Raw genomic sequence first — 115343 nt, 5'->3', positions numbered from 1 at the left:
TCGAACTAAATGATATTGAAATTGTAGAATCTGCTTCTCATACTGTTGAAGCAGTTGAAGCAGTTGAAGCAGTTGAAGCAGTTGAAGCAGTTGAAGCAGTTGAAGCAGTTGAAGCAGTTGAAGCAGTTGAAGCAGTTGAAGCAGTTGAAGCAGTTGAAGCAGTTGAGCCCCTTCCTGATTATGGGAATGTCCTTTATGACGAAAGTGACGTCTCCGACCATTACCAAGATTACGCTGAATCCACCGCAAACGCCTTAGGCTCTTCACTGGAATCACAGCCACCGGAACAGCAATCAACAAATGGAGCGTTATCGAGTGAGTTTGATGCTATTGAATATACTTCCAGCGAGTCTGCATTAAACGGCACTACATCAAGCGAGACTGCATCAAGTGACTCAGCAACGGCATTTACGCCAAATATAGACTTTCCAGATGATGCTGAACAAAACCCTGTTATGGCGATACTAGCCAGTCGTGGAATAAATTACTCAAGCAAAGGCTCAGCGTCATCGGATAACAACAATTCGCAGTCTGAATCAAAAAACGGGCAATTAGAAACTAGCCAATTAGGAAATAGCTCAGCGCAAGCTCATAAGCCTGCACCTAAGCCAGACATTAAGTTAGCGCCTAAAGCGCAGCTGGAGTCGGGGGCAGAATCGGAGCATGAACCTCAAGCTGAATCTCAAGATGACCTTCAAGAAGAACCTCAAACACAAGCAAATTTAGGTGGAGGGCATGCAAAACCCGGTGATACGCCTAATGTTGTTGAAGTTGAACTGCAAGATGTGGATAGTGAAGAAGTCCGTTATGCCCACGAAGTTGACCGCTGGGCTGCCATGATTGAGCAGTCTCATTTAATGGGGCTTGGCCGACAGTTAGCGTTAAATAGTGAAGTTAAAATTGACGGTAGTCGTATTGAGCTTATTGTTCGACAAGAGTTTGCGCACCTTTTAAATGAAAATTCAGAGCAAGAACTAACGGCCGTGGTTGCACAACTGGCACCGGCTTCAGAGTTTATTATTAATAAGAGTGCAATTACCACAACAGCACCTGCGGATATTCAGCAAAATATAAATTTAAATAGACAACAAAGAGCGGAAGATAGCATTCATCAAGACCCTGTTATAAATACACTGGTGAATGAGTTTGGCGCAAAATTAATCGAGAATTCAATTAAACCTTTATAACAAGACAGAAAGCCTTGTTTTAACCAAATTAGACCGCATAATTAGCGGATAGAATTGAGAGGAAAATATTATGTTTAAAGGCGGAATGGGCAACATCATGAAACAAGCCCAGCAAATGCAAGAAAAAATGCAGAAGATGCAGGAAGACTTAGCAAAAATGGAAGTTGTTGGTGAAGCAGGCGCAGGCCTTGTTAAAGTAACAATGCTAGGCAGTCATAACGTAAAACGCGTTGAGCTTGACGAGTCTTTGATGGAAGACGACAAAGACATGATTGAAGATCTTCTAGCAGCTGCTGTTAACGACGCAGTTCGTCGTGTTGAAGAAATGAACAAAGAACAAATGGGCAAAGTAACTGGTGGTATGGGAATGCCTCCAGGCATGAAAATGCCGTTCTAAGTTTTAGCGTTACTCCAAGGTTAAGCATACAGATAATATGTGTTTTAAAATCTTGGGTAGAATCAAAAGCCGATCTTAGTATCGGCTTTTTTGTATCCAAATATGTATTTTTAAATGACGTGTTTTTTTATACAGTCATTGAATGCTGGCAAGCTTTATATATCCTATTGTTTTAAACAGCTTACGCATCTGCATCTGAGAACCCACAAAAGGCGTTTATGAAATTTCTACATACATCTGACTGGCACATTGGTCGTCAATTTCACAATGTATCTTTGCTCGAAGATCAGCAACATGTGCTTAATCAGATTATTGATTACATAAAAGATGAAGCGGTTGATGCCGTTGTTATTGCCGGTGATATTTATGATCGCTCATTGCCGCCAGCCTATGCAGTTGAAGTATTAGACAACGTATTGTCTTTGATTTGTAGCGAGCTAAATGTGCCGGTGATTATGATCCCTGGGAATCATGACAGTGCAGAACGAGTTCGTTTTGGTGCAAAACAAATGAAGTCGTCGGGATTGCACATTTTAGGCAGCTTAAAGGATGTGGCTGAACCTGTTGTTATTAAAACCAGTGATGCCGAAGTGGCTTTTTACGGTATTCCCTATTGCGAACCTCTTATGGTAAGAGATGTATTTAAGTCAGACGTAAAAACTTATGACGAGGCCCACACTTTTTTAGTCAACGAAATCAAGCAAGTCACCCAGCAAACAAACAGCCAACACCAAGTGAATGTGCTGTTAAGTCATTGTTTTATAGATGGCGCTGAAGAGTCTGACTCGGAAAGACCATTGCAAATAGGCGGCGCAGACAGAGTAAGTTATCAGCCATGTGCCGACTTTGATTACGTTGCATTAGGACATTTGCATAGCCCACAATATAAAGGCGAACAGCATATACGCTATTCAGGTTCGATTATGAAATATAGCTTCTCAGAGCAGAACCAAAAAAAGGGCGTGACGTTAGTAGAGGTAAATGAAACCGGACTTGTATCGCAAAAGCACTTGCCTCTGATCCCATTAAGAGACATGCGTATTCTTGAGGGTGAGTTAGCGACCATTTTAGAAAACGGCAAAGTTGACCCAAACAGCGATGACTATTTACTTGTGCGCTTAACGGACAAACACGCCATTTTAGATCCAATGGGCAAGCTGCGAAGTGTGTATCCCAATGTCCTTCATCTTGAAAAAATAGGCATTCAAGAGTCAAGTAATACAAAACTAAAAAAAGAGTCACTTAAACGAGGCGAGCTTGAAATGTTTAAAGACTTTTATTCCCAAGTGGCCGGCGAGCCTATGTCTGACGAGCAACATGAACTTGTTGCAGACTTGGTGTCAGGTTTGGTTTCAGGGGCAGAGCCCGGTTTAGTTTCAGGAACAGCGCAGCAGCCAACAGCTAAAAGCCAATCAGGGAAGGAATAAGCATGAAGCCACTTAAATTAACGGTTCAGGCGTTTGGGCCATTTTCTGGTACTGAATTTGTCGATTTTGAAAAGCTAGGGTCAAACCCTTTGTTTTTGATTAATGGCGCCACTGGTGCTGGTAAAAGCTCAATATTAGATGCGATTTGTTTTGCTTTATACGGGCACACAACTGGCGCTGAGCGCTCTGCATCACAAATGCGTTGCGACTTTGCCGATATGAAATTGCTTACGGAAGTGACGTTAGACTTTAGCTTAAACGACAAACGCTACCGTATTACTCGAATTCCTATGCAGGAACGTGCAAAAAGCGTAGGTGAAGGCACAACTACTCAGCAATCAAAAGCCTCAATGTGGGAGCTAGATGGTTCTGCCGAAAATAGGCTGATGGTATCGACTAGCGTTAAAGACGCCGATAAAGAAGTGCAAAATTTAATTGGCCTTAATGTTGATCAATTTAGACAAGTGATGGTTTTGCCTCAGGGTAAATTTAGAGAGCTATTATTAGCTGACTCAAAAGATAGAGAAAAAATATTTAGTCAGCTGTTTCAAACATCCGTATACAAAAAAATAGAAGAAGCACTAAAAGTAAAGGCTTCGGATATTACTAAAAAAGTAGACGAGCACAAAAACCAAATCAAAGGTATTTTGCAGAGTGCGGACTTAAATAGCGAAGATGAAATTACGAGTGAATTAAAACAATTAGCTCCGTCTTTGGAACAAGCTTTAAATTTAAAGAAAACTGCAGAAAGCCAAGTTAAAAATGCAGAAAAGTCATTAGAAAATGCAAAGCAATTAGACGCTAAATTTATAGCGCAAGCTGCTAAAGAAAAAGAGTTGTTGGCGCATAAAACAAACGAATCGCTAAACGAGCAAACAAAAAAGACCATACAGCTAGCAAATGTGGCCCAAAAGTTAACACCTAAATTTGAAGCGCAACAAAACACAGAAATTAAACTGAAAACAATCAAAGTTTCATTAGACATTAGTTCTAAGCAAAGAGATGAGGCAAAGACAAAGCTAACAAATGCAGTGACGCAGTTAACGGTTGCTGAACGTGATCACCAAAACGTAGCCTTGCTACAAAAACAGCACAATGATTTACAGCAGTATTTAAAACTAGCCAACGATTTAGTTGCGGCTAAAAATAACCTGAATGTCTCTGCGCTTAAAGCGAAAAAAAGTAAACAAAGCTTAACGTCTGCTTTAACAAATATAACCACTGTAAAATCGAATATAGACAAAAAAGACTCACAGGTAATTTTACTATCGAATGAAGTTGAGTTATTGCCACAGGAGCGAGTCAAACTAGAAAAGCTTTTAAAGTCTGTTAAGGATAGGGAAACGTTAAAGAAGCTGGTTACTGATTTAAACCAGTTAACGTTGAATACCTTATTGCTTGAAGGTAAGTTAAATGACAGCAACGTAAACCTGACCGCTTTAACTAAAAAAGCAAAAGAAGTTGAATATTCTTGGCATGCAAATCAAGCGGCTATATTGGCACAAGAGCTTAATGACGGCTCACCATGTCCCGTTTGTGGCAGTTTAGCGCATCCACAGCCTGCTAAAGCTGTAACTGCAGGAAGCGCAGAGGGTGAAGACCCTACGATGGTTAGCAAAGCGGATGTTGATGCAGCTAGAGAGCAGGTTGTTTTGCAAACTCAGGCTCGAGACAAGGTAAAAGCAGAGTTTGACGATGCTTTAAACAAACAAAAAGTGAAAGGCAGTCTAGTTGAAGAGCTGACGAAAGAGCTGACCACAGAGCAAAACATGGCTCACAGCTCACTCAATAACTCAGACCAAAACTCAGTCAATGGCTCAGATCAAAACCCAGACCCAAGCCTAGTCTCAGCCAACTCAGTTGATCTGAACGTAGAAACCGCTCAAGTTAAATATCAAGCTCAACTGAAATTCGTAAATACGCTACTAGCTACTAAACAAAGCTTGGAAAAGCTTAAGTTAGAATTACTTAACGACAAGCAAACATTAACTCAGCTAGAAACTTCTATCGTTGAGCTTGAAACTCAAGCTAACCACGACAATGAACAGCTTGTGATAGCAACGTCAACGGTACACCAATTAGAACAGCAACTGCCTGAAGAGCACCGCGACGCTCATAAAATTCAAGCAGAGATGGCAAACAGAGTTCAGACTATTTCTGCATTGGAGTCTGGATTAGCCGCTGCGCGAACAAACAAAGAAAGTGCACAAAGTACCGTCGATCAACTTGAAGCAAGTACTCAGGCCTTAATAAATCAGTTAACAGTACAACAACAAGAATATGAAGTTGCTATTAACGCTTGGCAAAACGCGATTCAGGAAAGTACTTTTGATGATGAAATTAGCTTTAAAAATGCTTGGCTTAGTGAGGTAGATTTATCGTTATTGAGTCAGCAAGTAGAGCAATACAAAAGTCACTTAGACACATTAAAGGGCGCAATGGCCCAATTAAATACAGAGCTTAAAGACGCAACAAAACCTGAACTTCAAAACTTAACTGAAGCGGTGACTGAACTTAAGCAAGCTTTTCATCAAAAAGATAATGAATGGCGAGCGCTAGAAGAGCGTAACAATCAATTATTGTCAGTACAGAAAAAGCTAAAGGTTGCTCATCAAACCAATGAAGCGTTAGAAAAACAATATCAAGTTGTAGGTACGCTTTATCGAATATCAAATGGATTAGACGGCGATAAAATCAGTTTGCAACGTTTTGTCTTGAGTGTATTGCTTGATGATGTGCTTATTCAGGCTTCGCAGCGATTGTCATTAATGAGTAAAGGTCGTTATCAGTTAATTCGTAAAGAAGAAAAAGCCAAGGGAAATAAAGCGTCAGGGTTAGAACTAGAAGTTGATGATGCCTACACAGGAAAGTCGCGTCCTGTGGCAACGCTTTCTGGTGGTGAATCATTTTTAGCTGCATTATCTTTAGCGCTAGGTTTGTCTGATGTGGTTCAATCCTATTCGGGTGGCATAAAGCTGGATACATTATTTATCGATGAAGGTTTTGGCAGCTTAGATCCAGAGTCTTTAGAGCTTGCTGTTCGAACGCTAATAGATCTTCAATCTTCGGGCCGAATGATAGGCATTATTTCCCATGTTTCGGAATTAAAAAGCCAAATGGGCCTTCGAGTAGATGTTAAATCTGGTCCAGCGGGCAGTGAAATATCGACAGTCGCGGTGTAAATAATTAAAACAGATTAGATTACTTTTATCTGTGCTTTTGGTATCGTACCGGAAATTACGTAATGCGTTAAAAGGTTAGTTTGTGCAAACATCTCTGCTTCAAAAAATGATAGAACAATTACAGTGTTTACCAGGTGTTGGTCCAAAGACCGCGCAGCGTATGGCTTATCATTTGTTGCAGCATAAACGCCAGGCCGGTACTGAATTAGCGAATACGTTAGCAACGGGCTTAGCGGAAATCGGTCAATGTAAACAGTGCCGAAATTACACAGAGCTTGAGCTTTGCGATATTTGTACAAACTCACGCCGTACGCAAAATACATTACTGTGCATTGTTGAGTCGGTTTCTGACTTAGCCGCTGTTGAACAAAGTGGTCATTTTTCAGGACGTTATTTTGTTTTACACGGTTGCCTATCTCCAATCGATGGCGTTGGTCCACAAGAGCTTGGTTTATCACAACTTGAAGAAGTGCTTGCAAGTGACGGCTCTGATCCTTCTAAGCCGCTGGTGGAAGAAGTTATTCTAGCTTTAAATCCAAGTGTAGAAGGTGAAGCAACGTCTCATTATATTGCTGACATCTGTAAATCCAACAATGTTGCAATTACTCGTATTGCGCATGGTATTCCGGTTGGTGGCGAACTTGAAATGGTTGATACTTCAACAATGAGCCATGCATTAATGGGCCGTAAACAGTTTTAGTTGTGACTCTTTCTTAAGCAATCACACATTTTTTTACGGAATTAAAATTCCCCCCTTGAAAAGCGTTAAAAGCACACTTATTTACTTGTCATCAAACGATTAAATAATTAACGTAAATCATTAAAGGAGACCCTGACAATGGCAGAAGCAGCCACTCAAGGTAAACAAACTCACGGCTTTCAAACCGAAGTAAAACAACTACTACAACTTATGATCCATTCTTTGTACTCAAACAAAGAGATCTTTTTACGTGAATTAATTTCAAACGCAGCGGATGCCGCAGACAAATTGCGCTTTGAAGGACTATCAAATAATGACTTATATGAAAACGACGCAAATCTACGTGTTTCGTGTAAGCTTTGACGCCGACAAAAATACCGTAACGATTGACGATAACGGTGTTGGTATGGACGCGGAAGACGCGGCTAATCATTTAGGTACCATTGCAAAGTCAGGTACAGCCGACTTCTTTAAAAACCTAACGGGCGACAAAGCTCAAGACTCTCAACTAATTGGACAGTTTGGTGTTGGTTTTTACTCGGCATTTATCGTTGCAGATAAAGTAATTGTTCGTTCTCGTAAAGCAGGCGATAGCAAAGACAACGGCGTTGAGTGGACAAGTGAAGGCGAAGGCGAGTACACAATTGAGACAATTGAAAAGTCGACTCGTGGTACAGAAATTACTTTATTCTTAAAAGAAGATGAAAAAGAATTTGCTGATGACTACAAGCTTCGTCAAGTAATCAAAAAATACTCTGACCATATCTCTACACCAGTAGAAATGTGGAAAGATGGCACTCCAGAGTCAGAAGGCGAAGACGGCGAAAAAATTGCTGCCACTGACGGTGAGTGGGAAGTTATCAACAAAGCCGATGCGCTTTGGACTTTAGACAAGTCTGAACTTGAAGACAAAGATTACCAAGAATTTTACAAGCACATTAGCCATGACTTTGAAGATCCATTAACGTGGGCACACAATAAAGTTGAAGGTAGCAGTGAATATACGTCGTTATTATATATTCCTAAAAAAGCACCATTCGACATGTGGAATCGCGATAAGCAACGTGGTTTAAAACTATATGTACAGCGTGTTTTCATTATGGACGACGCTGAACAGTTTATGCCAACGTACCTTCGTTTTGTAAAAGGCTTAATTGACTCAAACGACTTACCTTTAAACGTATCTCGTGAAATTTTACAAGACAACAAAGTGACTCAAGCGTTACGTAAAGCATGTACATCACGTGTTATTAAAATGCTTGACCGTATGGGTAAAAACAAGAAAGAAGACTATCAAGTATTCTGGAACGAGTTTGGCCAAGTTCTAAAAGAAGGTCCAGCAGAAGACTTCGCTAACAAAGAAGCGATTGCTAAGTTATTAAGATTCACATCAACACACAATGATGACGCGACTCAATCTGTGTCTTTCCCTGACTATGTTGAGCGTATGAAAGAAGGCCAAGATAAGATTTATTACTTGGTAGCAGATTCATATGAAGCAGCGGCAAACAACCCAGCACTAGAGATATTCCGCAAGAAAGGTATTGAAGTTGTGCTAATGGTTGACCGTATTGATGAGTGGTTGATGTCACACTTAACTGAATTCGACGGCAAGCAGCTTGTATCTGTTACTCGTGGTGATTTAGACCTAGGTGACCTAGAAGACGAAGAGTCTAAAAAAGCACAAGAAGAAGCGGACAAAGAGTTTGCATCTAGCATCGAACGTTTCCAAACAGCGCTTGACGGAAAAGTTAAAGAAGTGAAAGTATCTCACCGTTTAACTGATTCGCCAGCATGTATTGTTACAGGCAACAGCGACATGAGCCCGCAAATGATTGACCTGATGAAACAAATGGGTCAAGAAGTGCCAGACGTTAAGCCGGTATTTGAATTGAACATGGAACACGAGTTAGTTAAGCACGTAGATCAAGTTCAAGACGAAGCGCAATATAAGCAATGGGTAGAAGTATTGTTAGACCAAGCTACTCTAGCTGAGCGTGGCACCATTAAAGATCCTGGTGCGTTTGTGAAACGTTTAAACACACTAATGATGTCATTAACTAAGTAAAATAATAGTTAAAGGTCAGTCATAGCTAGATTATTGTTTTAATTAAAATAGCTAAAATGAAAGGGTAAGCAATAGCTTGCCCTTTTTTATGTCTAAAATTTAGTCATGCAAAGTTAAATTAACAATTCTGTTAATGAATCCTTACCCTAGCGGCTTGTTATCACTGGGTTATTGTGCCAAGATTCTGAGTATAATTTTTTTACTTTCACTTGGATTTGCAGAGGATCATTTCATGCGGATTATTTTACTTGGCGCACCAGGTGCCGGAAAAGGTACACAAGCCCAATTTTTAATGAACAAATTTGGCATTCCACAAATCTCTACTGGTGACATGTTGCGTGCTGCTATTAAAGAAGGCACGCCATTAGGTTTAGAAGCTAAAAAAGTAATGGACGCAGGACAGCTAGTATCTGACGATCTTATTATTGGTTTAGTTAAAGAACGTATCAAAAAGGCTGATTGCGAAAATGGCTTTTTGTTAGACGGTTTCCCTCGTACCATTCCTCAAGCTGATGCTATGAAAGAAAACGGTATTTCAGTGGATTATTGTTTAGAGTTTGATGTTCCTGATGAAGTTATCGTAGACAGAATGTCTGGACGACGAGTCCACCCAGCGTCAGGTCGTGTATATCACGTTGTTTACAACCCACCTAAGGTTGAAGGCAAAGACAATGAGACTGGCGATGATTTAATGGTTCGTGATGATGACCAGCCTGAAACAGTTCGCAAACGTTTAGGTGTTTATCATGAGCAAACTCAGCCACTTGTTGCTTATTACAAAGCAGAAGCAGATGCAGGTAATACTAAGTTTGCTACTATTGATGGCACACAAGCTGTTGAAAGTGTAAGCGCTAAGCTTGCTGAAGTATTAGCGTAAAACTTAACGCTAATGACTAAGAAAAACGCCGCATATGTGGCGTTTTTTTGTTTTAGAAGAAAACTGGTAAGTTGACTATCAATAGCAGTTCTATTTTTTGATATGTTTGATACTCACTAGAATATATAAAATATTGGCTATAAATATCCTAATAAATATAAATAATAAAAAAAGGGAACAATAATGATAATTAAATACACAGCATTTTATGCCGGCATGTTAGCCGTTTTTTATGTTGCACTGTCGTTTCGCATTATAAAGTTACGACTGGTACACAAAGTTGGTATTGGCCATGGTGAATCTAATACATTACATCGTGCGATTAGAGTACACGCTAACTTTGCTGAGTACGTGCCATTAGCTTTATTGTTATTGGCCTTTCTAGAGCTTAACAAGGCGGAGGTTTGGGTACTCAATATTTTAGGAACGGCACTACTGATTGGACGTTTATTTCATGCAATGGGTTTAGGTAAAAGCGCTGGTACGTCAATTGCTCGCACTATTGGTGGGATATTAACTTACTTGATGATGTTAGCGGCAGCGTTGTTAAATATTCTAGCGGTTTATTAAGTTTTTGATATTTACTAAAGCCTAAAGCAAAGCCAAATTTTAGATATAAAAAAACCGGAACAAGTTCCGGTTTTTTAAAAAGTATAATTACAAAAATTATAGCGCGTTAATTTGAGCGTTTAAACGACTCTTATGACGTGCTGCTTTGTTTTTGTGAATTAGACCTTTAGTTGCATAACGGTCAAGAACTGGTACAAGTGCAGTAAATGCTTCTTGTGCAGTTTCTTTTTGACCAGCTTCGATAGCTGTTACAACTTTTTTCATGAAAGTACGCATCATAGAACGACGGCTTGCATTGTGACGACGAGCCTTCTCAGAAGTTATAACGCGTTTCTTAGCAGACTTAATGTTAGCCAAGGCTGACTCCTAAACTTTTTAATTCAAATAACCGGTTTTTTAAGGCCGAGGAGTTTGCCTTTTTATACTGCTTTTGTCAAATCATTTTAAATGGAAAAGCTAATTTATAAATGACTAAAAGTCTGGCAAGCTATGCATGTTTTATTCTGCGGCGGTTAAAGGAAATATTTTGGCGTTATTAAAGTCGAGTCTGATCGTTTCGTTCATGACTCTTATATCAAGGGTATTAGGTTTAGTCAGGGATGTTGTCATTGCTACCTTTGTAGGTGCAGGGGTCAACGCTGATGTTTATTTATTTGCTAATCGCATTCCTAACTTTTTAAGGCGCTTGTTTGCCGAAGGCGCATTTGCGCAGGCTTTTGTCCCCGTTTTATCAGAAGTAAAAGAAAAACATGGAGACGACGCGGTTTCGTGAGTTGGTCGCCAAAGTTTCTGGCACGTTAGGTGTCATTGTTCTGGGTTTGACTGCTTTTGCTATTGTTGCGTCTCCGCTGATTGTCATGGTTTTTGGTACTGGTTGGTTTATTGATTGGTGGCAAGGCGGTGAAGATGCCGCTAAGTTTGATATGGCCTCTGCATTATTAAAAATTACATTTCCTTATTTATTCTTTATTACTTTTGTCGCCTTATCTGGGGCGGTTTTAAATGTTTATAACAAATTTGCAGTTGCAGCATTTACACCAGTATTCCTAAATATTTCGATTATTGCCTGTGCCATTCTGTTTAAAGACACTTTTAGTGATACCGCTTATGCACTTGCTCTCGGTGTGTTTGTTGGCGGGTTAGTTCAATTTTTTTTCCAGTGGCCGTTTTTAGCTAAGGCTGGTTTATTAGTCAGGCCCAAATGGGGCTGGAACGATGAACATGTAAAGCGCATTCGTCTTCTTATGTTACCTGCGATATTAGGTGTGTCAGTTCATCAATTAAATGCATTAGTTGATACGGTTATCGCTTCTTTTTTAATGACGGGCTCTATTAGTTGGTTGTATTACGCGGATCGATTAATTGAGTTTCCTTTAGGGCTTTTTGGAATCGGTATCGCCACGGTAATTTTGCCAAGCCTGTCAAAGCTTCATAGCACTAATAACCCAGCGAAGTTTCAAGAAACCATGGATTGGGCGTTAAAAATGGTGTTGTTAATGGCATTCCCTGCGTTAGCAGGTCTAATTGTTTTAGGCCCTTTAATTATTAAGATTTTGTATACACATGGTGAATTTACCGCAACGGATGGTCAGCAAGTTTATTTTGCGCTTATTGGTTATGCATCTGGGTTAGTTAGTTATATGACCGTTAAAGTATTAGCCCCTGGTTACTTTGCAAGACAGGACACCAAAACACCGGTGCGCTTAGGTATTATCGCGATGTTATCCAATATAGTGTTCAATTTTATGTTAGCGCCATTTTATGGTTTTGTAGGCTTAGCGATTGCTACGGCCATGTCAGCAACGTTAAATGCCGGCATGTTATATTGGGGATTGCATCAGCAAGGCGTTTACAGGCTTTCTAAGGCCACCATTGGTTGGATTGTGCGCCTAGTTGCTGCGACAACTGCTATGGTATTTATACTTGAATACATTAAACGCTCAGGTTGGTTTGCAACGGAGTCGTTTTGGCAAGAATCAGTGATGTTGTTTTCATTAATTGGCGTTGCTGTAGTGGTTTATTTTGTAAGTTTAATTTTATTTGGTACACGCAAACGGCATTTTAGACAGGGCGCTTAATTTAATCTCAATTTATATTACATAATTGTTGCTTTATCGAACGCTCTGGGTAGTAATTAGCCTAGCTTTGCCGTTATAATTCTTGGGTTTTTTTTAACAGTTTATGAAGGTCCGATGGAGTTAGTTCGAGGTTTAGTCAATTTATCCGAAAAACACAAAAATTGTGTTCTGACGATAGGTAATTTTGACGGTGTACACATGGGCCATCAACATGTGTTGAACAAGCTGAAAACTGAGTCTAAAAAGCATGGTGTTCCATCTGCCGTGATGATTTTTGAACCTCAACCGCAGGAAGTATTTTTAGGCGATAAAGCCGCTGCGCGAGTGTTGACCTTCAGAGACAAATTTAAAAAATTAGAGAAACTCGGTATTGACCGACTGATATGTGTTCGTTTTAACAAAGAGTTTGCAGGAATGGCAGCAGACGAATTTATAGAATCTTTGTTAGTAGACAAATTAGGCGTAAAGCACTTAATTGTTGGTGATGATTTTAAGTTTGGTGTGAAACGTAGTGGCGACTTTGCATTATTGCAAAAAGAGTCAGAAATTTGTGGCTTCAGTGTTGAAGATACAAAAACGTTTAAATACTCGGACCAAAGAGCGAGCAGCACGGCAATTCGAAAATATTTACAAGACGCTGATTTTAAAGCAGCCGAAGATTTATTAGGTGAACCATTTGTTATGCAGGGCCGAGTTATTCACGGTCAAAAAAACGGTCGTAAATTTGGTTTTCCTACAGCGAATATAGCTGTGAAAAGGAAAGTATTACCTATCAAAGGTGTGTTTGTTGTTGAAGTTGAATTGAACAATCAGACCTTTTATGGCGTTGCAAATATTGGCAATAAGCCAACGTTAAATGGCGTAAAGCCTGTGTTAGAAGTAAATATATTTAACTTTGACCAACAAGTGTATGGGCAAAGGTTATCGATCAAACCTCTGAGTAAAATTAGAGATGAACAAAAATTCGAGTCGATAGAACAACTCATTTCTCAAATTAAACTGGATGTAGCAACGGCTAAATCCAAACTAAGTCAATATGGAATCAAATAACCATGAGTGATTATAAACATACTCTTAATTTACCTGAAACTGCGTTCCCTATGCGCGGTAACTTGGCACAACGCGAGCCAAAAATGTTAGACGAATGGACCAACAAAGATTTGTACGGTCAAATTCGTGCAGCAAAAAAAGGTAAAAAGAGCTTCATTTTGCATGACGGCCCTCCTTATGCAAACGGTGATATTCACCTAGGTCACTCGGTTAACAAAATTTTAAAAGACATTATTGTAAAGTCTAAAACGTTATCTGATTTTAATTCGCCATACGTACCTGGTTGGGACTGTCACGGTCTTCCAATTGAGCTAATGGTTGAGAAAAAAGTTGGCAAGCCTGGTAAGAAGGTTGACGCTGCAACATTCCGTCAGAAGTGCCGTGAATATGCACAAAAGCAAATCGACGGTCAGCTAGCTAGTTTTGTTCGTTTAGGTGTTTTAGGCGATTGGAACAATCCATACAAAACAATGGATTTCAGTTCTGAAGCTAATATCATTCGTGCGTTAAGCAAAATCATTGATAATGATCATTTACAAAAAGGTGCTAAGCCTGTTCATTGGTGTACAGATTGTGGTTCAGCACTTGCTGAAGCAGAAGTTGAATACCAAGACAAAGTATCTCCTGCTATCGATGTTATGTTTACTGCGGTAGACAGTGACGGTGTTGCTGGCAAATTTTCAGAACTAGACGCTGGAAAAGGCGAGGGTGATGTTTCTTTTGTAATCTGGACAACCACTCCTTGGACTCTTCCTGCTAACCGTGCCATCTCTTTAGGCGCAGACGTCGAGTATTCTCTAATTCAAGTTAAGTCTGCTGAAGGATTTGATAAGCCATTTAGATTAGTACTAGCAACTGACTTAGTTGCTGACTGTATGACACGTTTTGATATTACTGACTTTACTGTTTTAGGTCACTGTAAAGGTGCTGACTTAGAATTAGTTCAAGCTAACCACCCATTCTATGACTTCTCTATCCCAATGATCTTAGGTGATCACGTAACAACTGACGCTGGTACAGGTTGTGTACATACAGCTCCAGGGCACGGTCAGGAAGATTTCACGGTTGGTTTACAGTACAACATTGAAGTAGCAAACCCAGTTGGACCAAACGGGGTTTACGTACCAGGTACTGAATTCTTTGAAGGTCAACACGTATTCAAAGCAAACGATAACGTTGTTGCGTTACTTCAAGAAAAAGGCAAGTTACTTAAACATGTGGCGTTTGAACACAGCTACCCTCATTGCTGGAGACACAAAACACCAATCATTTTCCGTGCAACACCTCAGTGGTTTATCAGTATGGATAAAGCTGGTCTTCGTCAGCAATCTATTGAACAGATTAAAGACGTAGAATGGCTGCCGGAATGGGGTGAAGGCCGTATTAAAGGTATGGTTGAAGGTCGCCCAGACTGGTGTATTTCACGTCAACGTACTTGGGGCGTGCCAATTACTCTATTCATTCATAATGAAACAGATGAGTTACACCCAAATAGCATAGAGCTAATGGAACAAGTAGCTCAACGAGTTGAAAAAGAAGGTATTCAAGCTTGGTGGGATCTTGATTCGGCTGAGTTGCTTGGTGAAGAAGCAAGTCAATATCGCAAAGTAGAAGATACGCTAGACGTTTGGTTTGATTCAGGTGTGACGCATCACTTTGTTGTAGATGCTCGTGAAGAGTTTGATAAAGCCCCTGATTTATACCTAGAAGGTTCAGATCAACACCGTGGTTGGTTTATGTCGTCGTTAATGACTGGCACAGCGATGAATGGCAAAGCGCCATACAACCAAGTACTAACCCATGGTTTTACCGTTGATAAAAACGGCCACAAAATGTCTAAATCATTGGGTAACATCATTGCACCTAAAGAAATTACAGGTGTATACGGTGCTGACATTCTTCGTTTATGGGTAGCCTCAACTGACTACACTGGCGAAATGACCGTTGATAAAGAAATATTCAAACGTTCTGCCGATACTTATCGTCGTATTCGTAACACCTCTCGTTTCTTATTAGCTAACTTAAATGGCTTTAATCCAGAAACAGACTTAGTTGCTGAACAAGATATGGTGGCACTTGATCGCTGGATTGTAAGCAAGGCTGCTCGTTTACAAAACGAAATCGTAACGGCTTATGACAAGTACCAATTCCATAACGTAATGCAAAAGCTAATGAACTTCTGTTCAGTAGACTTAGGTAGCTTCTACTTAGATGTAATTAAAGACCGTCAATACACAGCTAAAGCAGACTCTACGGCTCGTCGTTCATGTCAAACTGCGCTTTACTACATTGCCGAAGCAATGACGCGTTGGATGGCTCCGGTATTGTCATTTACTGCACAGGAAATTTGGCAAGAGCTTCCTGGTGAGCGTGAAGAATTTGTATTCACAGGCGTTTGGTATGAAGGAATTGAGAAATTTGCTTCTGATGGCGAATTAGGTGACGACTACTGGTCTCAAGTATTAGCAGTTAAAGAGCAAGTAAACCGTGCTTTAGAAATTGCTAAAAAAGACAAACTAGTGGGCGCTTCTTTAGCGGCTGACGTTACACTTTATGTAAGTGATGAGATTAAAGATGTACTGCTAACGTTAGAAGACGAACTTAGATTTGTTCTAATTACTTCAACCGTATCTATCGCGCCGCTGGCAGAAAAAACAGACGATGCGTTTGATTCAGAAGTAGATGGGTTATTTGTTAGCGTTGCTGCCAGTTCAGCTGAAAAGTGTGAGCGTTGTTGGCACCACGTTGAATCAGTAGGCCAAAATGAAGAACATAAAGATTTATGTGGTCGTTGTATTGAAAACGTAGAAGGCGCTGGTGAAGCAAGGAAGTTTGCGTAATGTCGTTTAAGGATTTAAAAGCCAACGGATTATGGTTTATCGCACTAGGTGTGCTGGTGGTGATCTTAGATCAAGCCAGCAAACTTTGGATTTTAGCCAACGTACCACTTTATTATGACATTAATATCTTACCTATATTCGATATTACTTATGTCAGGAATTACGGTGCTGCGTTCAGTTTCTTGAGCAATCAAGATGGTTGGCAACGATGGTTTTTTACGGCGATAGCCTTTGGCATTAGTGCGTTACTTATTTATTGGATGGCAAAAACGCCATGGCGTGAACAGCGCCAATTATGGTCATACGGACTTATTTTAGGCGGCGCTATTGGTAATGTTACTGATCGTTTAGCCTATGGCTACGTAGTAGATTTCTTACATTTCTATTATGAAAATTGGCATTTCCCTGCATTTAACGTAGCGGATATGGCGATTAGTTGTGGTGCAGCGTTATTAATTTTAGACGCCATCCTAGAAGCCAAAAACGAAAAATTATCTAAAGGTATTAATTAGTGAGTACAAAAAGTATCCAATCTGGAAGTGAAGTTGTTTTTCACTTTACTATTAAGTTATCAGACGACTCTGTTGCGGATAGTACAAAAGTAAGTAACAAACCAGCTAAACTTGTAATTGGCGACGGTAGTTTAACAAAAGGTTTTGAGGACTGTTTATTAGGTCTTGAAGCAGGAGCTGAAGCTTCTTTTACGTTACCGCCAGAACAAGCATTTGGACAGCCAAATCCAGATAATATTTATTATGTAGACCGAACTAAGTTTAGTGAAGTAACACCTGAAGTAGGCACTATTGTTGCCTTTACACAACCAGATGGTAATGACTTGCCAGGGTTAATTAGGGAAGTTGCTGGACAGTCTGTAACGGTAGATTTTAATCACCCGTTAGCTGGACAAACATTGACTTTTGAAGTTGAAATTCAAGAAGTAAATCACGCTTAAGTGAATAGATAGAGAGAAAATCTGATGGATATTTTATTAGCAAACCCACGAGGTTTTTGTGCCGGAGTTGACAGAGCTATCTCCATTGTAGAGCGTGCACTAGAAATCTTTCAGCCACCTATCTATGTTCGCCATGAAGTAGTTCATAACAAGTTTGTTGTTAATGGTCTTAAAGATCGCGGCGCAGTATTTGTTGATGAGCTAAATGAAGTGCCAGATGACAGCATTGTGATTTTCTCTGCTCACGGTGTTTCTCAAGCAGTACGTCAAGAAGCTAAAAACAGAGGCCTGAAGGTATTTGATGCTACTTGTCCGTTAGTGACTAAAGTACATATGGAAGTAACACGAGCGTCAAGAAAAGGCATTGAATGCATTCTTATTGGGCACCAAGGTCACCCTGAAGTCGAAGGTACTATGGGCCAATATAGTAGTGATGAGGGCGGGATTTACCTAGTTGAGTCGCCAGATGATGTTGCTACGCTTGAAGTTAAAAATCCAGACGCACTTTATTACTGCAGCCAAACTACCTTATCTGTTGATGACACGGCTGATGTTATTGATGCTTTAAGAGCTAAATTTCCTAAAATTGAAGGACCTCGTAAAGACGATATTTGTTATGCAACACAAAATCGCCAAGATGCAGTTCGTCAATTAGCCAGAAAAGTAGATTTAATGCTGGTGGTTGGTGCCGCTAATAGTTCTAACTCAAATAGACTTCGTGAACTTGCAGAAAAAGTAGGTACTAAAGCTTACCTTATAGATGATGCCAGTGACATTGAGCTAGACTGGTTAGCTGAGCAACCTGCAATTGGTGTGACAGCTGGTGCGTCGGCACCAGATGTATTAGTGCAAGGCGTTATTAATCGACTTAAAGAGTTAGGCGCCAATAACGTACACGAGAATCCAGGCAAAGAAGAAGACATTGTTTTTGCTGTGCCAGCTGAATTGAGATAGCAAAACTCTTAATTAAAAAGTACAGAATCTTCATTACAAGGACAGTAAATTTCGCTAAGTATGATTTTTCATTAATAATTTTATATAGTACGATGAAAAATCATACAGCTGGACACTTAAAAGGAACTAACTTAATCTGATAGTATGCGGTCGATTAAGCGGTAGGGCGGATGATGAGAAAAATCAACGGATATAGCCAACAAAAACACCAGAAACCTGGTAACTCAATACATATAACATCAAAACCTTCTAAACAAATGGGTGTTGGGTTGATAGAAATATTGATCTCTCTATTTGTCATCTCTATTGGCTTATTAGGCTTAGTTGGCCTTCAGTTCACCGTTTCAACGTCTAACCAAGACGCTTATGTTAAGTCTCAAGCAACTATTATCAATGAAAGCTTAGCGGATAGAATTCGCATAAACAGGCAGTACCAAAACCGAGGTGATAACACCTTGCCACCAATTGATGGTACAGATAACGCGTATACAACATTAGACAATTATAATTTTAGAAACAATGGCGACTGCAGTAAAACAGAGTTTGAGTGTTTTTGTGAAAATGTCCCACAAAATATCGTAAATTGCCGCGATGAGGGAGGAGCCGATGCGCAACTTTGTACACCAGTTCAAAGCGCTGTATTTGACGCATATGAAGTGAGTTGCATGGCTGCCGCTGTGATGGATGATATGGAAGTTGGCGCAGTCGCATTAAATGCGATACCTGCAGCAAACGGAGATGTTGTCCCACCTAATACAACATTAACCGTTTATGTAGCGTGGCCTGCAACAATTTGGAAAAACTTAGACAAAGCCGTAAATGAGATGTGCTCTGACATACTTGATGAGCAAGGTATTGTTGGTGACTATGAATGCGTTTATATGGACGTCATTGTTGGAGATCTAATGTTATGAGTAGCCTAGCGCACTTTAATAGAAGAGCCTCAAAAAACAAATATCAAAAAGGCTTCACTCTGGTTGAGCTACTGGTATCTTTGACTTTAGGCCTAATTATTACTTCTGCATTAGTTCGGGTTTATCAAAGTAACAATAATCTTCAACGCTATAACTACGCTCTATCAAATATTCAACAAGACGGTCGTTATATCATTTCAACTCTAAGAACGAGTCTGATGGAAGTTGGGCGCTACAATGAGTTCTCAGCAGACTTAGATAGAAGCGTTGACGTAGAGATAGAAAAAGCCTTCATTAAAGATAATCCTGTGGTAATCGAGGGTGATTATGCAGTAGACGTAGCGGTTGGTTCAAAAGATGGTGCCGCTGCAGGTCCTGATACGTTAGTTGTAAACATAATGACGGTAGATAGTTGTACTGGCTCTAATTTTGACTTTGTTGAAGGGCAGGAATTTCATACGGTGGATGAGTATTACTTAGATGGCAATACCTTTAAGTGTCGAGGTCATGATGGTAGATACTTGCGTGGTGAAAAAGGAAATGGCTCGTCGAATCAAGCAGTATCATTGTTAGAGAATGTTTATGACTTTCAAGTTTTGTACGGGATTAGTTTACCTATAGGGGCAATGGAAACCGGTTCAGTTACCTCATGGGTAACAGCAGATCGTGTAAACGCCTTTGATAGACCTGACGGCAGTACGTCCGTTGTGGCAATTAAGTTAGCACTTCTTATAAAAAATGATGATGATATTTTTGTTGAGAATCAGCGTAAATTAAAAGTGCTGGGAAACAATGCATTTAATCAGCCGGATGATGGTCTTTACCGTGTTTTTGAGACGGTTATTTTATTTCGAAATGCCTGGGCGCATTTAACAGTAGGTGGTTAATAGGTGAAATTAAAAATCAGTAAACAGAAAGGCATCGTCTTAATCATTGCACTTGTCATTTTAACCTCTATGACGGTGGTCGGCGTGAGTTCTATATCATCAGGTGTAATGCAAACAAAAATGGCCAGCAATCAGAACACCGTTTCCTTGGCTTTTGATGCCGCTGAAGTAGCCGTTGAGGGGATTGTTCACGAAGGGAGTTCGGCAAATCTGCGCGCTGGAATTGTTATGGGCGGTGCAGGAGTGCCTGAAGTTGATGTGCTAACTGCGGCGAGAAACGCAGGGGCGATAACAAATAATAATCAAGTGGACATGGCGCAATTGCCAACGTGTGATCAAATAGCTAATGCACTGTGGTCACAAAGAAGAGTTAATGCCGCTGGCTTACAAGATAACGCCGTTCATAATGGTGGTGGAGCTATGATGAATGTGCCAGAAATAAATGCCTGGTCAAAGTCTGCGTTTGTTGGACTGAAAAACATTACTGACCCAACGTCAGGGCTTGTATCAAGCATTGTAGATACAGACGGTGCAAGGAATAGAACGGTATTTGAAGTATTTATGTTAAAAGGCTGTGGACATGTTAACGGGACAGTAATAAATGCGGCTAATACAGTTGTTGTGTCTAGGCAATCTGTTGAGCTAGGAGAAAATTAATATGGACATTCATATATTCAAAAAAATAAAGCTGTTAAGTGCTTCTATTTTCTACTCAATGTTAATTGGGTTTTCAGCTTTTGGCGATGATATTGAGATTTATTATGGTATTTCAGACCAAAATAAAACCGTTAACCCAAACGTAATTTTTGTTTTTGATACCTCTGGCAGTATGGCTCGAACTGACGGTACCCAAACGAGTCGTATGTTCAAGTCTAGAGAAGCACTTAAGCAGGCAATTAATAATATTAGCGACGTCAATGTTTCGCTTATGCGCTTTTCGTCCAAGGGTGGACCTGTGTTAATGAAAGCCGAAGACATTGATAAAAGCTCTGATGAAAATGTGATCGTAAGAACAATTTTTGGCAATAACGATTTCGCAGTGACGGCTCAAAACCAAGATATTATCAGCCAATTTTCTGTGGCTGGGTTAACAGCACCTAATCAAAATAGACGACATGCCATGAGATTTGTTGATATGAAAATTCCTCGATACGCGATAATTGAGAGTGCCCATATTACCTATTTCTCGGCAGGAAACGAAAATATAAATAACTCACTGACGTTCAAATATGTAGGCTCTACCGCTAATAATCCCGGCCCATTTGAGAACGGAGAGGACTTCAGTGATTTATTTTATAATAATTACGATGACGATGATGGTTTAGCTTTGACAGCAACCAGTTGTAATAATAACGGAGCGGTATGCTGGAATCAGCCTGAATGGGATGACTCACTATTGCCAGTAAATAGCATTGATATATCTGAAGTAGTACAAAAAATTGTAGACCAAAGCAATTGGAATGCAGGCGATCCAATGGTTATATTTGGTGAGGCTTCAATAGCAACCAATGATTTAGCGTACAGAGTGCGAAGCCATTCTGTGGCAGCAAATGACTCGACAAGAAGAATGTCGCCTCAACTGCGAGTTCGTTACTCCATGCCATTTTTATCTGTATTTCCAAATAATTATACGATAAGAGATAAATTTGTCAGTTTGTTGGAGGAGTTTGTGGCAGAAGGTGGAACTCCTGTTGTAGACACAATGTTTGAAGCCTTTCTTTATATCAACGGCAAAGGTGTGGATTTAGGGGCAACACGTGGCGGAACTACTGGTTTAGTGTCACTTTTAACTCGCACAAGCCACCCAGATACTTATTCAGGCTCTACTAGAACCATACCTAACGGTTGCGATCCAGAAAAACTGACGGATAGGGATTGTCGTTTTATGTCTTTAGACTCGCCAGGTAGCGCAATTTATAATACGCCCGTTGATCCAGATATTGGGCAATGCCAAGCAAACTATATAGTATTGTTTAGTGATGGTGCGGCCAATGCCACTACGCAAGCATCTTCAATTTCAACGGCGATAGGCAGTAATTGTAATGGTGAAGCTTGTGCTGAAGCACTTGCCACTTATATGGCAACTAAACCGAGTGACAGAGGCGTTAATAATAACGACGCACAAATATTTACCTATACAGTTGGTTTTGAGTCGTCAGGCTTTAACAGTACTTATCTTGAAAATCTAGCTCAAGCCGGCTCAGGAACGTTTTACTCGGGTAATACTATCAATGAATTGGCTGACGCTTTTAGCTCTATTTTAATTGAAGCTAAAAAAGGCGCTAGTACCTTTGTTGCACCAGGTATTTCTGTTAACCAATTTAATCGATTAACGCATTCCAATGATATTTATTACGCGTTATTTGATCCTAAAAGCACAGAATACTGGCCAGGAAATCTAAAAAAATACAAGCTAATTGATAGTGTTGTTCTCGACAATACAAGTACAGCCGCAATTGCCAGTGATGGCTTTTTCAAAGACTCAGCGCATGACTGGTGGGCGACATCAGCAAGCTTAACTGGTCCTTTTGTAGGTAGGGGCGGAGCAGCATCCCGTCAAGCTACTCCTAGAAAGGTCTACAGTAATATGGCTAATTCAACATCGCCTTTTGTGGACGGTGATACTCGCTTAACTAAATCAAAATTAGCTATTACCGGCAAGCCAAACTCCAATGACCTTCGATTGTCTATGGTTGACTGGATAAGGGGTTACGATGCCACTGACAGAGATGGTGACGGAGTGACAAATGAGCCTCGTCATCAAATGGCGGATCCGTTGCACTCAGAGCCGCTATTTTTCCAGTACGAAAATGAGTCTTCTGTTTTTATCGGTACCAATGAGGGTTATTTGCTTTCAATTGATGCTGATAGCGGAGAAGAAAACTGGGCATTTATACCAGAAGACCTGTTGCCAAATTTATATAACTATTACGAAGATGATAACGTTTTTAATTCACGAACCTACGGTATGGATGGGGCGATCAATGCTTGGACGGAAGACGGTAAGAATTACATTATCGTTGGTCAACGCCGAGGCGGTCGAAATTATTATGTGTTAGATGTTACATCTCGTACCCAGCCTGTATTCAAATATATGATTGAGGGTGGCGAAGGCGACTATGAAGACCTTGGCCAATCGTGGTCAAAACCAACCATCACTAAAATCAAAGTAAACGGAACTGAAAAGCGTGTGTTTGTTATTGGTGGTGGTTACGATACAAACCAAGATAGCAATATCTTTAGAGACCAAGATGATGTTGGTACATCAGTTTTTATTGTCGACGTATCGGACGGCTCTTTGATCGCAGAGATAAAAGAGGGTGGCAATCATGATGTTAATGGAATGGATTATAGTATTCCTTCTCGTGTAGCGGTGATAGACAGAGATTTTGATGGGTTTATGGACCACATGTATTTTGCTGATATGGGTGGAAATTTATTCAGAGTTGATGTTTATAATGACGAGTCATTAAGCAATATGTTTAAGGGTGAAAAGATATATACCACCTCTTTAAATCTTTCTAGAAGTAAAAATAGACGTTTTTATTACGCACCTGATGTTGCAGAAATTGTACATCAGCAAGAGCATTATTATGCTGTTAGTATTGGCTCTGGTTATCGAGCTCATCCTTTAAATGAGGATATAGATGATTCTGTACTTATGATTAAAGACAAAGGTGTTTTCGCTCCTGATGAAGATGGTGAGTATACGTTCCCCAATATTGGCAATATAGCCCAGTTAAGTGCGAGTACGCCTTCTGTGGATGATATTTCATCTTATGATGGATATGAATTTAACTTAACTCGAGGTGAAAAGGTAATCACGGGCGTAACCGTTATTAACAGTAAGCTTATTTTCACAACGTACGACCCTAGCACAGCCGGTTTAATAGAAAACAGCTGTTCTGCGGCACAGGGTGGCGGTCGACTTTATATTATCGACTTACTAGATGGTAGTGCGATTCAAGATAATGATGGTGATGGTGACGTTGATTACGAAGATACATTTATAACATTAGATAAATCAGGTATTCCAGCTGAGCCAAGACTCATAATCACCGATCCTGAAGCTCCTACAATTTGTATCGGTACAGAGTGTGCTGATACCGTTATTTCTGACGATGATCAAAATGACGAGTTCAAACGATTTACTTCTTCAATTTCCGGCTTACGCAGTCGTTTAAATCAAGTATTTACCAACTCATGGTCAACTGACATTGAACCGACTACCAAGGACGATAACTAAACATGTCTTGTAATAAAAATCGCGGGTTTACCCTTATTGAAATGCTAGTCACGCTGGCTATTATTGGTATTCTAGCTTCGGTTATATACCCGAGTTATACACGTTACGTTGTGAGCTCTTATAGGGCTCAAGCGCAAGCAGATATGTTAGAGTTTGCTACGGCAATGGAAAAGCACAAAGCAACAACTTTTAGCTATAAAGGGGCTGCTGGCAGTAAAAGCTCACCATCAGACACAGGAGAGCCGTGGGTATTTGTTGGACATTCGCCAGCGGATGGAGCTGCTGCTGACAGGAGGTACACCCTGACAATTGAAGCGGTAGCAAACAATGGGCGTTCTTATGAAATTAAAGCAACACCAAAGCATACAGGCTCAAGTGACCCAATGGCTGACGGTATGATGAGTATCTTTTCTGATGGGCGCAAAGCCTATGATGCCGACAAAGATGGTGCTTATGCCGCTGATGAATATTGTTGGAGCTGTTAGTAAATGAAGGCGAGTAATGTAAAAGGTTTTACGTTAATCGAAGCTTTAGTGACGTTAGCTTTATTTGCGATAATTACAACTTCTGTTGCACCTTCAGTAAGCAACTTCTTTACTCGCAATAAAGTGGCTGCAATTGTTAATAATCATAGTTCAGCGCTTCAGCTAGCTAGGCACACCGCCATATCACAGAATGTGTTTGTTGTTCTTTGCCCCACCAAAGACATGCAAACTTGTGACGCCGATTGGAATCAAACAAAAATGATTTTTGTAGATGAAAACGCTGATAATAGTTTGGATGCGAATGAAGAGATTATTGGCAGTGCGGATATGGTAAAAGGTTTTACGATTAAATCGACTCAAAATTTAATCAGGTTTGCGCCTGTTAGCACCGCTCAAACGGTAAATACAACAATTAGGATTTGCCCAACAGAAGACTCTAGTTTGCATTCAAGAGCACTCGTCCTATCAAATGTTGGCCGAGTCAGGATTGTTCGTGACCCGGCACAAATAGACTGCTCTGCCTAACGTGTTAAAACGTTAACAGAGCCTCTATCGACTAATCATATATTGTTGGTATTGCTTTACGCTTGTGCTGTGTTGAATTAAAGATAGAGACTAGCTTACTTTCTACATCCTGATCAATTTCCTTACCCTCTAGAAAATCATCAATGTTGTCGTAGCTCAAACCTAACGCATCTTCGTCTTTTTTACCTGGTGCTAGTTCTTCCAAATCAGCAGTTGGTGCTTTTTCAACTAATACCTTAGGCGCACCTAAATAGGCAGCAAGGCTTCGCACTTGACGCTTACACAAACCAAATAATGGAATTAAGTCGCAAGCTCCATCGCCCCATTTAGTATAAAACCCCGTGATATTTTCAGCAGAATGATCGGTTCCTAATACTAAACCACCCAACAAACCGGCGATTTCATATTGAGCAACCATTCGAGCTCTAGCTTTAACATTCCCTTTTACAAAATCTACTTTAGCTGTCGTTAAATCAGAGCGGAGGCTTTCCGGCAATACCGACATAACCTCGTTATGAATGCCATCAACGCCGTCCTTTACGTTTACCGTTACAATTTCACTTGGTTTTATGAAATTTAAGGCAAGCTGTGCTTCATCTTCATCGGCTTGAACATCATAAGGCAGGCGAACGGCAATAAATTTATGAACTAAACCGGTTTCCTCAGTTAAAGATTCAACAGCTAACTGCGCTAAGCGCCCTAGAGTTGAAGAGTCAACGCCGCCACTAATACCGAGTACTAAGGTTTTTGATCCTGACGATTTTAATGTGCTTTTAATAAAATTGACTCGTCTTGCAACTTCAAAGGAAGGGTCAATATCAGGCAGTACCTTCATTTCTTCACGAATTTCATTGGCATTCATAGATTTAAAACTTCTCATGTTTGTCTGGTACTAGTATTCTATGATAATTGAAGTTAAGCCACTAGTTGAAAACTTAAAATTGCGAGTAAGATATGAAAAAAGTCACAGCCATCATTAAACCTTTTAAATTAGATGATGTAAGAGAAGCTTTATCTGACCTTGGTGTAAATGGTATGACAGTGTCGGAAGTTAAAGGATTTGGCCGTCAAAAGGGTCACACTGAATTATATCGTGGTGCCGAATATATGGTGGATTTCCTGCCAAAAATGAAAATTGAGATAGTAGTGTCGGAAGATATGCTAGATCAAGTCGTTGATTCAATTTTAGAAACCGCGCAAACTGGCAAAATAGGTGATGGCAAAATATTTGTCGAACCAGTAGAAAGAGTTATTCGAATTAGAACCGGTGAAGAAAACGACGCCGCAATCTAATACAGTGTAATTTTATACACTAGAATTTAAGACAGTCTAAACTAATACACTAGAATTTAAGACAGTCTAATTTTGATTGCTTGATTTAGATAGAAGCGCTTAATAATGTCACTTAAATCGCTTTCAAAAAAACAAAAAGCCCAGCTATAAACTGGGCTTCGCTATATTTAAACAATACAATCTAGGGAGGAAATTCTACTGTTCAATTAGCTTGTTTTGGCCAATGCTGATTTTTCTTGGCTTTAATGCTTCTGGTACTTCACGCTCTAAGTTTACGTGCAGTAAACCATGTTCCATGGAGGCATCGATTACTTTAATATAATCGCCCAACTGAAATCTACGTTCAAAATTTCGCTCAGCAATGCCTTGATACAGGTAATTCTTATTTTCTTTTTCTTCGGCTTTTACACCTTTAACAATAAGACTATTGTTCTCAGATTCTATTTCTAATTCTGACTCAACAAATCCGGCAACAGCCATTGTAATTCTATATTTGTCGTCTGAAATAGATTCAATATTGTATGGAGGGTATCCGCTATTTTTGTCGCCACGATTAGCAGCATCTAATTTAGAAGCTAGTTGGTCAAACCCAATAAATGAACGGTATAGTGGTGATAGATCGATATTTCTCATGTGTCTTATCCTTTCTTATTAAGCAATAAGTAAATTAATGAAAACGACTTTTCAAAATGAACAAGTCGGTGAGCTTGGTGACCCAAATGGCGTCTATTTCAAGCTCACTACATATGTAAGGACGGACTGGTTTTTTTCAAGTAAATAAATTAAAAATAATAATAAGTGTTTGTTTTACAATTATTAAATAATTTAAATATCGTTTTATAAATTGTCGCTCTTCTTAGCTTGTTCTTCTGTAACACCCGCTAGTGACTCTTCAGAGTCATCCATTTGCTGTTCAGAGATACTCCTTAAAGCTTCAAGCGCGGCATCGTAATTTGGTTGTTCAGATAATTCACTCACAACCTCTTTATAGACGATTTTGTCATCAGGACTAATAACAAAGATAGCTCTAGCTAACAGCCCCATGTCTTTAATTAATAAACCGTAATTCATGCCAAAGTCGCGCCAGACAGAATCTGACAATGTCATTAACTTATCAATTTTCTCTGCTTGGCAAAATCGCTTTTGAGCAAAAGGTAAATCTGCGCTTATGGTTAACATCACCACGTCTTGCGGTAAGTTTTCGACCTCATCGTTAAAACGTTTTGTTTGGATACTACATACACCTGTATCTAAACTTGGTACAGTGCTAATTAATAAAGGCTTTCCTGCAAAATCAGCTTTAGTTTTGAGAGAGAACTTGTCATTCACTACTCTAAAGTCTGGGGCTGTATCGCCTAGTTCAATTTGGTTACCTAGCAAAGCAACAGATTTTCCATTTGCTTTTACTATGTCGTAATTAACAGGCAGGTTTTTTTGGATGTCATACGCTAAGCTTAATGTAGACATGAATAACAATGAAGTGACTAACACTTTCTTCATAAAAATTTACCAACTTAATGAGAAATAAAATAATTTACTAGATACTATTGTTAACTAACTGCTATAGTTTTTCTAGAAACATTTTATGATTATTTATCGGTACTTATAATTGTTAGATAACGGATAGAAATATAACTATGAAAACGTCGGTAGTCATATGTGACGACTCAAATCTTGCCAGGAAACAAATGGCACGTTCTTTACCAGATGATTGGGAAGTAGAAATTACTTTTGCAGTCAACGGTGAAGACGCACTGGACAAGCTAAGAAAGGGCATAGGTAATGTGCTTTTTCTAGATTTGAATATGCCTATACTAGATGGTTACGGTGTACTAGAAGCTATTAAAGCTGAAAGTTTACCTGTACTTACAATAGTTGTATCGGGCGACATTCAAGCTGAAGCTCACGAGCGAGTTAAGGCATTAGGTGCGCTAGATTTCATAAAGAAACCGATAGATAAAGAAAAGTTACAAGACCTGTTAACCAAATATGGCGTTAATAGCGAGTCTGACCTGACAAAACGTGGTGAGTCTCTAGATACCATGTTAGATGAAGAAATGAGAGACGTTCTTCAAGAAGTAACCAACGTTGCCATGGGTCAAGCCGGTAGTTTGTTAGCAGAGGTTCTTAAGGTTTTTGTCCGTTTACCTATCCCCAATGTAAATGTGCTGGAAGTGAGTGAACTGTCCATGGCTTTGCAGTCAGTGGAGTCAAACTCTACCACCTCAGGTGTTTGCCAAGGTTTTATCAGCGGCGGAGTTGCGGGTGAAGCGCTTCTTATTTTAGGTGATTCAGGCTTCCAAGATATTGCGAAGTTAATGAACTACGAAGGTCAAATTAACGAACGCATAGAACTTGAGCTGTTAATGGATATCGCTAATATTCTTATAGGTTCGGTTTTAAAAGGCTTGTCAGAGCAACTCGACTTAAACTTTAGTCAAGGGCATCCCGTTGTTCTAGGTCAACATTGCAATGTGTCCGAGCTTATTTATACCAATTCAACACATTGGAAAAAAACATTAACGGTAGAAATTAGTTACGGTTTAGAAGGGTTAGACGTTACTTGCGACTTGCTACTTCTGTTTACCGAAGACTCAATTCCTACTTTACGTAATAAACTCAACTTTTTATTTGACGATTAATCATGAGTGATCAAAGCCAAGCTGCACAAATCGAAGTATCAGAAATTCATTGGTTAATGGACATGTTCCAGTCGGTGGATGTTGGATTGGTCGTACTAGATGATCAATATCGCATTCAAGTATGGAACGGCTTTATGGAGAACCACAGCGGTCGTTCGCCATACGATGTTCGTAATCAGTCATTGTTCCAAACCTTTCCTGAGTTGGATGAAACTTGGTTAAGACAGAAGACGGATCCGGTTTTTGTATTAAAAAATCGAGCGTTTACTATTTGGGAACAAACACCACATATTTTTAAATTTAAAAATTATCGTCCTATTACCAGTGTTGCGCATTTTATGTATCAAAATGCCACGTTTATACCGTTAACAAATACAATGGGCGCAGTAACGCATATTTGTATCATCATTTATGATGTGACCGATGTTGCGGTATCAAAACTAGAACTCGAAGAAGTAAATACTGAACTCAAACGTTTAAGCCAAACCGACAGATTGACGAACTTGAACAACCGCGGTTTCTGGGAAGAGTGTTTAAAAAAAGAGTTCCAGCGCCAACGACGTACTAAAAATACTAGCTCGTTATTAATATTCGACATTGATCACTTTAAACATGTAAATGACAATTATGGTCATGCGGCGGGTGATGAAGCAATACTGCATTTAGCTAAGTTGCTCAAACAAAACCTTCGTGAAACTGATATTGGCGGTCGATACGGTGGTGAAGAGTTTGCAGTAATATTGCCAGAGACAGACGCTCGCCACGCGGCTATTTTTGCAGAACGCGTTAGACGCTCAGTAGAAGCTGCATCAGTAATGTTTAATGAAGTTGAAATTAAGTTCACTGTTAGTTTAGGTATTGCAGAGTTTCATCACGACTTTAACTCTCACCAGAAGTGGATAGAAGCGGCCGATAGCGCACTTTATGTCGCTAAAAGTAATGGCAGAAATCAGGTGCGAGCGTACCGGCACCAAGCATAACTTTATAGTTATACTAAGCAAAAAAAAGGTCACGTTAAGTGACCTTTTTTGTTTATATGACCGTTACGTAAATAACCTATTGTTCATTTATTAACGGTCAGCACTTTGAAATAACTACTTCTGGTGACGTTTCTTCAATACATCAATAACGTCATTCAGTGACAAGTCACTCGCTTGCAGCAATACCAACAAGTGATATAACAAGTCAGCACTTTCGTTTTTCAATTCTTCTAAGTCTTTTACTGTTGCCGCTAGCGCTGTCTCAACACCTTCTTCACCAACTTTTTGCGCTATGCGTTTAATACCGCTAGCGTACAATGAAGCTGTATAAGAGGAGTCTGCATCCGCACCTTTACGACTTGCAATAACGCGCTCTAAGTCAGCAATAAAGCTAACCGATGATGCAGCGTCAGGCGTGCTCCAACAGCTCTCTGTGCCAGTGTGGCAGGTTGGGCCATTAGCATTAGCAAGAACAATAATACTGTCGAAATCACAATCTATATGAACGCTAACTAGCGATAATGTATTATTTGAGGTTTCACCTTTAGTCCAAAGGCGCTCTTTACTGCGACTATAAAAGGTAACTAGCCCTTTTTCGAAAGTTGCCTCTAATGCAGCTTGGTTCATATAACCCTGCATCAGTATTTTACCGCTGGTGGCGTCTTGAACAATCGCTGGTACTAAGTTGTCCATTTTTTGCCAAGCAACCTTGGCGATATTTTCCATTGTAATTTTCATACTACTTACCTAAGTCTTATGCGTTGATTTGTTTAAGTACAAAATCAACCGCTTCGTCTACCATTAGCAACTCTTTGTCACCAGTATGACGATTTTTATATTCAATTTGATTGTTGTCTAAGTTACGTTCGCCAATAACAATTTGATGAGGGATGCCCATTAGCTCCATGTCGTTAAACATAACACCAGGACGCTCTTTACGATCATCAAATAATACTTCTACACCAGCAGTTTTCAGCTTTTCATAAACAGCTTCTGCAATTGGTGGAATGCGATGTGACTTGTGCATGTTCATAGGCACAATAGCAACGCTAAATGGTGCTAAAGCCGCTGGCCACTTAATGCCATACTTGTCATGGTTTTGCTCAATGGCAGCGGCAACAATACGAGTAATACCAATGCCGTAACAACCCATTTCTAACACTTGATGTTTACCAGTCTCAGTTAACACACCTGCATTCATAGCTGTTGAATACTTTGAGCCCAATTGGAATATATGACCTACTTCAATGCCACGTTTAATGGTTAGCGTTCCATTTCCACAAGGACTCTTATCGCCTTCAACAACGTTACGTATATCAGCAACATCAGCTAACTCAACATCACGATTCCAGTTAACACCAAAGTAATGTTTGTCTTCTTGGTTTGCGCCTACTGCGAAGTCAGAGGTAACAGCTGCGGTTTTATCTGCAATTACTGGAATAGGACTGTTTACCGGACCTAAAGAGCCTGGACCTGCACCCATAACGCTTAGGATTTGTTCTTCAGTAGCCATTGTTAACGGCTCAGCAACTTGCGGTAAGTTCTCAGCTTTAATTTCGTTTAACTCATGATCACCACGAATAACCAAAGCAACAAACTCACTGTCCACTTCATCAGAAGCTTTTACAATGAGCGTTTTAAGGGTGTTTTCAATAGCAACGTCAAAACCTTCAACAAGCGCAGCGATGGTTTTTGTATTTGGCGTATCTACTAATGTCATTTCTTTAGTAGGAGCATCAGCAGACTCTTTGTCTACTAAAGCCTCGGCTTTTTCTATGTTAGCGGCATATTGGCTGCCCGTTGAAAACGCAATAGCGTCTTCACCTGATTCAGCTAAAACATGAAACTCATGTGACGCGTCACCACCGATACTGCCAGTGTCAGCGAGAACCGGACGATAATCTAAACCTAAGCGCTCAAAGATATTACAATATGCTTTGTGCATACGGTCGTAAGTCTGTTGTAAACAGTCTTGGCTTAGGTGAAATGAATATGCATCTTTCATGATGAATTCACGAGAACGCATCACACCAAAACGAGGGCGAACTTCGTCACGGAATTTTGTTTGAATTTGGTATAGGTTTAGAGGCAGCTGTTTGTAGCTGTTAATTTCTTTGCGAACAAATTCAGTGATAACTTCTTCGTGAGTTGGACCCAGAGCAAAGTCTCTATTATGACGGTCTTTAATGCGAAGCAGTTCTGGACCATACTCTTGCCAGCGACCAGACTCTTCCCATAAGTCAGCAGGCTGAACAACAGGCATTAGCATTTCAATTGCGCCAGCGCTTTCAAGCTCTTCACGTACTACTTGTTCTACTTTTCTAACCACTTTTAAGCCAGTTGGTAACCAAGTATACAATCCAGATGCTAACTTGCGGATCATGCCGGCGCGTAGCATCAACTGATGGCTGATAACTTCTGCGTCTGACGGCGTTTCTTTTAATGTTGCGATAATATAATCACTAGTGCGCATTGGATTTTGCTCTCGTATTAAATTTACTTATTTAGTTGCCACAAAAATGGGCTAGAATGGCCAAGGATTCTAGCAATCAAATGCATTTGATTAAATAAGAAATACAAAATAAAAGGTGAATTAATGGTTGTATGCGAGCTTAAGTTTATTTGTCAGCAAGATTTGCCACTTGAGCAAGCTCAAATTGTGATCACGGAGTTGCTAGATGAGCTCAGATACAACGGTCAAATTATAGGACGTGAATTTGCTTTAACATTAAATAATGACGAATTTGTTTGTCATTTAGTTTGCCCAGAAACAGACTCAATGGACTCAAAGTATTACACGGTGGATATTGTTGAGATTTTACAAGAGCTCCAAGAGATAGGAATTGCTGGTCCATTTACCGAAGTTAAAGGACTAGAAAGCCAATCAGACTTTACCGATCAATGCTCAAAGCCAAAAGGCTACATTCTATATTCAACCTTTGTTCAGTCTTGCTCGCCTATCAGGTGCAGTGAACACTTTATGCCAATTCCATTATACAAATTACCAGAGGTTGTTAGACGCCCTTTAATTAAGTGGCAAGAGAGCCAAGCAGCGTGCGATCAGTTGCAAATGAATGAGATGACTGAGATAGAAGCCATGATGGTTGAACAGCTTTCTAACCCAAGCAGTCAACTTTTAACGCAAGGCCGGTCAATACTTGACGATATCCAAACGGTAACTGGGCAGCCAGCGTATCAATATCTTTATCGTGTAGGCGGTGAAAGTTTAGAAAGTGAAAAAAACAGACGTTGCCCAAGCTGTGGTGATGCTTGGGCGATAGGTGAATCTTGGCAAGAAAATAAACCTAGCTCGGAAAACAATTCGTGGTCGGAAAGCAAAACGCCGCTATTTGGTTTGTTCGATTTTAAATGTGATAACTGCCAAGTCTTATCCAACATTAGTTGGGATTGGCAGTAGCAGTAGCCAAAAGGACTATTAAACTAACTGTGTATTAGTTTTGCTAATTGTGTGACAGAACTCGATTTGTAATACCTGTTTTGTCACGCCCACCAATGGTTATTAGTGAATTATTCACTTTAATAATCGTTTTCAAATCGGCAATAGCATTACTGCTTTCTTTAATGCTCCAGCTTCGTTTATTGGCATGATAAACCCAGATTTCACTATTTGGTTCAACAAGTTTTCCGTTACTAGTCTTACCATTCACATCATATTGTTGCTCTGCTCCACCTACAAAAGTGATTGAGGCTTGGTCAACGTCGCTAAAAGCCGCCATTCTAAATTTACCTTTTTCACCTGGGTGCACCCAGTCTACCCAGCTTATTTTAGTTGGGTCAAAAGGACTAATCTCGCCTAAAATACAAGACTGCTTTATTTTCATAACGGCGGAACTTGCAATCTGAGCAACTCTCTCCATGCCATCGCATACTAAAATTTGATTATCAATGATGCCGCCAGCATGGCCAAAGCGACCGTTGCCCAATAAAGGACTCGCTTGAAACCACTCATTCTTTAAAGTATCAAATACTTGTACTAAATTAACGGCGCCGTCTTTATGCCAACCTGAAATAACGTAAATGTAGCGGTCTTGATAAGCGAGCATCAATGTATCGTCAACCGGTACAGGCATGTCAGCTAACTGTTGATATGTATCTGACGTAATATCATAATTGTAAAAGTCAGTTATATTTTGTCTATTAGGGTTAAGCTTTGGCTGAGCAACGGTATTAGTGCTATAGCCACCTAATATATAAACTTTATTTTCCAAAACAACAGAGCTAGAAGCAAAGCGACCTTTTTGTTTTTGTTCTGTAGGCACTGCGGTTATTTCTTGCCAAAACTCTTCGCTACTTTTCTCTTTTGGAGAGTTGCCGTCTATTAATTCGTTTTTAGTCAAATCAGTGTTAGTTAAATCATTCTTAGTTAAATCCGTATTAGCTGAATCAGCACTATGGTCATTTGAACTGTCTTTATCACTGGTTAATGAGTTACTGCTTTTATTGCCGAGGATTGTCACTTCTGCTATTGGAATTCTGGTCTTGGGTGCTGCTTTTTCTATTTCTAATGTGGACTTATTTATTTTGAGTTTCCAAGCTTGACTAGAAACATCTAATTTATTGTCTAATTGCGTTAAGCCCATAAAGGTTAGTATGTTCAGGTACTCACCATCATCTATAACAGCGGTAGTATTGGCGCTCGTTGCAATAGGGAGACTAGGTAATATTAATTTGTTTGGCTTTGTTATCTGACTTTTAGCATTTTCAACGGCAAAAACGCTTAATGAAAACAATCCAAACAGCAGACCTAAAACAATGGTTCGAGCAGAAGATTGGCTATTAAATTGGTTCAACATTAAGTACCTCACACTTTTTATCTGTTACTTGCCACGTAATATTAAACTCTTCTAAAGCAATACCATACACTTTTGTATCCGGTTTATTTTGTTTATAAGATGGCCTTGGATCCTGCTTCAAAACATCACCTATCAATGTGATGAACTCTACGCCAATATTTAAACATTCAATTGAGTTATTAGCGGTCTTACTAAAAAAGACGTCAAGTTGAGCTTCTGGGGCGTCATTTGCCATTTCTGATGTGGCATTAACGACAGAGTCGGAGTAGGGAATGTAAGGCTTTATATCAATAATAGGTGTGTTGTTAACCAGATCAACCCCTTCCACTTCAATAACAATCTGGTTATCTACTTGTTTGACAGATATAAGATTGACCACGGACATACCAATGCCATTAGGCCTAAAAGTGGAACGGGTAGCAAAAACGCCAACTTTCTCATTTCCGCCCAACCTAGGTGGGCGAACGCTAGGCTTCCAGCCTTTATCTAAATTTTGATCAAATAAGAACAGTAGCCAAATGTGCGAATGTCTCTCAAGACCTTTCACTGCCTGCATTGAATTAAAATTAGTAGTTAAAGTGACAACCCCTTTTGCTTTGCACAAATTAGGCTGACGAGGGATGCCAAACTTTTCATTAAAAGGCGTTTTAATATGCGCAATAGGTTCAATTGTGTGATTACTGTTCAAGTACACCCCCAATATCTGTAAATACAACTAAAACTAACAATAAGTTGGTTTAATGTGGTTAAATGTTAAAGAAATCGGTAATAACTCCGATAATAAAGAAGTGTTTTACGCAATAATGTTACTTAGACGTTCCGTAATATAACTTCTATATTCATAATAACAAAAAGAAAGAATACGAGTCTTATGTTTAAAATTTTATTTAGACCTGCCACATCGTTTATGAATCAGTTGCGCTTTGGGCATAAGTTTACCCTGATCGTGATCCTGTTTTTATTCCCCTTATTATTTTGGCAAACAAATATGTCAGTTTGGTTAAAGCAGAAATTGTTCATGGTGAAAGTGAACTTCAGGCCGTAGATTATATAAAGCAAATTGATCTTCAGCAAAAAGAGTTAATCAAAGTTATCGCCAGTGATCTGCATTGGCGTTCGGGGCAAACAATACCTCGCGCTCAAACCAGTCGAATTCAAGAGTATGTTGATCAACTTGATAAGTTGCTTGTTGCGGACATGTTTAATGAAGATAGTTTTGACCAAGTTAAAGCTCTGGTAAAAGAGACAAAAAATACTATTCTTGAGAAGACCGGCACTATAGGTTCTGCAGTGTGGCGATCGCCTACGGATAAAATGACTCACTTGATGTCAATTTTGGACCAGTTTAATAATTTATATCCTTTGGTGGCAAACCTAAAAGGGCTGACTAACGATCCTGATATAGATACAGTTTTATTAACTCGTCTTATTATTGAAAAAAGACAAAATGCGTTGAAGCAATTGTTGTCGGGTTATGGCATGGCAATGTACGCAATTGGTGAGCCTCAAGTTTCATCAGCAACCTTTGACAGCTTAAGCCTGGCGTCAGATGAACTCGCCGCGGAACTCTCAAAAATAGCGGAACTAAATAGTTTAGTTAGTGGCCAAGACGAGATGCTTCGCTCATTAGTAGCTAAAGATACAGAAGCTATGACTGTCGTTCTTGACGATGCACTTATGTACCTTGAAGAGCAATTTTTGATTGCAGATGAAATTACCTTAACGAAGGCTGACTTTGAAAATCATTTAGACGCTGAACTGTCTAAAATCTATAAAAGCAAAACGGGCTTATTTACAGAATTTGAATCAAGACTGAATGCTCGCGTAGATAAAAATACTCAAGATTTCTATATTTTAGTAGCGCTTGTAGTTGTTGCATTGTTATTGGTTGTTTATCTGTTTGTGGGTATGAGTTTATCTATATCAAATACCACAAGAAGTTTAACAAGAGTAGCTACAAAGTTAGCTGAGGGCGATACTACTGTTTCAGCTAAAGTCCGTACTAAAGACGAATTAGCAGAAGCTATAACAGCCTTTAACAAAATGGCTAAAAATGTACATCAGCTAGTAGATGCAGTGCAAGAGGCGTCGTTTGGTGTTACTAATCAAGCTCAATCAGTTGAAGAGTTAGCGCACCAAACCGGGCAGGCTGTTGCTTCTCAGTTAGGTGATACAGAGTCAATTACTTCTTCTATTGAGTCTTTGATAGCAGCGGTTTCAGTGGTTTCAGAAAACAGTCAAACTGTTGTTCACTCGTTAAACAGTGCTACAGAACAAACGGAACAAGGCCGTTCAACGTTGGCTGATGCACGACATGCGACAGATGAGCTTGGTCGAGAAATTAAACACTCAGTGCAAGTCATTAACCAGTTATCACAACAAAGTGAAAGCATTAATGACGTATTAGCCGTTATCAAAGGCATTGCCGAGCAAACTAACTTACTAGCCTTAAACGCAGCGATAGAGGCGGCAAGAGCGGGTGAGCAGGGTAGAGGCTTTGCAGTTGTTGCTGATGAAGTTCGTGGTTTAGCGAAACGTACGCAAGATTCAACGGAAGAAATTCAAAGTACAATTCACAGCTTGCAAAGCGGCGTTCAAAACGCAGTACAAGCAATGACTCGCTCAGATGAGCAGGCATTAAAAACCATTGAAGAGTCAGCAAAACTAGAGACTGCACTTGATCATATTAGCTTGTCGGTTAAGCAAATTAGTGAGCAAAACGTTGCAACGGAAGAAGCGACACAGACTCAGCAAGTTATCGCTAAAGAAATTGAACAAAGCTTGTCGTCTATTAGTGAGATATCTAAGGTGACAGACCAAAACGTGAAAGACTCAATAGCTGCAACAAATAGCTTAGGGAAGTTTGTCGCGAAATTGGAATCAATGCTAGAGAAGTTTAAGACTTAAAGAATTAGTTAAAGATTAAAGTCGAGAATTGATAGGCCAGTGAATTGATAGGCCAGTGAATTGATAGGTCAGTAAATTAGTTGCTTAAAAATGGTAACTCAATGAGCTGGCCTTTTTCTTTTGTCAGTAATAGCGCTGAACCCTGTTCATACCAATCACCCACAACCATGCGTTTTTTGCTATTTTCTAGGTTATGAATTTTTGGACGATGTGTGTGTCCATGAACTAACCATTCACAGCCGTATTCATTTACAACACGATCTACTTCACGTTGTGCAACATCCATTATTTCTAATGACTTGTGCTTTTGGCTTTCTTTGCTTTTTTCACGGATATCTTCCGCTAGTTTTTTGCGCCTTTTAAGAGGCATGAGCAAAATCAATTTTTGCCACCACCAACTGCGACTGCGCTTTCTAAATGCTTGATAGTCTATGTCGTCTAAACATAACTGATCACCATGCATAAGTAGCACGGAGTGGCCGTAAAGCGTTGTTTTATAGTTCTCAGGAAGTATCGTCATACCACTTTGGAAAGCGAACTTCTTACCAACCAAAAAATCTCTATTACCATGACAAAAATAAACAGGCGTAGATGTGCTGAAGTGTTTAATAGCTTGGCTAATAGATAAATTAAAAGCACTCTTGTCATCGTCACCCACCCAAGTTTCAAAAAGATCACCTAAGATGTACAAGGCATCATGTTGACCTGAGTTGCTTTCCAAAAATGAAAAAAAACATTGAGTAATATCTGGACGAGACGGACATAAATGTAAATCCGCGATAACAAGAGTACTAGACATAATAATTTAGTTAGCTAAGCCGTTAAGCTACGCTATTAAGCAACCGTTGCTTTTTCAATGATGATGTCTTCACGAGGAACGTCTTGGTGCATACCGTAACGGCCTGTAGATACCGCAGAGATTTTATCAACCACGTCCATGCCTTCAACAACTTTAGCAAATACACAATATCCCCAACCTTGAGAGCTTTCGCTTGTGAAGTTAAGGAAACCGTTGTCAGCACTGTTGATGAAAAACTGAGAAGACGCTGAATGCGGGTCCATCGTTCTTGCCATTGCTAATGTACCGCGGTCGTTTTTAACACCGTTGTTTGCTTCGTTTTGAATAGGAGCGTTGCCGTCTTTTTCTTCCATGCCAGGTTCCATACCGCCGCCTTGAACCATGAAGCCAGGAATAACACGGTGAAAAATAACACCGTCATAAAAACCTGATTTAACGTAATTTAAAAAGTTTTCTGTTGTCACTGGCGCTTCTTCAGTGAAAAGTTCGATTTTGATTTCGCCAAAATTAGTAGTTAAAACAACCATGTTGAATCCTATAGTGTAGTTAAATAAGAAGGCAGTTATTACACTGCCCATTTGCCGCGCATTGTATCGAATTTTTGACTTGAAGACCTTAAATTATTCATACAAGTCTTCAGGACAAGGTTTACCAAGGCAGTTGTTCGCCATTGCTGTGCCAGAACCCGCCCGTATTCTCTAAGTTAAGCTCATCAATACGCGCCAATAAACCTTCCGCAGCTTCTTCTGGTGTTATATGACCACCAAAGTTAACCATACGAGTTTGCACATAACCAGGGTGTAATAGAGCAACGGCAATACCATCGTCTTTTAAATCTAATGATAGTGACTTACCAAAGGCGTTAAGTGCCGCTTTTGATGCTCGGTAGCCATAACGTCCGCCGGATTCATTATCGGCAATAGAACCCATTCGGCTGGTAATTAATGCTACTTTACTACCTTCAGACATGTTTGGTAGTAAGGCTTCTGTTACCATTAACGGTGCCAATGTGTTTATTTCAAACTGATCACGAATAGAGTCATAGTCAATTTCACCGAGCTTTTCATCTTGCAAAAGGCCAGCGTTGTTAATCAATAAATCAACTTTTGTATCGCCGAGTATTTTTTTAACTTGCTGTAGGTGCTCTGGCTCAGTCACATCTATGCCACTAATAACCATACCTGCGATAGCTTCAAGTTCGTCCGAGTCTGAACGACAAACGCCAATAATCTCCCAACCCTGCTGAGATAGTTGGGTTGCCATTGCTAAACCAATTCCACGATTTGCACCAGTAATCACTGCTGTTTTCATAATATGTCCTTTAACAAGTTAAATTGAACTGCATAATTTTAAATTACTGTTAATTGTGGGTGCTCTATCCTTGTTTTTCAACGAGGTAACTCAAATTAAGGCAGTGAAAAAATAAGTCGTTTATACTAACTTCGCAAACGGGTAGAATATGCGCCCGATATTAAGACACAATTATTTAACGGAGTTGCTCGTGGCAATAAACTGGTTCCCTGGACACATGCATAAAGCTCGCAAAGAAATTGCCGAGATCATGCCTCAGGTAGACGTAATTATCGAAATTCTAGATGCCCGAATTCCGTTTTCGAGTGAAAACCCTTTAGTGCCTGCATTACGTGGCGACACACCGGTACTTAAAGTTCTCAATAAATCAGATTTAGCAGATCCTGCGCAAACTGAAATTTGGTTACAACATTTTAAAGCTCAGCGTGGCATCGATGCCATTGCCGTGACTCAACATGACCCGAAGTCTGTTAAAGACTTACTTAATGTTATCTCGGACATGGTGCCGCACAGAGTAAGTCAAGATAAGCTACTTAGAGCATTAATCTGCGGTATCCCTAATGTTGGCAAATCAACCACAATTAATATATTGGCTGATCGAATCATTGCTAAAACAGGTAATGAAGCCGGTGTAACTAAAGCTCAACAACGTATACGCTTAGATAACAATATTGTTTTACATGATACTCCTGGGTTCTTGTGGCCAAAACTAGAACCAGAAGATTGTGGTTACCGACTGGCTATTACTGGCGGTATAAAAGACACAGTGACGGAAAAAGAAGACATTGCTTATTACGCCGTTGAGTACTTGCTAGAACATTACCCAGAGTTGCTGGTGGAACGTTATCAATTAAAAGACTTACCAGAGCAGCCTATCGACGTGATGGATGCTATTGCTCGCCAAAGGGCATGTATAAGAAAAGGTGGCATAGCCGACTTATACAAGGTGTCAGAAATAATACTGAATGAATACCGTTCAGGCACGCTTGGCCGTATTACTTTAGAAACAGTTGAACAAGCTGAAGAAGCAAAAATCATTATTGCTGAAAAAGAAGCCGAACGAGCTGCTAAAGCGGAAGAAGAAGACGGTAAGAAAAAGAAACGTCGTCGCAGAAAGTAATTTGTAAATACAGGGTAGTAAAGGAAGCAACATGAACAAAACAAGTTTAATTAAAGTACGCGGGTTTCACTTAGACATTTATCAGCATGTGAATAATGCTCGTTACCTAGAGTTTTTAGAAGAAGCTCGTTGGCAGTATCTAGAAGACAGCGGCGACATTGAGTACTTTACTTCTCTAGGTTATGCCTGGGCTATTGTGAATATCAATATTAACTATCGCGCTAGTGCTTATATGGGCGACACATTAGAGCTAACGACTGCGTTGTCGAAGATTGGCAATAAAAGTGCAGTGTTCCATCAAGTGATCACCAAAGCAGGCACTGACAAAGTTGTAGTAGATGCAGACATTACGTTTGTTGTGATGGATCAAAAAACAGGTAAAGCAGTAGAAATCACAGGCGACCTTTTAGAAAGAATGAAGTTACATACTCAAGACTAAAATTATAATTATAGAGTGAAAGGGGATTTTTATGGCGGCTGTAAAATTAACAAATGAGCAGTTAGAGCAAGAATTAACAGATATCAATGCGCCATTAGAAGCTGAAAAGCAATGGCAAATTGTTGATGGCAAGCTACATAAAGAGTTTGTATTTAAAAACTTTATTCAAGCTTTTGGTTTTATGACTCAAGTCGCTATTCATGCTGAGAAGTTGATTCACCACCCAGAATGGTCAAACGTTTGGAACAAAGTGGTAATTGACTTAGTCACTCACGATGTAGACGGCATTAGTGATTTAGATATTAAAATGATCAAGCGCATGGAGAAGCTTGTTTAATAGAACTTAGTGAGCTTGGTTAATTAAGCCAGATCAATTAGCAAAAAAAAGCCCGAGTACATGATGCCCGGGCTTTTTGTTGAATACGGCAAATTTAATACGGCAACTTTAATACGGCTACAACCCAGCAAAAAAGGCCACTAAGCCTATAGCACCGCCAAATACACCACCCCAAACAACTAACCAGCCTAGGTGACTTTTAATCATCTCTTGAACTAAATCTTTAACCATTTTAGGTGTCAGCTCGTTTAGGCGTTGTTGAACAATGTTATCTACTTTTGTTCTAATATCTTCAACATTCGCAGAGCTACTAAGCTGTGATTTTAACTTTTCAGAAAACTCATCAGACGCCGCTATTTCTGAAATAGACTGTTTAAGGTTTTCTTCAAATGGGGCTTTTAATGGTGCTAATGCGTCAGTGCCACCAAACATGCTTAACATGCCACCAAAGGAGCTTTGCTGGATAGTCTGAACTAGGGAATCAAAGGCCGATGACATATCTGTCTCTTTGATTAGAGGCTCTAAATCAAAATGGTGAGCGTCGCCTGTTGGTTCAGTTAGAAATTTGTCTAAATTTTCTTGAGTAAAAAACTGAGACATAATTAGGTGGTGAATAGCAGACTTAAATTCTACAAACTTTAATTGAACAATACCGGTCCCATATAAACCCGGTACCTTTTCAAATAGCATGTGAACGGCAATCCAGTTAGTTAATGCGCCAGATAACGCAAACAACGACATATAAAAAAGCCAATCAATATTGAGGCCAAACCCTGCAATACAGCCTAGTGCCGCAATAACATTAGTAACCAAACTCTTGTTCAAAATAATTCTCCTATAAAAGTGACGCGTCATTATATGACAAGTCACCGTTATATGGATAAATTAAATGACTTCAAGCGGCATCATCTTTTTCAATAACAAAATCGACCAAATTGTCCTCTGATTCGTCTGAGTGAGATTCGGACTGCAACTCACTCTTCAGCTTTTTTGAGTCACCAGCTTCATCAACTAAATCAGTTTGGTTTTCAGCATTAGCGCTTGCTTTAGGCTTTGGCTTTTTTGCTGCTGGTTTCTTTTTAGCTTGAAGGGCGATAAGCACCTCTTCACGTTGTTTAGCTAAGTAGATACTTAGTTCTTCGGCTTGTTGATCGTCAACTTTTACACCGCTTTGCTGCAATAGTTCAAACATGTCATCTGCCATGTCTAACATTTTGTCATATTCATCAGCAGCACGTTTGTCGGTAAAAGTCATGACGTCTTGTTCCTTATTGCTTTTGTCGGTTCGTATAACGACATACCTAGTTTCAACAGCCATTGCTATCTCCTGTAAATCTAGCCTATGGAAAATTAATAATCACTTACTGTTTAAATATACAGTAAAGATTCGATCTGTAAAGTATAAAAATAAAAAAAGCCAATAGACGTCTATTGGCTCGTTTAAATATCAAGGACAAATTTAAAATCAATGAAGCAATCTAGTCTTCACTGTGCCTTCAATAAGCTTTAATTCGTCAAATGCGGTATTACTGTCATCGGTTTCGACATCAATGACCACATAACCAATTTTTTCATCGGTTTGTAAATACTGTGCAGCAATGTTGATATTGTGTTTAGCAAAAGCTTCATTGATCTTAGTTAACACACCAGGTTGGTTTTTATGAATATGTAATATTCGGCTGCGACCCGTGTGCTCTGGAAGTGAAACCTCAGGTACATTTACTGCGCTCAGTGTTGAGCCGTTGTCTGAGTATTTTGCTAATTTTCCAGCCACTTCAATGCCAATGTTTTCTTGTGCTTCTTGAGTCGAACCACCCACATGAGGCGTAAGTATTACGTTATCTAAACCTCTTAACGGTGAGATAAACTCTTCATCATTGGATTTTGGCTCAACAGGGAAAACATCAATAGCCGCGCCGCCAATATGCTTGCTTTTTAATGCGTCGGTTAACGCATTTAAATCAACAACCGTTCCGCGAGAGGCATTTATTAATATTGCGCCTTGCTTCATTTTGCTAAGTTGTTTTTCACCCATCATATTTTGCGTTGATGCGGTTTCAGGTACATGCAAACTAATGACGTCAGAAGTACTAAGTAGCTTGTCTAAGCTGGCTACTTGGCTAGCGTTCCCTAAGGTTAGTTTATTTTCTATGTCAAAGAACTGAACGCGCATACCAATGTTTTCAGCCATGATGCCTAATTGCGTACCAATATGACCATAACCAATGATACCTAGTGTTTTGCCTCGAGCTTCAAAAGAGCCAATAGCCGACTTTTGCCAAACGCCTCGATGAGCATTTGCGCTTTTTTCAGGTATGCCACGAATAAGAAGTAGTATTTCACCAAGCACTAACTCGGCCACTGAGCGAGTATTGGAAAAAGGGGCGTTAAATACCGCGATGCCTTTTTCTTTCGCCGCAACCAAGTCAACTTGATTGGTCCCAATGCAGAAGCAACCCACAGCAATGAGTTTTTGCGCATGCTTAAGTACGTTGGCATTTAAGTCTGTACGAGAGCGGATACCAATGAAGTGAACGTCTTTAATTTTTTCAATTAACTCGTTTTCAGGCAATGACGTTTTTAGTGTTTCAATATTGTTATAACCCTGCGCTTTTAACGTCTCGACAGAGCTAGGGTGAAGACCTTCTAACAACAAAATTTTGATTTTATGCTTGGCCAGCGAAATATTTTCCATTCTAGGAATCCAATTTTTAGAGGTTCAAATTACAGTTGATGCGCTTTAATTAGAATTAATACTCTATTTTTTAGCGTTTCTCAACCCCATTCTTCCCACCGATAACTACATGGTCTGCGCCTCGATGTGCGAAACAGGCCGTTAGTGACCACACCAACGATATTATTAAGTTGTTCTTCTAGTTTTCTAGGCTCAGCAATTTTCATATCAAAAACATCAAGAATGACGTTGCCGTTATCCGTGATAACACCTTCACGGTAAACTGGGCTGCCACCTAGTTTTACTATTTCACGGGCAACATAGCTGCGGGCCATTGGAATAACTTCAACGGGTAATGGAAACTCACCTAAATGTCGAACCAACTTAGACTCATCAACAATACAGACGAACTTTTTAGCAACCGCTGCAACAATTTTTTCACGAGTTAAGGCTGCGCCACCACCTTTAATCATGGCGTTATCGGCATTAATTTCATCAGCGCCATCAACATACAAATCAAAATCAGCAACGTTATTTAAATCAAACACTTCAATGCCATGTTGTTTTAAGCGTTCAGTTGACGCTTCAGAACTAGAAACCGCACCAATAATGTTGTGTTTTATTGTTGCTAAGCCGTCAATAAAGTAATTAACAGTAGAGCCCGTACCAACACCAACTACGGTATCAGCTTGTACATAATCTAAAGCAGCAAGCGCTGCGGCTTTTTTCATTTCATCTTGATTCATGGCTTTCTCGTTATTGTTTTATATTCTAATAATTCGGGTAGGTGTCACTATCATGTTAATGGGGATGTCCCATTGCTCACTGTTTAAATGCTCAACTTCTTGGCAGTCATGAGCAAGTCCAACTAAGGTTGGCTTTTTCGATAGCTGATTTATATTTGCTAATGTTCTGTCGTAATATCCGCCGCCCATTCCAAGTCTATTGCCATTAGTATCAAAGGCAACTAATGGCATAAAAATGATGTCGATATTGGATAAATGAGCGGTAGTCAGCGCATTCGGAGCTGGTTCAGTAATACCGTATTTGTTTGTTGTCCAATTGGTTTGTCTATTTACGTATTGGAAATTTAAGTAACCAGAACAAAAGGAGTGTAGTACTGGAAATAGTAGTGGCGTGTCTAATTCTCGTAAGTGCTCAATGAGTGGTGCGGTATTTACTTCACCGTCATTGGTTAAGTACAACGCGATAGATTGCCCTGACTGAATAAGCTTTAAAGCATTATTCTTTAAAAGTTCAGCAGCCTCAGTTTGTTGTTCCGCAGTCAACAGATTACGGCGTTTTCGAATAGAGGCTCGTAATTGTTGACGGCTTTCCATCTTTACCTCTACTCAACAACAGTAAAGCTTTTGATAACTAAGTCGTACTGCTCTACGCCTTTTTTCATTCGCCATAGTCTGGCCAGCGTAAAGTTTAACTCTGGAATAAACCAGGCGTGCTGCGCATAAAACTTCTTGTCTTCATATACGCGTGCCACTTTAATTGCCTTAAAGCGACCAAAACCAGTACTAATCAACTCTTCGCCGATAACTTCAAACATGTATTCACGCAGCTTGCCGCTATTAGAAACAACCGTATAGTTGAATGTTGACTTGTTGTTTATTAGATCAAGCTGAATTTGAGCATGTAAAGACATCTCATCTTGCCACCCTTGCTGCCACTCATCAGGGGCTGCGTCTTTTTTAGCTTTAGGGTTAACAATTAATGATTGGTCTGAGTTAAAGGAGATCTTAACTTCTTCGTCACTGCCTGTACCTGAGCGGTCGAACGTATACAAGTTAGGAGTGATGTTTTCCCCGTCACTAACGGTAAACACGCTAACTTCCTTTCGTTTGTCAGAAAAAATGAGCCATTTTAGCTCACTTTTCAAAGACAAAGAATATTGGTTGTCTGTAATCTTCTTTAGAGCTCTCTCACCTTGGCCTAGCTTATCGCCCTGACGATACATATCGTAAATGGCACTAAAAGGTTTAATGGCATCATTTGCTTTTTCGATTGTTGCAGAGGCTCCAAATGAGCCAATAGCAAAAACACTTAACAAAATAGAGAAGACAGCAGTACGACCTTTATTCATCATTTGCATAACCTTGTTCCGGTAAAAGAGAGTTGTCTAGATATACGCCATCTGATTGTAAACGCAATCTTTTTTCACACAACCACTTTACCACTAGTGGATATATTAAATGTTCTTGAACATGAACTCTATCCGCAAGGGAGTCTGCGTCATCGTCACCAAATACTGGCACTTTCGCTTGCAGAATCACCGGTCCACCATCAAGTTGTTCATTTACAAAATGAACACTACAACCATGCTCTTCATCACCAGCATCTAATGCTCGTTGATGAGTGTTTAACCCTTGATATTTAGGCAGAAGAGAAGGGTGGATATTGATTAACTTCCCTTCAAACTGCTCTACAAAGTCAGCGGTTAAAATTCTCATGAAGCCTGCTAATACAACAACATCAGGGTTTAACGCCGCAATTGAAGATGCAAGAACTTGATCATACTGTTCTCTTGTTTCATAGTTTTTATGATCAATAACCTGAGCATGAATGTTATGTTCATTTGCTCGCTCTAAGCCAAATACATCAGGTCGATTAGAAATAACGCCAACCACCGAGCCTGGAATTCTTCCAGACTCAGTAGCATCGATAATGGCTTGTAGATTAGAACCATTGCCGGAAATTAATACGACAATTTTTGCGTTGTTAGCACTCACTTATTAAGCCTTAATAATTTCTACTTGCTCTTCAGATGCATCTGCATCTTTGATTTCACCAATATGCCATGCGTTTTCGCCAGCATCTTTTAAAATAGCTAAGCTGCGGTCAAGATCTTCAGCTGCAACCGCAATCACCATGCCTACGCCGCAGTTAAATGTGCGGTACATTTCATGGCGCTCAATATTGCCATTCTCTTGCAACCAGTTAAATACTTCTGGCCACTGCCATGACGCTTCGTTTACAACTGCTTTAGTTGCTTCAGGAAGTACTCGTGGAATGTTCTCCCAGAAACCACCGCCAGTAATATGTGATAAAGCATGGACATCAACTTGCTTTAATAGTTCCAATACAGGCTTAACGTAAATTTGAGTTGGAGCCATTAAGTGGTCAGCTAAAGGCTTGCCATGGAAGTCTGCGGTAAGATCCGCGCCTGAAACTTCAATCACTTTTCTCACTAATGAGTAGCCGTTTGAATGCGGGCCAGAAGAGCCAAGAGCTATAAGTTGATCGCCGTCTTTAACTTTTGTGCCGTCGATAACTTTAGACTTTTCAACAACACCAACACAAAAACCAGCCATGTCATAGTCGTCGCCTTCGTACATACCAGGCATTTCAGCAGTTTCACCACCGATTAATGAACAACCTGATAATTCACAACCATCAGCAATGCCACTAACTACATCAGCTGCAACGTCTACGTTAAGTTTACCGGTAGCATAATAGTCTAAGAAAAATAGTGGTTCTGCACCTTGAACAATAAGATCGTTAACGCACATAGCAACAAGATCAATACCAACGGTATCGTGCTTCTTTAGATCAATCGCTAATCTTAACTTTGTACCAACACCGTCAGTACCAGCAACTAAAAGCGGTTCTTTATAGCCCGTTGGAAGTTGGCATAGTGCGCCAAATCCACCTAGTCCGCCCATAACTTCTGGACGTCGAGTGCGTTTAACAGCACCTTTAATTCGTTCTACTAGGGCATTACCTGCATCTATGTCTACACCAGCGTCTTTGTAGCTTAAAGATTGATTGTTGCTCAATGTCATATCCTCAAAAGTGGGGTGGTTGTGGCTCGTGAATCAAATTTTAACGTAAATAGGTTCACTTGTAAGCCGTCATTATTTGTATTGCTTTAAAATTAAATTTTTCAGTAGCGTCGCACCAGGGCCTAACTGATTTGGCGTTGGTGTGACTAAATGTGTCATCACTGTTTTTTCACCAAGTGACGTTAGCTTTACCGGTACGATATTCCCATCTTGAACTTCTTGATGGGTTAAATGTTTGGGTATCCAACAAAATCCTGTACCACGTTTTAAAATGGCAATGGCTTGATAAAAGTTACTGACTGTCCATCGCTGTTCCGCTTTTAACCAACCCTGACTTTCTTCAGGGTGTTTACTAGAGTCGCTGATAACAATTTGAAGTTCGTGCGTCAGCTCTTCAATATCGACAGTGTCAAATTGAGCCAGTGGGTGATTTGCGCCGCAATATGCGACAAAGGTAACGGTTTCGAGCTTCTCGCCTGAATAACCCTTTGGAATAGTGCCACCGACCACAACAAGGTCGGCAGTATGCTCTAAAATTCGCTCTTTTGTGCCCGTAAGAACTTCGTCTGCAATTCGCACTCGAGTGCCTCTTGCTTGAGGGTAAAACTCTTCAAGTGCGGAATATAATTTTTCTTTTGGATGAATGGTTTCGCAGGCGATAGTAATTTCTGGTTCCCAGCCTGCCGTCATATTTTCAGCGAGCTGTTCTAGTTCTTCAACATTTTGGGTCAAGAGACGAGAGCGGCGCAGCATCACTTCGCCTTCTTTAGTTAAATAAGCTTTTCGCCCTTTAACTTCTAGAAGTTGAACGCCGAGTGTGTGTTGCAGTTTAGATACTGCATGATTTAGGCTAGATTGGCTTTTATTTAATGCCTCGCCTGCTTGGGCATACCCTCCGAAGTCAACTACCGCTTGTAATATTCGCCATTGTTCGATAGTTGATTTAGGACGGTAAAGAGGCATTGGTTTTCCTTAAGCGTTCGCGACAAAAATAGCGCGAAGAGGAGCGGGATAACCCTCTATAGTTTTATTGGGGTCATTTGGATCTAGGAAATCTTCTAATGATTCGGTATCTATCCAGTCGGTTTTTCGTTGCTCATCTAACGTCGTTTGGTCTATGTTAACGAGGCGAATATTGCTAAAACCTACTTTCTTAAGCCAACCCTCTAACGCTTTTGCACTTGGAATAAACCAAACATTGCGCATTTTAGCGTAACGGTCATCAGGCACTAAAACTGTGTTCTCATCACCTTCAATAATTAAGGTTTCAAGTATGAGCTCACCACCCTTAACTAATTGCGCTTTAAGTTGCTGTAAAAAGTCCATTGGTGATTTTCTGTGGTACAAAACGCCCATGGAAAATACCGTATCAAAAGACTTTAATGGTGGAAGGTCATCAATACCTAGCGGTAATAAGTTAACGCTAGGCTCTTGCATAAAGTGCTGTACAGCCATGAATTGAGCGAAAAATAACTGGGTAGGATCAATTCCTACAACAAACTTAGCACCGGCTCCTTTCATTCTCCATAAATGGTAGCCACTGCCACAACCAACATCTAAAACGTATCGGTCAGTTAAATCGGAAATATGAGGGGCTAGGCGATCCCATTTGAAGTCAGAACGCCATTCAGTATCAACATCAATACCATGCAGGTGATAAGGACCTTTTCGCCATGGTTTTAACTGCATTAAATGATGAGTGGTTTTTTTATCAAAACCAGGAGGTAACGATTGAGTCGTTGAAACTGAAACACTAGTGGATAAATTTAAAGTTTCAGGCTCAACTGGCGGAAGAAGGTCAATGTTTTTCATCCATTGCTTATATTCGCCGTGGAGATTTGAACTATGCCAGTGGTTTAATTGCTTAGGAAGAGACTCTAGCCAATGGGAGAGTTTATTCTGAGCAATTTGAGCGTAGAAATTATTAAAAATATCAGTCATGCGTGTTGTGATTCACTTTTAATTACACATCATTTTTTTATGGCGATGAAAGAACCAAAGTTAAAACATTGATACCAACTTGAAACATGGCTAAAGCCAACATTTCCTAATCTTTCAATATGAGCCTGAAAAGAATCAATTTTCATTACGTTTTCAATTGCACTTCGTTTTTGACTAATCTCTAATTCGCTATAGCCATTTGCTCGTTTAAAATCGAGGTGCAAATCTGTCAATGCGTCATTTATCGTCTCATCATCAAAAACAAACTTTTCTGAGAGAATAAATACACCACCAGGTTTGAGCCCAGCGTAAATTTTATCCAGTAGAAATCGTCGTTTTTCAGGCGGGATGAATTGTAAGGTAAAATTCATCACAACAACAGATGCATTTTCAATTTCTATGTCATTTATATCCGCGCACTGAATTTCGGCGGGCACTGAAGATTTGAACGCATTTATATGGAGCCGGCAACGTTCCACCATCGCTTCACTATTATCAACACCGATAATTTTACAATTAGGGGCATCCACAAATTTTCTCATTGCTATGGTCGCGGCTCCAAGGGAGCAACCTAAGTCATAGATATTCGAATTTTCTTGCTGAAATTGTTTTGCTAACTTACCAATTGAGCTAACAATAGTTGAATAACCGGGAACGCTACGTTGAATCATGTCTGGAAAAACTTCGACAACGGAACGATCAAAGGTAAAGTCTTTTACTTCTGAATGAGGATTTGCATAAATGTTGTCGCGCATATTTAACTCAATGATTTTTAAGATTAATGTTATTAATTAAGGGTGGCGCTAGTAACGGGTTGATGAAAAAATAAACTTGGTTTGTTTGTAAAAATTTGTTACAACTATGCCGTTCATGGACCATTATAATAATAACTTAATAAGATTCCTATCACCAATGAAGTCGTTTTTAGTCAGGATGCTACGCTTTACTTGTTTGTTTGCCTGTTTTTTAACATTTGGCAACAATGCTTTCGCATTTTCAAGCACTAATTCGACAATGTCCCCTAGTGCAAACGCAACAAAGCAGTTTAAGTCGCAAAAGCAGCCACAGTATGATGTGATTAAGATAGCCGTTGCGAATGATCTCTTGCCATACCAATATGTTGATAAAGGTAAACCAACCGGATTAGTTGTTGATTTGTGGGAGCTTTGGTCAAAGAAGAATAACCAGAAAATCGAGTTTGTGACTTCTAACTGGTCTGAGACTGAATTAAATCTTGTAAATCAAACTGTGGATGTCCACTCAGCTATAGCAATTAGAGAGGAGCGGGTAGATCTATTTGACTTCGGTCATGACATCTACTCAACTCCAATTAATATATATGTCCATAAAGATTTACAAATGGTTTCCGGATTAGAAGAGCTGGAACCGTTCCTTATGGGAGCAATAAGACCTACAAACCTTAGTCAATTAATTACAAACAAGAATGCTAATATTTCGTTTAGGTACTACGAAAATTGGTCAGACTTGCTCGATGGTATTTATAACGGCGAAGTAAAAAGTTTTGTATCATATGACTTTTTTGCCTTTAGATATGAAGACTATCAGCGCATTAATGATCTTTTTCCTGCATTTAAAAGTGTAAATATTGGTGAAATAAAGACTCAAATCGCCGTAAAAAAAGGGGATATACGCTTATTAAACCGGCTTAACGCTGGCTTTGACATTATAACGCTGGAAGAACGCCAAGAGATCTATAACAAGTGGTTTGCCAAAAGAGAATCGGAAGGCGCCTTACTGCTAAGTTTATCCGTTGGCGCAAAACCGTTTATGGGTGTAAATGCCGATGGTACACCCGTTGGTTTATTTGTTGATATGTGGAAGTTATGGTCGAATAAAACGAAAACAAAAATAAAATTTGTTCCGAACACTGCTAATTTATCAATGAAGTCATTAAAAGAGGGAGCTACCAATGTTCATATTGGTTACCCTGAGAGTATGGCTACCAACTCTGGTTTGCCACGAGCCAAACATCTCTATTCTACTTTCTCTCATTTATTTATTTACGATAAGTACGATTTTGAAAAGTCCGTTGAGCAATTAAATGGGGAAACCATCGGGCTCTACAAAGATTCGCCATATCAGCAGCAATTTAAAGCTAGTTATCCAAATATTAATATTCAGTTTTTTGATAGTTTGGACGATGCTATAAATGCGGCCATTCAAGGTAAAATAGCCGGTTTTGTTGTAGCTAGCCAAATGGCAAACAAACGCCTTGAAGAAAATAGTATTTCCGACCGCTTCCACCAAGTTAAAGATGTTGAATATGAGTCAAAAATATACTCGCTAGTATCAAATCAAGATAAATCACTAATTAGAAAGATAAATGATGGATTTGATCTGATATCAGAGCAAGAATTAGTTGAAATAGAAAACCGTTGGATAACTGAAATTCCTGATCGTTATTTTGGAACTAAAAAAAGCAAGTTCAATTTAACAACGGACGAAAAAGCTTGGTTAGTTGAAAACCCTAATATGACCGTCGCAATTGTTGAAGATTGGAAACCTTATGAGTTTGTTGACGATGACGGTGAGGTTTCAGGTATAAGTCGAGATATGTTTGACTTAGCGACCCGTTTAACGGGACAAACCTATGAATTTAAGATCTACCCGACCTGGGAAGAGTTATATCAAGACTTTAAAGATGAAAAAGTAGATATTGTTGCCAATATTACGGCGTCAGATGACCGCAGGGCCTTTGCACATTTTACCACTGCCTATTGGCGTACTCCTTGGTCAGTGATTACTCACAAGTCAATTGATAATGTTGGAAGTATTAAAAAGTTTTATGGTAAGCGTCTTGCAATTATTCAAGGCTATCAAATAATTAAAGACATTCATGACAAATATCCTCAAATTATCATCCATGTTGTGAAGGATTTTGATGAAGCTCAAGAGCTATTAAAAGCTGGTCTGATTGATGGCATATTAGACTTAATGCCTGTATCGGCTCAATACTTACAAGATAACTCCTTACAACAGTTTAAAATTCATGTTTTTGATGATTTAGGTAGTGATAATGCTCACATAGGTGTTAAAAAATCACTAAGTGTGCAAGGCCGTATTATGGAAAAAGTAGTCCAGGCCATGTCAAAGGAAGATATTGAAAATATCCTTAAACGTTGGCACAAGGTCGATGTTGTAGCAGGTATAAAATCAGAAGTGTACTGGCGAAATATCAGTATTTTTGTAGGTATAGCGTCAATTATTATTTTAGCGATTTTGATTTGGAATCGACGCTTAAAAAGTGAAATTTTACTGAGAGAAAAAGCGGAGCAAAAGCTTCGACATCTAGCCTCACACGATCCAATGACGGGCTTGCCTAACCGCTCACTGCTTATTGATAGGCTGAAACAAGCGATGTCACATCACTCAAGGAATAACAAAAATATTGCTATCTTATTTTTGGATTTAGATGGTTTTAAAGAAGTTAATGACACCTTTGGACATGATGTTGGTGATGAACTGCTAATTCAAATAAGTGAGCGCCTGCTATCTCTCAGCCGAAACTCCGACACAGTCGCACGATTTGGCGGTGACGAGTTTGTTATGTTGGCAACTAATCTAAATGAGAGTAATCAAGCCGCTAAAGTAGCCGAAAAAATTATTGCTGACTTAAGCGATCCATTTGTACTTTCACGGGCAACGGTTAATGTGGGTGTGTCTATTGGCATTGCCAAGTATCCTCAGAACGGTCACGATGCCACGGTTTTAATTAAAGCTGCCGATGACGCCATGTACGCAGTTAAGGCGAATGGTAAAAATAGTTATCAATTTGCCGACACCAGCTCTATATCTAGTTAATTTAAATAAAGGCAATTTCAATCGGTGACATTGCCTTTCAAATCCTTATAATAATCGCCAATTTCTATTCATATTAATATTGCTCTAATTCTACTAGAGCGATGTTTAATTCAGACTCCAATAGGTTATATATGCGTTCTCATTATTGTGGTCAACTTAACAAGAGTTTAGTTGATCAAGAAGTTACTTTATGTGGTTGGGTTAACAAGCGTCGTGACTTAGGCGGCCTAATATTTATTGATATGCGTGATCGTGAAGGTGTTGTTCAAGCCGTTATTGATCCAGACGAAACTGCAATTTTTGATGCAGCCAATAAACTAAGAAATGAATTCTGTATTTCTATTACTGGTATCGTTCGCGCTCGTCCTGATAGCCAAGTTAATAAAGACATGGCAACGGGTGAAGTTGAATTATACGTTAAAGACTTAACTATTCTAAATGCATCTGCACCACTTCCGCTTGACTTCAACCAAGAAAACTCTGAAGAAGCTCGTTTACGCTACCGTTATTTAGACCTACGTCGTCCTGTAATGAACCAACGTCTTCAGTTCCGTTCAAAGGTGACAAGTGCCGTTCGTCGTTTCTTAGATGACAATGCATTTTTAGATATCGAAACACCAATTCTAACTAAAGCGACACCAGAAGGTGCTCGTGATTACTTAGTACCAAGTCGTACTCACAAAGGTCAATTTTTTGCACTTCCTCAATCGCCACAGTTGTTTAAACAATTGTTGATGGTTGCTGGTTTTGACCGTTATTACCAAATTGTTAAGTGTTTCCGAGATGAAGATTTACGTGCTGACCGTCAGCCAGAATTTACTCAAATAGATATCGAAACTACGTTTATGTCTGGTAAAGATGTTATGTCTTTAACTGAAAAAATGGTTCGTTCAGTATTCAACGAGTTGTTATCTGTAGATCTTGGCGAGTTCCCGTCGATGACTTATGCAGAAGCGATGCGTCGTTTTGGTTCAGATAAACCTGACCTTCGTAACCCATTAGAGTTAGTTGACGTAGCGGATATCCTAAAAGACGTAGACTTTAAAGTATTCAGCGGACCTGCGAACGATGAAAAAGGTCGTGTTGCAGTTATAAATGTACCAGGTGGTGCATCTATGACTCGTAAGAACATTGATGGTTATACTGAGTTTGTTGGAAAGTATGGCGCTAAAGGTATGGCGTGGATCAAAGTAAACGACGTAGCTGCTGGCCTTGAAGGTTTGCAGTCACCAATCGTTAAATTCCTAAATGCAGAAGTAGCAGCACAAATCCTTGAGCGTACAAACGCTAAAGATGGTGACATTTTATTATTCGGTTCTGATACTTACAACACAGTAACAGACGCGTTAGGTGCATTAAGACTTAAGCTAGGCGAAGACTTTGGCTTAGTTGAAGACAAGTGGGCGCCGTTATGGGTTGTTGACTTCCCAATGTTTGAAGAATTAGAAAGCGGTGCGCTTACACCACTGCATCACCCATTTACTGCACCAAGCAATATGACACCAGCAGAATTAGCTGCAAACCCAGTTAATGCGATTTCAGATGCTTATGATATGGTACTTAATGGTTGTGAGTTAGGCGGTGGTTCAGTTCGTATCCACAACCAAGACATGCAAGCCGAAGTATTTAAGTTATTAGGTATTAGTGATGAAGAAGCTAAAGAGAAGTTTGGCTTCTTATTGGACGCATTACAATATGGTGCTCCACCGCATGCAGGATTAGCATTTGGTTTAGACCGTATGGTTATGCTGATGGTTGGTGCTGACTCAATCAGAGACGTGATGGCATTCCCTAAAACGTCGACGGCTGCTTGTCCTCTTACTTCAGCACCAGGTTTTGCGAACGAAGAACAGCTGGCTGACTTAGGTATTCAAGTTGTGGCAAAAGAAGTGCCTGCAGCTGAGTAACTAATATAGTTAGCTTAAAGGTGTACTTACTTTATTAGGCTCCTCTAGTAAGTAAGCAAACCATAAGTAAATTAAAGATTAGGCACTTCTTTGTAAGTGCCTATTTTTTTAAAGGAAATATAAATGTCAGTGATCCTTGGTATTGACCCTGGCTCACGAATAACCGGTTACGGTATCGTGCAGCAACAAGGTGCTAAGTTTGCCTATTTAGGTAGCGGTTGTATCCGCACACCTGACGCCGATCTTTCTATTAAACTAAATACTATTTTTAATGGTCTTGCTGAAATCATTCAACAATATCAACCTACCACCTTTGCCATTGAACAAGTATTTTTAGCTCACAACCCAGATTCAGCATTAAAGCTAGGCCAAGCTCGAGGCGCCGCTATCGTTGCTGCAACACAAGCTGATCTGCCCGTGTTTGAATACTCAGCTCGCCAAATCAAACAAGCTGTAGTGGGAACCGGAGCCGCTGATAAATCTCAAGTTCAGCATATGGTTCAACAAATCCTAAAGTTATCTGGCAAACCTCAAGCTGATGCTGCAGATGGCTTAGCCGTTGCTATTTGTCACGGAAATACAAATCAAAGTTTGATTAATATGGCCGGCGTTGCGAAAAAAACTGTCCGCGGGCGTTTACGCAGATAAAATAACTGGGTATATTTACAGTTATTATAAATTGAAGTGTAAAGATTATGATTGGTCGACTTTTAGGAACTGTTGTTGATAAACAAGCCCCAGATTTACTTATTGATGTAAATGGTGTGGGTTACGAAGTACAACTTCCCCTTACAAGCTTTTATGAATTACCAGAAGTAGGTCAAACTGCAACCGTATTTACCCATTTTGTTGTTCGTGAAGATGCTCAGCTTTTATATGGTTTTAATTCAAAGCAAGAACGCGCACTGTTTAGACTGTTAATAAAAGCTAATGGCGTAGGTCCTAAACTAGCTTTAACCATTTTGTCAGGTTTAACAGCTGAACAGTTTGTTCAATGTGTTGAGCATGATGACGTAACAACGTTGGTAAAATTACCGGGTGTAGGTAAGAAGACAGCAGAACGATTATTAATTGAAATGCGAGACCGCATTAAAGAATTAAATATGGCGCCTAGTGCATTGCCAGCTAATGTTGCAGGTACAGCGTCGCCGCTCATAAAGTCAAATGGCATGGACGACGCAGTTTCAGCCTTAGTGTCTTTAGGTTATTCGCCACAACAAGCTCAAAAGTCTGTTAAAGCGGTGTATTCAGATGGCGACGATAGCGAAGTGGTTATTAGAAATGCACTTAAAAGCATGCTTTAAGAAAAAGGATAGGAAATGATAGAAGCAGATCGATTAGTAGGCGCTGAATCCTTTGGTGAAGACGAGGTTATTGACCGCGCTATTCGACCTAAAATGTTGTCTGATTATCAAGGTCAGCCAACAGTTAAAAACCAAATGGAAATCTTCATACAGGCCGCTAGAAACCGAAACGAAGCACTTGATCATTTACTAATATTTGGCCCTCCAGGATTAGGTAAAACAACATTGGCTAATATTGTTGCTAATGAAATGGACGTAAGTATAAAAACAACGTCAGGTCCTGTATTAGAAAAAGCAGGGGACTTAGCTGCACTGCTTACTAACCTAGAAGAAAATGATGTACTGTTTATCGATGAAATCCACCGACTCAGTCCAGTTGTTGAAGAAATCCTTTATCCCGCAATGGAAGACTATCAGCTAGATATCATGATTGGTGAAGGTCCAGCTGCGCGCTCAATCAAATTAGACTTACCACCATTTACCTTAATAGGTGCAACAACAAGGGCGGGTGCATTAACGTCACCTCTGCGAGATCGTTTTGGTATTGTTCAACGACTAGAGTTTTATAAAGTTGCAGATTTAGCACGAATTGTTGAACGTAGCGCCGCGTGTTTGAATATGGATATGTCGCCAGGTGCCGCCATTGAAGTTGCGCGTCGTTCGCGAGGAACACCTCGAATTGCAAATCGACTTCTACGACGTGTTCGTGATTTTGCTGACGTAAAAAGTGAAGGTGTTGTTAATGATGTAACGGCCAAACAGGCACTTGATATGATCAATGTTGATAGTGAAGGCTTTGACTACATGGACAAAAAGCTATTAACGACCATGATAGAAAAGTTTGACGGTGGTCCTGTAGGCTTAGACAACATTGCTGCTGCCATAGGTGAAGAGCGAGACACCATTGAAGATGTTATTGAGCCGTACTTAATACAGCAGGGTTTTTTACAACGTACCCCAAGAGGACGAATAGCGTCTCCTCGGGCATATACTCATTTGGGGTTTGATTTGCCAACTGACTAAAGTGTTGATGCAGAGCGAGTAAAAATTGTTAGATTTAAAGAAAAACGGGCTTAGGCTCGTTTTTTTGCTTATACATCGAGAAAAAGTGAACTTATTGTTATTTAAAGGTTCAATAAATTTTAGGCAAAAAAAATGCCCATTCAAAGTGAATGGGCGAAATAAGGAATAAATTCCAGGGAACATGAATAGGAGAAGAAAATGAATTCTTCGCTCTGAACAGGTTGTGTTCAGAAGATGCGCGCATTATAGGAGTTAGAGTAAATACTTCAAACAAGAATTTTTGATTTTGGGTATTAGAATTATTAATGCTGAATAGCTAGTTAAATTACAAAAAATTAGTGGGTTTGTTACAGACTGGCGTTAAATGATAGGTTTTACAAAGGTTTGTTTGCGTTGGTTGTATTTTAAACAAATTAAATATTATTAATGGTTGAATAAAAAAATCGATTTATATTCATTAAAAATGCATATTATGCAGATGTAATTATAAAAATTAATTTTAATAAATATTAATTAAGGGTTCTCGTGTTTAATTTTTTAGTAAAAGTGTACTACGAAGATACGGATGCAGGTGGTATTGTCTACCATGCAAACTACTTAAAATACTGTGAACGGGCGAGAACTGAACTTTTACTTTCATTAGGTATTGAACAAGACGTCTATCTTAAGCAGAATATAGGCTTTGTAGTTTCCAGTATGGAAATTGGCTTTAAGTTACCTGCTCGTTTGCACCAAGCGCTAATGGTGAAAACTGAAATTGTGAAGTTAAAGCGGGCGTCGATTGAATTTAGACAAGTTATTTTAAATGAGCAACAAGACACGGTATTTGAAGCCTGTGTTATTGTTGCCTGTATTAATTCGGAAAAAGGTAAACCTCAGGTTATACCGCCGGAAATTTTAGGGGTGTTAAAAAGTGCAAGCTGAAATTAGTTTTTGGGGATTATTTTGGGAAGCTAGCTTTATAGTAAAGTTGGTCATGGTTACGCTTTTAGGTTTGTCTATTAGCTCTTGGACTATTATATTTCAGCGTCGTAAGGTATTAGTAGAAGCAGAAAAGCAAACTAAAAAGTTTGAAGATAGGTTTTGGTCTGGTGTTGATCTTAGCCGTCTATACAGTGAAATTACAGCACGCCAGTCAGTAGACGGGCTAGAGTCTTTATTTAAAGATGGCTTTAAAGAATTTGCTCGACTTAAAAAAAGCAGTATTGGTACAGCCCAAGTTTATCTGGAAGGCACGCATAGAGCCATGCGAGTTCGCCTTTCCAGAGAAGTTGAAGACCTTGAACGCCATTTAAGCTTTTTAGCGTCGGTTGGTTCAATCAGTCCTTACATAGGTCTATTTGGTACCGTTTGGGGGATCATGAATGCATTCTTAGCATTAGGTGAAGTTCAACAAGCAACGTTAAGCATGGTTGCGCCAGGTATCGCTGAAGCTCTAATAGCAACGGCCATGGGTCTTTTCGCCGCTATTCCTTCAGTTCTTGCATATAACAGTTTTGCGCACCGTGTAGAAAAACTTGAAGTAAGTTATGTTAACTTCACTGAAGAGTTTGCAAACATACTGCACCGCCAAGTTACTGCTAACGTAAACACAACGGCTTAATAATATGAATGCTCCAGTACGTCGCCGGAGAAAGCCGGTCGCCGAAATAAACGTTGTTCCTTATATCGACGTTATGTTGGTGTTATTAATTATATTTATGGTTACTGCACCTTTAGTTACTCAAGGTGTGAAGGTTGACTTACCGCAAGCCAATGCAGAGCCTTTAGAAGACGATAGTAAGTCTCCTATTATTGCTTCAATAGATGCAGAGGGTCAGTATTTTGTATCCACTGGCGACAATGATGGCAAAGACAATGCTATGTCAGCTACCGATGTTGCTGTTGTGATTGCTGCGCAATTAAAAATTGATCCCCAAACACCCGTTGTTGTTAAGGCTGATAGAAACATACCGTACAACAATGTCATTGAGTTAATGGTGCTGTTACAACGAGCGGGTGCACCTTCCGTTGGTTTAATGACGGAGCCAGCTCAAAAATGATAAATCCTAGTTACACTCCATTTATTGCTAAATCCTTTGGACTGCATATTATTTTTGCGGTTGTTTTAGTATTGAGCTTTAACTTTTCACCACCTGCAATAAAACCGGAAAAAGCCCCTGAGATTTCCGCCATCGATGCGGTGGTTATAGACGCAGCTGCACTTGAACAACAAGTAAATAAAGTAAAACAGCAACAGGCTGATAAAAAGGCGGCGGAAGAAAAGCGTGTTAAAGAGCTTGAAGATCGAGCGAAACAAAGCCAAGCAAGATTTAAGCAAGTTAAACCGCGAGCAGAAGCAAAGCGAAAAAGAAGCTAAAGAAGCAAAGCGCAAAGCCGCAGTTGAAAAGAAAAAGGCTGAAGCTGAAAAGCAAAAAGCATTGGTTGAAAAGAATAAAGCGTTAGCTGAGAAGAAAAAGGCTGAGGAAGCGAAAAAAGAACGTATTAAACGTGAAGCCGAAGCTAAAAAGGCGAAAGACGAAGCGACTAAAGCAAAACAAAGAAAAGAAGCTGAACAAAAAGCGGCAGCGAAAGCTGAAGCTGAAAGAAAGCAACGTGAGAAAGAAGCTGCAGAAGCGGCTGAAAAAGCACGTAAAGCAAAAGAGGCTGAAGAAAAAGCGAAAGCTGAAAAGCTGAAGCGTGAACAAGAAGCTCGAGAAAAAGCGCTGCAGGAAAGTATGATGCAAGAGCAATTAGCTCGAGAGCAAAGCGTAAGACAAAAAGCACGTCAAAAAGTGGTGATGTCTGAAGTACAAAAATACAAAGCTTTGATATCGTCAAAAATTCAGCAGAATCTTCTTACTGATGAAAGCATGAAAGGTACATCTTGTCGCTTAAATATAAGGTTGGCATTTAGTGGCCTTGTTACAAAAGTAACCATTCTAGAAGGTCAAAATAACACATGTAAAGCAGCAGAAAGAGCCGTGTTAAAAGCTGAAACCTTGCCAGTGTCTAAAGAAGAAGACGTGTACCAACAATTAAAAGATATTAATCTAACCGTGGAGCCTGAACGTTAATGATTCAAAAAATAACTATAGCGCTGATGTTTGTCAGTTTATTGATTAGCCAAGCCGCTAAAGCTTCGTTGGAGATTGTAATAACGGAAGGTATTGATAGTGCCAGACCGGTTGCCATTGTTCCTTTTAAATATGAAGGCACAGCTGAGCTACCATTAAGAATTTCTGAAATTATTGCCGCCGATTTAATGCGCAGTGGTAAGTTTAAAACCATCGCAATAGATGAAATGCCTCAAATGCCAACAAAAGACGATGAAGTTGACTATGGGTCGTGGGCGTCATTAGATGTAGAGGCAGTATTAGTTGGTACTATTCAAGATCATTCACCTGGCCGATTTTTGGTAAGCTTTGAACTAATTGATGTACTGCGAGGCCAAATTACTGGTGGTACAGTTCAAGCTTTGGTTAACGGTAAGTTGGTAGAAACCAAAGATCATATATTGGATAACAGGCAAGTAACTATCGCGGCTAAACAGTTTCGCCGTTATGCACATAGGATTAGTGATTTAGCCTATGAAAAATTAACAGGCGAACGAGGTGCCTTCTTAACTAAAATTGCCTACGTAACGGTAAACCACGGTGATGACTTTGTTTATAAGTTAATAGTGGCGGATTATGACGGTGCAAACGAACAGATATTACTTCGTTCTAAAGAACCATTGATGTCGCCTTCATGGTCGCCAGATGCAAGTAAACTGGCTTACGTTACGTTTGAAAACAACCGTTCTCAAATTTATGTTCAAGATATTTATACGGGTACTCGTCAGTTAGTTACATCTTATGAAGGAATTAATGGCGCGCCGCAATGGAGCCCAGATGGGAATAAGTTGGCACTAACCTTATCTAAAGACGGAAACCCAGAACTGTATGTTTTAGAACTTACTAATAAAACCTTAACTCGTTTAACAAGACACAGAGCAATTGATACAGAGCCAAGTTGGTCACCAGATGGTAAATATATTGTTTTCAGCTCAGAACGGGGTGGTAATGCACAACTTTATAGCGTAAATTTAGACAGTAAGCGTATAAAGCGATTAACTTTTGACGGTGAAATGAACCTCGGTGGCTCAATAACCCCAGACAATAATCACCTAGTTATGGTTAATCGTACGCAAGGAAATTATCATATTGCTAAAAAAGAGTTAGCGTCAGGGAATTTTCAAATACTGACTAAAACGCGTCTAGACGAAAGTCCAAGTATCGCGCCGAATGGCTCAATGATAATTTACAGTACTATGCACGGCAACGGTCAAGTGTTAGCTTTGGTTTCAATTGACGGTCGTTTTAAGGCTCGTTTACCGGCTGCTAGTGGGCAAGTAAAAAGTCCAGCATGGTCACCATATTTAAAATAATAAACGTTTGGAATAAAACGTTAGTACTAACAACGATTTGTGAATAAAAAGGAAACAAAGAATGCAATTTAGCAAAATTACTAAAGGTCTTTTGATCGCTATCCCAGCTCTTGTTTTAACAGCTTGTGGTTCAAGCTCAGTTGTTAACGATGAAAGCAAAGCGGCGACAAACTCTTCTTCTGAGTCTGTTCAAGCGAGCGGCATGGGCCAAAACGCATCTGCAGTTGAAGTTGCAACAGTAGAAAAAGCACCAACTGTTGAAGAAATGCAACAAGCTAAATTTGAAGCATTACGTCAAGAGCAAACCGTATACTTTGACTTTGATGATTCTAAAGTTGATGCAAAATACTTAGAGCTTTTACAAGCACACGCTGATTACCTAATCAAAAACCCTAACCAAACAGTTATGGTTGAAGGTCACTGTGACGAGCGTGGTACTCCTGAGTACAACATCGCACTTGGTGAGCGTCGTGCAAAAGCTGTAGCAACATACCTACAAAACCTAGGTGTAATGCAAAGCCAAATCTCAACGGTATCTTACGGTGAAGAAAAACCTCTTGATTTGTCTCGTACTCAAGATGGCTTCGCTAAAAACCGTCGTTCAGTTTTAGTTTACTAATAAAAGAGAGCGACAGTCTATGAGATTAACTCTATTGGCCGTGCTTCTTGCTAGTGGTGCATCTATTGCAGATGCACCCGTTACTGACTTAAGTAATAGTGGTCAGTTATCTGAGCAAGTTTCTCAGCTTAAACGCCTTATACAGGCTAGAGGCGCCGCTCAAGTTAATCTGCAACAGCAGATTAATGATTTACAAGATGAAGTGAGTGAGTTGCGTGGGGTAACCGAAACGCACACTTATAAACTAGAACAGATTGTAGATCGTCAACGTGAGCTCTACCTTGAAATTGAACGTCGCTTAAGCAATGTTCAACAAATGGCACCACAACCAGTGGAGCCAGCAGTAGAAATCCAAAAAAATGAACAATACGGCGGCACGTTAAGTGAAAACGAAGCGTACGATCAAGCTGTAAATCTAATTTTGAAAGAGCGTCGTTACGACGATGCGATTCCAGCGTTTCGAAACCTTCATTGATAAATTTCCAAAATCTATCTATATTCCAAATGCGCATTACTGGTTAGGTCAGCTATTATTTAATAAAGCGATGTATCCTGAAGCACAAATGCATTTTGATAAGGTGATTAGTCTTTACCCTGATTCTAATAAACGCAGCGATGCTTTATTAAAACAAGGAACGGTTTTGCAAAAACTTGGCGATAATGCCGGTGCTAAAAAACTTTTCCAACAGGTTGTTGACGAATACCCAGAATCTAATTCTGCAAACTTAGCTAAGTCTAGACTGCTTACAAAGGGCTAGAAAAGTATGTTTTTTGACGCTTTTGTCCAATAATTAGACGAAAGCGCTTAAAATTAAATTATTTTGAAAATATACTTGCACTGAATAATTAAATAAGTATTATATGCGCCCGCAGCAACGGAATGACTAGTCACTCTGAAGCTGTGCAAAAATTGTGGGTCATTAGCTCAGTTGGTAGAGCAGTTGACTTTTAATCAATTGGTCGATGGTTCGAATCCATCATGACCCACCACTTTTTTTGTCCTGTTTGATGGGTCATTAGCTCAGTTGGTAGAGCAGTTGACTTTTAATCAATTGGTCGATGGTTCGAATCCATCATGACCCACCATCAGACAGAAAAGTAAGAAGTAAGACGTACATCCCTAGAGTGGGTCATTAGCTCAGTTGGTAGAGCAGTTGACTTTTAATCAATTGGTCGATGGTTCGAATCCATCATGACCCACCACTTCTAGGATATCCAAGCAGACTAATCTGAGTCTGTTGCTACAAGTCCACAGCATCAAAACAGCAAAGCCTTACTTGCACTTAACTATAAAACAATCTCTTCTCAATTTTATAAAATACTCTCTACTGATTCCTATATCTTAGTTTTAAACAATTTTCCATTTTGCTTTTTATTCTATTTATTAACCTAATTTTCTAATCACTTTTCAATCTATATTTGGAATTTAAACGTAAAGCTTTCCAACCATGCTTGCTCGTTACTATTACCTGACTATTCCGTGACATTTCTATTACAGCAAGTATAATATCCGAATCATTTTTAGTAGTTATTTTAAGCTTATGAACTCCACAGAATCAGCAGCACAAAACGTTATTCCTTCTACGCCAACAGATTACCCTTTTCCGCCAAAACCGGCTGTGCTTAGCGCACAAGAGCAAGCTGAGTACAAAGAGCGTATTAAAGCGTTATTAAAGCAAAAAAATGCCGTACTAGTTGCTCACTATTACACAGATCCTGAAATTCAGGCTTTAGCAGAAGAAACGGGCGGCTGTGTAGCTGACTCGCTAGAAATGGCTCGATTTGGTAATCAGCATCCGGCGGAAACGTTGATTGTTGCTGGTGTTAAATTCATGGGTGAAACAGCAAAAATTCTTACGCCTGAAAAAACAGTACTAATGCCAACACTTGAAGCAACCTGTTCACTAGACTTAGGTTGCCCAGCAGAGCAGTTCAGCGCCTTTTGTGATCAACACCCTGACCATACCGTTGTTGTCTATGCCAATACGTCAGCAGCGGTTAAAGCAAGAGCTGATTGGGTGGTAACATCAAGCATTGCATTAGAAGTGATCGAGCACGTAGAAGCGGAAGGTAAACCAATTATTTGGGGCCCAGACCGTCACCTAGGTGGTTACATATCAAAACAGACTGGCGTAGACATGTTGCTTTGGAATGGTGAATGTATTGTTCACGATGAATTTAGTTCTAAAGCGTTAAAAGACTTAAAAAACGTGTATCCAGAAGCTGCGGTATTAGTTCACCCTGAATCGCCAGCATCGGTTGTAGACTTAGCCGACGCAGTTGGCTCTACATCACAATTGATCAATGCTGCGAATGAAATGGAAAACGATACCTTCATCGTGGCAACGGATCGCGGTATTTTTTATAAGATGCAGCAACTAAACCCAGATAAGACCTTCATTGAAGCTCCAACGGCTGGAAACGGCGCTACATGTAAAAGTTGTGCTCACTGTCCTTGGATGGCAATGAACGGCTTAAAAGCCATTGAAGAGGCTTTAACAGACTCTTCTGGCCATGAAGTGTTTGTTGATGAGTCGTTAGCGGCGGAAGCGATGAAACCTCTGACTAAAATGCTTAACTTTGCTGCAAAAAATAAAGTAGCGCTAAAAGGTAATGCTTAAGCCTTATTCTTGAAGTGTTAAACAAAGGCCGGCTTCTTGTCGGTTTTTTTGTGTCTGTTAAAACAATATTCAAACGATTAACTAGACTCAAAGTTTTGGCTTAGGTTTTAGGTGAAGTTAGTAACATAAATTGCTAACATGCATAAAAATTTCAACTGGTAAGATGAGTTGACTAGGGTAATAGAGCCTAGTGAATGGAGAATAAAAAGATGGCAAAACCAAACAAAACCATGGGCATTTACAAAAAGTTATTAAACTGGCCTTTTGGTAAACAAATATTTTCAAAACTAATTTGTAGAATGGCACCGTATTTTGGCACCGTTAAGCCTTTTGTCTCTGACTTAAAAGAACACGAATGTACGGTATTGATCAAAAAAGGCCATCGCGTACACAACCATATTAAAACGGTACACGTTATCGCTATTTGTAATGGCCTAGAAATGGCGATGGGCGTGATGGCAGAAGCTTCAATCCCTAAACACTTACGTTGGATTCCAAAAGGAATGAGCGTGAACTACACCGCTAAAGCCGGCAGCGACATTAAATGTGTTGCAAAAGTAGATGCAGAAGCATGGAAACCAGGCGACATGCCAGTAGAAGTTAAAGCATACGATACCAACGGCGTTGTAGTAGTTGAAGGTCATATCAACTTGTGGATCTCTGAAAAGCCACAAAAATAAAAAACAATAGGCTGATAAATAGACAGTCAAAAGCATATAGCTTTGTATATGCTTGCCTAATTCTTTGAAAATGAATAGACTAGCCGGGCTTTGAAAAAAGCCAGATTGTAAATGAGACAATCAACCTGCGGAGAGGTGGCTGAGTGGCTGAAGGCGCACGCCTGGAAAGTGTGTTTAGGGTAAAACCTAACGAGGGTTCGAATCCCTCTCTCTCCGCCATCATTCAAAGAAAGACGCTTATAGCGTCTTTTTTTGTGGGCGGAATTCAGAGAGGGTGAGAACCCGAGTAGAGGTTCGACTAAATTGCTGGGAGCAATTTAGAACGCCTTTAGGCGGCCCGAAGGGTAAAAGGCAGGAGCCTTTTATAATCCCTCTCTCCGCCACCTTTTGTATATTGCACACTTCTGGTTAACGTTCCTTTCGTAAACATCAATGAATTTTTTAGTTCCTCATCTAGTTAAGAATGCCTAATAAATTGGAGTTGCTTAATTGCGACACATTTCGTCGTAGCTGGCTGGTTTACTTCTCCTAGTTTTTAGGAGGAGTAATGAAGGCTTTTATACCTGGGCAAGCGTTCAAAAATAAAAAATATTATGTGTTCGATAAGCATGGTGTCACCGTGATGAAGCCGTGGCCTTATATGTTGGCGTATCGAAAAACCAAAACCCGTGCATGGAAAGCCATTCGCCCGAAGTTTCGGTTCGGTAAATTCCAAATTCCAAATGAAACTAATACAACAGATTGTTACCGCTGCTACTTAAATGAATTAGATGGACAGAAAATTGAACATGAATGTAAACCAGACCCGCTCATTAGTTATTTAGATACGATACCGAAAGAGATTTTAGAGTTGATAAAAGAGGTAGGGGACAGGCAGTGGCATCTTCTAGCGCTTTTCGCTCGATGCGGAACTGAAGCGATCGAGTTGTATAAGTCCACACCCTCATTAGCATGGATGTTGGCGTCGTCTTGGGCGTTTAAAGATAGGCCTGTGAAAAACCACTTTCGTTCGATTCGTCGGCTGTTAAAGCCAGGTAAGTCGCAACTAAATATTCTAGATTGGTTAGATTTTCCAAGCTATAAACACGTTATCAAGCTGTTAAGAAAAGTGGATATGTCGAATATTGATGTGACTTTCTTTCTTCATTTAAAAACTATCATTGCTAATCAAGTCTCTTTGAAAACATTGCGCCATGTTAAGCGCATTGATTACAGTTTAGTTAGGCTATTAGCTACTCTGCCTTTTAACTATTCATATGGTTTCCTGACTCGATACCAAGCGCTTAGCCGAAATGAGCATTACAAAATTAAAGGTATCGTCAATAATATTGTAGGGAGCGGGCCAATTGAAAAGACTTTTGATTTAAAGTATTTGAACTTGATTGTGGATATGATTGAAGATGAACCTAGTGCTAAAAATACAAAACCAAAATGTTTGGGGAGAGTATTACCAATTCCAGACTACAAGCTCCCTGAAAATTTCCCTGAAATTGAATATATTGATACAGAAGAAGCCTTGTTTGAAGCTTCCAATAATATGCATAACTGCCTAAGTTGCTTGGCTGAAAGTGCCTATTCAAACGAAGTTAATTTTTTTCGAATAAATTACGTTAATACAGCTGTGTTTTCAGTAATCCCAGGCACAAATAATCCAAACTTAGTAACGACAGGCCAAATAGTTATAGACTCGAAAAACAGCAAGCATTGGGTCGTTAACGAAATAAAAGAGACGTGCAACAAAGAGCCTTCTAGTGAAGTAATAAAAATTATAGAGAAATGGCTTGATGCAATTAACCGGGTAAACCCTGAGATGAGTTTTGGTATGGTTTAGGTTGATACGGGGTTTTTCCTATCAACGCCCTAAAGAAGACCAAGTTGGCGGTAATTTAGGTAGCAAGTTATTGAATTATATCTTTAACACAGTGATACTATTTTAAATAAAAGGAATATTTATGTACGTACTCGGAATAGATTTAGAAACAACCGGACTTTCGTTTGAAGAAGATGAAATCATAGAAATTGGCGCAGTCGTTTGGGATATCGATTTAAACAAGCCAGCCGCAATGCTAAATCATTTGGTCGTGCAACCAGACAAACTTCCATTAAGTAAAACCATCGTCAACATAACAGGTATCACAGATACCGACTTAACTGAGTTTGGACTTGAAGAAAAATATGCGCTGATGGAGTTTTTAAAGTTAGCTGAAAAGTGCCAGTACATAGTCGCCCATAATGGCAATCACTTTGATAAACCATTTATCGAAAAAGCACTTTCAAGATATTCAATGAATATCAATTTACCCTGGATTGATACTATGTTTGATGTGCCGTTTAAGTCTCGCACAAAAAAGCTAACCTACCTTGCGGCCGAGCATAATTTTTTAAATCCTTTTGCTCATAGAGCGCTCTTTGATGTACTCACTATGCTAAAAGTCTGCAGCGATTATGACTGGCAAGAGATCATTGAACGCGCGCAATCTCCACAAGTTAAAGTGATAGCCAAAGTCTCTAAAGAAGATAGGCAACTAGCAAAAGACCAAGGGTTTCGCTGGGACTCTAAAAATTACGTGTGGTTTAAAGAAATGAAAGAGTGTGACTTGAATAAAAGCAGTTGGGAATTTTCATTTGATGTTGAGCGAAATCGTTAATGAGCACAAGAAATTGTTGAGGCATCGCTAATGTTAAGCAAATCGCAAATCATGCGTGGCTTACAATGTGAGAAGTCATTGTGGTTAAAATCGCATAAGCCAGAAGAGCGTCAACTACCTAACAAGGTGGAAGGACGATTTGAACAGGGCACTTCAATTGGTGAGCTCGCTCAACAACTCTTTCCTGGTGGAGCGTTAGTTGAATTTCATCGCAATAAATTGGAATCGATGTGCTCGCAGACCCAATCGCTAATTGAGCAAGGTGAACACACAATTTATGAGGCGACATTTAAAGGAAATGGAATTTTTGCGAGTGTCGATATCTTACATAAAGACGCTAGAGGCTGGCACATATACGAAGTTAAAGGCTCAACTAAAGTCAAAGGCGTTTATATTCAAGATGCTACTTGTCAGTATTTGACAGTCAAAAAACGCTTAGATATTGCAAGTATTAATATCATTTACGTTAACAACAAGTATATTCGGGCAGGTGATTTAGATATCAAACAACTCTTTTGTATTAAGGACATCACCGTGGACGTGCAAGAATCAGAGCAAAATTTGATCCCTCAAATTGCCCAATTGCAAGATACAAAAAATCAACCAGAAGAGCCTTCTATTGATATCGGTTTGCATTGTTCAAATCCATACCCTTGTGACTTCTCAAAATACTGTCGACGCCACTTACCTAAACCGAATGTATTTAATCTTTATCGCCTAAAAAAAGCGAAAAAATACCAGTATTATCAAAATGGCCTGGTCACATATCAGCAGGCCCAAGCGCACATAAAGCTCAATAAAACTCAAAAGTTACAAGTTAATACCTATTTGGAGCAAACCACGCACGTTGATCCCAATAAAGTTCAAGCCTTTGTGAGCAAAGTTGAGTTTCCGATTAGTTATTTTGATTTTGAAACGTTTAACGAAGCAATCCCTCGATTTGATGGACAGCGGCCCTATCAACAAATGCCGTTTCAATATTCATTGCATATTGAAGAACAATGCGGTGAGTTGAGTCACAACGAGTTTTTAGCCGACGAATATTATGATCCTCGAAAAGCGATAGCTGAAGCGATGCTTGCAGATCTGCCAGCTACGGGCTCAATTATGGCCTTTAATCAATCCTTCGAAATTAGTCGCATTAAAGAGTTGGCGCAATATTTACCAGAGCACAAAGACAACTTGTTGGCGTTAATTCCTCGTTTTGTTGATTTAATAGAGCCCTTTAGAAAACTTGGTTTTTATCATCCTGATTTTCATGGTTCATTTTCTATCAAAGCGATTTTACCAGCTATGTTCCCAAATGACGTGGAATTGGATTATAAGCAATTAGACATTCAAAATGGTGGCATGGCGATGGATACCTTTGCTAACTTGCCTCGCTTAAAAAACTCAGTGAACCGTGATCAAATCAGGCATGCCTTGCTAGAGTATTGCAAGTTGGATACGTGGGCGATGGTGAAGATTTTCGACAAATTGCGTCGAATAAAATGAGGTAGATATTATTAACACTTTTAAACTAACAATAAAGCCTGCAACTGCTTTTACTTAGATTATTGCATTATGGAGAAATCAATGAGTGAATTAGAAAAATTGAGTCTATTACTAATCGTATTGAGGAATTATATACAGAAATAGACAGTGAGTTGGTGAAATATGACGACTTTGATTTTCCAGAAGAGAGTCTTATTAATAAATTAAACAGTGAGCGAAAGTCTCTGACAATGGAGCGAGCACTGCTTTGGCGCAAGTTGAAGTCAAATGGCGAAATCCCTTATACGAATCAAGAAGTAATCATAGATAAACTTAACGAAGCCTTCCCCAATGCTAAGAGTGGTGAGCGAGTAGAACTTTTGGGTGATTCCTTCATCAAAAGATTTCAACCAATTGAGCTAAATAAAACAGGAAAAAAGGTAAAGAAATATTGGCCATATTGGTTAAGACTTCATGATGGTGGAAGGATTGATGAGAATTGGAAAGTTAACATTCACCAGATGTGGCCAGATATGTTTTTAATAAAGGCTGATAGAAACAAGGCTTTCAAGTAATAACTGGTTTATTCTGTACAGTAATTTACTCACTTTTGCCATCTTAGTTGGCGTTAAGTACATTTGGAGAAGGCGTGTTTTCACAATCAGTTATAGAGCAACTTGGATTTTATGTTTATTACTTACAAGACCCTCATAATGGAGATGTTTTTTATGTTGGTAAGGGGACAGGCAATAGGGTGTTTAACCACTTAGATTGTGCTATTGATTCTGATGGGAAAACGGAAAAGCTAGATAGAATAAGAGATATTATTTCATCAGGGTTAACTGTCAAGCATTACGTTCTACACCATGGTTTAAGTGAAAAGTCAGCATTTGAGGTGGAAGCATCAATTTTGGATTTTATCGGCATGGGTAATTTATCAAACCAGCAAGGTGGGCATTATTCTAGTGACTATGGAATTAAAACTGCTGAAGAAATTAATGCTATGTACAACGCAGAAACCTTTAAAACGGATATACCGCTCATACTAATCAATATTAATAAACGCTATTACAGAGAAATTACAGAAAATAAACTTTATGATGCAACAAGAAAGTCATGGGTAATAGGTGAAAGAAAAAATCAGGCTAAGTTTGTTGTCGCTACATATCGCGGTTTGACCAGAGAAGTGTACAAAATTCACGAGTGGTTCCCCGTAGAAATAGAAGGTAAAACTCGCTGGGGCTTTAATGGTGTGCTGGCAAATGAAGTGCTAAGAAATGAATTAATGTATAAATTAATTTCCTCTTTCTTTTCAAAAGGAGCTGTAAACCCAATCAAGTATCTAAATTGCTAAGGAGGGCTAACTCAGATTAGATCTGACAATTCTGCACCATTCAATTGGCCTATTCCATGGTTAGCCATCTATTGGGATCGCTTTTTATTCCAGCAATTTTCTATTAGTTTTAAAATTAACGCTTTATCTAGTGTTCGCCTATTCGGGTGTTCAACTCGGATTGCACTAATTGCTGGAAAGTCTTCAAGACTGACCTCTGCTATTAAATTAAGCGTCTCATTTGCAGGTTTTCCATCTTGTAAATAGAGTAGGGGGGCAAATGAAGTCTTGTCACCGAATATGTGCCGAATATAGCTGTCTCGTTTACCAGTAGTAAATATAATTAAGTCAGGTTTTAATATCTCTACCTCTTCTCTGATAACATTGAAATACTCACGCTCAAGCACTCTTATTGACTTGTGTGGCTTACCTTTACGAGCCTCATTATTTCCAATCTTTGAAATATTGTTCCAAAGAAATTCAACGTCTTTCTTCGGGGCGAGGTTTTCCGCAAAGAAATTGAAGTTCTTGTTGCCCCAAAAAGCTCTTTTTTGCCGCTTTTTCCCTCCTTCACTGAGTCTGTTGAAGTATCGGTAGTATCGATCCATTAGTTGCTCTACGGATGCTTGATATGAATTAAATTCCTCATGCCACCCATCAGTTTCTTGGCCAAATATAATGACTTTTAATCTCGCATTTTCATATTGTTCATTTACTTTTATTAGTAATGGTTGGGCTGCAGGGGATACGGCTTTGTCTTGAACTCTTTCAGTAACCAAAGGCCATTTATTTGAATATAGGTTTTGGAGTTGTTCATTCATTTTAGACATAAAAGTTAACCTTCTTTTTATACACATTATGATTAAAATTTTAGTTACTGATTCAGCGCCACGCCATCCAGCGCTTTTTTAATCACGCGTTCTTTTAACACTGAGGGGCCGATAATTTTTATATTTTGAAGTTGGCTCAATAACCAGTTTTCTAACTCGACGGTATGCATCACCGACATAGTGGCTTTGCTCCAAGTTTCATCGAGCTCTTCAATGACTTGCGTTTCATCAAACACACTCTCTTCGAGCAGTTGTTTTACATAGCCTTTGGCGTGAAATTCAACGTCGATTTTTTGTTTCGATAGTGTCACTGCAGTCGCTTGATCATCTACATACTTGCTCATGTTGATACTGTCAGAAAAAGTCTCATCGGATAATTCTGAATCATTAATGCGATGGACGAGTATGTTCCTGACATTTTCGAAGCCTTCATATATACAAGCCAATACCATCTTTTTATCTCTGATCACGACCCCAAGTGGTTTTATCTTGTAGGTTTTAGGTTTGTTCGCATATTTGATCTGCAAAACACGTTTTTGCATTAATGCGGCATAGACATTGTCGATTATAGTTTGATTGATCTCATTAAGTGTCGGTGTAAATGACGGTGGCATTGTTTGCACTAAACTTGGCCAATTTTTTGTATCGGGATCACGCCTGAGTACATCGTCGGATTTCTTGAACAATGCATTCAACTTTTCAAAGCTCGTGCTTGGCAGGAATAATTTTAAGTGCTGCTGAACCAGCTTTAAAGACAACGCTTCTTCTGCACTCAGAGCCGGAATAAATTGAAAGCTTGAGTCAAAAGAAAATGACCATTTATATCCATCAGGTGAGTCGCCAAAGGTTAATCCCACTACTTCGGTTAAAGCCATTAAATCACGTTCAACGGTCCGCTTTGATACACCAGCGTCAATGGTATTTAAGTGAGTGCATACGTCTTTAGAATGAATAAACCTGGGATAAACGGGCACCACTTTTAACATTTCTAAAATTCGGTGGAGCGTGGAAATTGTTTTTGCTGGCATGTTGTTTCCTTTAATAACCTGTATCACTAAATACGCGATAATGAGGATCGGCTTTCCATAAAACTAGGCAGTCGGTGATTTCGAAATATGCTTTGATTTTTTGCTTGTTTTCCGCACTGAATAAAGATTTATCCATATAGATAATGGCACGGCGACTTTGTTGGGAAAAAACGACACGGCCACGAGGATATTCTTGATATTCACTTGCACGCAGCTCTTTATAGTCGGGTAAATATAATTGGTGAGATTCCCATTCGGTGATGTGTTGAAATGGGCTGTCGATGAGTCCCATTGAATCAGCGGCAAGTGCTGAACTCTTTATGGATCTTGCAATAAGTTTCTGCTGGTAAAACCAAAAAATACCGACTTTGATAATCAACTTCCTATTCTGATGAATCTATTAATGCAATTAGATTACGTTTTCTTGCGACATATTGTGTCGCCAGCCTGATTAAAGTACATGAAAAAAAGGAGGCTGTGAAGATGATTAATATGACAGGTGCAAGGTTTAGCCGAGGTAATGAAAACGAAACGTCTGAGTTTGCAATAGTTCGTATTCAGCAATTGCTTAAACAATTTGATTCGGTGGTTACTGATCAAAGCTTTACCATGGAATACAGTAGAGAAGTAAGTCTATGCCTGGATAACGCGACAGAAAGTAATTCAAACTCTATTTTAAACTGTTGTAGCAACAAACTGGTTACATGTGCTCAAAGCAAAACCAAGCGCGATTTAACGCTCAATTACGACTATAGCCAGTGGGATATTTCAGACGAGCAGTATTCTAAGTTTAAGTCATCAGGCTTCTTTGACTTGATACTCTCTCTATTCAATGACGTAATGGACTTGTATATATTAGCCATAAATTTAGATGAAGCTGAAAAGCGTATTCACCTTAAGTATTCGTTGGTTGTTAATAAAGGTAAACCATAATCGATTTGCGTAGCTTTGTTGTTAATAGGAAGCATTAGTTTGATATTCTGTGGTTTTCGATCGGGTATAATAAGGCAGGAGTCTTTTATAATCAGTTTCTCTCTGGCCCAATAGAAGATTAGCAGCCATCCACATATTTATTGCCCAATAAAAACCAGCTAGTTAAACTAACTAAACATACTTTCAGAAAATCGAAATATAATGTTGAATCAATTTGAGTTGATACCGCACGGCGAGTATCCAGGTTTAGGTCCAGTATTTGACGTGGTAGTTGATGGCGAATCTTTGTTGTCAAAAGTCACGGAGTTTGAACTGCGTTACAGTGATTCTATTAATGGTAGTTATGTCCCAGGCCTCAATACTGTAGGTTTAAATCGGTCAATGTTAGAAACGCCGGGCAGGATTTTTCCGTTAGTATGTGACTGCGGTGAATGGCAATGTTGGGTACTAAGCGTGGAAGTAAGTTTTTGTGAAGACTTTGTATACTGGAACCAATGGAGCAACCCAAACCGAGACGATAAATCAAAAAAAGCCGATGGTTTGTATTGGAGGTACAAAGAATTTCCTGCGTTAGTGTTTGATAAAAATGACTATCTTAGAAAAGTACAGGCAGCTATTGAACTGCTTACATAAATTGATACAAGCAGTTCAAACCAAAGGGAGTAAACTTCTATACGCCCCAAGGGTTAAAGTCAGTTGAACGTTTCTGACGAATCGCTCTGGCCGCATTTTTCTTTTGCTTGTTATATTCTACACGCTCTGCGTCTTCTAAGCTCAACTCACGAGGCGCTCTCGGCTTATCTGTTAATGGTACGATACGGTCGCGAGGTGGCTTGTCGTACTCTGAATCATCAGGCTTTGGTAAGTTTTTAAGTTTATATAAATAAAACGCCTCTAACTTTTCTCGCGCCCATTCAGTCTTCTTTAAGAACTTGATGCTCGATTCAATCGTTGGTCTGTTTTTAAAACACGCAAGTTTGAGGTAAGCAAAAAGAATTTCAAACCCGTAATGTTCTACTAACTCTGTAACGACCTGCTCAAGGCTGGTTCCATGTAATGGATTATTTTGATAAATTTCTTCTGTGCTCATTATGATGTACCTGTAACTCTTTGAACTAAAACGATGTGTGCAATCAAACCAGCTTGAGCACACCTTAATGCGGCTTATTATAACATAGCAAAGCTCGTTAAAAACGATCCAACTTTTTATAAGGCAATAAAATGAACATTAATGACATGGCAAAACGCAATTATGATTGGGTCGAGAAAATGGGCTGGCACAATAACAAGTCGGTTTTAGAAGCCTTAGCGTTAATATCTTCAGAGGTTGGAGAAGCCGTTAATGAATGCAGAGGCGAAAAACCAACCGCTGCGTTTGGTGAAGAGCTGGCGGATATAGTGCTTAGAGTAATGGACTTAGCTCATTGGCAGGGTGTTGATTTAGAAAAAGAGCTGTTAGCTAAAATGGATAAAAATGAACAACGAGGTTCAAGAGGGCGATTAAAATAAACGTGAATTTTACGTTAAGCTAATCCGAACCATAACCGTGTAATTTTTAAATAGGACACGATTATGGCCCGGCTCAGAGAAGTGTTTCGCGTGGTTATTTAACGAAGCAAATGTAAAAAGTGCAAATGCTTGTGGTATTGGTCAATAATATTATTGATCACAGCCGCTTGTGACCAACCCATAATATCGTAATCTTGCCCACCTTCTACTAAGTGAACTTCTGCTCGATAATACGTTTGTTCGTCATCATCATCGTCACTCACAAAATCAGGTTGAGAATACTTTCTAGCCACTACCTGATAAATGAAACGTTGTTCATCACCGTGTTCAACAATCAAGCTTAAGCCTTTTTCGTCAGAAATAGTGACTTCAATGTGTTTCTCTTTTAACTCTTTTTCCACCATTAAAAAGGCTGGAGCAACGGTATCTTTAATAAACTTGTTAACATTCAGCTTATTTGGAAAAGCGACAATGTTACTTAATCTTGCTTGCCAGTCATCGGTGTGCTCACTGCTTGAACGTGGCATTTCGGTTGCTAGGTAACTTTCTTGCTTAAATGCCTCTACTCGCAAGGCTTTAATTAATCCTAATATTGCTAATAACAATACAACAGCAAAAGGTAAAGCACTTGCTATGGTCATGGTTTGAAGGGCGCTTAAGCCACCAACCAATAACAAAATCGCGGCCACAATGCCTATGCCAACAGCCCAGTACATACGTTGCCATAATGGAGTGTCGTTTTTGCCGTGAGAACAAAGCATATCAACAACCATGGCACCTGAGTCACAAGACGTAACAAAGAAGATAATGATCATCAACACACTAAAAAAGGATAAAACTTGTGTTAGCGGGAAGTTATCTAAAAATACAAAGAGTGCGACGGAGGAGTCTTTACTGATCATTTCACCGAGCTCAACAACACCTTGGTTGTAGACGAGATCAATGGCACTGTTACCAAAAATCGTCATCCAAAATAATGTGAATACCGTTGGAATTAACATAACGCCTAATATGAATTCACGAATAGTACGACCACGTGAAATTCGGGCGATAAACAAACCCACAAATGGTGCCCATGCTAACCACCAACCCCAATAGAAAATTGTCCAGCCACCAATCCAGTTGGTTTTTTTATACGCAAAGAGGTTAAAGGTATTGTGGATAATGTCAGAAAGGTAAGCGCCTACATTCTGTAAATAGGCTTTAAGTAAAAAGACCGTTGGGCCTAACAAAAAGATAAGTAGTAATAAGGTAATAGCTAAAATCATATTAGCTTCTGAGAGTCGCCTTATGCCTTTATCTAAGCCTGTAGCAACTGAGATTACCGCTAAGGCAGTAATAAAACACATGATCAATATTTGGTTAGTAGTCGAAACGTCAATGCCAAATAAATAACCAAAACCTGAGTTTACTTGAGAAGCACCTAAACCAAGCGATGTAGCAACACCAAAGACAGTACCTACTACGGCAAAAACATCCACCGCATGCCCTGGCCATTTATAAATTTTGTCACCTATTAAAGGATAAAGAGCTGACCTTAAGGTTAAAGGTAAGTTATGTCGGTAACTGAAGTAAGCCAATACTAACGCAACCACGGCATAAATAGCCCAAGCATGAAAACCCCAATGGAAGAAGGTCATTTTCATTGCCTCTTTAACGGCTTCAATTGAACCTTTGTCTGCTGTAGGCGGCGCTAAATAATGCATAAGTGGCTCGGCAACACCAAAAAACATTAAGCCAATGCCCATGCCCGCGGCAAACAACATAGATAGCCAAGTTTTTAAAGAGTAGTCCGGAGTTGCATGATCAGGACCTAAGCGAATATCCCCATATTTAGATAAGCCTAAAAAAGAGACAAAAAAGAAAATAAAGGCAACGGTTAAAACATAAAACCAACTGCCGTTATCTACAATTGAAGATTGCACAACGGAGAACAAAGATTGCGCTTGGTCAGGTAATAACGCGGTAAATAAGAGTAACGCTATGATTATTGACGATGCACCAAAAAATACATTTTTATTCAAGTGACTCTGAGACGACTGACTCAAGATGTTCCCCTTCCATTAATTTGTATAGATAGTATATTAATCATATAGATATCTGCAATCGCTCACCTCTACTAATATCTCTTTAAATAAAATTGTTATATTTATTAAGACTTTGAAAAGAATTAAAAGTTAGCCTATAGTCATATAACTTAGTACACATCTAATTTGAACACTAAAAATAATTACAAACTGATCCAAACTCAAGGGATACTAAAATGAAACTAACAAAACTGCATTGTGCTGTATTAACAGCGTTTGCTACCTCAGGATACGCAAGTGCTGAGGAAATTGAACCGCAAGACAAAGCAAAGATAGAAGTCATTAATGTCACCGCAACTAAACGAACCGAGTCGATACAAGACGTTCCTGTCACTGTTACCGCAATTTCTGGAGAAAGTTTAGAAAAACTGGGAGTGGCGAGTTTTGATGAGTATGTAGAGTTTTTGCCAAACGTTGTATTCCAAGGCACAGGCCCTGGGCAAAATGAAATTTATATCCGTGGTGCTGCAACAACACAAACCAGCATTGCCGTTTCTTCAGTTCAAGCATTACAACCTTCCGTTGCATTTTATTTAGATGAACAGCCAGTTTCAATGCAAGGTCGTAACTTAGACATTTATGCCACCGACGTTGAGCGTGTAGAAGTATTGCCAGGCCCACAAGGTACATTATTTGGAGCAAGTTCACAGTCAGGTACGGTGCGCCTTATTACTAAAAAGCCAAGTCATGATGGTTTTGAAGCTGGTTTTGATACTAGTTTTAGAAGCACAAAAGGCGGCGATATTAGTAACTCGGTAGAGGCTTATTTTAATATGTCTTTGCGTGATGACTTAGCAGTGAGAGTGGTTGCTTTTAATGACTTTCAAGGTGGCTGGATTGATAACATCCTAAATGTACCTGGAGAGGGCGGTTATATAGGTAGTGCGGAAGTTATTAGCCGCATTTCAAATGACGCTTTAACCAACCCAGGAAGTGTTCCAGTTATTTCGCCTAAAAACGATACGCTAGTTGAAGACAACACTAATACAGCAAACTATGCTGGCACCAGAATTGGACTTTCATACCTTATTAATGACGACTGGGACCTGTTAGTTCAGCATACGCAGCAGTCATTGGATACGGAAGGGGTATTTGCGTACGACCCAAATCTTGAAGGTGAATCATCAACAAATAGATTTGTACCAGAGAACAATAATGATGACTTTGGTTTAACCACTTGGACGTTAGAAGGTCGACTAGAGCACTTAGATTTAGTGTATACAGGCGGCTATTTAGATAGAGAAATTAACTCAACAATCGATTATACCGGTTACACCAATGGTGGCTCATTTGCAGCTTACTATGCGTGTAACTATGCCGGGGCACCAGAAACTCAAATCTGTGTAGACCCAACTAAGTTTTACAAAGAAGAAACTGACACTTCACGTGTTACCCACGAATTGCGCTTTAATACCACAGGTGACAATGATTGGCGCGTAACGGCTGGTGTATTTTACGACTCACAGGAAGTATCAACGGTTGGCCTATTTCAATTAGGTAATACAGACCTACCGTATTTCACTGACCTACAGAAAGAGTTAAAAGGTACAGATGGCATAAATAGCGATGGTGGTCCTTTCTCATCTGAAATTAGCTTTGTGAATGATATTACTCATACCATTGATCAGATTGCATTTTTTGGACAGTTTGAATACGACATTTCAGATACAGTGACGGCAAGTTTTGGAGCTCGCTGGTACGAGATTGAAGATAAATTTAAAGGTGCTACGACTACAGTTGACGTAAGTGGCCGACTACAAGCCTACGGTGATGGAAGTGACGCAGCCTTAACTGAATTTTTTGGCGCAGCTGAAGCTGAAGCAATTCAAGCGGCAATTGCCAATGGTCAACTCGATACGAGCCTGTTAGATAGTGACGGGACGCTGACGGTTGATGACACCATTATAAAGGCGTCGGTAGATTGGAAAGTGAATAAAGACGTACTCTTGTTTGCTTCTTACTCAGAAGGTTTTAGACCACCGGTTACCAACCGTGTTGGTGGAGGGTTAGCTAAAAATCAGCAAGGCGCCTTTGACGGTTTCCGTATACCTGTTTATTCCACAACCGACAGTTTGGACAACTTTGAAGTTGGTTTTAAATCAACATTACTAGATCAAAACCTAAGGTTAAATGCAACGGCATATTACTCAGACATTTCGGATCTGCAAACCTCTCGATTTGACCCAACTAATATTAGCTTCTTAGTATTTACTGACAACGTTGGTGACGCTGAAATTAGAGGTATTGATGGTGACTTCAGCTATGTCGCTACTGACAATTTAGTATTATCAGGCGCCTTTAGTTTAATTGACAGTGAATTAACTTCTGTAAATCCAGAGCTTGATGGCATTGCTCCACCGGTTGGTAGTCAATTGCCTTACTCAGCTGAACTTTCTGGTAACTTGCAAGCTCAGTACTACTTTGAACTTGATGGCGACTTAACGGGCTTTGTAAACGGTTCTGTTAGCTATACAGGTGATAGATACACAGGCATGACAATGGATGCATATGTATTAGAAGATGCAACAAACCTTGTTTATGGCACCGGCTCTGGTTTAGATATTAAACGCGAAGCTGATTTGTTCACAGGTGTGAATTACACAGATAGCAATGGTAATGCTTTTGCTGGTGGTCGTTATGTTCAAGACAGCTATGTATTAGCCAATATCGCCATAGGTGTGACTAATGATGCCTGGAAAGCTGAATTCTTTATTAATAACATAACGGACGAAAGTGCGATATTGTATGTTGATACTCAGCAGTTTACGCCAAAAGTTGTTACGAACCGCCCTATGACCGTTGGGTTTAGGTTCTCGTACGACTTCTATTGATAAATTAAGATTGTCATTTGTGGCATAAGGAAGCCGCTAGAGATTATTCTTTAGCGGTTTTTTTTCGGTTAACAAATTGTTTTATGAAGAATAAAAGTGTTGAAAGGGAAGTGTCTTGAATATAAAAAGCAAAACATCAGAGAGTGCCGTTAGTATTTCCGATGCCAGTTTTGAAGAGCAAACAAGAGCAATTCAAAAGTTGATTCAAACCGCTGACTTTAATCAGGCTATTGCAGTTTCTGACTCCTACTTAGAGCAAGTTAAAAGTACGGCTCACAAAGTTGAAATACTGTATTTAAAAGCGGTCGCTTGCCGTTACAAAAAAGATAATGAGCATGCTCACAAGACTCTGCAACAGTTAATAAAACTTGCTGATAATCATCCGCGCAGTTATCAAGAGCAAGGTTATCTATACCTCGCTGATCAAAAAGCAGATCTTGCCAAGTTTAGCTTTGAAAAAGCGGTAAAGTTAAATCCTAGTTTAGTGGCAAGCTGGCAGGAGTTAATTGAGCTATATCGTAAATCTAATGATGCAGAATATGTGCAACATGCCGCAAATCAATTAGCAAAACTCAAGTCTTTGCCACCTGCGTTGCTCGCTGTTACAGAGTTCATGAATGATGGTAAATTAATTAAAGCAGAACAAATTTGTCGCCAGTTTTTACAGAATAACAAACGAAATGTTGACGGTATGTGTTTGTTAGCGGAAATAGGCATTGAGCTAAAAATATATGATGACGCAGAGTTTTTACTGACGACAGCGTTGGAGCTTGAACCCGAACATATTCATGCACGGTCACTATTTTTGAATTTAAGTTTAAAGCTTGGTAAGTACAAAAAAGCGCAAGAGTTAGTCTTGAAACTGCTAGCTCAACAACCTGAAAATGTTAGTTTTATGGTGGCCAAGGCGAATGTTTTAGCAGGGTTAGGTCAAGTTAATGAAGCAATAGCGTTATTTGATAATGTAATCACCGTGGGACATAAAAACCCTGAGTTTTATTTACAGCATGGGCATGCGTTAAAAGCGAGCGGCAATATTACGGCTGCTGTTGAGGCCTATCAAAATGCTTATAAAATAAACCCTAAGTTTGGTGATGCATATTGGAGTTTAGCTAATACTAAAACCTACCGCTTTAGTGACACTGAAGTTACCCAAATGGAGAAGCACGTTGGGTTAACTGACCAGCTTTTGCAAGATAAAATTCAAATGTTATTTGCGTTTGGTAAAGCCAAAGAGGATAACAAAGAGTTTGCAGAAGCATTTGAAGCCTATAGATCTGGGAACGCACTTCAAAAGCAATATAGTGGTTTCAACATAGAAAATGTAGAACGACAGATAGACCACCAAATTAAGTATTGTGACTCGGCACTGTTTGAGAAGCGAAGTCATGTTGGTAACCCCTGTAAAGATCCCATTTTTATTGTTGGTTTACCAAGAGCTGGCTCAACGTTATTAGAACAAATTTTAGCCTCCCACAGCCAAGTGGATGGCACCATGGAGTTGCATCAAATTTTAGGCTTAGCGTCAAAGCTGCGAGGCCGGGCTAAAGTGGATAATAGCGCACAGCAACAAGAATTAGATGAAGACGTATATCCAAGAAATTTGCATAAGTTAGAAGACACTTACTTTCAGCGCTTTGGAGAGCAATTTATAGAAGAAACAAAAGTGTACCGTGAAAGTGCACCTTTATTTATCGATAAAATGCCAAATAACTTTTTACACCTTGGTTTGATTAAACTCATATTACCAAACGCCAAAATTATAGATGCGAGACGTTCGCCAATGGCCTGTTGTTTTAGTGGCTTTAAACAGTTATTTGCCGAAGGGCAGGAGTTTAGTTACGACTTAGAAGATATAGGTCGTTATTACAATGGCTACTTAAAGTTGATGGCTCATTGGAAAGCGGTTCTGCCTGATTTTATTTTAACGGTGAATCATGAAGATGTTGTTGATGACTTAGAGAAAGAAGTAAGGCGTTTATTAGACTTTTGTGGATTAGAATTTGAACCCGCTTGTTTAGAGTTTCATAAAACGAAACGAAATATAAAAACTCCGAGTTCAGAACAAGTAAGACAGCCAATTTATAAAAGTGCGACAGAGCAATGGCGTTACTTTGAACCTTATCTGTCAGACTTAAAACGTGTTTTAGATATTGACTAGATAATAAAAAGCCACTCTAACAAGTATTAGAGTGGCCTTGGTAAAATCAACCTTCAATAAACGTCGAGTTGTAAGTTAAAAACGTTTATTAAAATTATCGATTTTAAGTTATTTTAGGTCAAACCTGTCGGCATCCATTACTTTCACCCAAGCGCTAACAAAGTCTTTGATAAACTTATGATTAGCGTCGTTGGTGGCATAAACTTCAGATATTGCTCTTAGCTGAGAGTTTGAGCCAAAAACTAAGTCGACACGGCTCGCTTCCCACTTAGGCTTGCCAGTTGCTAACTCAATACCAACAAACTCTGTTTTTGAGTTGCTAGCATGCGCATCTTTTGGTTCCCACTTTGTATTCATATCTAGAACATTGCGGAAAAACGCATTATTTAACGTACCAACACTATCGGTAAGTACTCCTTTGTTCGAGTCATCAGCGGTAATGCCAAGCGCTCTTAAACCACCAACTAGGACTGTCATTTCTGGCGCTGTTAGCGTTAGCAGTTGTGCTCTATCAAGCAACATTTCTTCAGCGGCTACAGTAAAGTTAGCTTTTGAGTAATTTCTAAAGCCATCAGCAACAGGTTCTAATACATCAAAAGACTCTGTGTCGGTTTGCTCATCGCTCGCATCAACACGACCTGGTGAAAACGGCACGTCCACATCTACACCTGATAATTTAGCTGCCTGCTCAATGGCTGCGCTGCCACCAAGAACAATTAAATCGGCAATAGACACTTGTTTGCCATTGCTTGACTGTTCTTGATTAAAGTTTGCCTGAACATTATTCAACACTGACAGTACTTGCTGCAATTGTTCAGGTTTATTCACTGGCCAATCTTTTTGTGGTGCGAATCTAATTCTCGCGCCATTTGCTCCACCACGTTTGTCTGAATCTCGGTAAGTAGATGCTGAAGACCATGCCGTATAAATTAACTCTTGAGGTGTTAGTCCAGAATTTAGCAAAGCGTGTTTTAATGAATCAACATCATCGCTTGTAAGTGATTTACCATTGCTTTCTGGTAATGGGTCTTGCCAAATTAAATCTTCACTTGGCACTTCTTTACCTAAATAACGAGACTTAGGTCCCATATCTCGGTGCGTTAATTTAAACCAAGCTCTTGCAAATGCATCGGCAAATTCAGCCGGATTCTTGTGAAAATGCTCTGAAATTTTTCTGTACTCAGGATCCATTTTCATAGCCATGTCAGCGGTTGTCATCATGATGCCAACTTTTTTATCAGGGTTGCCTGCGTCAGGTGCATGATGCGCTTTATCAAGGCCTTTAGGAGTCCATTGATGTGCGCCTGCTGGACTTTTAGTCAGTTCCCATTCGTAACCAAATAAAACATCAAAATAACTGTTGTCCCAAGTCGTTGGTGTAGGTGTCCAAGCACCTTCAATACCACTTGTAATAGCGTCGGTACCCTTACCGCTGCCGTAGTTGTTTTTCCAACCTAAACCCATTTGCTCAATTGATGCTGCCTCTGGCTCAGCTTCTAAATTAGAGTCCGAAGCGGCACCATGACATTTACCAAAAGTATGACCACCGGCTGTTAAGGCAACGGTTTCGTAATCATTCATCGCCATGCGGCCAAATGTTTCTCTGATATCTTTACCTGAAGCAACAGGGTCTGGAATACCATCTGGACCTTCAGGGTTTACATAAATTAAGCCCATTTGAACCGCAGCTAAAGGCGCTTCTAACTCTCTGTCCATTAGGTCTTTTTTGTCGTAACGGCCATTATCTAGCCAAGTTTTTTCTGTGCCCCAATAGATATCTTCTTCTGGTTCCCAAATGTCTTCTCGACCACCACCAAAACCAAAAGTATCTAAACCCATTGTCTCAAGAGCAACGTTACCCGTTAAGATAAACAAATCGGCCCATGAAATGTTTTGGCCATATTTTTCTTTAATAGGCCAAAGGAGGCGGCGAGCTTTGTCTAGGTTAGCGTTGTCTGGCCAACTATTAAGCGGTGCAAATCGTTGGTTACCGGTTGATGAACCACCTCGGCCATCACCTTCTCTGTAGGTACCTGCAGCATGCCATGCCATACGGATCATAAATGGGCCGTAATGACCGTAATCTGCTGGCCACCACTCTTTTGAATCTACTAATAAATCTGCGATGTCTTTTTTGACCGCATCTAAATCTAGGGCTTTGAAAGCTTCTGCGTAATTAAAGTTAGCGTCGATTGGATTGGATTTTTCTGAATTTTGATGAAGGATTTTCAAATTAAGCTGGTTAGGCCACCAGTCTATATTCTTTGTCGAATTACCGCCTACTTTGGTATTCGCACCATGCATAAATGGGCATTGACCTTTAGTGTCATTGTTGCTCATTCTGATCTCCTATTTTTCGCGTTCATTGATTTTATGAATTAAGCTTGTAGTTAGACTATAGACACCATTTCCATTTTTTTAAATTAACTATTTATGAAGATAGTCTTCTATAAAATAGAACCACCAAAGTATTGAAATTAAAAAGTTAAATAAATTAGGGTAAGAGGTAAATGAATGATAATTGAAGATATAATGACAAAGCCTGTTGTAACGGTAGGATTGGACGATTCTTTGTCGTTGGCCAATGAAATATTTAATCAAACACAGTTTCATCATTTGTTAGTAGTAGAAGAGCAAAAGTTACTAGGGGTTTTATCAGATCGAGATGTTTTAAAGGCACTTAGTCCTAATATAGGGACTGCATCAGAAAAAATGCAGGATCTTGCTACATTAAATAAGCGGGTTCATCAAATTATGAGCCGAGATCCAATTTGCTTAAAATCCACAGATAGAGTCAAACGTGTTGTAGAAATTTTCGACGAAAATAGAATTTCGTGTATACCCATAGTAAATGACAATTGGACTCCCGTTGGAATAGTCACCTGGCGAGACATAATAAAAGCAATTAGAGGTAAATATAAATAGCTTTGCGAAACGTAGCTTATATTTTTAGGAACGTCGGCTATTACCTCTAATTATTCGAGTTTTAAATCCAATGTTTTGTTCGCAACGTATGCCTGATAAATAAAAAACAAATTAATTTAGGAGAGTTACATGGGGTTATTTGGAAAGTTATTTGATCCGGTAAAACGTAAGCGAAAGTTGTACGATAAAAAATTGGAAGAGGGTATGTTGGCGCAACGAAAAGGAGATATTCGACTCTATGCCCAACTCTCTGAAGAGGCTGAAAAAATGTGGGCTGAAATAGAAGCGTTAGAGAAAGATAAAAAGTAGTTTATCGGGACACCGCAGTAAAAACTAAACTACGAAAGTGCCATCTCATAGTAAAATTTCCCTAAAACGAATTGTTCCTTTTTTAAACAGTCTAAAAAGTTGTTTTTGTCTGCTGACTGCATAACAATGCCCACATTAAGCAACAATCTTAAACAGCTAATGTGATTATATTTTGCATTCGTGAACAACTATCCTAATCAACAGGGACCGTTTTATGAAATTTAAAAAAATTCTATTGGCGCTTTCGATATCAATGCTAACGGCATGTGGCGGCGGTAGTGGAGGCACTGACTCAGGTAGCAATACTGGCGGTGACACAGGTAGTAATACTGGCGGTGACACAGGTGGCAATACTGGTGGTGACACAGGTGGCAATACTGGTGGTGACACAACTACGGTTGTAGAAACGGCCGTTTCTGGTAAAGCGATAAAAGGCACAATAAGTAATGGGGTTATTAAGGTATTTAAATATATCGATAATGCCCCTGTTGAACTCACTTCTGAAGAGTTGAAAGACACATCGGTTTCTACTGATGCCAGTGGTAATTATACGTTTACGGTTTTAGATTATACCGGACCAATTAAAATAGAAGTGGGTGTTTCTGCTGACGCAACTTCGCCTACTATTATGCTGTGTGATGCGCCATCTGGCTGTGGCACTGTGGCTTTTGGTGATGAGGTAAACCTAACGACAACCGCCCCTGACTTTGCATTATCTTCAGTTTCTTCAGTAGATTCTGGCACACCAGCAAAACTCAATGTTTCGCCGTTAACCCATATTGCAACATCTATGCTTGAGGCATCTCAAGAAGACGTTAGTCTTGAGTCTATCCAACAAAACTTTTCTAAAGTGGCAAATACATTTGGTGTGCAGGGCAATCTCTCTGAGCTTGAGCCTACATCGATGAACAATGGCGCAGAGGTTGCGGCTGAAGATAACGAGGCCGAGCTTCGTTACGGGTTAATTAACGCTGGCATCGCCGAGTCACTTTTTTCCAACGGAGACCTTACAGCGAGCTTTAATTCAGCAACGGCAGATATTGTTGCCAATAATGGTGACTTACTAGTTGTTCCAGATGGTGAAGGCGACTTTGAGTTCAGTATGACTGAAATATTGGACGCGGCCGCAAACACGGCGTCAATGGTAGCCGCCAATATTGCTGCTGATAGCTCTATTGAAAATAGTTCAGTAATTATTGACACGTTAAATCAAACTCAAAACACATTAGAGAATGAGTCTGAAAATAAAGAACTGTTAGTTGATGAAGATGGCAGAACAAACTCAGAATCGGAAGAAATTACTACTGGCGATGCTGTAGACAAAGCGAAAGCGATGGTTGGAGACGTTCGTGTATTTGCTAATTTATTCGATAAAGACCATGCCTCAAATGCTGGTATTAGAGCGCAAGGTGAAGATCTTATTGCGTTGATTGAAGATGCTAACACTATGGTAGGGCTTGAAGGTGACAATTTTACACTGTTATCGACTATTTCAGAATTAGTAGCTGATTTGAGCATGCGTGACTTAGGCAACCAAACAACATTCAACTTAGCTGAAGAGCTTGGCGCACAGTCTGGTGTTACTGGCACATTGGTGATGGATGAAGATAATTACACATTTGTTGTTGATGCATCCAATGGTGATTCAGAAGCACTAGCGTTAAACCTGGTATTAGCTTTGAATGAAGCTGGAGATCAAATCCAATTATCTTTGATGGGAATAATGGAAACCGCTGGCGCTTCGCTTGGTATCAAAGACACCAGTAAAGTATTCCTTAACCTAGAAACAGCTGTTACTCAAGAAGAGTTAGAAAGTGGTGATGCAGATACTGACATTATTGGTGGAGGTTTTGAGCTATCAATAGCAATTGAACAAAAAGCCAGTAGCACAATTACTAACCCTATTTCGTTTGAAGGTAAGTTAGCGGCTGAGTTGGTGATGGTTGATGTACCTAGTTTAAGAAGTGAGTATTTTGACGAGCCTAATTACGTAGATGTCCAAGAATTTTATATACCTACTACAGAGCAACAAGCTGTACCTAAGTCTGTTGTGTTCTCTGGGGCATTTGCTTCTGCGGAAGGAGAGAGTTTCACGGCAACATTAGCGTTAGACGTAAATGAGCTTGATACCTTTGCACCAGATGGAATTAAAAACGGAGTTGGTGCTTTATTAGAAGAACCGGGAATTTATGTATCGGTATCTGACGATGAGAACACAGTGACTTGGACTGGTAACGATACGTACTTCTTGACCCCAAGGTCAAAAACAAGAACTTATGAAGACCTTTCTGATTCAGATCTTACTCACAATCGCGTAACTGGATACTACACCGAAGGGGATTGGATAAGAGAAGATATTACTGAATACTCTCACGTTCAAACGGAAACAGAACAAGGCTTAATACTGAATGAACATCGTATCTTCTTGCCTATGCGGGAAGTGCGTCAAATGATTATATTAGTATTTTTTATCAAGTAGCCAAAGAGTTAGATACTGATAATGATGGAGCGGTAGACCGCCATCAAACAGTGACAAAACGCTTATCGTTAAACCAACCTCTTGGGGTTGACTTTGAAGTGGCTAATTTAATCGATGAAAACGATGATATTTTAGTATATCAGGATGATGTACGCGAAAGCACAGACTCCGTAACGGGTGAGTTTTTAGATTCATTTGAGAGCTATGTTAATAACAATATTGTTAACAGAAACAAAGATATAAATAGCGCACTTGATGCCTTTAACCTTGCTTTTGGAATAACCCCAGATCAACCTGTTTATGACATGTGGGAAACCAATGTAGGTATTATTCTTTCCGATGAATCAGATTTAAAATCCCTTGAAGGCGGTTTAGATAACTTTGGTGTTCGTGCCTATATTGTGCAGCCAATTCTTAAAGATGCAATGACATTAGATGTTAGCAGCAACAATAGTGAATTTGTAATCAGCGTTGAAGGCGGCCAAGAACTAACTGTATCAACAACAGAAGATTCAGACACCGGAACATTCACCTATGACTCTACTTTTGACAGTGATAGTTACGCTAAGAATATTTCTCTATTTTCCGTTAAAAGTGACACCGATGGAGAAGAACGTTATGGCTACTACTTAACTGAAAAAGAAGTTTATTCTGACGGTTATGAGTGGAACGCGGCAACTCGATACGAAGTTTACTCTGAAGATACAGACCAAATGGCGAAATTGATGAGTTTGAATGGTACGTTACTATTTACTGGGGACAGTCTTTTAATGAAAATTATGAGCTAGTTGATTATGACGGAACGATAGTGACTAATGGATACGTTTCTTCATTGTTTGCGATAAACATGCAGTTTAAGTCTGATTATGGTGTTTCATTCTATAACTTCTTAGGCGAATCTAACGCTGCTAGTTCTGTGCTAATGCGCTTACATGAAAATAGATATATCTCTAATAACAACTACTTAAATCCATTCAAATCGAGTCAAATTGATGGTGTTGGATACATATCTCGTTTTGAATTAATGTCTGAGGAAGTTGGGACCAATGTCTTTGAGCCTGGAAATACAACGAGTTATGACGTTTATGTTGTAGAGCCAGACAGTACTGAAATATTAGAAAGCGAAGATAATTACTTAGATTTAGCCGCTTCATTGTCAGTGGGTTTGGTGCTTCAAGACTATGAAGTAAACTTGATGTTGTCAGGCGAAAGAACTGAGTTTGAAGATGGTAAGTTTGCACTAGACTTATCATACAAAACTCCAGATTCAGAATTACAGCGCACTTTTAATGTCAAAGTTGAATCAATGTTTAGCGATTCATTTTAATGACTAATGCTGAAGGTGTCATTTTGCGAATGACAGGTAATGAAGATGACGGTACTGAAGGTGAAGACGTTGTTATTGGTACTATTACCGTTGGTGCAAAGGCAATTTTAGCGGCAGAAATAATTGTTCGTGGTTCAAACATACTAATCCGCTATAACGATGAAGATGGCACGATAGAGTCTTTATAATACTTCGTTAATTAATAGCAATTAAACGCAATATAAAAGCGCCATTTAGACTTTCTAGATGGCGTTTTTTGTTTTCCAAGTCTCCGTCTTTAAAATTACTTGTGAAAGGCAACAAGCCTGGTTAAAAGTTAAAGCTGATAAAAAAGGTCAATAAGTAGATATTATTTCTGCCTGCGCTTAAGTTAGTTTTGTTTGACAAGTAGAAACAAGTTTTCTTAATTTCGCATTGCAAAGTGATTTTTCATCGACCATACTGTTCGCTTAAAAAATCACCAAGTGGTAATTCGGCCTAAGTTTTAATTGGTGCCAATAATGCACTTTCTACAAAATTTGAAATTACAAGGAACGTTTATGAAGTTTAATAAAATTCTTCTCGCACTTTCTATAACGATGCTTACTGCCTGTGGTGGCGGAAGCGACTCTAATGAAACTGGTGGTACCGGTGGTGGCTCCGGCGGAGGTTCAGGCAGTGGCGGAGGTTCAGGTGGCGGCACTACTGTACCAGTTGAAACTGCAATTTCGGGTAAAGCAATTAAAGGCACGATGAGCAATGGTGTTGTTAAAGTATTTAAGTACGTAGACAACGAGCCTGTAGAGCTTACCAGTGATGAGTTAAAAGATGCTAACATCACTACTGACGCAGATGGCAACTATACGTTTACGGTATTGGATTACTCTGGACCAATAAAAGTCGAGGTTGGTGTTTCTACTGACCCTGCATCACCAACAATCATGCTTTGTGACGCTCCGTCTGGGTGCGGAGATGTTGAATTTGGTGAAGAAATCGATTTAACAGCCTCTGCGCCAACCTTTATGTTGTCTTCTGTTTCTTCAGTTGAGTCTGGCACAGCAGCAAAAGTAAATGTTTCCCCATTAACGCACCTTGCAACGGCTTTGGTTGATAACTCTGAAGACGGTGTAAGCCCAGAAACAATTCAAGAAAATTTATCAAAAATCGCAAATACCTTTGGCATCCAAGGCAATATTGCTGAGCTTGAACCTACATCCGCAAATGATGCGTCTGAAGTTGCGGCGGAAGATAATGCTGAAGAGCTGAGATACGGGTTAATCAATGCTGGTATCGCTGAATCCCTCTTTTCTGGTGGTGACATCACTGACAATATGAACTCTGCAACAGCTGACATTGTAGAAAATGACGGTGATCTGCTTGTTGTCGCAGATGGAGAAGGCGATTTTGAGTTTAGCATTACAGAAATTTTAGACGCTGCTGCAGAAACAGCCTCAGTTGTAGCTGAAATAATTGCGAACGACGATACAATTGAAAATGGCTCAGCTGCTATTGAAGAATTAAATCAAACTCAAAATGTATTAGAAAATGAATCAGAAAACCAAATACTTGTAGCTGGAGAAGATGGCAGAACTGACTCTGAGTCTGAAGAGGTTACTGAGGATGATGCAGTCGCGAAAGCTAAAGGCATGGTGCAAGATGTCCGTGTATTCGCCAATCTATTCGATAAAGATCATTCATCAAATCAAGAAATAAAAGCTGAAGGCGACGCGCTTCTAGAATTAATTGAAGACGCGGAGCTGATGGTTGAGTTAGAAGGTGATAATTTTACCCTGTTATCCCTTATTTCTGAGACTGTTACTGACATTAGTATGCGAGACGTGGGCAGCCAAACAACATTTGATTTAGCTCAAGAATTAGGAGTTGAATCTGGCGTTACTGGTACGTTAGTGATGGACGAAGATGATTATAACTTTAGTGTTGATGCAGTAGGTAGTGATTCTGAAGTATTAAAAGTTGATTTATCATTGTCGTTAAACGATGCGGGAGACCGTGTTGACCTGAGTTTATCTGGACTTATGGAAACAGCTGGAGCGTCATTGGAAATTGCAGACACTAGTCATGTTTACATAGAGTTAACAGAAACGGTAACTGAAGAGCAGCTAGAGAATGGTGATACCGACGCTGAAATCAAAGGCGGTGGATTAGAGCTTTCTCTTGTTATTGCTCAAAAAGCAACTGAAGCAGTTACAAATCCAGTTACTTTTGAAGGCAAACTAGGTGCAGATTTAGTTATGGTTAGCGTACCAACAATTAAAGATGAATATTTCAGGGTAGGGCAGTGGCAAACATATGTTTTGGACGATAGACCACTTTATTACCCTGAAAATGAGCAAAAGCCAATACCTGAGTCAGTTACTTTTTCAGGAATGTTTTCTACGGCAGAAGGACAGAGCATCACAGCAACTTTAGCATTAAATGTAAACGAAGCTGCAACGTTTGCGCCTGCTGGATTTCAGGAAGGAATAGGAACTTTGTTAGAGGAGCCTATTTTTACAATAAGCGTTTCAGAGGACGAAGACTTAGTAACCTATCAAAAGAATGCAAATTACTTTGAAAGTGTAGAAACCTATGAATATACCTTTAATGACCTTACAGCCGATCAAGGGCGTCACATTAATTTAGGCTTTGAACTAAACAGTGATGAAAAAAGATATGAATATCTTACAGAAGTTAAGTTCCTTACAAACACAACACCAGAAGGGCTAGTGTTACGAGAAGTTAGATACAACTATGTTATTACGAGTGAACTTAATGACCCGTATCGCTATATTTACTCATCTATTTTCAAAGAGCTAGATACAGATGGTGATGGTGTTATCGATAAATTTGAGGAAGTTAAATCTATCTTGCATCGCGATGAGTCGATTGAGGGTGAGTTAGCGTTAGCAGATTACTTTGATGAAAATGGTGGTATTGATGCGCCTGATGGCGAGTATGAGCAAATTATTGATTCTATAACGGGCGTAAATTCTTCAAATATCTTTGATGAATTTGTTGGCTTAGGTCAATTTGATGAAGAAGGTTATAACAGTGCACTTGATTCATTTAAATCAAACTTTGGCATTATAGACAACCAGCGTGTTTATGACATATGGGAATCGGAAATCGGTATTCTAATATCAGATGAATCTGATTTGCGGTCTATAGAGGCCGGTGTTGAGAATTTTGGTGTTAAAGGTTATTTAGCACAGCCGCTAATGGAAGATGCAATGACGTTATCAGTGGCAAGCGATGATTCAGAGTTTAGCATTATCGTTGATGGTGGACCTCAATTGTCAGTTATGTCTACTGAAGCTGAAGATGGAACGTTTAGGTATACATCTGAGTTCACGAGTGATATCTCAAATAAATTAGTATCTATTTCTACGTTTAAAGAAGTACTAGAAGATGACTCAGAACGTTATGTATTTAAGTTTGAACAAGCAGACGTGTACTCAAACGAGGCATGGACCAGTGCAGCTAAATACGAAGTTGAATCAGTAGACTCCAACCAAGATGGTGAGATAAGCGACTCTGAATGGGTAATAAAAGCTTATTATGGAGAGAAGTTTAATGAAAATAATCAACTAGTTGATTACGAAGGCAATTTAGTAACCGAATGGTACAGCCATAATTTCAATGTATTAGACATGGAATATAGAAGCGACTGGGGTGTTTCGCTATTTGCACACTTAGGTGAGTCCAACTCTGCTTCATCTATCGTCAAGAGGCTCCATGAAAATCGTTTCGAATCATATAGGGGTTACGTAACACAATTTGAATGGCGAGTGATAGATGGTCTAGGCTACATATCTCGTTTCGAATTAATGGATGAGTCCTTAGATGCCGATGTATTTAATCCAGGTGGCTCTAAGAGCTATGACGTTTATTTGGTTGAACCGGATAATACGGACGGCCTTGAAAGTGAAGATACATACCTTGATTTAGCGGCATCATTATCGGTTGATGTGGTACTGCAAGATTATGAAGTAAGCGTCATGTTGTCGGGCGAAAGAACTGGCTTTGAAGATGGCCAGTTTGCATTAGCCTTATCCTACAAAACACCAGAAGCTGAAGCACAACGCTCATTTAAAGTAATGGTAGAATCGATGGACACTGACTCTATTATTGCCACAAATGCAGAAGGCGTTGTATTACGCATGAGTGATGATGGTGAAGATGGCGACGAAGGTGTGGATGTTGTCATTGGAACAATAACTGTTGGCTCAGATGCTATATTAGGCGGCGAGATCATTAAACGCGGCTCTACCATCTTAATTCGTTATAACGATGAAGATGGTACGATTGAAACTCTATAATGATTGCGAACCCATTGATTTATTTAATTCTTTGGGTGTAGGATTATAAAGTTAAATTGAAGTTATAAACGCCACTTAGTTTATCTAAGTGGCGTTTTTTTAATATTAAAACAATAAAATTAAGCAGTTTGATAGCACAATGACAATACTTTCCGTTTGTACACTTTTAAAGAAAATTTGCTTTTCAGTTACCGTTTTTTCTTTCGTTTTTTCAACTAGTGCCTTATCAAATAGCGCCTTATCATATAGCAACAACGTTAGCTCAAACTCTCAATTCGAACAGGATAAAAGCCAGACTTACATTAAAAGCTACGCTACTAGTTTTAACACAACCAATATTCAACCTATTAGTGACATCTTGAAGGATGATTGGGAAGGCGGAGTTAGTAAAAATTCAGATTTTGGATTATCTCAGAGTAAAATTGGAATTGAATTAGGAGTTAAAAATTGGCGATTTGTTTATGAAACCCGTAACGATCATTTTTTAACTACAAACGAATCCTCAGCTACGCTTTACCAATATACAAAAACGTCTTTCCCCTCAATTAAGTCTGCCTATGACTTAAATATTCATTATAGGAAGTTACAAGCCAAAGGAATCAAACTTGGTTATATGTGGCAGCCAATTAAGACGTTCTCAATAACCAATTACTTTGGTGTTTGGAGGCCTACTACGATTAGGAATAGCCGTTTATTAGGTGACGTTGTATCGGAGGGGACAGTAACGGGGGTTGCTCAACTTGAAGAGTGGTACTCCTACAAAAATCTATTAAAAAGACAAATCGATGCTGATTGGGGTGAAGGAACCGGCAAAACATGGGATCTAGTTATAAATTGGCAACCAACTGAAAACCTTATTTTAGGATTAGATATTATTGACTTGTTTTCAAAGTTTGATTTTGATCATTTAGGTTATAGCTCAGGAACTTTAAGTAGCTCGACTACATATCGAGATGAGGACAATATTCTTAGGTTTAACCCAGCATATTCTGGCGTTGAGTCGGAAAAGCCATTTTCGTGGGACTTGCCTAAAAGTATCTCTTTAACCGCTTCCTATGCTAAAGATGATATTGAATATTTATTGGCGATAAACAAAAGGGATTTAAATACTAGTATAGTACTCGGGGCCGGTTTTGATATTGCACAAGGAGTTATTACGTCTGGTTATGATATTAAAAATAAGGCAATTCAAGTTAGTTATTCAAATAGCTGGTTTGAAGGCCTTGTTATGACAGATAACTTAGATATTTCTGATGCAAAAACCTTCTCACTGTCATTGTCTGCAAATTTAAAGTTTTAAAACTCGTTAGAGTTACAATTTTAGAAGTCAAAGGTTAACTAGTATAGGTGACAAGTTAGTTTAATACGCGTAAGTTATTGTTAACGGATTAAAATAATAAGGAGCCCGTATGTTAGCTGGCGCTATGATGAATGCAGATCTTACCATTAATTCAATCATGTCTTACGCTAAAAAAGTGTATGGTAATGTAGAAATTGTCTCAGTGACACACGATCACGACCGATTTAGATACACTTACAAAGAGGCCTTCAAACGTGTTGATAAGCTTGCTAATGCACTCAGTAAAATGGGGCTAAAACGCAGCGACCGGGTTGCTACGATAGCATGGAATGACCACCGTCATTTTGAACTCTATTACGCAATTTCCTGTTCAGGCTTTGTTTGTCACACCATAAACCCAAGGCTCTACTCAGAGCAGCTAGAATATATACTCCATCATGCTGAAGATAAGGTGATTTTTGTTGATAAAACGTTATTGCCCGCCCTTGAGGCAGTGAAACACGCCTTGCCGGATTTAAAGGCCATTGTTGTATTATGTGACGAGCAGGACTTACCTGCATCTGATTTAGAGCTTATTGCTTACGAAACACTTATTTCTGATGAGCCTGACAGCTTTGAATACCCAGAGCTAGATGACCAAGCAGCAAGCTCGCTTTGTTATACGTCAGGTACCACAGGGAATCCAAAAGGTGTGCTTTATAGCCACCGTTCAACGGTATTACATAGTTTTAGTATCTCGATGCCTAACAGCATGTCAATTGGCAACAATGAAGTTATCATGCCTATTGTGCCTATGTTCCATGTGAATGCGTGGGGATTACCGTACGCGTGTCCAATGTCCGGAGCTAAATTAGTATTTCCAGGCAACAAGATGGCGGATGGCAAAACATTAACCAATTTGATTAATACTGAAAACGTCACTATGTCTGCAGGCGTTCCAACTGTTTGGTTAGCCTTATTAAATTACTTAAAACAGTCAAATGAAACGATTGCGTCCGTTAAGCGATTTATTGTTGGTGGTGCGGCTTGTCCACTTGGTTTAATGAAAGGTTTTGCAGAGTATGGCGTAGAAATGCAACATGCTTGGGGCATGACTGAGTTAAGTCCTCTAGGCACAATAAATGTAATGAAGCCTGAGTTGTTAAAACTGGATGAGCAACAATTGGATAAAATACGCGTAAAACAAGGCTTGCCTGTGTATGGCGTTGAAATGAAAATTGTTGATGATGAAGACAATGAGTTGCCGTGGGACGGCGAAGCATCTGGTAACTTAAAGGTGAAAGGTGCTTGGGTTTGCAGTAGCTATTTTAACCAAATTGAATCCGACGCGCACGATCACGATGGCTGGTTTTCAACAGGCGATGTAGTAACGTTCGATGAGCATAGCTACATGACGGTCACTGACCGCTCTAAAGATGTTATCAAGTCTGGTGGCGAGTGGATTAGCTCTATAGAGTTAGAAAACATTGCAAGTGATCATCCGAGTATTTTAGAAGCCGCGGTTATTGGTATTCCTGATCCTAAATGGACAGAGCGTCCTGCTATATTTGCAGTGAAGATGGAGAATGCTGAAATAACTGAGCAAGAACTTATTGCTAGTTTTGAAGGCAAAACGGCGAAATGGTGTATTCCACAGCAAGTTACGTTTGTAAATGAGCTTCCGCATACAGCTACTGGAAAGCTAGATAAGAAGGAACTTCGTAAATTGTACCTTTAGTTTCTGTACTTAACTGCGTTGCAACTAAACGTTATTGCTAAGCAATTAAGCTTCGTTGCTTAGCGACTAAATATCGTCATTGTCCTTGTTTTATTTCAGCTAGCCTCACTTACAAGCGTGGCTAACCTGAGTAAAACAAGGTTTTTATTTCATTCAGTTTTTTCATTTAGGGTTAAATGAATATTGCCTTGATAGAATCAAGAATCAAGAATCAAGAATCAAGAATCAAGAATCAAAAATCAAGAATCAAAAATCAAAAATCAAAAATACATTTAATCATTTAATCACTTAATCAAGTGAAACTTGGTTTGACGGCCGTCTAGGTATTTGACTTTCTTACCATCAAAAAATGCTTCTTCTTCTAACATGATCCTAATTTCTTTATTCCACTGTGAAATAAACGTCGCAGCATTTAATTCAATAGAATAAGCGGTATTTTCATAAAGAGGATAATCACCTCTAACCGGCACGCCACCTTGAGCATCCCACATACCAATTGTTGGTCCTGCAGCATGTCCATGGTATCCAATTGGGTGTGTATAAATGGCAGGTTTTAAGCCTCCAGTAATTGATTTCTCTCTTGCCGCTTTTAATATCTCGTTACCCGTTCTGCCTAGTGCAAATTCACCGGTAAATATATCTTGAACTCGGTTGCCATTTTTAAGAGCTTGTTTTAAATAGTCAGGAGCATCTGTTTCACCGGCCTTTAATACATAAGCATGTTGTTGCTGATCAGTATTTAGTCTCAAATACGTGACGCCAAAATCAACATGAAGTAGGTCGCCACGTTGAATAATTTGTCCAGCCGGGCGATCGCTAAAAGCCTTTAGCTGGTCAAAGCTTTCATTGTCACTGCGTTGAATTGAAACGGTTGGATGAAACCAGTTAGTTAAACCCAAACGTCGGCTCTCATTTCTTAGCCACCAGACAACGTCGTCTGTTGAGGTTATGCCAGGTTTAACCACGCTATTTGAGAACGCTTTAGCAATAATGTTATGACCTATCTTTATCAGTGCTGGGTAATATTGCATTTCTTTTGCGGTACGAGTTTCTAACCAAGCAACGGCTAAGTTTTCTGCGCTGGTTACTTTGGACTTTAAGTTGCTTGGTAAGGCATCTACAAACTCAGATTTATCTGTGACAGTCAGGCCGTCGGCTAAAGCAAAGTGAGTGCTTTGGTTTATTCCAATCGCCTTAGGGTTTTTGCTTTGAATTAGACCAACTAATCCTTGCCATTGATCAGGTGTTTTTTCTTTGTCCCAAGATTTTTCAAATAGGTTGCTAACGCCGTATCGCGCTACTGCATAACGTTCAACACTTTTACCGTTGTCAAACAGCACCAAGATAGTTCGGCGTCTGGCGTTTATCCATGTGGCAGGTAGCATGGTTTTAAGAACTGGGTCCTCGTTATATTCCCTGGAAATCAAAACCCACATGTCAATGCCAGAGCGGCGCATTAAACTTGGCAATGTATTTTCCAATTTATCTAATAGCAAAGCGTCAATAATGGCTGCCCGTTTTTGCATTTTAAATATTTTAGGACTGAGGTTTGAATCTTTAGTTTTTTCACCTTGTTGTGGAGATGCATTAACAGCAGATGCATTGAATAAAAATAAAAACGTGAAAGTACATTTTAGTAACCATGCACCGCTTTTAGTTTTTGGTAGCATAACTCGATTCCTTGGTTTGTTTAAAAACTGTCCTTAACCTAGCGGAATTAATAGCAATAATAAATACTTTTCTATTGAGGAATATGGCCTGAGAGATTAACCTGTGGGAAGGAATGTTTTAAATACTGGATGACTATTGTGAATAAAAAAATAATTAACTTGGCAGCAAGCGCAATTGTAGCAACCGCATTGGTTGGTTGTGGTGATAAAACGAGTGCGGAATATGTAGATTCTGCAAATAAATCACTGGAAAACAAAGATTATAAAACCGCTATAATTGAGCTAAAAAATGCCATTAAACAAGAGCCAAATGAAGCAAGTGCGCGTTTTCTATTAGGAAAAGTCTACCTGGATTTAAAACAATACTCATTCGCTGAAAAAGAGCTAGAGCGTGCATTAGACTATGGTTACGCTGCCAATGAAGTTATTCCATTATTATCGAAGGTTTATCAAAAAAACGGCACAAATAAGTCACTCTTTAAACTAACCAGCAAAGCAAAAGGTTTAAAACCAAAAGATTTAGCTGAACTCAAATTTTATCAAATCCAAGCCTATGTTAAGGCGGGTAATGACGCGAAAGCAAACGCCATGATAGATGAACTTAAAGGCATATCAGGTGGTGGGCCATACAGTAAGTTGGCATTTGTTTATGATCTTATTTAAAAAGTGAATTTGATGGAGCCATTGGCCAATTAAATGAAATTCTAGAGCGATATAAAAATCAGCAAGACGCTTTAAAAATTAAAGCAAACTTGCAACTGCGTTTACAGAAACCAGAAGCCGCTGCTCAAACCTATGAAGAGTATGTTTCTGCCTATCCTGATGAGCCTGAAGTTAAGTACGTACTTGCACAGTTATACAGTGATCTTGGCCAGCCAAATAAAGCGGAAGTCATAGTAGACGATCTTTTAGCTACGTATCCAAAACAGCCAATATTGCTGCAAATAAAGTCAACAGCATTAATGCAAGATAAAAACTACAAAGAGGCATTGGATTATGCAGAACGATCCTTAGCCATCAACCCAGAAGACTCTTCGACTCGATTAGTTGCAGGTGTTAGTAGCTACATGACACAAGACTTCGAAAAAAGTGAGTCGCACCTAACACTAGTCGCGAGTTTACTAAAAGCGGATCATCCAGCACTAAGAATGTTAGCGGATGCACAAATTCGACTTGGTCGCTCATTGGACGCCAATGAAACTGTAAAAATGTTTGATAATATTAGTGAAGATGATGCGGGACTGCTAGCTGGTTTAGGACAAGCACTATTAAGAGATGGTGAAATAAATAAAGCAAAAGACGTTTTAAACAAACAGCCTGACGAGCTTGAGTCTGCGGCAGCAAGAGCCGGTGTTGCAACATTAAAGTTATCGTTAAATGACGTTTCAGGTATTGTAGATTTAGAGCAAGCGCTAGCGGAAATGGGGCAAGATAGTGCCACAGAAACCCCGGTAAATAAGGAACAGTTAGAAGTTACTTTAGTGCAAGCCTATATATCCACTAGTCAATATGACAAAGCACTAGAGATTGCCAAAAAGTGGAAAGAAAGCCAAGAAAGCGAAGTTAAAGGCTGGATGTTGGAAGCTAAAATAAACGCTATTCAAGGTGATTTTGATCGCGCAAGGTCAGCATTGGAATCGGGACTTAAAGTTGAACCTGAAAATAGCATTATAAAATTTCAGTTAATAGAACTATCGCCGCTTAAGACTGATTTACAAAAACAAAATATGTTGGCTGAACTAGATAAGTTACTAGTGACTTCACCTACGTTTTTACCAGCGATTACTAAACACTATTTGTTGTCTAGAGTATTAAAGCAGCCACAAACAATGACGGCGCATTTAGAAAAGCTAATAGAAAACAATCCGAACAATAGTATTTTCCATGTAACGCTAGGGCGATTACAGGTAGCTGAACAAGACTTTTCTGGCTCGGTTAAAGCATTTGAAAATGCTAAACGCTTAAATAACAAACCAGCGCCGTACTGGGAATTACTTGCAAATAGCTACATTAAAACTGCGAATTTTGACAAAACTAAGGCGTTATACCAAGAGTGGTACCAAGCACAACCTAATGATCCTAAAGCAATCATCGGCATGATTAAGCTTTATGATGGTTCAGGAGAGTTTAAAAAAGCGATTGAGTTAGCGCAAAGTTATGAAAACCAAATAGGTGGAAACAATCTTGAGATTCGAGGTTTGCACGCTTACCTTTTAGCAAGAACTGGCCAATTCAAACTTGCAAAAGCTAAGGTTGATAAATTGCCGGAGCAAGTTAAGTCGTTACCGTTACTTAAAACCACCATAGGTATTTTGCAACTAGCAGAAAATGATTTAGGCAATGCGGTATTAAACTTAACCGATGCGTATAAAGCCAACCCGTCGTCTATGAATGCGAACTGGATGATAAATGCAATTGCTCGTTATCAAGGTGTTGATGCAGCCTTAAGTGCAACAAAGACACATATAGAGAAGTTTCCGAAGGATGAGTTAAACACACTTCGTTATGCGCAACTGCAAACATCAAGAAATGAAAATGAAGCAATAGAACACTATAAAAAGGTCATCGCGTTAAATGACCTAAACTTTGTTGCCCATAATAATTTAGCTTACCTATACTCTGAGGCAAAAAATTACTCTCAAGCACTAAAACATGCAGAAAAAGCCAAAGAGATGAAACCGAATGACGGCCGCGTACTAGATACCTTAGGTACAATAGAATTAAAACTTGGTAATGCTGAAGCTGCACTTAAACACTTAACCGCCGCAATAGCAGATAAAAACACTCACAATACCGACAGTGTATTTGTTAATTATGTTGAAGCACTTTATGCGAACAAAGAGTTTAAACTAGCAGAGAGAAAAATATCTCAATACACGTTTAAGAGTGACAAGACTTCAACACAACTAGAGCAAATAAAAGCTAAGTATTTATGATCAAAGACTTGTCAGATTTAAAGCTAAAAATAGCCAAAATATTAGATGCCAATAAGGCGTCTTATGAATTAGGTAAAGTCGCGGACTATATACCTGCTTTAGCTGAAGTTCCCAGCAACCTTGCAGGAGTAGCCGTAGCGACAATCGATGGCGATGTTGTTTCAGCCGGAAACGGAGGTATTCCGTTTTCAATTCAGAGTATCTCGAAGGTATTCGGCTTAGTGCTAGCGATGAATCGACTAGGTGATGAATTATGGACAAGGGTTCATATGGAGCCTTCTGGGCAGCCTTTTAACTCAATTATTCAACTAGAATGGGAAAAGGGCATACCTAGAAACCCCGTTATAAATGCTGGCGCGTTACTAGTTTCTGATGTTTTAGCTAGTCATTATTCTGCGAGTAAATTGTCTTTCGTAAACTTTTTACGTCAGTTAGCTGGAGACGAGTCTATTCATATTGACTCAAGCGTCTATGAGTCAGAAATGCAACATGGTAGTCGAAATGCGGCGTTAGCGTACCTAATGAAAAGTTTTGGCAATATAGAGTCGCCTATACCTGATGTATTAAGCCATTATTTTACTCAATGCTCAGTGGCAATGAGTTGTGAACAACTAGCAAAAAGCTTGTTGTTTTTGGCGAATAAAGGAATTAATCCTACTAATAATCAAACGGTTTGCTCTCGAAAAGATACACATCGGGTTAATGCTATTTTATCAACCAGTGGTATGTATGACCAATCGGGGGAGTTCGCTTTTTCTGTTGGTTTGCCAGCTAAAAGCGGTGTTGGTGGCGGTATTGTGGCGATCGTTCCAAATTATGGTGTTATTTGCGCTTGGAGCCCACCACTAAACAGCTTCGGTAATTCAGTTGTTGCCATGAAAGTCGTTGCTAACATTGCCGAAGAACTTGGTCTGTCTATCTATTAAACATGTAAAAACTGCATACATGTGTTTTTGTCCAGTTATTGAACTTCATTGTTATATCATTAAATTAGCGTCCTAGGAACGACGAGGAACAAGGATGTTCACCTAATTCTGTTAGCATCATACGAGCCAGGACGGCTTCAAATTAAAGTTCTAAAAGGGCAAGTTAAACTTCTGAAACAGCACATTAAAGTTCTAAAAGATCAAACTAAAGTAGCGAACTAAAAGGGTATTGAATCTTCCATTTCTAAAGCTTCTTTAGTGGGTGGCTTTACAGCAAGAGTTGCAGCTTGGTTTTGGTTTGTGGAGTTTGGTAAAGTGGGCTTACCACCTAACATTTGCAGTTGACCCATCATATCCACAACCACATCGGTGGAGTACTTGTCTTGGCCTGTTTGATCTGTCCACTTTTTAGTTTGTAACTTACCTTCGATATAAACTTGGGAGCCTTTGGTCAGGTATTGCTCGGCAATTTCAGCGACTTTTCCAAACAGAACCACTCGATGCCACTCTGTTTTAGTTTTTAACTCACCGGTTGTTTTGTCTTTCCAACTCTCATTTGTAGCGACACTAATAGTAGCCATACAATTTGTATTCGGTAGATGCTTTACATCAGGATCGTTACCTAATGTGCCAATTAAAATTACTTTGTTAATGCCTCTAGCCATGATCATTCCTTGTTGTTTGGTTGTTGTATAACCATACAAGTGGATCACGGATAAAGGCAATTTTATTAATTAAAACTGTCCCTTAGCTAGTTAACGAAGGAGCAAAATAGCGAACTAGCTAGGCTGAACAATCTGTAAGCCTTGTTCTTTCCAGTCTTTCATACCACCGGCTACCGATGTAACTTTGCTGAAACCTAATCGCTTTAATGACTCTGCTGATAATGCTGAGCGCCCACCAGATTGGCAAATTAAATAAAGCTCTTTTTCGGCAAGTTCTTTCAGCGCTGTTTCTGTATCACACTCATAACCCACGGCAGGGTGAGTGTGAATTTTCATTTCCAATACACCTCTAGGGAAATTTACCGAAGATGGAACATGACCTGCAGCAAACTCTCCTGGCTCTCTTACATCAATAACGATGACTTCTTCTTTGTGAAGCAGTTCATTTAGCTGTGAAGTGGATATTTCATTAATTGTCTTTCTGACTTCAGCGACTAACTCTTGTGATGTTTTCATGCATAATCCTAATAACTAAAATGATAGAAATTTAAACTTCTCTATATGGGTTGCTCAATAAAACTGTAGCACCTAAAAAGAAAGGGGCTAACAATTTATGTATTAGTAACTACTTATATATGTATTGAAACACATAAATCAACCGCATTCGTTATTAGATTTACACTATGTTGAAAAAAATCAATGATTTTAATCTAAATGCGAACCATTATCATTTACATTTGTCATTCATTGATTTATTCTTGCCGCCGTTAAGTTAAATCAACCGCTTATGGAATAAAAAAGTGAAGAAAAAAACATACCTTTCAGAACAAATGAATTTGGGCGCTCAAACATTAGCAGCCTCTTTAGTTTTAGGTTCAACAGCTATTTATGCAGCACCTGTTGAAGAAACTTGTGATGTTAAAAAAGATAAGCAATGCGAATCTGCAGAAGCAATTGAACGTATTGAGGTACACGGTGTTAGAAACTCTATTTATCATGTTGATAAGTCAGGTGACTTACGTCGAGTTAATGATCTAGTTGATACTCCTCAAGTAATTAACATTCTAACTCAAGACCAAATTCAAGAATCAGGTAAGACTGATCTGAAAGATATTCTATCTGCACAATCAGGTGTTACGTTAGGTACTGGTGAAAACGGCAATGCCTTTGGTGACCGTTATATCATTCGTGGCCACGAAGCTCGCAGTGATGTTTTTGTTGATGGTTTACGTGATCCAGGTATGACAACTCGTGAAAGTTTTGCTACAGAACGTGTTGAAATTACTAAAGGTCCAAGCTCGACTTTTGCTGGTCGTGGTTCTTCAGGTGGCGCAGTAAACAGTGTAACTAAAAAGGCCTCAACGTCTTACAACTTCGGTCGTGTAGATGCAAGCTTTGGCACTGATGACTATTACCGCTTAACTGCGGATTACAACGCATCAATTAATGACAATGCGGCAGTACGAATTAACTTATTATCTGCAGAAGATACTAAGCCAGGCCGTGACGGTATTGAGCGTTCTCGTGAAGGTGCTCAATTATCAGGTGTTTACCAAGCAAATGATAAATTAAACTTTATTGCTGATTTTTATTATTTGAGCGCAGATGACCGCCCTGACTTAGGTAGTTATTTTGACCAAACTACGCGTAAACCTGTTTCAGATATTCCAGTTTATGCTCAAGACGAAGATTTCCAAGAGTCAGAACTGTCAACATTTACGCTTCGCACTGAATATGAAATTAACGAAGACCTAATGTTCTATAACTCTACGCGTTTTGGTAAAACAGAAAACGGTTATATTACTACTGGTGCGCGCGGTACAACCCGTGATGCAAGTGATACAACAGCTCCAGGCGCAGCATCAATAAACTTAAGTACACACCAAGGTTGGCAAGAAGTTGAGTACTTTGCGACTCAATTTAACCTAATTTCAAACATTACGGCGTTAGGCAAAAAGCATAAACTAGTTTACGGCCTAGAGTTTACAGACGAAAAAGTAGACAACGGTTTTTATAACTACGAAGCGATGGGTGATTCAAATTGTCGTGTAAGTGGTAGAGGTGGGGTTTCTAATTCCTACTGTTTATTAGATGCCAATGGTTCAGTTGTTCAAAATGCATCAAGCTTAATGCAAAGAGCTTATACACAAGGCGATTCGGATGCGATATTCGAAATTAATACGGTATCTGCTTACGTAATGGATACCATTGAATTGACTGAGGAAACTCAATTATTCCTAGGTTTACGTCAAGACAGCTTTGATTACAGCAACGATACAAGCGGCCGTTCAGGTGACGTTTTATACGAGTATGAAGACGACATGCACAACGGTCATATTGGGCTACTACATAGCATTACTGAAGATGGAAATGTTTACATTAACTTCAGCACTGCAACCAATATTAACGGTGGTGAATCTGACCTAGGTGCTAACTGTGGTTACGGCGGTATTTGTGGTGACCCAGATCAAGCGCAAAATGCTGATCCTGAGATTGTAGAAAATATTGAAATTGGTACAAAGTGGCAACTATTTGACCATAAATTTATGGCAACGGCTGCACTATTCCAAATGACGAAAAAAGACGTGATGGAAAGTGTTGGTGATAGCTACTCTACATTGGGCACATTAAATACTGGTAAAAACCGTGTTAAAGGTGTTGAATTTGGTCTAGTTGGTGACATTAACGAACAGCTAAGCATGCAGTTCTCTGCAACGTCTATGAAGTCTGAAGTACTAGAGTCTTATAATGAAGACAACGTAGGATTAGCGCTAAGTAACTTTGCTGATAAGAGTTTATATCTTCAGTTACGTTACCAGCCAACAGAAACATTCTCGTTTGGTGGTGACTACTCATACCAGAGCGAAATGTTTGGTGGTCAACCAGATACTGCAGCAGGTTACGACTCAGAAAACGATCGTTACTCTATTGTTGTTCCTAGCTACCAAGTTGTTAACTTATTTGCTAACTACAATGCCACTGAAGATGTAACCTTACGTCTTAACATTGGTAACGTTTTAGATAAAGAGTATTGGACTGCAGCATACCGTTCTGGTGCATTTATGTACTTGGGCGATGCTCGCTCTGTTCGTTTCACTATGAACTACCAGTTCTAAAATTCGCTACAAACATTAAGACTAAAAATGCTTACTTGTTATTGGGAGATAACAGGTAGGCATTTTTTCGTTTATATTACATAAAATAAGAAAGTTTTTAATATTGAGGTTTATATGGTTGTTATTGATCAGCTTCTTACCAGTGATGAAGTTAAAGTTGTACGTGAGGCGCTCTTAAAGACCGAGTGGGAAAATGGTGATAAAACCGCTATGGGTATGGCTTCATCTGTCAAAAAGAACAATCAAGCTAACCCTAACGATCCCATAATAAAAGACTTAGCGAACGAGTTATTGGGTCGAATTGGCTCAGCACCTAAAGTGGTGTCGGCGGCATTGCCTCAAAAAATATTTCCTCCGTGTTTTAATCGCTATTCAGAATCTGAAGAATACGGTTATCACGTTGATGCGGCCATAATGCGTTTGCCTAATAGCAACGAAGTATTGCGTAGTGACGTATCCATGACTTTATTTTTAAGTGAGCCAGATGAATACGAAGGCGGTGAACTCATTATTCAAACAGAGTTTGGCGAGCAACAGGTTAAGCTACCTGCTGGTTATGTTGTGGTATACCCGTCTAGCAGTTTGCATAAAGTGACGGCCGTAACCAAAGGTCGACGAATTGCGGTTATTACTTGGATGCAAAGCATGGTCGGTGACGTAACAACTCGGCAGTCTTTGTTTAAGTTAGATCAAACCATTCAAGATCTAATAAAAGAAGGCAATACGAGCCGCGAGCATTTAGATCAGCTACACAATGTATACCATAATCTTATACGTCAGTTTTCGCAGGTATAAAAAAGCCGCTAGAAACAGAGCTTCTAACGGCCTTACAATTAATTATAGTTTAATTAAAACTTAATTAAATCTTAACGTAGTTTAATTATTGCGCTGCATTAGCTGGCATCGTCGTTTCAATGGTCATGGTCGTATCATAATAGTTACGGCCCTTCACACTGATATACCAATTCCCAGATTTCGGCATTTCAATTTCACAAACTTCATTATTTCCGGCGCTGTTAGAGCGACAGTCAAAGTGACGTTTGTTGGCTTTTTTACCTTCACGTAAGTATAAATCTGCGTTGCCGTAACCACCGGACAAAGAAACGTTTAACAAAGTGGTTTCTTCAGGCACATTAACTCTAAATACGTTTTGCGGTTGATACCAGAACCACCAGAACCAGCGCTTAAACTTGTCGATATCATCAATAACTTTAGTTTTTGTGATAAAGGCAAATTCAGTATTAAGCTCTATAACAACAGGATCATGGTCAGAAGCTCGGAACGCGTCAGTATCATAGAATGTTACTAACTGATCTTCGCTCTTATATTCAACGTTGTAGTCTAAAACTTTAGGCTCGTCCGTATTGATGTGCCATTCAGCAATATCAACCACTTTGGCGGTTAATGACTCACTTGCTAAAGCGTGGTCAATGGTGCCAGATTCACCTTGGTAAGTATAAGAGTAAGTACCTGCGCCTTTTAAAGATTCAATTAAGTTTGTGTAACCTGCGTTAACAATTGTCGTAATTGGATCTTCTTTTGTATAAGCGTTTAAGTCACCCATAATTAGCTTGTCTTCGTCTTCAACGCCAGTAGGGTTCGTTGCTAACCAAGCTGTTACTGCTTCGGCAGCTTGAACACGACGCAAGTTGTAACAACCTTGGCCATCGCCTTTATCTTCATTTTCAACACCACCGCTGCTTGAGCAGCCTTTTGAGCGGAAATGGTTGATAGCAACAGTAAGTGCATCACCGGTTTCAATACTTTCAAAAGATTGAGCTAAAGGAGGGCGATTATGATATTCAAATGGGAAGCCTGTTAGCGTAGCCGCTGTGCCAACTTCAGTTACTGCTAAATCATTATAAATTAATGCTACCTTGATTTGGTCAGTACCTAATTGGTCAATACCAGGATTAACAAAAGCATAGTGCTTGTTAGCTGGTGCAATCGCATTTAAGCCATTTACAATATCTTGAATAGCACTGGTTTCGCTGTAGTCATCATTTTCAACTTCAAGAAGACCAATAATGTCTGCATCCATTGTCGTAATCGCGTTTAATATTTTATCGCGTTGACGGTCAAATTCTTCAGCAGAGTCTGCGCCACGGCTAGTTGGGAACCCTTCACCTAAACCATCACCATTAAAGTAATTTAAAACGTTAAAGCTAGCAATTCGCAGGTTGCCAGACTCAAGCGTAGGTTCAGCTTCACGAAGATTTTCATGGATAAAAGTAGGTTCAACAGTTGGCAATACTCTAAAGTTGCCAAAGCTATAGTCGATTATGCCTTCAAGTGCGTTTACTTTATCACCTGAACGTAACGTATTATCAGCTGATAAACCGCCAGTAGGATACTTAACAACTTCAGGGTTAGAACCATTTACGGCGTCATCCAATAGTATTTTGTTTAGTTTGTTTTGAGCGGTTAAGTTAGCAACTTCATCTGTACCAGGTAAGTATAAGTTAGTAGGTACAAATAAGCGTTCACTAGACAAAGTCACTTCGCCATAACGGCCAAGATTGTAGTTGTCTGTTACCGTCAGGTCTTGTTCAAAACGAACGTACATACCTTCAAGCGACTCTTGCTGTTCTGCGCTATCAAATGGTAATGAAACCGTTACTGGAACAATAATGTCGGTACCGCACTCTAACGCAGCTTTATCAGCTCGCAGTGTTGTTTTACCATAGCTTTCTACAACGCTACCTAATACACGTACTATTGAACCAACAGCAGGCATGTCGCCATCTACTTCATAAGAAACAAAAATGCCTTCAGAAGTTAATGAGTTGTCATCTTGGTCAGCCAATTGTTCTTGAACAAAAAAGCCACCAACTGCAGGAATAGAAGCGGTTACCACACCTTCAATAACTCGAGTTTCGTTTAGTAGTGGAGATTCAAAATCAGGACCTTGAATAGCATGAATAAACGTTGCTTCGTCGGCACACTGACCTAGTAAATCAGGCTCTGGCTCAACTTCGCCTTCGTTTGAGTAGCTAGCAATTGGGAATGGCGTATTGGCTGTTGCATTGTCTGAGCTACCATCTAATGCATTTTTACCACTGAACAACCAGTTCGTTACGTCAAAACTTCCTTCATTGGCCGTTGATCCGTTTACTCGATAAGCCCAACCGTCCATGTATTCCCATGGTTGGCCTGTTCCGTCGGAATTTATGTCACCAAACACATCAATTACTTCGCCATCACAAAATAGCTCTACCGCGTCATCACCATTTATTGCTAATGCGCCTGACGTGAAGTCTGGAGCAAAACCAAAAAACGTTGTGAAACCCGTTGATTCAGATGCAATATAAATGAAGCTGCCTGCTGATGCCGACGTACCAGCTGGGAAAGTGAATTCTTCACCATCAGTGCCGCCGCCGTTATTAGCAGAGCCAACACCACATTGACCTAAGTCTGCAATGTCAGAGCCTACATATATTTCAATGGCTTTTGGAATGCCACCAGATAACGAACCATCAACTGCACCGGTAATAAATAGTGAAACTGATTGAGTGAAAGTTTGGACTGGAATTGCTGTATCTGCAGTGGCATTGCTGGTGGCACCGTCAAGCGCATTTTTACCACTAAATACCCATTCGTCAGCATTGTAAACGCCGCCGTTTACTGTTGAGTTTGCTTTACGAGCAGCCCAACCGTCCATGTATTCCCATGGTTGACCTGTGCCATCAGTATTGATGTCACCTAATACGTCAACAACCTCGCCGTTACAAAATAGCTCTAACGCGTCGTCACCATTTACGTTAGCTGCGCCAGCTGTGTAGTCTGGAGCAAAGCCCATAAATGCTTCAAACTGCGAAGCTTCAGACGCAAGGTAGATATACTCACCTTTTGTTGCACTATCTGCAGGAAAAGTAAACTCTTGACCGTCAGAGCCACCACCATTATTAGCAGAGCCAAAACCACAAACACTTAAGTCTGCAATGTCTTGAGTTACAAATATCTCAACACCTTTTGGTAATCCACCTGATAAAGGACCGTCATACGCCGCTGAAATAATCAGGGGAGCAGAAGTTGGTGTGGTTGGTGTCTCTGGGTCTGTTGGTTCTTCAGGATCCGTTGGCTCTTCAGGATCAACCGGGTCAATTGGATCCGTCGGCTCAGTTGGTTCATCTGCACACGCTGCTTTAGGGAATACCGACTCAACCCACTCAGGGTGATCAATAAACGGGTTACGGTTACCTTGGTACTCGTATATAACGCTGTTACGATTTGCCTCAAAAGCATCAACTGGATCTGCTTCATGCCATTCTAATAAACGACAAAGCTTACCTAACAGTGGCTCACCTGTAGAGGTGATTTGATTAACAACCGTTAAGTCTGGTGTTGAATCAAAACCTTCGTATCGAGTGTCCATGTACAAGACCATTCTTGCTACGTCACCTTTTACCGCATCACGAGGTTCAAAAGAGTTTGAATCGTAACGGTTTGATGGTGCTTCAGGAAGAGGGTTGTCACTGTTGTCAAAGTCGAGGTTGCTGCGAGAGGAATTGATAGAGATGTCAGAAGGGCGGAGGTGGTGAATGTCAGAGTAGGCTTCTAAAGAGGAGGAAGGAAAGCCGTGGCTCTTGGCCCAAACATGTTCTCTATTCCAATTGTCGGGATTGGTACTTTGCGAACCGCTGCCGTTTGATAATTTTGGAATGGATATGCCTTTATAAAGCAACATTACATTATCCGGGTTAGATGGGTCTTCATCAGTTTTGGTTAATGCGCTCCATACTTCAGAGTAGGTAAGCCGCTTATGATTGGCGCTAATGGCGGAAGAAAGCAAAGATTTGATTTGTTGCTGACTTTGGCCGCTATTAATAGCGTTAATAACGTCGCTGTAATAGTCGCTGTCTATGTAGGTTGCTGAGTCAGCTACCTTATCCAGATCCGGACAGTTAAAGCACGGAGAATTTATATCGTTAGCTTGCGTATTAGCTGAGACCAAGCAAGCGAACACCGTTAAACTAAGGTATTTCATCTTATTATTTTCCTGATTTTTAGAGGAATTATTGTTATGTAGCGCTTAATTTTACGGCACTTATGTTACCGTTTTTTTAAAGGTACAGGTAAAGAAAGTGACTACTTTTTGTAAAAAAATAATGGAATGTAAAGAATTTTCATCGATGTAATTTGTTTTCGTAAAATCACAGTCTAAGACGTGTTTTTGAGTTTTTTTTTTGTAAGCTTAAAACCAAATTGTTATTGAAATTCGTGAGTGCTGTTAACTTTTTGTTTGTTAATAAGTTTAATTGAATTCACTAACAACCTCTTTGTATATGCAGGTCGATATCTCACATTGTCTAAGCTTTTTTCGTATAGTTCTAATCGGGATTTTCCTAGGTAAATAGGGGATTAGCCTCATAGGTAAAGGGTGACAACACTACTAAGCTTATGCTTAGAGTTGTTTGTCTTTTTCAGAGGTCTGTATGGCACAAGATTTAAATATTCCAGTAGCTGGTCAAGTTTTAGAAATAAATGGACAGGTCTTTTTAAAAGATGAAGAAGGAAATTTAACATTAGTAGAAATGCCAATGTCTTTGCCAGCCGGTACGACAGTTGAGTTGGATGATAATGCTTTTATTCGAATATTAACTGAAGATAATAAAGAAATTATTTTTGATGGCGATAATCCTGAAGGTATCGAATATTCAAATAGCTTTGATGAAACAACAACTCAAGAGATTGCAGATATTACAGCTGCCATTGAAAATGATGATGAAGTTTTAGAACTTGAAGCCACAGCTGCAGGGCAAGGTGGACAAGGAGGCTCTCAAGGGGCAACGATAGTTGACAATAGTGACCAAGAAACAATTGCGACAAGCGGTTTTGATACTGAATTACAAACAAATAATATATTTACGCCCCCAACACAAACAAATGAAGCGATTAGCGAATCTCCTGAAACTACGGAAAATGATTCAGCTTCAGCGTTATCCGATGACTTTACAGTAAATGATGATCTTGGTGATGACGCGCCTATAAATGAAGGTGATGTAAACGAAGAAAACGATGGACAAGTTCCTGGCAGTGAAAACGAAAACGAAAACACGCCACCAACTATCGGTGCTAGTACAGCTGCTCTTACTGAAGATGCTGTGCCGTCAGTAGCCGGTCAAATTACTTTCAGTGATGTTGATAACCCTGGCCTTGCCATGGTGGCTGAAACTCAAGCTGGCACTTACGGCTCACTCACGATTGATGAGTCGGGCAATTGGGTTTATACCGCAGGCAGCAACATCGATACGCTAGCCGATGGTGAATCTCAAACCGAAACATTTATAGTGACATTAAGTGACGGCTCAACCACGACGGTAGAGATCAATCTAACCGGCACGGACGATGCGCCAGAGATCAGCAACAGTACAGCTGCTCTTACTGAAGATGCTGTGCCGTCAGTAGCCGGTCAAATTACCTTCAGTGATGTTGATAACCCTGGCCTTGCCATGGTGGCGGAAACTCAAGCTGGCACTTACGGCTCACTCACGATTGATGAGTCGGGCAATTGGGTTTATACCGCAGGCAGCAACATCGATACGCTAGCCGATGGTGAATCTCAAACTGAAACATTCACAGTAACTTTAAATGATGGCTCAACCACGACGGTAGAGATCAATCTGACCGGTACGGACGATGCGCCAGAGATCAGCAGCAGTACAGCTGCTCTTACTGAAGATGCTACGCCGTCCGTAGCTGGGCAAATTACCTTCAGTGATGTTGATAACCCTGGCCTTGCTATGGTGGCGGAAACTCAAGCTGGCACTTACGGCTCACTAACGATTGATGAGTCGGGCAATTGGGTTTATACCGCCGGCAATAATATCGATACGTTGGCCGATGGCGAATCTCAAACCGAAACATTTATAGTGACATTAAGTGACGGCTCAACCACGACAGTAGAGATCAACCTGACTGGCACGGACGATGCGCCAGAGATCAGCAGCAGTACAGCTGCTCTTACTGAAGATGCTACGCCGTCCGTAGCTGGGCAAATTACCTTCAGTGATGTTGATAACCCTGGCCTTGCTATGGTGGCGGAAACTCAAGCTGGCACTTACGGCTCACTAACGATTGATGAGTCGGGCAATTGGGTTTATACCGCCGGCAATAATATCGATACGTTGGCCGATGGCGAATCTCAAACCGAAACATTTATAGTGACATTAAGTGACGGCTCAACCACGACAGTAGAGATCAACCTGACTGGCACGGACGATGCGCCGGTTATAGGGTCAGCCGTGGTTAATGTATCTGAAGATGACAGTAGTGCGAGCGGTCAACTGTCCGCATCGGACGTAGATAATCCTGCTCTGGCGTTTGTGGCTGAAGTTCAAAATGGCACTTACGGCGACTTGAGTATTGATGCCTCAGGAAACTGGGTATTTACGCCAAATGCCGCAGCACAAGGCTTAGCAGATGCAGAAACTCAAACCGAGACATTCACCATCACCCTGAACGATGGAAGTACCACATCCATTACAGTAAATGTGATAGGCGCAGATGAAGCGCCTGTTATTTCGGTAGGTTCAGGGGCTGTAATTGAAGACGTAACACCAACTGCATCTGGCACATTATCAGCAACAGACGCGGATAATGCTGGATTATTGTTTGTTGCGGGCACTGTTAATGGCACTTACGGTGAAGTTGTTATAGATGCAAACGGTAATTGGACCTTTACTACAGGGCCCGGCGCACAGAGTCTAGCCGACGGAGAGAATGTAACCGAAACTTACACTGTGACTTTGAATGACGGTAGTACGACTACGATAGAAATTAGTCTTACAGGTACCGATGACGCGCCAGTCATTAGCAGCAGTACAGCTGCTCTTACTGAAGATGCTGCGCCGTCCGTAGCTGGTCAAATTAACTTCAGTGATGTTGATAACCCTGGCCTTGCTATGGTGGCGGAAACTCAAGCCGGTACTTACGGCTCACTAACGATTGATGAGTCGGGCAATTGGGTTTATACCGCCGGCAATAATATCGATACGTTGGCCGATGGCGAATCTCAAACCGAAACATTTATAGTGACATTAAGTGACGGCTCAACCACGACAGTAGA

Annotated in this window: 96 protein-coding genes, 4 tRNA genes and 5 pseudogenes (2 of these 105 cut by a window edge); 73 read left to right on the top strand and 32 right to left on the bottom strand. The window is 39.7% G+C overall.

The window, feature by feature from the left end:
- The 8 genes and pseudogenes from dnaX to GNP35_RS02790 form a co-directional block, all read left to right on the top strand.
- Positions 1 to 1187: the 3' portion of a DNA polymerase III subunit gamma/tau gene (dnaX, locus tag GNP35_RS02825; RefSeq protein ID WP_155694321.1), read on the top strand. 1117 nt of this gene lie to the left of the window's left edge; only the last 1187 of its 2304 coding nucleotides appear in the window; the start codon falls outside the window, past its left edge; the stop codon is at positions 1185 to 1187.
- A gap of 70 nt (positions 1188 to 1257) precedes the next feature.
- A complete protein-coding gene (locus GNP35_RS02820; protein WP_155694319.1) occupies positions 1258 to 1584 on the top strand; it encodes a YbaB/EbfC family nucleoid-associated protein in 327 nt (108 codons plus the stop codon).
- Positions 1585 to 1802: 218 nt separating this feature from the next.
- Positions 1803 to 3011, top strand: coding sequence for an exonuclease SbcCD subunit D (locus tag GNP35_RS02815; RefSeq protein WP_155694316.1), 1209 nt, complete (start codon positions 1803 to 1805; stop codon positions 3009 to 3011).
- Between the two features lie 2 nt (positions 3012 to 3013).
- On the top strand, positions 3014 to 6193 hold the full coding sequence (locus GNP35_RS02810; RefSeq protein WP_155694314.1) for an AAA family ATPase: 3180 nt from the start codon (positions 3014 to 3016) through the stop codon (positions 6191 to 6193).
- 82 nt (positions 6194 to 6275) lie between these two features.
- Positions 6276 to 6893: a recombination mediator RecR gene (gene recR, locus GNP35_RS02805; protein ID WP_330997675.1), complete on the top strand. Its 618-nt coding sequence runs from the start codon at positions 6276 to 6278 to the stop codon at positions 6891 to 6893.
- A gap of 138 nt (positions 6894 to 7031) precedes the next feature.
- Positions 7032 to 8961: pseudogene (gene htpG, locus GNP35_RS02800) on the top strand (molecular chaperone HtpG).
- Positions 8962 to 9193: 232 nt separating this feature from the next.
- Positions 9194 to 9838: an adenylate kinase gene (gene adk, locus GNP35_RS02795; protein ID WP_155694312.1), complete on the top strand. Its 645-nt coding sequence runs from the start codon at positions 9194 to 9196 to the stop codon at positions 9836 to 9838.
- Between the two features lie 183 nt (positions 9839 to 10021).
- Positions 10022 to 10408 (top strand): MAPEG family protein, encoded by a 387-nt coding sequence (locus tag GNP35_RS02790; RefSeq protein WP_155694310.1) that lies wholly within the window; start codon positions 10022 to 10024, stop codon positions 10406 to 10408.
- Between the two features lie 96 nt (positions 10409 to 10504).
- Here the strand turns inward: GNP35_RS02790 and rpsT are convergent, their stop codons facing one another.
- Entirely contained in the window at positions 10505 to 10765 is a 261-nt protein-coding gene (gene rpsT / locus GNP35_RS02785; protein WP_155694308.1) for a 30S ribosomal protein S20, read from the bottom strand.
- 205 nt (positions 10766 to 10970) lie between these two features.
- On the opposite strand from rpsT, the pseudogene murJ reads away from it, so the two are divergent.
- From murJ to GNP35_RS02725, 12 genes and pseudogenes are all read left to right on the top strand, one after another.
- A pseudogene (gene murJ, locus GNP35_RS02780) lies at positions 10971 to 12486 on the top strand (murein biosynthesis integral membrane protein MurJ).
- A 114-nt stretch (positions 12487 to 12600) separates the two neighbouring features.
- Positions 12601 to 13536, top strand: coding sequence for a bifunctional riboflavin kinase/FAD synthetase (gene ribF / locus GNP35_RS02775; protein ID WP_155694306.1), 936 nt, complete (start codon positions 12601 to 12603; stop codon positions 13534 to 13536).
- 2 nt (positions 13537 to 13538) lie between these two features.
- Entirely contained in the window at positions 13539 to 16376 is a 2838-nt protein-coding gene (gene ileS / locus GNP35_RS02770) for an isoleucine--tRNA ligase (protein WP_155694304.1), read from the top strand.
- Positions 16376 to 16888, top strand: coding sequence for a signal peptidase II (gene lspA / locus GNP35_RS02765; RefSeq protein ID WP_155694302.1), 513 nt, complete (start codon positions 16376 to 16378; stop codon positions 16886 to 16888). Before ileS ends, lspA begins: the two co-directional genes overlap by 1 nt.
- Positions 16888 to 17328, top strand: a complete 441-nt coding sequence (gene fkpB, locus GNP35_RS02760; protein ID WP_330997674.1) for an FKBP-type peptidyl-prolyl cis-trans isomerase — start codon at positions 16888 to 16890, stop codon at positions 17326 to 17328. Before lspA ends, fkpB begins: the two co-directional genes overlap by 1 nt.
- A gap of 24 nt (positions 17329 to 17352) precedes the next feature.
- On the top strand, positions 17353 to 18282 hold the full coding sequence (gene ispH, locus GNP35_RS02755) for a 4-hydroxy-3-methylbut-2-enyl diphosphate reductase (protein WP_155694300.1): 930 nt from the start codon (positions 17353 to 17355) through the stop codon (positions 18280 to 18282).
- 173 nt (positions 18283 to 18455) lie between these two features.
- Entirely contained in the window at positions 18456 to 19196 is a 741-nt protein-coding gene (gene pilV, locus GNP35_RS02750) for a type IV pilus modification protein PilV (protein ID WP_196492395.1), read from the top strand.
- Positions 19193 to 20083, top strand: a complete 891-nt coding sequence (locus GNP35_RS02745; RefSeq protein WP_196492410.1) for a PilW family protein — start codon at positions 19193 to 19195, stop codon at positions 20081 to 20083. The genes pilV and GNP35_RS02745 overlap by 4 nt, the downstream gene beginning before the upstream one ends.
- Before the next feature lie 3 nt (positions 20084 to 20086).
- On the top strand, positions 20087 to 20740 hold the full coding sequence (locus GNP35_RS02740; protein ID WP_155694294.1) for a pilus assembly PilX family protein: 654 nt from the start codon (positions 20087 to 20089) through the stop codon (positions 20738 to 20740).
- 1 nt (position 20741) lies between these two features.
- Positions 20742 to 24329: a PilC/PilY family type IV pilus protein gene (locus GNP35_RS02735; RefSeq protein WP_155694292.1), complete on the top strand. Its 3588-nt coding sequence runs from the start codon at positions 20742 to 20744 to the stop codon at positions 24327 to 24329.
- Between the two features lie 2 nt (positions 24330 to 24331).
- On the top strand, positions 24332 to 24814 hold the full coding sequence (locus GNP35_RS02730; RefSeq protein ID WP_155694290.1) for a type IV pilin protein: 483 nt from the start codon (positions 24332 to 24334) through the stop codon (positions 24812 to 24814).
- Between the two features lie 3 nt (positions 24815 to 24817).
- Positions 24818 to 25339 carry a GspH/FimT family pseudopilin gene (locus GNP35_RS02725; protein WP_155694288.1) on the top strand — a complete coding sequence of 174 codons (522 nt, stop codon included), beginning with the start codon at positions 24818 to 24820 and terminating at the stop codon, positions 25337 to 25339.
- A gap of 31 nt (positions 25340 to 25370) precedes the next feature.
- On the opposite strand, the gene nadE is transcribed toward GNP35_RS02725, so the two are convergent.
- Complete coding sequence (gene nadE / locus GNP35_RS02720) at positions 25371 to 26201, bottom strand: ammonia-dependent NAD(+) synthetase (protein WP_155694608.1); 831 nt, start codon at positions 26199 to 26201, stop codon at positions 25371 to 25373.
- 92 nt (positions 26202 to 26293) lie between these two features.
- Here nadE and GNP35_RS02715 point away from each other — a divergent pair, with 92 nt between their 5' ends.
- The gene (locus GNP35_RS02715; RefSeq protein WP_155694286.1) at positions 26294 to 26632 is read left to right on the top strand and encodes a P-II family nitrogen regulator; all 339 of its coding nucleotides are present in this window, start codon (positions 26294 to 26296) and stop codon (positions 26630 to 26632) included.
- Between the two features lie 195 nt (positions 26633 to 26827).
- On the opposite strand, the gene GNP35_RS02710 is transcribed toward GNP35_RS02715, so the two are convergent.
- A complete protein-coding gene (locus GNP35_RS02710; RefSeq protein ID WP_155694284.1) occupies positions 26828 to 27265 on the bottom strand; it encodes an Hsp20 family protein in 438 nt (145 codons plus the stop codon).
- Positions 27266 to 27469: 204 nt separating this feature from the next.
- Positions 27470 to 28132, bottom strand: coding sequence for a thiol peroxidase (tpx, locus tag GNP35_RS02705; RefSeq protein ID WP_155694282.1), 663 nt, complete (start codon positions 28130 to 28132; stop codon positions 27470 to 27472).
- Between the two features lie 137 nt (positions 28133 to 28269).
- Between tpx and GNP35_RS02700 the strand changes: the two genes are divergently transcribed.
- Together GNP35_RS02700 and GNP35_RS02695 are read left to right on the top strand one after the other, a co-directional pair.
- The gene (locus GNP35_RS02700) at positions 28270 to 29274 is read left to right on the top strand and encodes a response regulator (protein ID WP_155694280.1); all 1005 of its coding nucleotides are present in this window, start codon (positions 28270 to 28272) and stop codon (positions 29272 to 29274) included.
- A gap of 2 nt (positions 29275 to 29276) precedes the next feature.
- Entirely contained in the window at positions 29277 to 30254 is a 978-nt protein-coding gene (locus GNP35_RS02695; protein ID WP_155694278.1) for a sensor domain-containing diguanylate cyclase, read from the top strand.
- A 114-nt stretch (positions 30255 to 30368) separates the two neighbouring features.
- On the opposite strand, the gene hisIE is transcribed toward GNP35_RS02695, so the two are convergent.
- Together hisIE and GNP35_RS02685 are read right to left on the bottom strand one after the other, a co-directional pair.
- The gene (gene hisIE, locus GNP35_RS02690) at positions 30369 to 30992 is read right to left on the bottom strand and encodes a bifunctional phosphoribosyl-AMP cyclohydrolase/phosphoribosyl-ATP diphosphatase HisIE (protein WP_155694276.1); all 624 of its coding nucleotides are present in this window, start codon (positions 30990 to 30992) and stop codon (positions 30369 to 30371) included.
- A gap of 16 nt (positions 30993 to 31008) precedes the next feature.
- Positions 31009 to 32727 (bottom strand): proline--tRNA ligase, encoded by a 1719-nt coding sequence (locus GNP35_RS02685; protein ID WP_155694274.1) that lies wholly within the window; start codon positions 32725 to 32727, stop codon positions 31009 to 31011.
- Positions 32728 to 32850: 123 nt separating this feature from the next.
- Between GNP35_RS02685 and GNP35_RS02680 the strand changes: the two genes are divergently transcribed.
- Positions 32851 to 33672, top strand: coding sequence for a DUF2310 family Zn-ribbon-containing protein (locus GNP35_RS02680; RefSeq protein WP_155694272.1), 822 nt, complete (start codon positions 32851 to 32853; stop codon positions 33670 to 33672).
- A 43-nt stretch (positions 33673 to 33715) separates the two neighbouring features.
- Here GNP35_RS02680 and GNP35_RS02675 read toward each other — a convergent pair whose 3' ends face one another.
- Both GNP35_RS02675 and tsaA read right to left on the bottom strand, forming a co-directional pair.
- Positions 33716 to 35068: a hypothetical protein gene (locus GNP35_RS02675; protein WP_155694270.1), complete on the bottom strand. Its 1353-nt coding sequence runs from the start codon at positions 35066 to 35068 to the stop codon at positions 33716 to 33718.
- The gene (gene tsaA, locus GNP35_RS02670) at positions 35052 to 35756 is read right to left on the bottom strand and encodes a tRNA (N6-threonylcarbamoyladenosine(37)-N6)-methyltransferase TrmO (RefSeq protein ID WP_155694268.1); all 705 of its coding nucleotides are present in this window, start codon (positions 35754 to 35756) and stop codon (positions 35052 to 35054) included. The genes GNP35_RS02675 and tsaA overlap by 17 nt, the downstream gene beginning before the upstream one ends.
- A 308-nt stretch (positions 35757 to 36064) precedes the next feature.
- Between tsaA and GNP35_RS02665 the strand changes: the two genes are divergently transcribed.
- Entirely contained in the window at positions 36065 to 37975 is a 1911-nt protein-coding gene (locus GNP35_RS02665) for a methyl-accepting chemotaxis protein (protein ID WP_155694266.1), read from the top strand.
- Positions 37976 to 38051: 76 nt separating this feature from the next.
- On the opposite strand, the gene GNP35_RS02660 is transcribed toward GNP35_RS02665, so the two are convergent.
- From GNP35_RS02660 to GNP35_RS02650, 3 genes are all read right to left on the bottom strand, one after another.
- Positions 38052 to 38774 carry a UDP-2,3-diacylglucosamine diphosphatase gene (locus tag GNP35_RS02660; RefSeq protein ID WP_155694264.1) on the bottom strand — a complete coding sequence of 241 codons (723 nt, stop codon included), beginning with the start codon at positions 38772 to 38774 and terminating at the stop codon, positions 38052 to 38054.
- A 35-nt stretch (positions 38775 to 38809) separates the two neighbouring features.
- Complete coding sequence (locus GNP35_RS02655) at positions 38810 to 39301, bottom strand: peptidylprolyl isomerase (RefSeq protein ID WP_155694262.1); 492 nt, start codon at positions 39299 to 39301, stop codon at positions 38810 to 38812.
- Positions 39302 to 39422: 121 nt separating this feature from the next.
- Complete coding sequence (locus tag GNP35_RS02650) at positions 39423 to 40085, bottom strand: SDR family oxidoreductase (protein WP_155694260.1); 663 nt, start codon at positions 40083 to 40085, stop codon at positions 39423 to 39425.
- 190 nt (positions 40086 to 40275) lie between these two features.
- Between GNP35_RS02650 and ylqF the strand changes: the two genes are divergently transcribed.
- The 3 genes from ylqF to GNP35_RS02635 are packed head-to-tail and all read left to right on the top strand — an operon-like array spanning position 40276 to position 41981.
- Positions 40276 to 41205 carry a ribosome biogenesis GTPase YlqF gene (ylqF, locus tag GNP35_RS02645; RefSeq protein WP_330997673.1) on the top strand — a complete coding sequence of 310 codons (930 nt, stop codon included), beginning with the start codon at positions 40276 to 40278 and terminating at the stop codon, positions 41203 to 41205.
- A gap of 31 nt (positions 41206 to 41236) precedes the next feature.
- Positions 41237 to 41644 carry an acyl-CoA thioesterase gene (locus tag GNP35_RS02640; RefSeq protein ID WP_155694256.1) on the top strand — a complete coding sequence of 136 codons (408 nt, stop codon included), beginning with the start codon at positions 41237 to 41239 and terminating at the stop codon, positions 41642 to 41644.
- Positions 41645 to 41675: 31 nt separating this feature from the next.
- Positions 41676 to 41981 (top strand): 4a-hydroxytetrahydrobiopterin dehydratase, encoded by a 306-nt coding sequence (locus tag GNP35_RS02635; protein WP_155694254.1) that lies wholly within the window; start codon positions 41676 to 41678, stop codon positions 41979 to 41981.
- Positions 41982 to 42098: 117 nt separating this feature from the next.
- On the opposite strand, the gene GNP35_RS02630 is transcribed toward GNP35_RS02635, so the two are convergent.
- The 11 genes and pseudogenes from GNP35_RS02630 to cmoA all read right to left on the bottom strand — a co-directional run bounded on the left by GNP35_RS02630 (position 42099) and on the right by cmoA (position 51145).
- Positions 42099 to 42806, bottom strand: a complete 708-nt coding sequence (locus GNP35_RS02630; protein ID WP_155694252.1) for a DUF445 domain-containing protein — start codon at positions 42804 to 42806, stop codon at positions 42099 to 42101.
- Positions 42807 to 42876: 70 nt separating this feature from the next.
- Positions 42877 to 43299, bottom strand: a complete 423-nt coding sequence (locus GNP35_RS02625; RefSeq protein ID WP_155694250.1) for a YebG family protein — start codon at positions 43297 to 43299, stop codon at positions 42877 to 42879.
- 147 nt (positions 43300 to 43446) lie between these two features.
- Positions 43447 to 44676, bottom strand: coding sequence for a phosphoglycerate dehydrogenase (gene serA / locus GNP35_RS02620; RefSeq protein WP_155694248.1), 1230 nt, complete (start codon positions 44674 to 44676; stop codon positions 43447 to 43449).
- Between the two features lie 70 nt (positions 44677 to 44746).
- Positions 44747 to 45401: pseudogene (rpiA, locus tag GNP35_RS02615) on the bottom strand (ribose-5-phosphate isomerase RpiA).
- 18 nt (positions 45402 to 45419) lie between these two features.
- On the bottom strand, positions 45420 to 45995 hold the full coding sequence (locus tag GNP35_RS02610; RefSeq protein WP_155694246.1) for a 5-formyltetrahydrofolate cyclo-ligase: 576 nt from the start codon (positions 45993 to 45995) through the stop codon (positions 45420 to 45422).
- Positions 45996 to 46003: 8 nt separating this feature from the next.
- The gene (locus GNP35_RS02605; protein ID WP_196492394.1) at positions 46004 to 46753 is read right to left on the bottom strand and encodes a DUF3108 domain-containing protein; all 750 of its coding nucleotides are present in this window, start codon (positions 46751 to 46753) and stop codon (positions 46004 to 46006) included.
- The gene (gene purN, locus GNP35_RS02600; protein ID WP_330997672.1) at positions 46743 to 47396 is read right to left on the bottom strand and encodes a phosphoribosylglycinamide formyltransferase; all 654 of its coding nucleotides are present in this window, start codon (positions 47394 to 47396) and stop codon (positions 46743 to 46745) included. Before purN ends, GNP35_RS02605 begins: the two co-directional genes overlap by 11 nt.
- A gap of 3 nt (positions 47397 to 47399) precedes the next feature.
- Positions 47400 to 48443, bottom strand: a complete 1044-nt coding sequence (gene purM / locus GNP35_RS02595) for a phosphoribosylformylglycinamidine cyclo-ligase (RefSeq protein ID WP_230961265.1) — start codon at positions 48441 to 48443, stop codon at positions 47400 to 47402.
- Positions 48444 to 48521: 78 nt separating this feature from the next.
- A complete protein-coding gene (locus tag GNP35_RS02590) occupies positions 48522 to 49412 on the bottom strand; it encodes a LysR family transcriptional regulator (RefSeq protein ID WP_155694239.1) in 891 nt (296 codons plus the stop codon).
- Between the two features lie 9 nt (positions 49413 to 49421).
- The gene (gene cmoB / locus GNP35_RS02585) at positions 49422 to 50390 is read right to left on the bottom strand and encodes a tRNA 5-methoxyuridine(34)/uridine 5-oxyacetic acid(34) synthase CmoB (protein ID WP_155694237.1); all 969 of its coding nucleotides are present in this window, start codon (positions 50388 to 50390) and stop codon (positions 49422 to 49424) included.
- 29 nt (positions 50391 to 50419) lie between these two features.
- Complete coding sequence (cmoA, locus tag GNP35_RS02580; protein ID WP_155694235.1) at positions 50420 to 51145, bottom strand: carboxy-S-adenosyl-L-methionine synthase CmoA; 726 nt, start codon at positions 51143 to 51145, stop codon at positions 50420 to 50422.
- A 259-nt stretch (positions 51146 to 51404) separates the two neighbouring features.
- Here cmoA and GNP35_RS02575 point away from each other — a divergent pair, with 259 nt between their 5' ends.
- The 25 genes from GNP35_RS02575 to GNP35_RS02460 all read left to right on the top strand — a co-directional run bounded on the left by GNP35_RS02575 (position 51405) and on the right by GNP35_RS02460 (position 72249).
- A complete protein-coding gene (locus tag GNP35_RS02575) occupies positions 51405 to 54212 on the top strand; it encodes a diguanylate cyclase domain-containing protein (RefSeq protein ID WP_196492393.1) in 2808 nt (935 codons plus the stop codon).
- Between the two features lie 131 nt (positions 54213 to 54343).
- Positions 54344 to 56119, top strand: a complete 1776-nt coding sequence (gene aspS / locus GNP35_RS02570) for an aspartate--tRNA ligase (protein ID WP_155694231.1) — start codon at positions 54344 to 54346, stop codon at positions 56117 to 56119.
- 123 nt (positions 56120 to 56242) lie between these two features.
- Positions 56243 to 56767, top strand: a complete 525-nt coding sequence (gene ruvC / locus GNP35_RS02565) for a crossover junction endodeoxyribonuclease RuvC (protein WP_155694230.1) — start codon at positions 56243 to 56245, stop codon at positions 56765 to 56767.
- A 47-nt stretch (positions 56768 to 56814) separates the two neighbouring features.
- Positions 56815 to 57423 (top strand): Holliday junction branch migration protein RuvA, encoded by a 609-nt coding sequence (ruvA, locus tag GNP35_RS02560; protein ID WP_155694228.1) that lies wholly within the window; start codon positions 56815 to 56817, stop codon positions 57421 to 57423.
- A gap of 15 nt (positions 57424 to 57438) precedes the next feature.
- On the top strand, positions 57439 to 58446 hold the full coding sequence (gene ruvB, locus GNP35_RS02555; protein ID WP_155694226.1) for a Holliday junction branch migration DNA helicase RuvB: 1008 nt from the start codon (positions 57439 to 57441) through the stop codon (positions 58444 to 58446).
- Between the two features lie 525 nt (positions 58447 to 58971).
- On the top strand, positions 58972 to 59370 hold the full coding sequence (gene ybgC / locus GNP35_RS02550) for a tol-pal system-associated acyl-CoA thioesterase (protein ID WP_330997671.1): 399 nt from the start codon (positions 58972 to 58974) through the stop codon (positions 59368 to 59370).
- Entirely contained in the window at positions 59360 to 60049 is a 690-nt protein-coding gene (gene tolQ, locus GNP35_RS02545; protein ID WP_330997670.1) for a protein TolQ, read from the top strand. Before ybgC ends, tolQ begins: the two co-directional genes overlap by 11 nt.
- A gap of 4 nt (positions 60050 to 60053) precedes the next feature.
- Positions 60054 to 60488: a protein TolR gene (tolR, locus tag GNP35_RS02540; RefSeq protein WP_155694224.1), complete on the top strand. Its 435-nt coding sequence runs from the start codon at positions 60054 to 60056 to the stop codon at positions 60486 to 60488.
- Positions 60485 to 60805, top strand: coding sequence for a cell envelope integrity protein TolA (locus GNP35_RS02535; protein ID WP_155694222.1), 321 nt, complete (start codon positions 60485 to 60487; stop codon positions 60803 to 60805). Before tolR ends, GNP35_RS02535 begins: the two co-directional genes overlap by 4 nt.
- The gene (gene tolA / locus GNP35_RS02530; RefSeq protein WP_196492392.1) at positions 60726 to 61502 is read left to right on the top strand and encodes a cell envelope integrity protein TolA; all 777 of its coding nucleotides are present in this window, start codon (positions 60726 to 60728) and stop codon (positions 61500 to 61502) included. The genes GNP35_RS02535 and tolA overlap by 80 nt, the downstream gene beginning before the upstream one ends.
- Complete coding sequence (gene tolB, locus GNP35_RS02525) at positions 61502 to 62854, top strand: Tol-Pal system beta propeller repeat protein TolB (RefSeq protein WP_155694218.1); 1353 nt, start codon at positions 61502 to 61504, stop codon at positions 62852 to 62854. Before tolA ends, tolB begins: the two co-directional genes overlap by 1 nt.
- Positions 62855 to 62915: 61 nt before the next feature.
- Positions 62916 to 63473 (top strand): peptidoglycan-associated lipoprotein Pal, encoded by a 558-nt coding sequence (pal, locus tag GNP35_RS02520; protein WP_155694216.1) that lies wholly within the window; start codon positions 62916 to 62918, stop codon positions 63471 to 63473.
- Between the two features lie 19 nt (positions 63474 to 63492).
- A complete protein-coding gene (locus GNP35_RS15430) occupies positions 63493 to 63948 on the top strand; it encodes a YbgF trimerization domain-containing protein (protein WP_230961264.1) in 456 nt (151 codons plus the stop codon).
- Positions 63917 to 64231, top strand: coding sequence for a tol-pal system protein YbgF (ybgF, locus tag GNP35_RS15425; protein WP_230961263.1), 315 nt, complete (start codon positions 63917 to 63919; stop codon positions 64229 to 64231). Before GNP35_RS15430 ends, ybgF begins: the two co-directional genes overlap by 32 nt.
- Before the next feature lie 156 nt (positions 64232 to 64387).
- Positions 64388 to 64463: transfer RNA gene (locus GNP35_RS02510), tRNA-Lys, on the top strand.
- 20 nt (positions 64464 to 64483) lie between these two features.
- Positions 64484 to 64559: transfer RNA gene (locus tag GNP35_RS02505), tRNA-Lys, on the top strand.
- 41 nt (positions 64560 to 64600) lie between these two features.
- Positions 64601 to 64676, top strand: a tRNA-Lys gene (locus GNP35_RS02500).
- A gap of 338 nt (positions 64677 to 65014) precedes the next feature.
- Positions 65015 to 66094, top strand: coding sequence for a quinolinate synthase NadA (gene nadA / locus GNP35_RS02495; RefSeq protein WP_155694215.1), 1080 nt, complete (start codon positions 65015 to 65017; stop codon positions 66092 to 66094).
- 209 nt (positions 66095 to 66303) lie between these two features.
- Positions 66304 to 66774 (top strand): hotdog fold domain-containing protein, encoded by a 471-nt coding sequence (locus tag GNP35_RS02490; protein ID WP_155694213.1) that lies wholly within the window; start codon positions 66304 to 66306, stop codon positions 66772 to 66774.
- Positions 66775 to 66903: 129 nt separating this feature from the next.
- Positions 66904 to 66993 (top strand) — tRNA-Ser (locus GNP35_RS02485).
- 328 nt (positions 66994 to 67321) lie between these two features.
- Positions 67322 to 68605 carry a hypothetical protein gene (locus GNP35_RS02480; protein WP_155694211.1) on the top strand — a complete coding sequence of 428 codons (1284 nt, stop codon included), beginning with the start codon at positions 67322 to 67324 and terminating at the stop codon, positions 68603 to 68605.
- 121 nt (positions 68606 to 68726) lie between these two features.
- Positions 68727 to 69422 carry a 3'-5' exonuclease gene (locus GNP35_RS02475; protein ID WP_155694209.1) on the top strand — a complete coding sequence of 232 codons (696 nt, stop codon included), beginning with the start codon at positions 68727 to 68729 and terminating at the stop codon, positions 69420 to 69422.
- A gap of 30 nt (positions 69423 to 69452) precedes the next feature.
- Entirely contained in the window at positions 69453 to 70916 is a 1464-nt protein-coding gene (locus tag GNP35_RS02470) for a DUF2779 domain-containing protein (RefSeq protein WP_155694207.1), read from the top strand.
- Between the two features lie 155 nt (positions 70917 to 71071).
- Positions 71072 to 71470: a hypothetical protein gene (locus GNP35_RS02465; RefSeq protein WP_155694205.1), complete on the top strand. Its 399-nt coding sequence runs from the start codon at positions 71072 to 71074 to the stop codon at positions 71468 to 71470.
- Positions 71471 to 71544: 74 nt separating this feature from the next.
- Entirely contained in the window at positions 71545 to 72249 is a 705-nt protein-coding gene (locus GNP35_RS02460) for an LEM-3-like GIY-YIG domain-containing protein (protein WP_155694203.1), read from the top strand.
- A gap of 68 nt (positions 72250 to 72317) precedes the next feature.
- Here the strand turns inward: GNP35_RS02460 and GNP35_RS02455 are convergent, their stop codons facing one another.
- Genes GNP35_RS02455 through GNP35_RS02445 form a run of 3 tightly spaced genes read right to left on the bottom strand, consistent with a single transcriptional unit; the run spans position 72318 to position 74465 of the window.
- Positions 72318 to 73058: a hypothetical protein gene (locus tag GNP35_RS02455; RefSeq protein WP_155694201.1), complete on the bottom strand. Its 741-nt coding sequence runs from the start codon at positions 73056 to 73058 to the stop codon at positions 72318 to 72320.
- Between the two features lie 44 nt (positions 73059 to 73102).
- The gene (locus tag GNP35_RS02450) at positions 73103 to 74086 is read right to left on the bottom strand and encodes a helix-turn-helix transcriptional regulator (RefSeq protein ID WP_155694199.1); all 984 of its coding nucleotides are present in this window, start codon (positions 74084 to 74086) and stop codon (positions 73103 to 73105) included.
- Between the two features lie 10 nt (positions 74087 to 74096).
- Positions 74097 to 74465, bottom strand: coding sequence for a hypothetical protein (locus tag GNP35_RS02445; protein ID WP_155694198.1), 369 nt, complete (start codon positions 74463 to 74465; stop codon positions 74097 to 74099).
- Positions 74466 to 74569: 104 nt separating this feature from the next.
- Here GNP35_RS02445 and GNP35_RS02440 point away from each other — a divergent pair, with 104 nt between their 5' ends.
- Both GNP35_RS02440 and GNP35_RS02435 read left to right on the top strand, forming a co-directional pair.
- The gene (locus GNP35_RS02440; protein ID WP_155694196.1) at positions 74570 to 75019 is read left to right on the top strand and encodes a hypothetical protein; all 450 of its coding nucleotides are present in this window, start codon (positions 74570 to 74572) and stop codon (positions 75017 to 75019) included.
- Between the two features lie 201 nt (positions 75020 to 75220).
- Entirely contained in the window at positions 75221 to 75652 is a 432-nt protein-coding gene (locus tag GNP35_RS02435; protein WP_155694194.1) for a hypothetical protein, read from the top strand.
- Positions 75653 to 75689: 37 nt separating this feature from the next.
- On the opposite strand, the gene GNP35_RS02430 is transcribed toward GNP35_RS02435, so the two are convergent.
- The gene (locus GNP35_RS02430; RefSeq protein WP_155694192.1) at positions 75690 to 76109 is read right to left on the bottom strand and encodes a VF530 family protein; all 420 of its coding nucleotides are present in this window, start codon (positions 76107 to 76109) and stop codon (positions 75690 to 75692) included.
- A 131-nt stretch (positions 76110 to 76240) separates the two neighbouring features.
- Here GNP35_RS02430 and GNP35_RS02425 point away from each other — a divergent pair, with 131 nt between their 5' ends.
- Positions 76241 to 76528 (top strand): MazG nucleotide pyrophosphohydrolase domain-containing protein, encoded by a 288-nt coding sequence (locus GNP35_RS02425; RefSeq protein ID WP_155694190.1) that lies wholly within the window; start codon positions 76241 to 76243, stop codon positions 76526 to 76528.
- A gap of 98 nt (positions 76529 to 76626) precedes the next feature.
- On the opposite strand, the gene GNP35_RS02420 is transcribed toward GNP35_RS02425, so the two are convergent.
- Positions 76627 to 78579, bottom strand: coding sequence for a BCCT family transporter (locus GNP35_RS02420; protein ID WP_330997696.1), 1953 nt, complete (start codon positions 78577 to 78579; stop codon positions 76627 to 76629).
- Positions 78580 to 78791: 212 nt separating this feature from the next.
- Between GNP35_RS02420 and GNP35_RS02415 the strand changes: the two genes are divergently transcribed.
- Positions 78792 to 81446 carry a TonB-dependent receptor gene (locus tag GNP35_RS02415; RefSeq protein ID WP_155694186.1) on the top strand — a complete coding sequence of 885 codons (2655 nt, stop codon included), beginning with the start codon at positions 78792 to 78794 and terminating at the stop codon, positions 81444 to 81446.
- A gap of 115 nt (positions 81447 to 81561) precedes the next feature.
- Complete coding sequence (locus GNP35_RS02410) at positions 81562 to 83607, top strand: sulfotransferase (RefSeq protein WP_155694184.1); 2046 nt, start codon at positions 81562 to 81564, stop codon at positions 83605 to 83607.
- 108 nt (positions 83608 to 83715) lie between these two features.
- Here the strand turns inward: GNP35_RS02410 and katG are convergent, their stop codons facing one another.
- Complete coding sequence (gene katG, locus GNP35_RS02405) at positions 83716 to 85947, bottom strand: catalase/peroxidase HPI (protein WP_155694182.1); 2232 nt, start codon at positions 85945 to 85947, stop codon at positions 83716 to 83718.
- Positions 85948 to 86139: 192 nt separating this feature from the next.
- Here katG and GNP35_RS02400 point away from each other — a divergent pair, with 192 nt between their 5' ends.
- The 9 genes from GNP35_RS02400 to GNP35_RS02360 all read left to right on the top strand — a co-directional run bounded on the left by GNP35_RS02400 (position 86140) and on the right by GNP35_RS02360 (position 97962).
- Positions 86140 to 86532: a CBS domain-containing protein gene (locus GNP35_RS02400; protein WP_230961262.1), complete on the top strand. Its 393-nt coding sequence runs from the start codon at positions 86140 to 86142 to the stop codon at positions 86530 to 86532.
- Positions 86533 to 86661: 129 nt separating this feature from the next.
- Complete coding sequence (locus GNP35_RS02395; protein ID WP_155694178.1) at positions 86662 to 86841, top strand: DUF6435 family protein; 180 nt, start codon at positions 86662 to 86664, stop codon at positions 86839 to 86841.
- A 214-nt stretch (positions 86842 to 87055) separates the two neighbouring features.
- Positions 87056 to 89320, top strand: coding sequence for a hypothetical protein (locus GNP35_RS02390; protein ID WP_155694176.1), 2265 nt, complete (start codon positions 87056 to 87058; stop codon positions 89318 to 89320).
- A gap of 98 nt (positions 89321 to 89418) precedes the next feature.
- Positions 89419 to 90108, top strand: coding sequence for a hypothetical protein (locus GNP35_RS02385; RefSeq protein ID WP_155694174.1), 690 nt, complete (start codon positions 89419 to 89421; stop codon positions 90106 to 90108).
- 20 nt (positions 90109 to 90128) lie between these two features.
- Positions 90129 to 90647 (top strand): hypothetical protein, encoded by a 519-nt coding sequence (locus GNP35_RS02380; protein WP_155694173.1) that lies wholly within the window; start codon positions 90129 to 90131, stop codon positions 90645 to 90647.
- Positions 90647 to 90835, top strand: a complete 189-nt coding sequence (locus GNP35_RS02375) for a hypothetical protein (protein WP_155694171.1) — start codon at positions 90647 to 90649, stop codon at positions 90833 to 90835. The genes GNP35_RS02380 and GNP35_RS02375 overlap by 1 nt, the downstream gene beginning before the upstream one ends.
- A gap of 351 nt (positions 90836 to 91186) precedes the next feature.
- Complete coding sequence (locus GNP35_RS02370; RefSeq protein ID WP_155694169.1) at positions 91187 to 94945, top strand: hypothetical protein; 3759 nt, start codon at positions 91187 to 91189, stop codon at positions 94943 to 94945.
- Between the two features lie 358 nt (positions 94946 to 95303).
- A complete protein-coding gene (locus GNP35_RS02365) occupies positions 95304 to 96245 on the top strand; it encodes a hypothetical protein (protein WP_155694167.1) in 942 nt (313 codons plus the stop codon).
- Positions 96246 to 96354: 109 nt separating this feature from the next.
- A complete protein-coding gene (locus tag GNP35_RS02360) occupies positions 96355 to 97962 on the top strand; it encodes a long-chain fatty acid--CoA ligase (RefSeq protein WP_155694165.1) in 1608 nt (535 codons plus the stop codon).
- A 284-nt stretch (positions 97963 to 98246) separates the two neighbouring features.
- Here the strand turns inward: GNP35_RS02360 and GNP35_RS02355 are convergent, their stop codons facing one another.
- A complete protein-coding gene (locus tag GNP35_RS02355) occupies positions 98247 to 99632 on the bottom strand; it encodes a M24 family metallopeptidase (protein ID WP_155694163.1) in 1386 nt (461 codons plus the stop codon).
- Between the two features lie 138 nt (positions 99633 to 99770).
- Here GNP35_RS02355 and GNP35_RS02350 point away from each other — a divergent pair, with 138 nt between their 5' ends.
- From GNP35_RS02350 to GNP35_RS02340, 3 genes and pseudogenes are all read left to right on the top strand, one after another.
- Positions 99771 to 100295, top strand: a complete 525-nt coding sequence (locus tag GNP35_RS02350; RefSeq protein ID WP_196492391.1) for a tetratricopeptide repeat protein — start codon at positions 99771 to 99773, stop codon at positions 100293 to 100295.
- Between the two features lie 14 nt (positions 100296 to 100309).
- Positions 100310 to 102568, top strand: a pseudogene (gene prsT, locus GNP35_RS02345) (XrtA/PEP-CTERM system TPR-repeat protein PrsT); the annotation flags it as partial.
- The gene (locus GNP35_RS02340) at positions 102565 to 103494 is read left to right on the top strand and encodes a glutaminase (RefSeq protein ID WP_155694157.1); all 930 of its coding nucleotides are present in this window, start codon (positions 102565 to 102567) and stop codon (positions 103492 to 103494) included. The pseudogene prsT and the gene GNP35_RS02340, both read left to right, overlap by 4 nt.
- Before the next feature lie 290 nt (positions 103495 to 103784).
- On the opposite strand, the pseudogene ssb reads toward GNP35_RS02340, so the two are convergent.
- Positions 103785 to 104159 (bottom strand): annotated as a pseudogene (gene ssb, locus GNP35_RS02335) (single-stranded DNA-binding protein); the annotation flags it as partial.
- A gap of 114 nt (positions 104160 to 104273) precedes the next feature.
- Positions 104274 to 104675 carry a rhodanese-like domain-containing protein gene (locus GNP35_RS02330; RefSeq protein ID WP_155694153.1) on the bottom strand — a complete coding sequence of 134 codons (402 nt, stop codon included), beginning with the start codon at positions 104673 to 104675 and terminating at the stop codon, positions 104274 to 104276.
- 284 nt (positions 104676 to 104959) lie between these two features.
- Here GNP35_RS02330 and GNP35_RS02325 point away from each other — a divergent pair, with 284 nt between their 5' ends.
- The gene (locus GNP35_RS02325) at positions 104960 to 107275 is read left to right on the top strand and encodes a TonB-dependent receptor (RefSeq protein WP_330997669.1); all 2316 of its coding nucleotides are present in this window, start codon (positions 104960 to 104962) and stop codon (positions 107273 to 107275) included.
- 114 nt (positions 107276 to 107389) lie between these two features.
- Positions 107390 to 108070, top strand: coding sequence for a Fe2+-dependent dioxygenase (locus tag GNP35_RS02320; protein WP_155694151.1), 681 nt, complete (start codon positions 107390 to 107392; stop codon positions 108068 to 108070).
- Positions 108071 to 108155: 85 nt separating this feature from the next.
- Here GNP35_RS02320 and GNP35_RS15970 read toward each other — a convergent pair whose 3' ends face one another.
- Positions 108156 to 112262, bottom strand: coding sequence for an ExeM/NucH family extracellular endonuclease (locus tag GNP35_RS15970; protein WP_155694149.1), 4107 nt, complete (start codon positions 112260 to 112262; stop codon positions 108156 to 108158).
- Positions 112263 to 112710: 448 nt separating this feature from the next.
- On the opposite strand from GNP35_RS15970, the gene GNP35_RS02310 reads away from it, so the two are divergent.
- Positions 112711 to 115343, top strand: the 5' portion of a protein-coding gene (locus GNP35_RS02310) for a VCBS domain-containing protein (RefSeq protein ID WP_155694147.1). The gene runs 7498 nt beyond the window's last position; 2633 of the gene's 10131 nt are visible here — the first part of the coding sequence; its start codon is at positions 112711 to 112713; the stop codon falls past the right edge of the window.

The sequence above is a fragment of the Psychrosphaera haliotis genome (assembly GCF_009728465.1).
GTDB lineage: Bacteria > Pseudomonadota > Gammaproteobacteria > Enterobacterales > Alteromonadaceae > Psychrosphaera > Psychrosphaera haliotis.
This window is presented reverse-complemented; position numbering and strand designations above follow the sequence as displayed.

Bases quoted from the DNA above. Each gene is read 5' to 3' on its own strand.
- GNP35_RS02735 (WP_155694292.1), top strand. From the start codon at position 20,742: ATGGACATTCATATATTCAAAAAAATAAAGCTGTTAAGTGCTTCTATT.
- GNP35_RS02435 (WP_155694194.1), top strand. From the start codon at position 75,221: ATGTTGAATCAATTTGAGTTGATACCGCACGGCGAGTATCCAGGTTTA.
- GNP35_RS02725 (WP_155694288.1), top strand. From the start codon at position 24,818: ATGAAGGCGAGTAATGTAAAAGGTTTTACGTTAATCGAAGCTTTAGTG.
- GNP35_RS02390 (WP_155694176.1), top strand. From the start codon at position 87,056: ATGAAATTTAAAAAAATTCTATTGGCGCTTTCGATATCAATGCTAACG.
- GNP35_RS02730 (WP_155694290.1), top strand. From the start codon at position 24,332: ATGTCTTGTAATAAAAATCGCGGGTTTACCCTTATTGAAATGCTAGTC.
- tolR (WP_155694224.1), top strand. From the start codon at position 60,054: ATGAATGCTCCAGTACGTCGCCGGAGAAAGCCGGTCGCCGAAATAAAC.
- adk (WP_155694312.1), top strand. From the start codon at position 9,194: ATGCGGATTATTTTACTTGGCGCACCAGGTGCCGGAAAAGGTACACAA.
- GNP35_RS02475 (WP_155694209.1), top strand. From the start codon at position 68,727: ATGTACGTACTCGGAATAGATTTAGAAACAACCGGACTTTCGTTTGAA.
- ruvC (WP_155694230.1), top strand. From the start codon at position 56,243: ATGTCAGTGATCCTTGGTATTGACCCTGGCTCACGAATAACCGGTTAC.
- GNP35_RS02575 (WP_196492393.1), top strand. From the start codon at position 51,405: ATGTCCCCTAGTGCAAACGCAACAAAGCAGTTTAAGTCGCAAAAGCAG.
- ruvA (WP_155694228.1), top strand. From the start codon at position 56,815: ATGATTGGTCGACTTTTAGGAACTGTTGTTGATAAACAAGCCCCAGAT.
- ileS (WP_155694304.1), top strand. From the start codon at position 13,539: ATGAGTGATTATAAACATACTCTTAATTTACCTGAAACTGCGTTCCCT.
- GNP35_RS02650 (WP_155694260.1), bottom strand. From the start codon at position 40,085: ATGAAAACAGCAGTGATTACTGGTGCAAATCGTGGAATTGGTTTAGCA.
- GNP35_RS02355 (WP_155694163.1), bottom strand. From the start codon at position 99,632: ATGCTACCAAAAACTAAAAGCGGTGCATGGTTACTAAAATGTACTTTC.
- GNP35_RS02400 (WP_230961262.1), top strand. From the start codon at position 86,140: ATGACAAAGCCTGTTGTAACGGTAGGATTGGACGATTCTTTGTCGTTG.
- ribF (WP_155694306.1), top strand. From the start codon at position 12,601: ATGGAGTTAGTTCGAGGTTTAGTCAATTTATCCGAAAAACACAAAAAT.
- GNP35_RS02610 (WP_155694246.1), bottom strand. From the start codon at position 45,995: ATGGAAAGCCGTCAACAATTACGAGCCTCTATTCGAAAACGCCGTAAT.
- GNP35_RS02680 (WP_155694272.1), top strand. From the start codon at position 32,851: ATGGTTGTATGCGAGCTTAAGTTTATTTGTCAGCAAGATTTGCCACTT.
- GNP35_RS02490 (WP_155694213.1), top strand. From the start codon at position 66,304: ATGGCAAAACCAAACAAAACCATGGGCATTTACAAAAAGTTATTAAAC.
- GNP35_RS02370 (WP_155694169.1), top strand. From the start codon at position 91,187: ATGAAGTTTAATAAAATTCTTCTCGCACTTTCTATAACGATGCTTACT.
- GNP35_RS02425 (WP_155694190.1), top strand. From the start codon at position 76,241: ATGAACATTAATGACATGGCAAAACGCAATTATGATTGGGTCGAGAAA.
- GNP35_RS02395 (WP_155694178.1), top strand. From the start codon at position 86,662: ATGGGGTTATTTGGAAAGTTATTTGATCCGGTAAAACGTAAGCGAAAG.
- GNP35_RS02450 (WP_155694199.1), bottom strand. From the start codon at position 74,086: ATGCCAGCAAAAACAATTTCCACGCTCCACCGAATTTTAGAAATGTTA.
- GNP35_RS02440 (WP_155694196.1), top strand. From the start codon at position 74,570: ATGATTAATATGACAGGTGCAAGGTTTAGCCGAGGTAATGAAAACGAA.
- katG (WP_155694182.1), bottom strand. From the start codon at position 85,947: ATGAGCAACAATGACACTAAAGGTCAATGCCCATTTATGCATGGTGCG.
- cmoA (WP_155694235.1), bottom strand. From the start codon at position 51,145: ATGCGCGACAACATTTATGCAAATCCTCATTCAGAAGTAAAAGACTTT.
- GNP35_RS02625 (WP_155694250.1), bottom strand. From the start codon at position 43,299: ATGGCTGTTGAAACTAGGTATGTCGTTATACGAACCGACAAAAGCAAT.
- GNP35_RS02695 (WP_155694278.1), top strand. From the start codon at position 29,277: ATGAGTGATCAAAGCCAAGCTGCACAAATCGAAGTATCAGAAATTCAT.
- ybgF (WP_230961263.1), top strand. From the start codon at position 63,917: ATGCGATTCCAGCGTTTCGAAACCTTCATTGATAAATTTCCAAAATCT.
- GNP35_RS02655 (WP_155694262.1), bottom strand. From the start codon at position 39,301: ATGGTTGTTTTAACTACTAATTTTGGCGAAATCAAAATCGAACTTTTC.
- GNP35_RS02715 (WP_155694286.1), top strand. From the start codon at position 26,294: ATGAAAAAAGTCACAGCCATCATTAAACCTTTTAAATTAGATGATGTA.
- GNP35_RS02535 (WP_155694222.1), top strand. From the start codon at position 60,485: ATGATAAATCCTAGTTACACTCCATTTATTGCTAAATCCTTTGGACTG.
- GNP35_RS02745 (WP_196492410.1), top strand. From the start codon at position 19,193: ATGAGTAGCCTAGCGCACTTTAATAGAAGAGCCTCAAAAAACAAATAT.
- nadA (WP_155694215.1), top strand. From the start codon at position 65,015: ATGAACTCCACAGAATCAGCAGCACAAAACGTTATTCCTTCTACGCCA.
- GNP35_RS02790 (WP_155694310.1), top strand. From the start codon at position 10,022: ATGATAATTAAATACACAGCATTTTATGCCGGCATGTTAGCCGTTTTT.
- nadE (WP_155694608.1), bottom strand. From the start codon at position 26,201: ATGAATGCCAATGAAATTCGTGAAGAAATGAAGGTACTGCCTGATATT.
- hisIE (WP_155694276.1), bottom strand. From the start codon at position 30,992: ATGAAAATTACAATGGAAAATATCGCCAAGGTTGCTTGGCAAAAAATG.
- cmoB (WP_155694237.1), bottom strand. From the start codon at position 50,390: ATGACTGATATTTTTAATAATTTCTACGCTCAAATTGCTCAGAATAAA.
- tpx (WP_155694282.1), bottom strand. From the start codon at position 28,132: ATGAAGAAAGTGTTAGTCACTTCATTGTTATTCATGTCTACATTAAGC.
- GNP35_RS02415 (WP_155694186.1), top strand. From the start codon at position 78,792: ATGAAACTAACAAAACTGCATTGTGCTGTATTAACAGCGTTTGCTACC.
- GNP35_RS02480 (WP_155694211.1), top strand. From the start codon at position 67,322: ATGAAGGCTTTTATACCTGGGCAAGCGTTCAAAAATAAAAAATATTAT.
- GNP35_RS02640 (WP_155694256.1), top strand. From the start codon at position 41,237: ATGAACAAAACAAGTTTAATTAAAGTACGCGGGTTTCACTTAGACATT.
- pal (WP_155694216.1), top strand. From the start codon at position 62,916: ATGCAATTTAGCAAAATTACTAAAGGTCTTTTGATCGCTATCCCAGCT.
- GNP35_RS15970 (WP_155694149.1), bottom strand. From the start codon at position 112,262: ATGAAATACCTTAGTTTAACGGTGTTCGCTTGCTTGGTCTCAGCTAAT.
- GNP35_RS02660 (WP_155694264.1), bottom strand. From the start codon at position 38,774: ATGTCTAGTACTCTTGTTATCGCGGATTTACATTTATGTCCGTCTCGT.
- GNP35_RS02635 (WP_155694254.1), top strand. From the start codon at position 41,676: ATGGCGGCTGTAAAATTAACAAATGAGCAGTTAGAGCAAGAATTAACA.
- GNP35_RS02605 (WP_196492394.1), bottom strand. From the start codon at position 46,753: ATGATGAATAAAGGTCGTACTGCTGTCTTCTCTATTTTGTTAAGTGTT.
- GNP35_RS02685 (WP_155694274.1), bottom strand. From the start codon at position 32,727: ATGCGCACTAGTGATTATATTATCGCAACATTAAAAGAAACGCCGTCA.
- GNP35_RS02375 (WP_155694171.1), top strand. From the start codon at position 90,647: ATGACTAATGCTGAAGGTGTCATTTTGCGAATGACAGGTAATGAAGAT.
- GNP35_RS02340 (WP_155694157.1), top strand. From the start codon at position 102,565: ATGATCAAAGACTTGTCAGATTTAAAGCTAAAAATAGCCAAAATATTA.
- GNP35_RS02470 (WP_155694207.1), top strand. From the start codon at position 69,453: ATGTTAAGCAAATCGCAAATCATGCGTGGCTTACAATGTGAGAAGTCA.
- tolB (WP_155694218.1), top strand. From the start codon at position 61,502: ATGATTCAAAAAATAACTATAGCGCTGATGTTTGTCAGTTTATTGATT.
- GNP35_RS02675 (WP_155694270.1), bottom strand. From the start codon at position 35,068: ATGTTGAACCAATTTAATAGCCAATCTTCTGCTCGAACCATTGTTTTA.
- GNP35_RS15430 (WP_230961264.1), top strand. From the start codon at position 63,493: ATGAGATTAACTCTATTGGCCGTGCTTCTTGCTAGTGGTGCATCTATT.
- GNP35_RS02430 (WP_155694192.1), bottom strand. From the start codon at position 76,109: ATGAGCACAGAAGAAATTTATCAAAATAATCCATTACATGGAACCAGC.
- GNP35_RS02455 (WP_155694201.1), bottom strand. From the start codon at position 73,058: ATGTCTAAAATGAATGAACAACTCCAAAACCTATATTCAAATAAATGG.
- GNP35_RS02320 (WP_155694151.1), top strand. From the start codon at position 107,390: ATGGTTGTTATTGATCAGCTTCTTACCAGTGATGAAGTTAAAGTTGTA.
- ispH (WP_155694300.1), top strand. From the start codon at position 17,353: ATGGATATTTTATTAGCAAACCCACGAGGTTTTTGTGCCGGAGTTGAC.
- GNP35_RS02590 (WP_155694239.1), bottom strand. From the start codon at position 49,412: ATGCCTCTTTACCGTCCTAAATCAACTATCGAACAATGGCGAATATTA.
- GNP35_RS02820 (WP_155694319.1), top strand. From the start codon at position 1,258: ATGTTTAAAGGCGGAATGGGCAACATCATGAAACAAGCCCAGCAAATG.
- aspS (WP_155694231.1), top strand. From the start codon at position 54,344: ATGCGTTCTCATTATTGTGGTCAACTTAACAAGAGTTTAGTTGATCAA.
- GNP35_RS02710 (WP_155694284.1), bottom strand. From the start codon at position 27,265: ATGAGAAATATCGATCTATCACCACTATACCGTTCATTTATTGGGTTT.
- ruvB (WP_155694226.1), top strand. From the start codon at position 57,439: ATGATAGAAGCAGATCGATTAGTAGGCGCTGAATCCTTTGGTGAAGAC.
- GNP35_RS02360 (WP_155694165.1), top strand. From the start codon at position 96,355: ATGTTAGCTGGCGCTATGATGAATGCAGATCTTACCATTAATTCAATC.
- lspA (WP_155694302.1), top strand. From the start codon at position 16,376: ATGTCGTTTAAGGATTTAAAAGCCAACGGATTATGGTTTATCGCACTA.
- GNP35_RS02700 (WP_155694280.1), top strand. From the start codon at position 28,270: ATGAAAACGTCGGTAGTCATATGTGACGACTCAAATCTTGCCAGGAAA.
- GNP35_RS02330 (WP_155694153.1), bottom strand. From the start codon at position 104,675: ATGAAAACATCACAAGAGTTAGTCGCTGAAGTCAGAAAGACAATTAAT.
- GNP35_RS02815 (WP_155694316.1), top strand. From the start codon at position 1,803: ATGAAATTTCTACATACATCTGACTGGCACATTGGTCGTCAATTTCAC.
- GNP35_RS02810 (WP_155694314.1), top strand. From the start codon at position 3,014: ATGAAGCCACTTAAATTAACGGTTCAGGCGTTTGGGCCATTTTCTGGT.
- pilV (WP_196492395.1), top strand. From the start codon at position 18,456: ATGAGAAAAATCAACGGATATAGCCAACAAAAACACCAGAAACCTGGT.
- serA (WP_155694248.1), bottom strand. From the start codon at position 44,676: ATGGAAAATATTTCGCTGGCCAAGCATAAAATCAAAATTTTGTTGTTA.